The sequence below is a fragment of the Escherichia sp. WS1450 genome (genome assembly GCF_046487395.1).
Taxonomy (GTDB): Bacteria; Pseudomonadota; Gammaproteobacteria; order Enterobacterales; family Enterobacteriaceae; genus Escherichia; species Escherichia coli.
Genome location: NZ_JBJQJO010000001.1, coordinates 229738 through 345080 on the forward strand (window position 1 = coordinate 229738; position 115343 = coordinate 345080).

Genomic DNA, 115343 nt, shown 5'->3' on the forward strand with positions numbered 1-115343 from the left:
AGAAAATGCGGCGATTGTATCAGCGTGTAATTTGCAACAAATCGCTGATTTCTCGAATATTCATCCTTCATCGTTAGTCTTTGCAGGCGGAGGTTCAAAAGGGAAATTATGGAGTCAAATTCTCGCTGATGTCTCGGGATTACCCGTCAATATTCCGGTGGTCAAAGAAGCCACCGCATTAGGATGTGCCATTGCAGCTGGCGTCGGTGCCGGAATTTTTTCATCAATGGCAGAAACCGGAGAACGCCTGGTTCGCTGGGAACGGACGCACACACCAGACCCGGAAAAGCATGAACTTTATCAGGATTCACGGGATAAGTGGCAGGCAGTTTATCAGGATCAGCTGGGGCTGGTTGATCATGGACTGACGACGTCGTTATGGAAAGCGCCTGGGTTATAGTTTCATTGACAGCCACATCATGATGACCGTGGCTGTTTTTTGAGTATTCTTATTTCCCTTCTTTTAGAGCTGGTTTGTTAAATGCCAGCTTGCAGATTCATCGTTCCATCGCCCGTAATATATTCAAGGGGAAATTGCTATTTTTCTTAAAGCATTAAGCATAACCCTTATTTTATATCGAATATTCCTAAAGGCATTGGATGAAAAAGGGGTTTAATAAACTTCTTTTTTTAGCAATTAGTGCTATTCTTTGTTAAATATGATGATGGTAATTTTCTTATTGAAAGAAACATTTTTCTTATTAAGCAACAATAACTCATGGTTCATTTTTAAATAAAATAAGAACTATGCAATTTTTAATCTATCGCTTCGAAAGTATTAGCAAATTAGCCAAATTGACACCTTCCCACCTCCAACCAACACTCAATACAGACCTCTGACAACTTAATAAGTTTCATTTTTAACGTCTGATGACTCATCTCTTTCGTGGCTGTATTGTTTGTATATGGAGCGTTTATATGAATAGAATCTATCGCGTGATATGGAATTGCACCCTACAGGTATTTCAGGCCTGCTCGGAATTAACTCGCAGGGTAGGTAAAACATCGACGGTTAATTTGCATAAATCCTCTGGACTGACAACGAAATTCAGTAGATTGACGCTGGGTGTTTTGCTGGCACTAAGCGGTTCAGCGTCTGGTGCGAGTCTGGAAGTTGATAATGATCAGATTATCAATATTGATACTGATGTTGCTTATGATGCCTACCTGGTTGGCTGGTATGGCACTGGAGTGCTTAATATTTTGGCTGGCGGTAATGCCTCCTTAACCACTATTACTACCAGCGTCATTGGTGGTAATGAGAACTCGAAGGGCACCGTTAATGTTTTGGGTGGCACCTGGCGATTGTATGATAGCGGAAATAATGCAAGGCCTTTAAATGTGGGTCAATCCGGAACGGGGACGCTGAATATTAAACAGAAGGGTCACGTTGACGGAGGATATTTAAGGATAGGTTCTTCGACAGGAGGCGTCGGGACGGTCAATGTTGAGGGAGAGGACTCGGTTCTGACGACCGAATTATTCGAAATAGGGAGTTACGGTACAGGCTCATTAAATATTACGGATAAGGGTTACGTCACGAGTTCAATCGTCGTCATTGTAGGATATCAGGCGAACAGCAATGGTAAGGTTGTCGTTGAAAAGGGTGGCGAGTGGCTAATAAAAAATAATGATTCCTCAATTGAATTTCAAATTGGCAATCAAGGGACGGGAGAAGCGATTATTCGCGAGGGGGGGTGATTACGGCTGAAAATACGATTATCGGTGGCAATGCCACCGGTATCGGAACCCTGAATGTGCAGGATCAAGACTCTGTCATCACGGTACGCAGACTCTATAATGGATATTTCGGTAATGGCACAGTCAATATTTCCAATAATGGACTGATTAATAATAAAGAATATTCATTGGTGGGCGTTCAGGACGGTTCCCACGGTGTCGTCAACGTGACCGATAAAGGGCATTGGAATTTCCTCGGAACGGGCGAAGCTTTCCGCTATATCTATATCGGTGATGCTGGCGACGGTGAACTTAATGTCTCTAGTGAAGGCAAAGTAGATTCGGGAATTATCACTGCGGGGATGAAAGAAACAGGCACAGGCAACATTACTGTTAAGGATAAGAACTCCGTTATCACTAATCTCGGAACTAATCTTGGTTATGACGGCCACGGCGAAATGAATATCAGTAATGAGGGGCTTGTTGTCAGCAACGGAGGAAGTTCACTCGGTTATGGAGAAACCGGCGTCGGGAAGGTTAGCATCACCACGGGGGGGATATGGGAGGTCAATAAGAATGTCTATACCACCATTGGTGTTGCGGGCGTCGGAAACCTCAATATTAGCGATGGCGGTAAGTTTGTATCGCAAAATATTACTTTTTTGGGCGATAAAGCAAGCGGTATCGGCACACTGAACCTTATGGATGCGACATCATCGTTCGATACTGTAGGTATCAATGTCGGTAATTTTGGTAGCGGCATCGTAAATGTCAGTAATGGTGCCACCCTTAATTCAACGGGCTATGGATTTATCGGAGGAAATGCCTCCGGTAAGGGGATAGTTAATATTTCAACGGATAGTCTCTGGAATTTAAAAACGTCATCTACTAACGCCCAATTGCTACAGGTCGGTGTATTAGGTACGGGTGAACTGAATATTACTACCGGAGGTATAGTTAAAGCGCGTGATACACAGATAGCTCTGAATGACAAAAGTAAGGGCGACGTGCGGGTGGATGGGCAGAACTCTCTTCTTGAAACATTCAATATGAATGTAGGGACGACTGGCACAGGTACGTTAACACTGACGAATAACGGTACGCTGAATGTCGAAGGTGGAGAAGTTTACTTAGGTGTTTTTGATCCTGCTGTAGGAACGCTAAACATTGGTGCAGCTCACGGTGAGGCGGCGGCAGATGCCGGGTATATAACCAACGCGACGAAAGTAGAGTTTGGTTCTGGCGAAGGTGTTTTTGTCTTTAATCATACCAATAACAGTGATGCCGGCTACCAGGTCGATATGCTGATTACGGGTGACGATAAAGACGGAAAAGTGATACATGATGCAGGCCATACGGTGTTCAATGCAGGGAATACTTATAGCGGTAAAACGCTGGTCAATGACGGCCTCCTGACCATTGCGTCACATACGGCAGATGGGGTAACGGGCATGGGTTCGAGTGAAGTCACCATTGCAAACCCCGGTACGCTCGACATTCTCGCATCAACGAACAGTGCAGGAGATTACACGCTGACCAATGCGCTCAAAGGCGATGGCTTGATGCGAGTGCAGCTGTCATCCTCCGACAAGATGTTTGGCTTTACCCATGCAACAGGGACTGAATTCGCCGGTGTTGCCCAATTTAAAGACAGTACCTTCACTTTGGAACGCGACAACACCGCTGCGCTTACTCACGCGATGCTTCAGTCTGACAGTGAAAATACCACATCGGTAAAAGTGGGAGAGCAATCCATTGGTGGACTGGCCATGAATGGCGGTACGCTCATTTTCGATACGGATATTCCTGCTGCGACGCTCGCGGAGGGATATATCAGCGTCGATACGCTGGTTGTCGGCGCGGGTGACTACACCTGGAAAGGCCGTAACTATCAGGTAAACGGGACGGGCGACGTGCTTATCGACGTGCCTAAACCGTGGAATGATCCCATGGCGAATAACCCTCTGACGACGCTCAATTTGCTGGAACACGACGATAGCCATGTCGGCGTTCAACTGGTGAAGGCGCAAACGGTTATTGGGTCGGGTGGCTCATTAACGTTACGTGATTTACAGGGCGACGAGGTGGAAGCGGACAAAACGTTACACATTGCACAAAATGGAACAGTGGTCGCCGAGGGTGATTATGGATTCCGCCTCACGACCGCACCAGGTGATGGTTTGTACGTTAACTATGGGCTGAAAGCGCTGAACATCCATGGTGGGCAAAAGCTGACGTTAGCCGAACATGGCGGAGCTTATGGCGCAACGGCCGATATGTCGGCAAAAATCGGTGGCGAAGGGGATCTGGCAATCAATACGGTGCGACAGGTTTCGCTTTCCAACGGTCAGAACGACTATCAGGGGGCAACCTATGTTCAGATGGGGACATTACGTACCGATGCGGATGGTGCACTTGGCAACACCCGGGAACTGAACATCAGCAACGCGGCCATCGTCGATCTTAATGGATCGGCCCAGACGGTAGAGACATTCACCGGGCTGATGGGTTCGACTGTTTTGTTTAAAGAGGGGTCGCTGACGGTGAATAAAGGTGGGATCAGTCAGGGCGAACTGACAGGTGGCGGAAACCTGAATGTTACAGGGGGAACACTGGCTATCGAGGGGCTTAATGCACGCTACAATGCGTTAACCAGCATTAGCCCAAATGCGGAAGTCAGCCTCGATAATACGCAGGGGTTAGGTAGAGGAAATATTGCCAATGACGGTCTGTTAACGCTAAAAAATGTGACCGGCGAACTGCGTAATAGCATAAGCGGGAAGGGTATCGTGAGCGCAACCGCCAGGACAGACGTAGAGCTGGATGGCGATAATAGCCGCTTTGTGGGGCAATTCAACATTGATACAGGCAGCGCGCTCAGCGTCAACGAGCAGAAAAACCTGGGTGATGCTTCCGTTATCAATAATGGCCTGCTCACCATCTCCACTGAGCGTAGCTGGGCGATGACGCACAGTATCAGCGGTAGCGGTGATGTGACAAAACTGGTACGTCCAGCCACAGGTACAAATCACCTGGATGGGTGTGAAAGATTCTGACCATACCCGGAAAGACGGAACACGCATTGAAACGGAAGGCGACGGAAACGTGCAAACGCGACTTGGGGTGAAAACCTACCTGAACAGCCATCACCAGCGTGACGATGGTAAACAGCGTGAGTTCCAGCCTTACATTGAAGCGAACTGGATCAACAACAGCAAAGTCTACGCAGTGAAGATGAATGGTCAAACCGTAAGCCGTGATGGTGCGCGTAATCTCGGTGAAGTACGTACCGGGGTTGAGGCGAAAGTAAATAACAACCTTAGCCTGTGGGGGAATGTCGGTGTGCAACTAGGTGATAAAGGCTATAGCGATACTCAGGGCATGCTGGGAGTGAAATATAGCTGGTAAACCGTATAAGCCGCATGTCGAGATGGCATGCGGCTTAAGCCTTCCTTTTATCCGCGATCGCGGATATCGCAGCGTTTATCCCGTACAGCGGATAAGATGTGTTTCCTGATTGACTTTATCCCCACTAAAGGATAAAACTGATAATATCCCCTTGAGCGGATAAATATGCTGTGGACGTATGACATGATGAGCTTTCAGAAGATCTATAACCCAACGCAATTAGCGAATGCAATGAAACTGGTTCGTCAGCAAAATGGCTGGACGCAGAGCGAGCTGGCGAAAAAAATCGGTATTAAGCAGGCGACAATTTCCAATTTCGAAAACAACCCTGACAATACCACGCTCACGACATTTTTTAAGATTTTACAGTCGCTTGAACTCTCAATGACGCTATGCGACGCGAAAAATGCCTCGCCAGAATCAACAGAACAGCAAGATCTGGAGTGGTAATGCCTAAACTTGTCACTTGGATGAACAACCAGCGGGTAGGCGAGTTAACGAAGTTAGCCAACGGCGCGCACACCTTTAAGTATGCACCGGAGTGGTTAGCCAGCCGTTATGCCAGACCGTTGTCACTTTCGCTGCCATTGCAGAGGGGGAATATCACCTCTGATGCCGTATTTAACTTCTTCGATAATCTGTTACCCGATAGCCCGATTGTACGTGACCGGATCGTTAAACGTTATCATGCCAAATCCAGACAACCGTTTGATTTATTGTCAGAAATAGGGCGAGACAGCGTTGGTGCCGTGACGTTAATACCCGAAGACGAAACCGTAACGCATCCGATAATGGCATGGGAAAAGCTTACTGAAGCCAGACTTGAAGAAGTATTAACGGCTTATAAAGCAGATATCCCTCTGGGCATGATTAGAGAAGAAAATGACTTTCGCATCTCGGTTGCTGGCGCGCAGGAGAAGACAGCGCTGCTCAGAATAGGCAATGACTGGTGCATTCCGAAAGGAATAACGCCGACGACGCACATCATTAAATTACCGATTGGCGAAATCAGGCAGCCCAATGCGACGCTCGATCTCAGCCAAAGCGTTGATAATGAGTATTACTGTCTGCTGCTGGCGAAAGAACTTGGGTTGAATGTGCCGGACGCAGAAATCATTAAAGCGGGGAATGTGCGCGCGTTAGCGGTCGAACGTTTTGACAGGCGTTGGAATGCTGAGCGAACGGTTTTACTTCGCTTGCCACAGGAGGATATGTGTCAGACATTCGGTTTAACTTCATCGGTGAAATATGAATCAGATGGAGGCCCAGGCATCGCGCGGATCATGGCTTTTTTGATGGGGTCCAGCGAGGCGCTGAAAGATCGCTATGATTTTATGAAGTTTCAGGTGTTCCAGTGGTTGATTGGCGCAACGGATGGCCATGCAAAAAACTTCTCCGTATTTATTCAGGCTGGCGGCAGTTATCGACTCACGCCATTTTACGACATCATTTCAGCATTTCCGGTATTGGGTGGCGCAGGAATACACATCAGCGATCTCAAACTGGCAATGGGGCTTAACGCATCCAAAGGCAAAAAAACGGCAATCGATAAAATTTATCCGCGACATTTTCTGGCGACAGCAAAGTTGCTGAAATTTCCGGAAGTGCAGATGCATGAAATCCTGAGTGACTTTGCCAGAATGATTCCGGCAGCACTGGATAACGTGAAGACTTCATTACCGACAGATTTTCCGGAGAACGTGGTGACGGCAGTTGAAACCAATGTGTTGAGGTTGCACGGCCGGTTAAGCCGAGAATACGGTATTAAGTAAGATATGGGGTTTTGGTCGTTGTTAATGAGCAGGACAATCATGACCGCCAACGACTGGATTCTCCCTTGGTTTATATTAGTGCGCATAATGTATATTATGTTAAATATGGTGGGTTTGTTCTTAAGTTCATGTGTTCCGCTCTTTCAGTAGCTTAACTGATGAATCAGTCAGCAGCTTTTGCCGTGCAAGCTACGCGGCGGTTCGTACCAGATTGGCCACCTCCATCTCCTGGTTCGCTTTCCCCTCCCCCCGGTAAACCTCACCCAACGTTAATTAATGATGTCAGTATGTGGGCGCTATCCTTGTATGTAAAATCCACTGACGATTACGCCCATCTGTGAAAAAAACTCACAATGCCATTCGATGCATCTCCATACCGAACGAGGCGTTATCGTCTTTATCGCCCCGTAGTGGATATCAGAAAATCAATCAGGGCCTTCACTCTTTTCGTTTTACCCGCGTTTTTGGGGTAATAGAGATACACTGGCGGGTAGGTTTTCCAGTAGCTCTCCATCACCGGAATAAAGCGCTCCCTGTCCGGCTGTAACTGCCAGACAGGCTCAAACAAGCGCCCAATTCCCAGCCCGTTACGGATCCCGTCTGCCATAACGTCAATATCGTTGCTGATTAACTGCCCCGGCATCTCAACGGTCAACTGCTCACCGCGATCGTTCAGGAGCAGCGGAAGGATGCGGTTGTTGGTGATAAAACGGTAACCAATCAGCTGGTGATGACAGAGATCTGCCGGCACTTCAGGCGTTCCATGTCGGGAGAGATACGCTGAGGATGCATATAATCCTTCACGAAACGGTTTCATTAACGGTCGGGCCACCACCCCTCCCTCAAGAATATCGCCAAAACGGATCCCCAGATCAAAACGCTCTTTGATGATATTCACGGTACCGTCGTAGACCGAAATTTCTAACTGTATACCCGGATATTGCTGACAGAATTCTGCCATCGCAGGCTTAAGAATTAACAGGTAGGCAAAACGCGAGAGCGTAATTCGCACCATCCCTGAGGGCTCCTGATGCTGGTCGCGAATGCTTTCAAGTGAGTTTTCCAGCGACTCCACCGCCGCAGCGGTCTGTTCCAGCAATAATTGACCGGTTTCCGTCAGCTCTATACGGCGGGTCGTACGCACAAAAAGCGGATGACCGATATACTCTTCCAGCAGCTTTAGTGCATTGCTGACGGAGGGAGGCGTAATTTCCAGTTTCCTTGCGGCTGCCGAAATATTGCCCTCCCGCGCAATGCTCTGGAAGATGCGAATCTGGTTATAAAGAGCGTTATTCATAATGTTTTCCTAAAGCAATTCTCGCCTGATTATTAAGTACAGTCTAAAAATGCTTAAGTCAATGACCCTCTAATCTTCCTGAAATACGCCTCTTATACTTTAGTCTCTTTCTACTACGACCTGAGTTCAGGAGACTATGATGCGAATTTTATGTCTGGATATCCCTGCCCCTGGAGCATCGCTGGAGAAATATGCTCCGCACCTCAACGCTGAAGCGCTGCACGCCTGGGGATTGTATAAATCAGGCTTCATCCGCGACATCTACTTCCGTCAGGACAGACCTGGCGTCGCTATTTTTCTTGAATGTGACTCTGTCGATGAAGCGATGAACGTTATGGCCGAATTCCCGTTGGCAAAAGCAGGCTTACTAAGCTTCGAGTGTATACCGCTTGGCTCCTTTATTAACTGGGAAAATCTCTTCGCCGATGAATTTAAAAATAAAGAGTGAGGACCGATATGAAACCTGCATATAAACCAGTGCTATGTGTCGTTTCCAGCCATCCGATTAAAGGCGCATCCGGTGTACCAACCGGTTTTTTCCTGGCCGAGCTGACTCATCCGCTGAAAGTACTGGAAGATGCCGGAATAAAAACAACAATAGCCAGTATTCGCGGGGGGCAGCCACCGGTGGATGGATTTAACCTCAGCGACCCTGTTAACGCCTGGTACTGGAACGAAACCGATTTTCAGCAGCGCCTGGCAACAACACCTGCGTTATCCGAGCTGAAAGGTGCCGATTACAGCGCAGTTTTCTTTGCAGGTGGTCATGGGACCATGTGGGATTTCCGTGATAATCAGGATGCCCAGCGTATTATCCGCGAAGTGTATGAAAGTGATGGGATTGTCTCAGCCGTCTGCCACGGGCCTGCGGCATTGGTTGACGCAAAACTCAGTAGCGGCGAATACCTGATAAAAGGGAAAAATGTGGCGGCCTTTACCAACAAGGAAGAGGAAGAAGTTCACACAACAGATGTGGTTCCCTTCCTGCTTGAAACCGCACTTCGCGAGCATGGTGCGCTTTATCATGAAGCTCCAAACTGGTCTGAAAACGTGGTTACCGACGATCGCCTTATCACGGGGCAGAATCCCGCTTCAGCACATGGGGTTGGTGTGGCGCTGTTAAATGCACTCCGCCGGACAGCTTAATTAATTCCTTACTTGGCCGGTTTAAGTCAGCCACGATCCGGCCTTTTTTCAGGAGCTGAATATGAAAACACTACCTCCAGTCGCACTAGGTACATGGTCCTGGGGCACAGGCTTTGCCGGCGGCGACACCGTCTTTGGTAATCATCTTTCTGATACTCAGATGGCAGAAGTGTTCACTGCGGCCATGAGTAAGGGCCTCAATCTCTGGGATACCGCAGCAGTATATGGTATGGGGAGTTCCGAGACTGCGCTGGGAGCATTAGTCCGTCAGTTTCCTCGCGAGAACATAATTTTATCCACCAAATTCACGCCGCAGATTGCGGACAAGCAGTCTGCGCAGCCTGTCAGCGATATGCTTGAGGCCAGCCTTGGGCGCTTGGGCGTGGACGCGATTGATATCTACTGGATCCATAATCCCCTCGACGTCGAAAAATGGACGCCAGGATTGATCCCACTTTTACAAAGCGGTAAGGTAAAACGCGTAGGTGTTTCCAACCACAATCTGGCACAAATCAGACGCGCCAATGAAATCCTTAACGCTTCCGGTTATTCCCTCAGTGCAGTACAAAATCACTACAGCCTGCTCTATCGCGCTTCTGAAGAGGCCGGGATCCTTGATTATTGCCGACAAAATAACATCACGTTCTTTGCTTACATGGTCCTGGAGCAAGGCGCGCTCAGTGGTCGTTATGATTCAAATCATCCCATGCCTGCCGGGAGTGGCCGGGCCGAAAGTTATAACGCAGTACTGCCGCAGATAGAAAGACTAACCGCCGCCATGAAAAAAATGGGAGCCGAAAGGAATGCCAGCGTGGCACAGATAGCCATCGCATGGGCTATTGCGAAAGGTACCCTTCCCCTCGTTGGTGCGACTAAAGTCCATCACGTTCTGGACGCCGCCTGCGCTTCAGACATCCAGTTACGCGATGAGGAAATCATCCTGCTGGAACAACTCGCCGCAGAGACCAGAGTGGATACACGAGGCGCCTGGGAAAAACCGATGGTGTAAAGCCCGTCCGGAACAGACTGTCATGAATGACACACACGAACGGGCTGTTCCGGGTGATTCTAATCTGTATCACTTTTACTGCTTTGTATGAATGGTGAGAATATGAAAATCATTTGCCTCGAAGAACATTATCTCGACAGCGAGTTAGGGTGAGCGTGTATGCCTGTTGCGCTTGAGCAGGCACCTTTCCTTGGCGACTGGGGGAAAACCGTCGCTGATGGTCATAATCCTGACCGACTCCCTGCTTTCCCGCTTTAATAAACTGAATGTGCCACTCTATCTTCATCCCGGGTTACCGCTTAAAAGCGTACAGCAGGCCTACTTCACGGGCTTCAGCGCAGAGGTCAACGCCAGGCTTTCTATGTTTGCCTGGGGCTGGCATCACGAAGCGGGGATCCATTTGTTGCGGCTGATGTTATCGGGCGCATTTGATAAATATCCCAACCTGCAGGTAATCAGTGGCCACTGGGGGGAGATGTTACCCTTCTGGCTCCAGCGTCTTGATGACAGCCTACCACTGGCTGCAACGGGTCTGTCACGCACGCTAACGAGAACCTTCCAGGAACACGTTTACGTTACCCCGCCATATGCTAACACTGCCGCACTTCCAGTTTATCTACGCGTTAATGGGTGCTGAAAGGATCCTGTTCTCCGTCGATTATCCCTATCAGACCCTGGACGGTGTAAAAACCTTTATAGACAGTCTGCCCGTCAACAAGGCTGAAAAAGAGGCCATCGCATTTCGCAATGCAGAACGTTTACTGGGCATCACGGCGTAGTTCACGGGTTCGTGATGACCGGTACAATGAGAACAGTTGACCATTATTAGTTTTTGTCTAAAAGTGAATGAGTCTTTACTGCTCTAAAAAAATAATGTTGTCACTCTATACTGGATTTAATATTCACCAAAGATGTTTAACTGATTGAAATGAAAAATATCCTTGTTATTTCAGGTCATCCTGAGCTTACCCATTCCGTCGCCAATGCCACTATTCTTGATGAAGTGGAGACCGCCCTTCCTGATGTTGAGATTCGTCGTCTGGACAGGCTCTATCCGGATGGCAAATTCAACATCGCGGCGGAGCAGGAAAGCCTGCTCAGGGCCGATGTGATTGTCTGGCAGTTCCCTTTTTCCTGGTATGGGCTGCCAGGATTAATGAAAAAATGGCTGGACGAGGTCTTTGTTCACGGCTTCGCGCATGGCTCAACGGCGAAACTGGGCGGTAAAAAGCTGATCCTCTCCTTTACAACGGGAGCGCCAGAGGAGCTCTATACCGTCGACAGTTTCTTTGGCCATACCATTGAAGAGTATCTTATTCCGTTCGAAACCACGGCAAGGCTGTGCAATCTTGAGCTGCTGACGCCGGTTTATACCTGCGGTATCAGCTATGCCGACCGGGATGCCGACAAAATCGCGCAGCAAAAAACGCTTGCCCGGGAACACGCTTCAAGGCTTGTCGAACTGCTCAATTCCGTCGTGAATAATCCAGAGGGAGAATAACAATGCAGTATACCCGGCTCGGTAAAAGTGACTTACTTGTTTCCCGCATCTGCATGGGATGCATGGGGTTTGGCGATCCGTCGACGGGTCAGCATAGCTGGACGCTGGACGAAACAGCAAGCCGCGACATCATTCGCTATGGCCTTGAAAAGGGCATCAACTTTTACGATACCGCTATAGCCTACCAGAATGGCTCCAGTGAGCGATACGTTGGCCGGGCATTACGGGAGATGGCGAAACGCGATGATATCGTCCTGGCCACCAAGTTTCTGCCGCGAACCCCCGCACAAATTGCCGGAGGGATCAGCGGAAAAGAGGCAATCGCTCAATCCCTTGACCAGAGCCTGAAGAATCTGGGGGTGGACTATATCGACCTCTACATCTACCACATCTGGGATTACAACACGCCCATTATCGACGTGCTTGAAGCGTTACATACCGCTGTTACTGCTGGCAAAGTACGAGCTGTTGGTATTTCAAACTGCTATGCCTGGCAGCTGGCGAAGGCGAACGCCCTTGCTGAACGCGAAGGGCTGACGCCCTTTGTTTCCGTACAGAGCCACTACAATCTAATTATGCGCGAAGATGAACGGGAGCTCTTCGGCCTGTGCACTGAGGATAATATCGCAATGACCCCCTATAGCGCGCTGGCCAGCGGCCGCCTCTCTCGTAAAGAAGGCTATACACGGCGAGCCACAGAGGATGACTATGCGCGTGGAAAATATGACAGCACGGCTGAACAGGATCGCAGCATTATTGAGCGTGTAGCCGAACTGGCCGAACGCCATCTGGTGTCAATGACGGAAATATCTCTCGCTTGGCTGCTGACAAAAGTCACATCACCTGTCGTAGGGGCTACAAAAAAAGCTCATGTCGATGGCGCGGTAAACGCAGTAAATCTTCAACTAAGTCCGGAGGAAATTCAGTTTCTGGAAGAAACCTACCAGCCGCATGTTCTGACGGGGATCATGGCGCAAAATACGCCGCAAACGAAAGATGTTAAGCAGGTCTGGATGCGATAGCCCTTATTCACTTTTCCTCCTCTCGTCTTTGAGAGCGCCAGTAGCGGTCGGTTACGTTCTTACCAGCACCAGTTGATCGAACGTCTTAAACAGTAACGTCAGTAAAAAGATCATCGTGAAAAAGACTTTTATGCTTTTAATTTGCATGCTAATAAGCAGCCCTGTCTTTGCAACAAAACCGGACGCGCCGAATAAGTCGGAGATGAATATCTTCGAGCTCGGCATCAGACCCGATCGGGACAACGACTTTGCAGACGTGGCCAGACAGACGATTTCCGCTTCGGTTGATCATGAAGCAGGTACACTGGCGATGTATGCCCTGCAACGCAGCGACAATTCAGGTCAGGCATTCATGTTCGAACTCTATGAAAATGAGCGTGCTTATCGCAAACATCTCAATGCCGCCCCATACAAAGCATTCGCTGCTCGTGCACCTGACATTATTGACAGGAAGAAGAAAATTACCCTGGAGCCACAGTTTCTGGGCGACAAACACATCATACCGAATGAACGAACTATCAATAATCTGGTGATCGTCGAAGTAAAGCCTGAATTTCAGAGCGAATTTAGAAACATCGTCCTTCCTGAAATGGTCGAGTCGCTCAAAGTAGAGAAAGGCGTGTTAGCCATGTATGCCGGTACAGATTCAGAGACTCCAAAACGCTGGTATTTCTATGAGATTTACGCCAGTGAGGAGGATTATCAACTGCACCGACAAACGCTGCACTTCCTGGATTACCTCAGGCAAACGGCGCATATGAGCGCCAGGAAGGACGCAATCCCGGTAAAACCGGTATTTCTTCGTAACAAAGGCGGAATCAAACAGGAGCCGCAACGTTGACCAGTAAGGATTAACATGAAAAGCGTACTTGCAGCAGCGGCTATGTCGCTTGTTATTTCTGATTTTGCCAATGCTGAGGAAACAAGAGGTAAAGCTATGATGAAAATAGAACCGTCAGCGATTTCGGAAGCTGATATTCGTTCCGTCTCACCGGCTCTCGCGCGCTTTGGTCGCGAAGCTATTACTGAAGATCTGTGGACACGCGACGCCCTCTCACCGAGGGATCGTAGTGTGGTGACCGTCGCCATGCTGATTGCCCGCAACCAGCCTGCCGAGCTTAAGCACTATATTGACGTCGCTCTCGATAGCGGCGTGACGCCAGCGGAATTATCAGAAATCATTACCCATCTGGCGTTCTACTCAGGTTGGCCAAATGCAATGTCAGCCGTCAGCGTGATCAAAGCAGTATTTGAAACTCGTGGCGTCACGGCAGATGCACTTCCTGAAGCTTCTCCGGACCTGCTTCCTCTCAATCAGGAAGCAGAAAAGCAGCGTTCAGAGACAGTGGAAAAAAATGTTGGCCCAATATCTCCAGGCCTGGTTAAATTCACTGCTGATCCACTCTTCCTGGATCTCTGGCAAAGACCCGCGCTGAAACCCCGCGACAGAAGCCTGATTACGGTCAGCGCCTTAATCGCATCCGGACAGAGCGCGCAGATTGGCTATCACCTCAATAGAGCAATGGATAATGGACTTTCTGTTGAGGAAGCTGGTGAGATCGTTACCCAGGCCGCCTTCTATGCTGGCTGGCCAAACGCATTTACCGCTGCTCCGGTTGTGGGAGAGGTGCTAAACAATCGATCATCGAGTAAAAGGTAACATTACTGAACACTAAAACCTGACGCACATCACAAAATTAGAACGATCAGTTCATGAACCAACAGACGTGACATCGAGTGATTTATGGACAGCGTTTAACACAGTTATGAACCAAAACTGAGTTCATAACTGTGAGTTTGAATCGTCATTTGATTAATATCCATTTAAAACAGTTTGTTATGCTGTTTCTGGTGCTGAAGTCAATTATGTATATCCCTCAAACCCAGAATAGTTAAATGGAATTTGAGTGATGCGAAGCGATTTTACGGTCGTCGTTATTACTTCAGGGTTCCAGAACATAAAGCCTCTCCTCTTTCATGATTGGCCTGTGCATACCTGATATAGGCTGGCTGGTATGCAGGTTTGCCGTTTGCCGCATCTTCCCTGCGTTGAAGAGTCAGGCTGGCAAACCGCGTGCAAATGAACACCCCCTCTTTCCATCAACAATTCAGACAGCTTGCGGGAATGAGTCCACTCCGGTATCAGAAATGGCTACGCCTCAATGAAGCCAGGCGACTGATGCTGAATGAACATTACGATGTCACCACTGCAGCCTATGCTGTCGGTTACGAAAGCTTATCCCATTTCAGTCGGGAATATTCGCGGATGTTTGGAGAGTCACCTAAGAGAGATATTACCAGGTTAAGAAAGTCTGTCGGTCAGCTTTAATAAACCCTGCACTTATCTGTTTAGAGCAATTCCGTGTTAGTTACACCAGGCAAACATTAACCATAGCTAATGTTTTATAGCCATATAAACCATTGGCCGCTCTTGACCTTTCCTGACACTTCCCTTGTTCGCAATAATATTCTGTTTAGTCGCTGTTTATAAATAACATGCATAATGAAATCGTAATGTTATTTAGCGACATAAAATGTCTTTGCAAATACTCTCTACAACAAGTGCTGCAATAAACTTGTTGTGATTAGGTGTCCTTGTAATTTAAAGATATTATCGTTCTTCGTGAAATGTAATAACCCTGGAAACTATATTCTCAGGGCAATATCCCATCAAGAATGATTCTTGTTTTATAAGCAATAACAGAATGACTTAATTGTTAACTTTCTTTATTCAGCTACTTAAATATAAATTTTGGAGAATTATGAAACTCAAACATGTCGGTATGATTGTCGTTTCTGTGTTGGCGATGTCGTCTGCTGCGGTAAGCGCAGCCGAGGGTGATGAATCAGTAACGACCACTGTTAATGGCGGTGTTATTCATTTTAAAGGTGAAGTGGTAAATGCCGCTTGTGCGATTGATTCAGAATCAATGAACCAAACGGTTGAGCTGGGTCAGGTCCGTTCTTCTCGTCTGGCTAAAGCGGGTGACCTCAGCTCCGCCGTTGGCTTCAATATCAAGCTGAATGATTGTGATACCAATGTTTCCAGTAATGCAGCTGTTGCATTCCTGGGTACTACTGTCACCAGTAATGACGACACATTAGCGCTTCAGAGTTCAGCGGCAGGCTCTGCCCAAAATGTCGGTATTCAAATTTTGGACCGTACGGGTGAGGTATTAATACTTGATGGTGCCACTTTTAGTGCTAAAACTGACTTGATTGATGGCACGAATATATTGCCGTTCCAGGCTCGATATATTGCTCTCGGGCAGTCAGTAGCTGGTACTGCAAACGCTGATGCGACCTTCAAAGTTCAATATCTATAATTCAATCTTAAGGTGGCTATACGTCATCTGAAATTGAAACAGGGTGTGTGTGGCATGGTTACGCACACCCGAGCAATTCACCAATGTTCATCTCATTATTAATGAGGAATAGTTTGTGTTTTGGAGCGGTATGAAAAAATCACATAATATCTAAACGATCAATAAACAACAGTAGTTAAACTTACTGTTATTTAAAATATTTACTTTGTAGCAAGGTTTTCCTATTAAAAGAGAACCAACATTTATTACAAACGCATTAAGTCTGGAAACCCGGCGAGTCGCCAATGTATTAGCAATATTTACTGATTGTCTGATGTAACGGTTTTCCCGCTTATCCTCTTAACACATGGAGAATGCATCAGATGCAAACTACGCGTACCCCCTACTCTATTTCCTTTATGGCGACAGTGTTACTTTTATTGCTCTTTGCTTGCCATAGCACCATTGCCAACGCAGCTGTCGCACTGGGTGCGACGCGGGTAATTTATCCGGCAAACCAGAAACAGGTTTTATTGCCTGTCACGAATAATGATCCTGCCAGTGTCTATCTCATTCAGTCATGGATAGAAAATGCAGGTGACCAAAAAGACACCCAGTTTGTCATTACGCCACCGCTTTTTTCCATGCAAGGTAAAAAAGAGAATACGCTGCGGATAATCAACGCCACTAATCATCAGTTACCAGGCGACCGTGAAAGCCTGTTCTGGGTTAATGTTAAAGCTATTCCTGCTATGGAAAAAGATCAGAAGAATGAGAATACATTACAGCTGGCAATTATTAGCCGCATAAAAATGTTTTATCGCCCCACGAACCTGGCAATGGCACCTGAAGAAGCGCCTGCAATGCTTCGGTTTCGTCGCAGCGGCAGCAAACTCACTCTTATTAATCCAACGCCCTACTTCATTACCGTAACAAATATGAAAGCAGGAAATAGCAATCTCCCAAACACCATGGTGCCGCCAAAAGGTGAAGTATCGGTGGATATCCCGCATGCTGCAACCGGGGATATCAGTTTTCAGACGATCAATGATTACGGTGCATTAACTCCGCGTATTAAGGCAACCATGCAGTAAGCCAGTGACCTAATTAATAATAAACTCAATCGGAATTAATAATGACAGCCTTTCGTGCCGCATTTAAGGCATATCGTATGCATCAGGTGTTACTACTGCCTCGCTTTGCACGGCTTACCATTGCCCTTGGCTTAGCAACTGCGGTATTTCCCGTTGACGCAGAGTATTATTTTAATCCACGGTTTTTAAGCAATGATCTTGCTGAATCTGTCGATTTATCCGCCTTTACTAAGGGACGCGAGGCACCACCTGGTACATATCGGGTCGACATTTATTTGAACGACGAATTTATTACTAGTCGGGATATTACTTTTATTGCAGATGATAATAACGCAGATCTCATCCCATGCCTGAGTACAGATCTTCTAGTCAGTCTTGGCATAAAAAAATCAGCGTTATTAGACAATAAAGAACATTCGGCAGAAAAACATGTGCCGGACAACAGCGCATGCACACCACTTCAGGATCGTTTGGCCGACGCATCAACTGAGTTTGATGTTGGTCAGCAACATCTGTCACTCTCCGTTCCGCAAATTTATGTTGGCAGAATGGCTCGCGGCTATGTTTCTCCTGATCTGTGGGAAGAAGGAATAAATGCTGGGCTTCTAAACTATAGTTTTAATGGTAATTCTATTAATAATCGTAGTAACCATAATGCAGGAAAATCCAACTATGCATATTTGAATTTACAGAGTGGCATCAACATTGGTAGTTGGCGACTGCGCGATAACTCAACGTGGAGTTATAACAGTGGGAGTAGCAATTCATCTGACAGCAATAAATGGCAGCATATCAATACGTCGGCTGAACGTGACATTATTCCCTTACGCTCACGCTTAACGGTAGGTGATAGTTATACCGATGGCGATATTTTTGATAGTGTGAACTTTCGTGGCCTCAAAATAAATTCAACAGAAGCGATGTTGCCCGATAGCCAACATGGTTTCGCTCCGGTGATTCATGGTATTGCCCGCGGCACCGCACAAGTGAGTGTAAAACAGAATGGATACGATGTTTATCAGACTACTGTCCCACCCGGCCCTTTTACTATTGATGATATCAACTCTGCGGCCAATGGTGGTGATCTGCAAGTAACCATAAAAGAGGCAGACGGCAGTATTCAGACATTATATGTTCCTTATTCGTCTGTTCCGGTTCTCCAACGTGCTGGATATACGCGTTATGCGCTTGCCATGGGGGAATATCGTAGTGGAAATAACCTGCAAAGCTCCCCCAAGTTCATACAAGGTAGCTTGATGCATGGACTGGAAGGAAACTGGACACCTTATGGCGGAATGCAAATTGCAGAAGATTATCAGGCCTTCAACCTTGGTATTGGTAAAGATTTAGGACTTTTTGGTGCCTTTTCTTTCGATATCACGCAGGCCAATACGACACTTGCAGATGGCACCCGTCACAGCGGGCAATCGATTAAATCCGTCTACAGCAAATCCTTCTACCAGACGGGAACCAATATCCAGGTCGCAGGATATCGCTATTCTACGCAAGGTTTTTATAACTTATCCGACAGTGCCTACAGTCGAATGAGTGGTTACACCGTCAAGCCTCCTACCGGAGACAGCAACGAGCAGACACAATTTATTGATTATTTTAATCTGTTCTACAGTAAGCGTGGTCAGGAACAAATAAGCATCTCTCAGCAGCTTGGAAATTACGGTACGACATTTTTTAGTGCCAGTCGCCAAAGTTACTGGAACACGTCACGCAGCGACCAGCAAATATCATTTGGATTAAATGTGCCGTTTGGTGATATTACGACTTCGCTGAATTACAGCTATTCCAATAATATATGGCAAAACGATCGGGATCATTTACTTGCTTTTACGCTTAATGTTCCCTTCAGTCATTGGATGCGTACAGACAGTCAGTCGGCATTTCGTAATTCAAACGCCAGTTACAGTATGTCAAACGATTTGAAAGGCGGCATGACCAATCTATCGGGAGTTTATGGCACTCTGCTGCCGGATAATAACCTGAATTATAGTGTTCAGGTCGGTAACACCCACGGGGGTAATACATCGTCTGGCACCAGTGGTTACAGTTCTCTTAATTATCGTGGAGCTTACGGTAATACGAATGTCGGTTACAGTCGGAGTGGTGACAGCAGCCAGATTTATTACGGAATGAGTGGTGGCATTATTGCTCATGCTGATGGCATCACCTTTGGACAGCCGCTGGGCGACACAATGGTTCTGGTTAAGGCTCCTGGCGCTGATAATGTCAAAATAGAGAACCAGACCGGTATTCATACCGACTGGCGTGGCTATGCCATATTACCATTTGCGACAGAATATAGAGAAAATCGTGTCGCTCTTAACGCGAATTCCCTTGCAGATAATGTTGAACTGGATGAAACCGTGGTCACTGTCATCCCAACTCACGGTGCTATTGCCAGAGCAACATTTAATGCACAAATCGGCGGGAAAGTATTAATGACGTTGAAGTACGGTAATAAGAGCGTTCCATTCGGTGCAATTGTCACTCACGGAAAGAATAAAAATGGCAGCATTGTCGCGGAAAACGGTCAGGTTTATCTGACTGGACTTCCACAGTCAGGGAAATTACAGGTTTCATGGGGCAAAGATAAAAACTCAAACTGTATTGTCGAGTACAAGCTTCCTGAAGTTTCTCCTGGTACCTTACTGAACCAGCAGACAGCAATCTGTCGCTAAGGAACAATAGATTATGAAATACAATAACATTATTTTCCTCGGTTTATGTCTGGGGTTAACCACCTATTCTGCTTTATCCGCAGATAGCGTTATTAAAATTAGCGGGCGCGTCCTCGATTATGGCTGCACAGTCTCATCGGATTCGCTTAATTTTACCGTAGATCTCCAAAAAAACAGTGCCAGACAATTTCCAACGACCGGTAGCACAAGTCCAGCCGTCCCTTTTCAGATTACGTTAAGTGAATGCAGTAAAGGGACAACGGGGGTTCGGGTTGCATTTAACGGGATTGAGGATGCAGAAAATAATACTCTGTTGAAACTGGATGAAGGAAGCAATACGGCCTCCGGTTTGGGTATAGAAATACTGGACGGAAATATGCGTCCGGTGAAATTGAATGACCTTCATGCCGGGATGCAGTGGATCCCACTGGTACCAGAACAGAACAATATTTTGCCTTACTCCGCTCGTCTGAAGTCAACTCAGAAGTCCGTCAATCCGGGACTGGTGAGGGCTTCGGCAACCTTTACCCTTGAATTTCAATAATCAGAGTCAGATATGAAAAGACTTCACAAGAGGTTCCTGTTAGCTACGTTTTGCGCGTTATTCACAGCAACTCTCCAGGCCGCCGATGTCACTATCACTGTTAATGGTCGGGTAGTCGCTAAACCCTGCACTATTCAAACCAAAGAAGCTAACGTTAATCTCGGGGATCTTTATACGCGCAATCTGCAACAACCTGGTTCTGCATCAGGCTGGCACAATATTACTTTGTCATTAACCGATTGTCCGGTTGAAACAAGTGCAGTGACGGCAATCGTGACAGGTTCAACTGACAATACGGGTTATTACAAAAATGAAGGTACTGCCGAAAATATTCAGATAGAGCTAAGGGATGACCAGGATGCGACGTTAAAAAATGGCGATAGCAAAACGGTTATTGTTGATGAGATCACTCGTAATGCACAGTTTCCACTTAAGGCAAGAGCTATCACGGTGAATGGAAACGCAAGCCAGGGAACGATCGAGGCGCTAATCAATGTGATCTACACCTGGCAATAACGTCGATTCGATTTTCTTAGCCTCTTTTTAAATCAATTTTTTAACCTTAGGATATATCATGGGTAAAACAATAAGTATGAAGCTTCTGTTCGGTATTTATCTTCTATTAATGGCAGGCAAAGTTTTTGCCTTCAGTTGTAATGTCGATGGCGGGTCAAGTATTGGAGCAGGTACAACCTCTGTTTATGTTAATCTCGACCCTGTAATACAACCGGGCCAGAATCTGGTTGTAGACTTGTCTCAGCATATAAGTTGCTGGAATGATTACGGCGGCTGGTACGACACTGATCATATAAACCTGGTACAAGGCTCAGCTTTCGCAGGCTCTCTACAGTCATATAAAGGATCGCTGTACTGGAATAATGTGACCTACCCCTTCCCGTTGACGACAAATACTAATGTATTAGATATTGGTGATAAGACACCGATGCCATTACCGTTAAAACTCTATATTACCCCAGTCGGTGCGGCCGGTGGAGTTGTCATAAAAGCCGGGGAAGTTATTGCCCGTATTCATATGTATAAAATTGCCACGTTAGGAAGTGGAAATCCGCGTAATTTTACGTGGAATATTATTTCAAATAACAGTGTTGTTATGCCAACAGGCGGCTGCACCGTTGATAGTCGTAATGTCAACGTGAATCTCCCGGACTTTCCTGGAAGCGCAGAAATACCCCTTGGCGTATATTGCTCAAGTGAACAAAAGCTCTCATTTTATCTTTCGGGTGCTACCACTGACAGTGCCAGACAAGTGTTTGCTAACACAGCACCAGATGCAACAAAAGCATCGGGAGTGGGTGTCTCTCTGATGCGTAATGGAAAAATACTGGCTACGGGAGAAAACGTCTCCCTGGGGACAGTAAATAAAAGCAAAGTACCTCTGGGTTTAAGCGCAACCTATGGACAAACAGGAAACAAGGTTGCAGCCGGAACCGTCCAGTCAGTCATTGGTGTCACTTTTATCTATGAATAATTGTGATTTTGACATTGGTCTATGCGCTCCATTCACGAAGATTGCGCGGATAATTATTTTGTGAAGGCTATTATCCTACATCTGTAAGAAAATCCGCGCACAATTGAAGCCAGAGTCTTATTTTTTATATTGAAAAATATGTTAATTTAAACACTATGAGAGATGATGCTTAATTTATCGTATTTAATCTTTTGTTTAACGATAATAGATTAAAATAGAAAGAGAGTAGTCCCCTACTCTTATATATCCATGTTGACGATAATCCCTTTGTATATACTGTGCATCATCGCTATTACAAATCCTAATAATTCATTTCCACACAGGATAAGCAAATGAAGAAAAAAATTGAATCCTACCAGGGAGCTGCCGGTGGTTGGGGTGCTGTTAAATCCGTAGCGAATGCAGTACGTAAGCAGATGGATATACGCCAGGATGTTATTGCCATGTTTGACATGAATAAGCCAGAGGGCTTTGACTGTCCGGGATGTGCATGGCCAGATCCTAAGCACAGTGCGTCATTCGACATTTGTGAAAACGGCGCAAAAGCAATCGCCTGGGAAGTCACGGATAAGCAGGTAAATGCCTCTTTCTTTGCTGAGAATACGGTTCAATCATTACTTAACTGGGGAGATCACGAGCTTGAGGCTGCGGGGCGTCTCACCCAGCCTTTGAAATATGATGCCGTCAGCGACTGTTACAAGCCATTAAGCTGGCAACAAGCTTTCGACGAAATTGGCGAACGCCTTCAAAGCTATAGTGATCCCAATCAGGTTGAATTCTATACTTCGGGCCGCACTTCCAATGAAGCTGCCTTTCTTTATCAGCTTTTTGCTCGTGAATACGGGAGCAATAACTTCCCCGACTGCTCCAACATGTGCCATGAACCGACCAGTGTGGGTTTGGCAGCGAGTATCGGTGTAGGTAAAGGGACCGTGTTGCTGGAAGACTTTGAGAAATGCGATTTAGTCATTTGCATTGGGCATAACCCTGGTACAAACCACCCTCGCATGTTGACTTCGTTGCGCGCTTTAGTGAAACGGGGAGCGAAAATGATCGCCATCAATCCTCTACAGGAACGTGGCCTGGAGCGATTTACCGCACCGCAAAACCCGTTTGAAATGCTGACGAACTCTGAGACTCAGTTGGCCAGTGCCTACTACAACGTGCGCATTGGTGGTGATATGGCGTTGCTCAAGGGGATGATGCGCCTGTTAATTGAGCGCGATGATGCTGCAAGCGCCGCAGGTCGGCCCTCATTGCTGGATGACGAATTTATTCAAACGCATACCGTCGGCTTTGACGAGCTACGCCGTGACGTTCTCAATTCCGAGTGGAAAGATATCGAGCGTATTTCTGGACTAAGTCAGACTCAAATCGCCGAACTGGCTGATGCATATGCCGCTGCCGAACGCACCATTATCTGTTACGGAATGGGGATCACTCAGCACGAACATGGTACCCAGAATGTACAGCAACTGGTCAATCTGCTGTTGATGAAAGGTAACATTGGCAAGCCTGGTGCGGGTATCTGCCCACTACGAGGTCACTCTAATGTACAGGGCGACCGAACCGTCGGTATCACCGAGAAACCGTCTGCAGAGTTTCTGGCTCGCCTGGGTGAGCGCTATGGTTTCACCCCACCTCATGCACCTGGACATGCAGCAATTGCCAGCATGCAAGCAATATGTACGGGGCAGGCTCGAGCATTGATCTGCATGGGGGGCAACTTTGCACTGGCAATGCCAGATCGGGAAGCAAGCGCTGTACCGTTAACACAATTAGATCTGACGGTACACGTAGCCACTAAGCTTAACCGCTCTCATCTGCTGACCGCACGGCATAGCTATATTCTGCCGGTTCTGGGACGTAGCGAGATTGACATGCAAAAAAGCGGTGCGCAGGCGGTAACCGTTGAGGATTCAATGTCGATGATTCATGCCTCGCGTGGCGTGTTAAAACCCGCCGGTGTAATGCTGAAATCAGAGTGTGCAGTGGTCGCGGGTATCGCGCAGGCGGCACTACCCCAGAGCGTGGTAGCCTGGGAGTATCTGGTGGAAGATTATGATCGCATTCGCAATGACATTGAAGCTGTGCTGCCAGAGTTCGCCGACTATAACCAGCGCATCCGACATCCTGGAGGTTTTCACCTGATAAACGCAGCTGCTGAAAGGCGCTGGATGACGCCGTCAGGTAAGGCTAATTTCATTACCAGTAAAGGGCTGTTAGAAGATCCCTCTTCAGCGTTTAACAGTAAGCTAGTCATGGCGACAGTACGCAGTCACGATCAGTACAACACGACGATTTATGGTATGGATGATCGCTATCGAGGGGTATTCGGTCAACGAGATGTGGTCTTTATGAGTGCTAAACAAGCTAAAATTTGCCGTGTAAAAAACGGCGAAAGAGTTAATCTTATTGCGCTTACGCCAGACGGTAAGCGAAGCTCACGCCGCATGGATAGATTAAAAGTGGTCATTTACCCTATGGCTGACCGCTCACTGGTGACCTATTTTCCAGAATCGAATCACATGCTAACACTTGATAACCACGATCCATTAAGTGGCATTCCTGGCTATAAAAGTATTCCGGTTGAATTAGAACCATCAAATTAATTCGCCTCCTCATTTCTTCTGCTGTCATCCGCACAGCAGAAGAATTCCTCATTGACCATTGTCGCGCAATTTACTCACATGTGCTAAATTAAACTGCTCGTTATAAGATATATACCTCCGCCTACAGCTGTAAGAAACTCCGCTCAGTACTGAAGCGCCAGTCCTATTTCCTCTATTCTCCAGCCTGTTATATTAAGCATACTGATTAACGATGATTAACGTCATTCGTTTAATAAACACATTTGAAATGCATGCGACCATAGTGAAAAATAAAATCACGCAAAGAGACAACTATAAAGGGATCATGTCTGTAATTGTGGTTGTCTTATTACTGACCCTTACATTGATAGCCATTTTTTCGGCAATTGATCAGCTGGGTATTTCAGAAATGGGGCGCATTGCAAGGGATCTTACACATTTCATTATCAATAGTTTGCAAGACTGAAAATAAACAGCAAATTATAAATATGAAATGTTAAAAAAGTATCGATAAAAACTTTATTGTTTTAAGGAGATAAAATGTCGCTCGTTTGTTCTGTTATATTTATTCATCATGCCTTCAACGCTAACATTTTAGATAAAGATTACGCCTTCTCTGACGGCGAGATCCTGATGGTAGATAACGCTGTTCGTACGCATTTTGAACCTTATGAGCGGCATTTCAAAGAAATCGGATTTAATGAAAATACCATTAAAAAATATCTACAATGCACTAACATCCAGACAGTGACGGTGCCTGTTCCTGCGAAGTTTTTACGTGCTTCAAATGTACCGACTGGATTGCTTAATGAAATGATTGCTTATCTCAACTCGGAAGAACGCAATCATCATAATTTTTCAGAACTTTTGCTTTTTTCTTGCCTGTCTATTTTTGCCACATGCAAAGGTTTCATTACACTATTAACTAACGGTGTGCTATCCGTTTCCGGGAAAGTGAGAAATATTGTCAACATGAAGCTGGCGCACCCATGGAAGCTGAAAGATATTTGTGACTGCCTGTACATCAGTGAAAGCCTGTTGAAGAAAAAACTAAAGCAAGAGCAAACGACATTCTCACAGATTCTTTTAGATGCCAGAATGCAGCACGCAAAAAATTTGATACGCGTAGAAGGTTCAGTCAATAAAATTGCCGAACAATGTGGTTATGCGAGTACATCTTATTTTATTTATGCGTTCCGCAAACATTTTGGCAACAGTCCAAAGAGAGTTTCTAAGGAGTACCGTTGTCAAAGGCACACGGGTATGAATAAGGGCAACACGATGAATGCTTTAGCTATTTGATTATTTGCTAACGAGTAGTCAACCACGCACCCTACGTAAAAATTAAAATGGGGCAGCCATTCCCTGCCCCGCGTTGTTTTTAGGCGATATATTTATTGAAATAAATAAGTGACATTCATCACATATTTATGCATTTGCATAACCTGTTGCATGATTATTTATGATCTCAATTCGGCATTTTGTCAGTAAAATACAATAATTTATTAAATATCAATAGATTAGTTGTTTATCGTCGAGAAATTACTTAGTAGAATAGAAAGTAATGTCAACGCTTCATGGGCTGTTATTTCCCTTTTTTTAGCTAAATCTGCTATCTCTTTATGTGACTAACTTCACTTACATTCACTTATTTCTCTTCGTAAAATTACTTTGGAATTAAGTACAATAAGAAGAGGAACATTTATGAAGTCTGCATTAAAGAAAAGTGTCGTAAGTACCTCGATATCTTTGATACTGGCATCTGGTATGGCTGCATTTGCTGCTCATGCGGCAGATGATGTAAAGCTGAAAGCAACCAAAACAAACGTTGCTTTCTCAGACTTTACGCCGACTGAATACAGTACCAAAGGAAAGCCAAATATTATCGTACTGACCATGGATGATCTTGGTTATGGACAACTTCCTTTTGATAAGGAATCTTTTGACCCAAAAACAATGGAAAATCGTGAAGTTGTCGATACCTACAAAATAGGGATAGATAAAGCCATTGAAGCTGCGCAAAAATCAACGCCGACGCTCCTTTCATTAATGGATGAAGGCGTACGTTTTACTAACGGCTATGTGGCGCACGGTGTTTCCGGCCCCTCCCGCGCCGCAATAATGACCGGTCGAGCGCCCGCCCGCTTTGGTGTCTATTCCAATACCGATGCTCAGGATGGTATTCCGCTAACAGAAACTTTCTTGCCTGAATTATTCCAGAATCATGGTTATTACACTGCAGCAGTAGGTAAATGGCACTTGTCAAAAATCAGTAATGTGCCAGTACCGGAAGATAAACAAACGCGTGACTATCATGACAACTTCACCACATTTTCTGCGGAAGAATGGCAACCTCAAAACCGTGGCTTTGATTACTTTATGGGATTCCACGCTGCAGGAACGGCATATTACAACTCCCCTTCACTGTTCAAAAATCGTGAACGCGTCCCCGCAAAAGGTTATATCAGCGATCAGTTAACCGATGAGGCAATTGGCGTTGTTGATCGTGCCAAAACACTTGACCAGCCTTTTATGCTTTACCTGGCTTATAATGCTCCGCACCTGCCAAATGATAATCCTGCACCGGAGCAATATCAGAAGCAATTTAATACCGGTAGTCAAACAGCAGATAACTACTACGCTTCCGTTTATTCTGTTGATCAGGGTGTAAAACGCATTCTCGAACAACTGAAGAAAAACGGACAGTATGACAATACTATTATTCTCTTTACCTCCGATAATGGTGCGGTTATCGATGGTCCTCTGCCGCTGAACGGGGCGCAAAAAGGCTATAAGAGTCAGACTTATCCTGGCGGTACTCACACCCCAATGTTTATGTGGTGGAAAGGAAAACTTCAACCAGGTAATTATGACAAGCTGATTTCCGCAATGGATTTCTACCCGACAGCTCTTGATGCAGCCGATATCAGCATTCCAAAAGACCTTAAGCTGGATGGCGTTTCCTTGCTGCCGTGGTTGCAAGATAAGAAACAAGGCGAGCCACATAAAAATCTGACCTGGATAACCTCTTATTCTCACTGGTTTGACGAGGAAAATATTCCATTCTGGGATAATTACCACAAATTTGTCCGCCATCAGTCAGACGATTACCCGCATAACCCCAATACCGAGGACTTAAGCCAATTCTCTTATACGGTGAGAAATAACGATTATTCGCTTGTCTATACAGTAGAAAACAATCAGTTAGGTCTATACAAACTGACGGATCTACAGCAAAAAGATAACCTTGCCGCCGCCAATCCACAGGTCGTTAAAGAGATGCAAGGCGTGGTAAGAGAGTTTATCGACAGCAGCCAGCCACCGCTTAGCGAGGTAAATCAGGAGAAGTTTAACAATATCAAGAAAGCACTAAGCGAAGCGAAATAACTAAACCTTCATGCGGCGGATTTTTCCGCCGCCTTATTGAGCGAGATAGCGATGCACGTTACAGCCAAGCCCTCCAGTTTTCAATGTAATCTCAAATGTGATTACTGTTTTTACCTTGAAAAAGAGTCGCAGTTTACTCATGAAAAATGGATGGATGACAGCACTCTGAAAGAGTTCATCAAACAATATATCGCAGCGTCTGGCAATCAGGTCTATTTTACGTGGCAAGGCGGTGAACCCACTCTGGCTGGTCTGGATTTTTTCCGTAAAGTTATTCACTATCAACAACGCTATGCAGGCCAAAAACGTATTTTTAATGCATTACAAACGAATGGCATTTTATTGAATAATGAATGGTGTGCCTTTCTCAAAGAACATGAGTTTCTGGTTGGTATCTCGATCGATGGACCCCAGGAGCTACATGACCGTTACAGACGCAGTAATTCTGGTAACGGTACTTTTGCAAAAGTGATAGCAGCCATCGAGCGTCTGAAATCATATCAAGTAGAGTTTAATACGTTAACCGTCATTAATAACGTTAATGTCCATTACCCTCTTGAGGTTTATCATTTTTTAAAATCTATCGGCAGTAAACATATGCAATTTATCGAATTGCTCGAAACCGGGACGCCGAATATTGATTTCAGTGGTCATAGTGAGAACACATTCCGTATCATTGATTTTTCTGTGCCTCCTACGGCTTATGGCAAGTTTATGTCGACCATTTTTATGCAATGGGTTAAAAACGATGTGGGTGAAATTTTCATCCGTCAGTTTGAAAGTTTTGTCAGCCGTTTTTTGGGGAATGGGCATACCAGTTGTATTTTCCAGGAGTCCTGCAAGGATAATCTGGTTGTTGAAAGTAATGGAGACATTTACGAATGCGACCATTTTGTCTATCCACAGTACAAAATTGGAAACATTAATAAATCTGAACTTAAAACGATGAACAGTGTACAACTGACAGCGCAAAAAAAACGGATTTCAGCGAAATGTCAGCAATGTGCATATAAACCTATCTGCAATGGCGGTTGCCCTAAGCATCGTATTACTAAAGTAAACAATGAGACTGTTTCCTATTTTTGCGAAGGTTATAAAATCCTTTTTTCAACCATGGTACCTTATATGAACGCCATGGTGGAGTTAGCCAAGAACAGAGTACCGCTTTACCACATTATGGATGTTGCAAAACAAATGGAGAATAATTAATAACGCTCCTTCTTTGCTCCAGTCTTAGCCTCCGTCTTATGACCTTAACAAAGCACCCGACATAAATTCCTGTTGGGTGTTTCGTCATCATCATCTTCCCTTGCGAAAATTCTGGCTTACGTGGCATGCGTCAGGGCATTAGCAATACCCTTGATTATCAATAGCATAATCGTAACCATTGAAAATAAAAAATTTCTTTATATTTCAAAATGTTAAATGACACTTAAATAAATTTCATCAGTAAATCATTGCCATAGATAATCATTGGATGGCACAATCAATTTTCGCTAATGATAACCATTCCCATTACGTTTCGTATGTTGATAGCAAAGTATCTCTGTCTGCTGAAGCCCTTTTGGCTGCGTAAGAATAATAAAACTTCAGTGCTGTTAATCATTATTATCCTCGCCATGATCCTTGGCGTGGTTAAAATTCAGGTCTGGTTAAACGACTGGAATAATGATTTTTTCAATGCGCTAAGCCAGAAAGAAACCGATAAGCTTTGGCAGCTTGTCCTTTGGTTCCCTGCCCTGCTGGGGATCTTTGTATTAATATCCGTAAACAAAACATGGTTAATTAAACTACTGACTATTCGCTGGCGCGAATGGTTAACAGATTACTACCTTAATCGCTGGTTTGCAGATAAAAACTACTACTTCACGCAGATCTACGGTGAGCATAAAAATACAGATAACCCTGACCAACGTATCGCTGAAGACATTCTCTTACTGATCAGCAAAACGCTCAGTCTTTCATTTGGCTTCATCCAGTCACTTAGCATGTTGATCACCTTTACCGTTATTCTTTGGCAAAGCGCGGGTACGCTCTCATTCACTGTTGGTGGAACAGAATGGAATATCCAGGGGTATATGGTCTATACCGTCGTGCTCATTGTGATCGGTGGAACTTTATTTACTCATAAGGTGGGTAAACGTATTCGTCCGCTTAATGTGGAAAACAACGTAGCGAAGCGACATTTCGAACTAATCTTGTGCAGCATAATAAGCAGGCTGAACTGATTGCGCTAAGCAATGCTGAGTCTCTACAACGCCAGGAGTTGAGCGACAATTTTCATACCATTAAAGATAACTGGCATCGTTTAATGAATCGTCAGCGGTGGCTTGATTACTGGCAGAATATTTATTCGCGCTCGCTTAGCGTTCTTCCCTACTTTCTGTTATTGCCGCAGTTTATTAGCGGACAGATCAATCTGGGCGGACTGATGAAATCGCGCCAGGCATTTATGCTGGTATCGAACAATTTAAGCTGGTTTATTTATAAATATGATGAACTTGCTGAACTGGCTGCGGTTATCGATCGCTTGTATGAGTTCCATCAACTCACCGAACAGCGCCCTACGAATAAGCCTAAAAATTGCCAACATGCGGTACAAGTGGCTGACGCGAGTATTCGTACTCCTGATAATAAGATCATATTAGAGAACCTAAACTTTCATGTTTCGCCAGGCAAATGGCTATTACTGAAAGGTTACTCTGGTGCGGGAAAAACCACACTGCTTAAAACATTATCCCACTGCTGGCCGTGGTTTAAAGGTGATATTTCGTCTCCTGCTGACAGTTGGTATGTGTCACAAACACCGTTAATCAAAACCGGCTTACTGAAAGAGATAATTTGTAAAGCACTTCCCCTGCCCGTAGACGATAAATCGTTGAGCGAAGTACTGCATCAGGTTGGTCTGGGGAAATTGGCTGCGCGTATTCATGACCACGATCGCTGGGGAGATATTCTTTCCAGCGGCGAAAAACAACGTATCGCCGTGGCACGATTAATTTTACGACGTCCGAAATGGATATTTCTTGACGAAACTACCTCTCATCTTGAGGAACAAGAGGCTATCCGCTTACTGCGTTTAGTGCGTGAAAAACTACCCTCAAGCGGCGTCATTATGGTTACACATCAACCCGGTGTCTGGAACCTGGCCGATGATATTTGTGACATTAGCGCGGTTTTATAAAAACAATAAAAGCCCTGCTGTACGGAGATAAAAATAAATGAAGCGAGTTCTTATTCCTGGCGTCATTTTATGTGGCGCTGATGTGGCGCAGGCCGTCGATGACAAAAACATGTACATGCATGTTTTTGAAGAGATGACGGTCTATGCTCCTGTCCCTGTACCCGTAAACGGCAACACGCATTACACCAGTGAAAGCATCGAGCGTTTACCGACCGGGAATGGCAATATCAGCGATCTGCTGAGAACAAACCCTGCGGTGCGCATGGATTCAACGCAAAGTACCTCGTTGAACCAGGGAGATATTCGCCCGGAAAAAATCTCTATTCACGGTGCGTCGCCCTACCAGAATGCCTATTTGATTGATGGTATTAGTGCAACTAATAACCTGAACCCAGCGAATGAGTCCGATGCCAGTAGTGCAACCAATATTAGCGGGATGTCACAGGGGTATTATCTTGATGTCAGCTTACTGGACAATGTGACGCTTTATGACAGTTTTGTGCCGGTTGAATTTGGTCGCTTCAATGGCGGGGTAATTGATGCAAAGATCAAACGCTTCAACGCTGATGATAGCAGCGTGAAACTGGGTTACCGCACTACGCGTTCGGACTGGTTAACATCGCATATCGATGAGAATAACAAGAGCGCATTTAATCAAGGTTCTTCAGGAAGTACTTATTTCTCTCCAGATTTTAAAAAGAACTTTTATACCTTGTCGTTTAATCAGGAACTGGCTGATAACTTTGGCGTTACTGCCGGTTTATCGCGCCGCCAGTCTGATATCACCCGCGCGGATTATGTTTCGAATGACGGCATTGTCGCCGGTCGGGCACAGTATAAAAATGTTATCGATACCGCATTGAGCAAATTTACCTGGTTTGCCAGCGACCGCTTTACCCACGATTTAACCTTAAAATATACCGGCTCCAGCCGTGATTATAATACCAGCACCTTCCCGGAGTCTGATCGCGAAATGGGTAATAAATCCTATGGTCTGGCATGGGATATGGATACCCAGCTCGCATGGGCCAAACTGCGTACCACCGTTGGTTGGGATCATATTAGTGATTATACCCGTCACGATCATGACATCTGGTACACCGAACTTTCATGTACATATGGTGATATTTCAGGGCGTTGCACCCGTGGCGGATTAGGACACATTTCCCAGGCTGTAGATAATTACACCTTCAAAACACGCCTGGACTGGCAAAAATTCGCCGTGGGTAATGTTTCGCATCAACCCTACTTCGGCGCGGAATACATCTATTCCGATGCTTGGACTGAACGCCATAACCAGTCTGAATCCTATGTGATTAATGCTGCAGGAAAGAAAACTAACCATACCATTTACCATAAAGGTAAAGGCAGTCTGGGAATTGACAACTACACGCTGTATATGGCGGATCGCATTAGCTGGCGGAATGTGTCGTTAATGCCCGGTGTGCGGTATGACTATGACAACTATCTGTCAAACCACAATATCTCCCCGCGATTTATGACGGAATGGGATATTTTTGCTGATCAAACCTCAATGATTACCGCAGGTTATAACCGTTACTATGGCGGGAATATTCTTGATATGGGATTACGTGATATCCGCAATAGCTGGACGGAATCGGTATCAGGCAATAAAACCCTGACGCGTTATCAGGATTTGAAAACGCCTTATAACGATGAACTGGCAATGGGGTTGCAGCAGAAAATCGGTAAGAACGTTATTGCGCGTGCAAACTATGTTTATCGTGAAGCGCATGATCAAATCAGTAAAAGCAGTCGTACCGACAGCGCGACTAAAACCACCATTACTGAATATAACAACGACGGCAAAACCAAAACGCATTCGTTCAACCTCAGTTTTGAACTGGCCGAACCCCTGCATATCAGCCAGGTAGATATTAACCCGCAAATTGTCTTTAGCTATATCAAGAGCAAGGGCAACTTGTCGTTAAACAATGGTTATGAGGAGAGCAATACCGGTGATAACCGGGTGGTTTATAACGGTAATCTGGTCTCTTACGATAGCGTTCCAGTGGCGGATTTTAATAATCCACTAAAGATCTCCTTAAACATGGATTTCACGCATCAACCGAGCGGGTTGGTGTGGGCGAATACGCTGACCTGGCAAGAAGCGCGTAAAGCTCGCATTATCCTGGGTAAGACGAATGCGCAATACATCAGCGAATATTCAGATTACAAGCAGTATGTTGACGAAAAACTGGATAGCAGCCTGACCTGGGACACCCGCTTGTCCTGGACGCCACAATTTCTGAAACAACAAAACCTGACGATCAGTGCCGATATTCTCAATGTACTGGATAGCAAAACCGCGGTTGATACAACGAATACCGGTGTGGCGACCTACGCCAGTGGCCGTACTTTCTGGCTTGATGTCAGCATGAAATTTTAATAGTTCGGATTTTACTTAACCGGGTAAATTTGCCCGGTTTTCGCATGGAGATAATTATGAGAAACCTCTGTTTCTTACTGACGTTAGTGGCAACTCTGTTGCTCCCCGGGCGACTGATTGCCGCCGCCTTACCGCAGGATGAAAAGTTAATTACCGGGCAACTGGACAATGGCTTGCGATATATGATTTATCCGCATGCTCAACCAAAGGATCAGGTAAATTTATGGCTGCAAATTCATACCGGTTCATTGCAGGAAGAGGACAATGAGCGCGGCGTGGCTCATTTTGTAGAACATATGATGTTTAACGGCACAAAAACATGGCCGGGTAATAAAGTCATCGAAACATTTGAGTCAATGGGCCTGCGTTTTGGTCGCGATGTTAATGCCTATACCAGCTATGACGAAACGGTGTATCAGGTGAGTTTGCCGACTACGCAGAAACAAAATCTGCAACAAGTGATGGCAATCTTTAGTGAATGGAGTAATGCCGCAAGCTTTGAAAAACTCGAAGTAGACGCTGAACGCGGCGTAATTACTGAGGAATGGCGTGCCCATCAGGATGCGAAATGGCGCACCTCTCAGGCGCGCCGCCCTTTCCTGCTGGCAAATACCCGTAATTTAGACCGTGAACCTATCGGCGTGATGGATACTGTCGCTACGGTCACACCGGCACAATTGCGCCAATTTTATCAACGCTGGTATCAACCAAATAATATGACCTTTATCGTGGTCGGCGATATCGACAGTAAAGAAGCGCTGGCGCTGATTAAGGATAATTTAAGTAAGCTTCCGGCTAACAAAGCAGCTGAAAATCGCGTCTGGCCGACAAAAGCCGAAAACCACCTGCGCTTTAATATCATTAATGATAAAGAAAACCGGGTGAACGGCATCGCACTCTATTATCGCCTGCCAATGGTGCAAGTGAGCGATGAGCAAAGCTTTATCGAACAAGCTGAATGGAGCATGTTGGTTCAGCTGTTCAATCAGCGTCTGCAGGAACGCATACAGTCGGGCGAGTTGAAGACTATTTCTGGCGGCACTGCGCGCAGCGTTAAAATTGCACCCGATTATCAGTCGCTGTTTTTCCGTGTAAATGCACGAGACGATAATATGCAGGATGCTGCGAATGCATTAATGGCAGAGTTGGCAACTATTGATCAGCATGGTTTTTCTGCTGAAGAACTCGATGATGTCAAATCTACCCGCCTCACCTGGCTGAAAAATGCGGTTGATCAGCAAGCTGAACGTGATTTACGTATGCTGACCAGTCGCCTGGCATCCAGCTCATTAAATAATACGCCGTTCTTGTCGCCGGAAGAGACATATCAACTTTCGAAACGTCTGTGGCAGCAAATTACCGTGCAAAGTCTGGCGGAAAAATGGCAGCAGTTAAGAAAGAACCAGGATGCATTTTGGGAGCAAATGGTAAACAATGAGGTTGCTGCCAAAAAAGCATTGTCTCCTGCGGCTATCCTGGCGCTGGAAAAAGAGTACGCCAACAAAAAGCTGGCGGCTTACATCTTCCCAGGCAGAAATTTATCGTTAACAGTAGACGCTGACCCACAGGCGGAAATTAGCAGCAAAGAAACGCTGGCTGAGAATCTGACATCATTAACACTTTCCAATGGTGCCAGGGTTATTCTGGCAAAATCCGCGGGTGAAGAGCAAAAGCTACAAATTACTGCCGTATCTTATAAAGGCGATTTAAGTTTCCCTGCGCAGCAAAAATCACTTATCGCGCTGGCAAATAAAGCAGTAAGCGGAAGCGGCGTTGGTGAACTCTCCTCTTCCAGCCTGAAACGCTGGAGTGCGGAAAACTCGGTAACCTTGAGCAGTAAAGTCAGTGGCATGAATACATTGCTCTCTGTTAGCGCGCGGACTAATAACCCTGAACCTGGTTTCCAGTTGATTAACCAGCGAATCACCCACAGCACGATTAACGATAATATTTGGGCATCGCTACAAAATGCTCAAATTCAGGCGTTGAAAACGCTCGACCAGCGTCCAGCGGAGAAATTCGCCCAGCAGATGTATGAGACGCGCTATGCTGATGACCGCACGAAATTACTGCAAGAAAATCAGATTGCACAGTTTACTGCCGCAGATGCGCTGGCTGCCGATCGCCAGTTGTTTTCATCTCCAGCGGATATCACGTTTGTCATTGTCGGTAATGTCGCAGAAGACAAACTCCTGCCGTTAATTACGCTTTACTTAGGATCAATCAAACACTCTGATTCGCCATTAGCCGCAGGTAAACCATTAACTCGCGCGACGGACAACGCATCGGTTACTGTAAAAGAACAAAATGAACCTGTGGCACAGGTTTCACAGTGGAAGCGTTATGATTCCCGGACACCGGTTAATCTGGAGACGCGTATGGCGCTCGATGCTTTTAACGTCGCACTGGCAAAAGATCTACGCGTTAATATTCGTGAACAGGCCTCTGGGGCATACAGCGTTTCTTCTCGCCTCTCGGTTGATCCTCAGGCCAAAGATATCAGTCATTTGCTGGCTTTTACTTGTCAACCGGAACGACATGATGAACTGTTAACGTTAGCGAATGAAGTGATGGTTAAGCGTCTGGCTAAAGGGATCAGTGAGCAAGAACTGAACGAATACCAGCAAAACGTTCAGCGCAGCCTCGATATCCAACAGCGTAGCGTTCAACAATTAGCGAACACCATTGTAAATAGTCTTATTCAATATGACGATCCTGCAGCATGGACTGAGCAGGAGCAATTATTGAAACAAATGACGGTAGAGAATGTTAACACTGCCGTTAAACAATATCTTTCTCATCCGGTGAATACCTATACCGGAGTATTATTGCCAAAATAATAACAGCCCCGTCAACACATCGTTGGCGGGGATTTTATCAATATTCGCTATTTTTATGTAATAATTTTATAAATGCGTTCAAAATAATAACCAAGTACTAATAGTGATATTTTAAGGTCTGATTTTTACGTGATAATTCAGGAGGCGTAGAAAGTGCATAAAAATAACAACACAAAACACCTTGCTACCACCCAATGATTCAATAATGTATTGATTTTCAATGTAAAAAATATTATTCGCATAATATATCACGATAAATAACATTAGGATTTTGTTATTTAAACACGAGTCCTTTGCACTTGCTTACTTTATCGATAAATCCTACTTTTTTAATGCGATCCAATCATTTTAAGGAGTTTAAAATGGATAAGAAGCTAGTAACGGATTTAAGGTCGGAACTACTCGATTCACGTTTTGGTGCGAAGTCTATTTCCACTATCGCAGAATCAAAACGTTTTCCGCTGCACGAAATGCGCGACGATGTCGCATTTCAGATTATCAATGACGAATTATATCTTGATGGCAACGCTCGTCAGAACCTGGCCACTTTCTGCCAGACCTGGGACGACGAAAATGTCCACAAGTTGATGGATTTATCCATTAACAAAAACTGGATCGACAAAGAAGAATATCCGCAATCTGCAGCCATCGACCTGCGTTGCGTAAACATGGTTGCCGATCTGTGGCATGCGCCTGCGCCGAAAAATGGTCAGGCCGTTGGCACCAACACCATTGGTTCTTCCGAGGCCTGTATGCTCGGCGGGATGGCGATGAAATGGCGTTGGCGCAAGCGTATGGAAGCTGCAGGCAAACCAACGGATAAACCAAACCTGGTGTGCGGTCCGGTGCAAATCTGCTGGCATAAATTCGCCCGCTACTGGGATGTGGAGCTGCGTGAGATCCCTATGCGCCCCGGTCAGTTGTTTATGGACCCGAAACGCATGATTGAAGCCTGCGACGAAAACACCATCGGCGTGGTGCCGACTTTCGGCGTGACCTACACCGGTAACTATGAGTTCCCGCAACCGCTGCACGATGCGCTGGATAAATTCCAGGCCGACACCGGTATCGACATCGACATGCACATCGACGCCGCCAGCGGTGGCTTCCTGGCACCGTTCGTCGCCCCGGATATCGTCTGGGACTTCCGCCTGCCGCGTGTGAAATCGATCAGTGCTTCAGGCCATAAATTCGGTCTGGCTCCGCTGGGCTGCGGCTGGGTTATCTGGCGTGATGAAGAAGCGCTGCCGCAGGAACTGGTGTTCAACGTTGACTACCTCGGTGGTCAGATTGGGACTTTCGCCATCAACTTCTCCCGCCCGGCGGGTCAGGTAATTGCACAGTACTATGAATTCCTGCGCCTCGGTCGTGAAGGCTATACCAAAGTACAGAACGCCTCTTACCAGGTTGCCGCTTATCTGGCGGATGAAATCGCCAAACTGGGGCCGTATGAGTTCATCTGTACCGGTCGCCCGGACGAAGGCATCCCGGCGGTTTGCTTCAAACTGAAAGATGGTGAAGATCCGGGATACACCCTGTACGACCTCTCTGAACGTCTGCGTCTGCGCGGCTGGCAGGTTCCGGCCTTCACTCTTGGCGGTGAAGCCACCGACATCGTGGTGATGCGCATTATGTGTCGTCGCGGCTTCGAAATGGACTTTGCTGAACTGTTGCTGGAAGACTACAAAGCCTCCCTGAAATATCTCAGCGACCACCCGAAACTGCAGGGTATTGCCCAGCAGAACAGCTTTAAACATACCTGATAACGTTTAACGGTAACGGTGTCCCGAAACGAACCCGTTTCGGGACAATTTCCAAAGTCTGTTCACTGGCATTAGCAACGGAAAATATTGTTCTGAATACGCTTCAGAACAAAACAGGTGCGGTTCCGACAGGAATACCGTTTTAGGGGGATAATATGGCTACATCAGTACAGACAGGTAAAGCTAAGCAGCTCACATTACTCGGATTCTTTGCCATAACGGCATCGATGGTAATGGCTGTTTATGAATACCCTACCTTCGCAACATCGGGCTTTTCATTAGTCTTCTTCCTGCTATTAGGCGGGATTTTATGGTTTATTCCCGTGGGACTTTGTGCTGCGGAAATGGCCACCGTCGACGGCTGGGAAGAAGGTGGTGTCTTCGCCTGGGTATCAAATACTCTGGGGCCGAGGTGGGGATTTGCAGCGATCTCATTTGGCTATCTGCAAATCGCCATTGGTTTTATTCCGATGCTCTATTTCGTGTTAGGGGCACTCTCCTACATCCTGAAATGGCCAGCGCTGAATGAAGACCCCATTACCAAAACTATTGCAGCACTCATCATTCTTTGGGCGCTGGCATTAACGCAGTTTGGTGGCACGAAATACACGGCGCGAATTGCTAAAGTTGGCTTCTTCGCCGGTATCCTGTTACCTGCATTTATTTTGATCGCATTAGCGGCTATTTATCTGCACTCCGGTGCCCCCGTTGCTATCGAAATGGATTCGAAGACCTTCTTCCCTGACTTCTCTAAAGTGGGCACCCTGGTTGTATTTGTTGCCTTCATTTTGAGTTATATGGGCGTTGAAGCTTCCGCAACCCACGTCAATGAAATGAGCAATCCAGGGCGCGACTATCCACTGGCTATGTTACTGCTGATGGTGGCGGCAATCTGCTTAAGCTCTGTTGGCGGTTTGTCTATTGCGATGGTCATTCCGGGTAATGAAATCAACCTCTCCGCAGGTGTAATGCAAACCTTTACCGTTCTGATGTCCCATGTGGCACCGGAAATTGAGTGGACGGTTCGCGTGATCTCCGCACTGCTGTTGCTGGGTGTTCTGGCGGAAATCGCCTCCTGGATTGTTGGTCCTTCTCGCGGGATGTATGTCACAGCGCAGAAAAACCTGCTGCCAGCAGCATTCGCTAAAATGAACAAAAATGGCGTACCGGTAACGCTGGTCATTTCGCAGCTGGTGATTACTTCTATCGCGTTGATCATCCTCACCAATACCGGTGGCGGTAACAACATGTCCTTCCTGATCGCACTGGCGCTGACGGTGGTGATTTATCTGTGTGCTTATTTCATGCTGTTTATTGGCTACATTGTGTTGGTTCTTAAACATCCTGACTTAAAACGCACATTTAATATCCCTGGTGGTAAAGGGGTGAAACTGGTCGTGGCTGTTGTCGGTCTGCTGACTTCAATTATGGCGTTTATTGTTTCCTTCCTGCCGCCGGATAACATCCAGGGTGACTCTACCGATATGTATGTTGAATTACTGGTCGTTAGTTTCCTGGTGGTACTTGCCCTGCCCTTTATTCTCTATGCTGTTCATGATCGTAAAGGCAAAGGGAATACCGGCGTCACTCTGGAGCCAATCAACAGTCAGAACGCACCAAAAGGTCACTTCTTCCTGCACCCGCGTGCACGTTCACCACACTATATTGTGATGAATGACAAGAAACACTAACCATGTCTGAATGGTTATAAGATAAGGGAGCGATAATTCATCGCTCCCTTTTTCGTGCTTGCTGTCGTATTGACTTAACCGGGATAAGTACGAGAATGAGCGCACATCTGTTTACCGGAAACCAGCACATATGGATATCTGCTCCCGAAACGAGAAATTAGCGATTAGAAGACCAGCGATACTGGTTGCACTGGCACTTTTACTGTGTAGTTGTAAAAACACGCCTCCAGAGTCCATGGTGACACCACCAGCGGGTTCAAAGCCACCAGCCACGACGCAACAATCGTCACAACCGATGCGTGGCATCTGGCTGGCCACGGTGTCTCGCCTCGACTGGCCACCGGTTTCCTCGGTTAACATTAGTAACCCCACCAGCCGGGCCCGTGTACAACAACAGGCGATGATCGACAAACTGGATCATCTGCAACGTCTCGGCATAAACACGGTCTTTTTCCAGGTCAAGCCGGACGGTACCGCCCTGTGGCCATCAAAAATTTTGCCGTGGTCCGATCTTATGACCGGAAAGATTGGTGAAAATCCAGGTTACGATCCGCTGCAATTCATGCTCGACGAAGCCCACAAGCGTGGGATGAAAGTACACGCATGGTTTAACCCCTATCGCGTATCGGTTAATACGAAGCCCGGTACTATCAGGGAACTGAATAGCACTCTGGCTCAACAACCAGCGAGCGTCTATGTGCAACACCGCGACTGGATCAGAACGTCCGGCGATCGCTTTGTCCTCGACCCGGGCATCCCTGAAGTTCAGGACTGGATCACATCAATAGTCGCGGAAGTGGTTTCCCGCTATCCGGTAGATGGCGTGCAGTTTGACGACTATTTCTATACTGAGTCACCGGGTTCACGGCTAAATGATAACGAAACGTACCGCAAATACGGAGGCGCATTTGCGTCAAAAGCAGACTGGCGGCGCAACAATACTCAGCAGTTAATTGCGAAGGTATCGCACACCATTAAAAGCATTAAGCCGGAAGTCGAATTTGGCGTTAGCCCGGCAGGCGTGTGGCGTAACCGATCACACGATCCGCTCGGTTCCGATACCCGAGGCGCGGCAGCCTATGACGAATCCTACGCTGACACCCGTCGATGGGTGGAACAAGGATTGCTGGATTACATTGCTCCCCAAATTTACTGGCCGTTCTCACGGAGTGCCGCACGTTATGACGTTTTGGCAAAATGGTGGGCGGATGTCGTTAAACCGACCAGGACCCGCCTGTATATCGGTATCGCCTTCTATAAAGTGGGTGAACCTTCAAAAATAGAGCCAGACTGGATGATTAACGGCGGCGTACCGGAACTGAAAAAGCAGCTCGATCTTAACGATGCCGTGCCAGAAATTAGCGGCACAATCTTGTTCCGTGAGGACTATCTGAATAAGCCACAGACTCAACAAGCGGTCAGCTATCTGCAAAGTCGTTGGGGCAGTTAAACTCCCATTCTTACTTTGTAACAAGCCGGTGCTTTTCCCCCGGCTTGTTACCCTCTTGAAATATCCCACTAGTAATCATGCTTACTTAAGTCAAATTAACTACGCAATTAACCACACTTAGTTAAACAGTCATAAATCCCCTAATAAAAATGTATGAATATGAAAAAACATACGATATTCGCTGTCACCGAAAAATAATTACGATGGGCTATACTCTTCTGAAGAACAGTAGCGTAGATTGAAACTGTCCTAAGTCGCTTATTTGTTTTCAGTATATCTTCATATTTCAGGAGAATATGGTGCAGTTAGTCGACCTCGCACGTTGCGTTTCGTTTTGATTCCGTCTGCTTTCCCAGCCTTATAAGGGTGTGAATTATGGAGATGTATTTTAAAAGAATGAAAGATGAGTGGACCGGGCTTGTCGAACAAGCAGATCCGCTCATTCGTGCTAAAGCCGCGGAAATTGCCGTTGCGCATGCCCATTATCTGAGTATTGAGTTTTACCGAATTGTACGTATCGACCCGCATGCCGAAGAATTCTTGAGTAATGAACAAGTTGAGCGGCAGTTGAAAAGTGCGATGGAACGCTGGATTATTAACGTGCTTTCTGCCCAGGTTGACGATGTCGAAAGGCTAATACAAATCCAGCATACCGTCGCGGAAGTGCATGCCCGCATAGGAATTCCGGTAGAAATTGTCGAGATGGGGTTTCGGGTGCTGAAAAAAATCCTCTATCCAGTCATCTTCTCTTCGGATTATTCCGCCGCAGAAAAACTTCAGGTCTACCATTTCTCTATTAACAGTATTGATATCGCTATGGAAGTGATGACCCGCGCGTTTACCTTTAGTGACAGTAGTGCCTCAAAGGAAGATGAAAACTATCGTATCTTCTCGTTACTGGAAAATGCCGAAGAAGAAAAAGAACGGCAAATAGCCTCATTACTTTCATGGGAAATAGATATTATCTATAAAGTCCTGCTGGATTCTGATTTAGGCAGTAGTTTGCCTTTAAGCCAGGCTGATTTTGGCCTGTGGTTTAACCATAAAGGTCGACATTATTTTAGCGGCATAGCCGAAGTGGGCCATATCTCCCGTCTGATTCAGGATTTCGACGGTATTTTCAATCAAACCATGCGTAACACCAGGAATTTGAATAACAGAAGTCTTCGGGTGAAGTTTCTATTACAGATAAGAAATACTGTATCGCAGATTATTACCTTGCTGCGTGAATTGTTTGAAGAAGTATCGCGCCACGAAGTCGGTATGGATGTCCTGACGAAATTACTTAACCGCCGTTTCCTACCGACGATCTTCAAACGCGAAATTGCCCATGCCAACCGGACCGGTACACCGCTGTCAGTGCTGATTATTGACGTTGATAAATTCAAAGAGATCAACGATACGTGGGGCCATAACACTGGCGATGAAATTCTGCGTAAAGTCTCTCAGGCCTTTTATGACAACGTCCGCAGTAGTGATTATGTTTTCCGCTACGGGGGCGATGAATTTATCATTGTTTTGACTGAAGCATCTGAAAACGAAACGTTACGTACCGCAGAACGTATTCGCAGTCGGGTAGAGAAAACCAAACTGAAAGCCGCGAACGGCGAAGATATTGCCCTCTCACTTTCCATCGGTGCCGCCATGTTTAATGGTCATCCTGACTATGAGCGCCTCATTCAAATAGCCGATGAAGCTCTGTATATCGCCAAAAGACGAGGTAGAAACCGTGTTGAACTCTGGAAAGCCAGTCTTTAGATGCGCCAGGATGCAGAGGTAATCATGAAGCTAACCGATGCGGATAATGCCGCCGATGGCATTTTTTTCCCCGCCCTTGAGCAAAATATGATGGGCGCGGTGTTAATTAACGAAAATGATGAAGTGATGTTTTTCAACCCCGCCGCAGAGAAGCTCTGGGGGTACAAACGTGAAGAAGTCATTGGCAATAACATTGATATGCTGATTCCACGGGATTTGCGTCCCGCGCATCCTGAATACATCCGTCACAACCGTGAAGGCGGTAAAGCGCGCGTCGAGGGGATGAGTCGGGAGCTGCAGCTGGAGAAAAAAGACGGCAGTAAAATCTGGACCCGTTTTGCGCTATCGAAAGTGAGCGCCGAGGGTAAAATTTATTACCTGGCGCTGGTACGGGATGCCAGCGTAGAAATGGCGCAAAAAGAACAGACCCGACAATTGATTATTGCCGTTGACCATCTCGACCGACCGGTGATTGTCCTCGATCCGGAACGCCATATTGTGCAGTGCAATCGCGCATTTACCGAAATGTTTGGTTACTGCATTAGCGAAGCCAGCGGTATGCAGCCCGATTCACTCCTGAACATTCCTGAATTCCCTGCCGATAACCGCATTCGTTTACAACAGTTGCTTTGGAAAACCGCCCGCGATCAGGACGAATTTCTGCTATTGACGCGCACCGGTGAAAAAATCTGGATTAAAGCCTCTATCAGCCCGGTTTATGACGTGCTCGCGCATCTGCAGAACCTGGTAATGACCTTCTCGGATATCACCGAAGAACGGCAAATCCGCCAGCTTGAAGGCAATATTCTCGCCGCCATGTGCAGCAGCCCGCCATTTCATGAAATGGGGGAAATCATTTGTCGTAACATCGAATCTGTACTCAACGAATCGCATGTTTCGCTGTTCGCGCTGCGCAACGGGATGCCGATACACTGGGCGTCATCTTCGCACGGTGCAGAAGTTCAAAATGCGCAAAGCTGGTCAGCGACCATTCGTCAGCGTGATGGTGCGCCTGCGGGGATCCTGCAAATTAAAACCTCGTCAGGAGCAGAAACCAGCGCCTTTATCGAACGCGTGGCAGATATCAGCCAGCATATGGCCGCGCTGGCGCTGGAACAGGAAAAAAGCCGTCAGCATATTGAACAACTCATCCAATTTGATCCGATGACCGGTCTGCCAAATCGCAATAACCTGCACAATTACCTCGATGACCTGGTCGACAAAGCCGTCTCTCCGGTGGTCTATCTCATCAGTGTTGACCATATTCAGGATGTGATTGATAGCCTTGGCTATGCGTGGGCCGATCAGGCATTGCTGGAAGTGGTCAATCGCTTTCGTGAAAAACTCAAACCGGATCAATATCTCTGTCGTATCGAAGGTACGCAGTTTGTCCTCGTGAGCCTGGAAAACGACGTCAGTAACATTACGCAAATCGCCGATGAGCTACGGAATGTGGTCAGCAAGCCGATAATGATTGACGATAAGCCATTCCCGCTCACCTTGAGCATTGGCATCAGCTACGACGTGGGTAAAAACCGCGATTACCTGCTCTCCACTGCTCACAATGCAATGGATTTTATTCGCAAAAATGGCGGTAACGGCTGGCAGTTCTTCAGCCCGGCGATGAACGAAATGGTAAAAGAGCGTTTGGTTTTAGGCGCGGCGCTGAAAGAAGCAATTAGCAATAACCAACTGAAACTGGTTTACCAGCCGCAAATCTTCGCAGAAACGGGTGAACTGTACGGCATCGAAGCCCTTGCTCGCTGGCACGATCCCCTGCATGGTCATGTGCCCCCTTCACGGTTTATTCCTCTCGCAGAAGAGATCGGTGAAATCGAAAATATTGGGCGCTGGGTCATCGCGGAAGCTTGCCGTCAGTTAGCAGAATGGCGTAGCCAGAATATTCATATCCCGGCGTTATCCGTTAACTTGTCGGCGCTGCACTTTCGCAGTAATCAACTGCCTAATCAGGTGTCTGATGCAATGCACGCCTGGGGTATTGACGGCCACCAGCTGACGGTGGAAATCACGGAAAGCATGATGATGGAACACGATACCGAAATCTTTAAGCGCATTCAGATCCTGCGCGATATGGGCGTGGGTTTATCGGTAGATGATTTTGGCACGGGCTTTTCCGGATTATCCCGCTTAGTCAGTCTTCCGGTAACGGAAATCAAAATTGACAAAAGTTTTGTCGATCGTTGTCTGACCGAAAAACGCATCCTTGCCTTACTTGAAGCCATTACCAGCATTGGGCAAAGCCTTAATTTAACCGTCGTGGCGGAAGGCGTCGAAACCAAAGAGCAATTTGAGATGCTACGCAAGATCCACTGTCGCGTTATTCAGGGATATTTCTTTTCCCGCCCCCTGCCCGCCGAAGAAATTCCAGGCTGGATGAGCAGTGTGTTACCGCTGAAAATCTGACAAATTCCTCTCGCCCGCACTCGCGGGTTTTCCTTTAAAGTGACACTGTCACTTAAATACTGTGATTTCAGCTACGATTCCGGGAGATTCCTTCCTTAACTTCCCCTCTTGCACCAAAACTGCACTACGCTGCACAAATGTTGATCAAAAGTTAAAAAATATAACTTTAAGCCAGCATTCTGGCGCTTATCCCGGCATGGCATGAGATCTGCATAAGCGGAAAGCGCAGCAATTTTTGTCTTATACAGGAACCGTTTATGTCGGATACCACCGAACTGGTTGATTTAGCCGTGATCTTCCCTGATCTGGAGATCGAACTGAAATACGCCTGCGCTGATAACATCACAGGCAAAGCTATTTATCAGCAAGCGCGTTGTCTGTTACACAAGGATGCGATTACTGCGCTGGCGAAAAGTATCAGTATCGCCCAGCTGTCAGGCTTACAACTGGTGATTTACGATGCGTATCGCCCACAACAAGCACAGGCGATGTTGTGGCAAACCTGCCCAGACCCGCAATATGTTGTTGATGTGACGGTCGGTTCTAATCACAGCCGTGGCACGGCGATCGACCTGACGCTTCGTGATGAGCACGGGAACATCCTGGATATGGGTGCAGAGTTCGATGAAATGCACGAACGTTCCCATGCTTATCACCCTTCCGTCCCGCCCGCCGCTCAGCGCAATCGGCTGTTGCTGAATGCGATTATGACTGGCGGTGGCTTTGTCGGTATCCCGAGCGAATGGTGGCACTTCGAATTACCCCAGGCAGCGAGTTACCCACTACTCGCTGATCAATTCACCTGTTTTATATCCCCTGGCACACAGCACGCCAGTTAATCAGGAAACTGTCATGAAGAGATCGATTTTGTTTCGTCCTACATTGCTCGCGATCGTCCTTGCCACAACAATGCCGGTTGCGCACGCCGCCGTACCGAAAGATATGCTGGTGATCGGTAAAGCTGCCGACCCACAAACCCTCGACCCAGCGGTGACAATTGATAATAACGACTGGACAGTGACCTACCCGTCTTATCAGCGACTGGTTCAGTACAAAACGGACGGTGATAAAGGCTCAACCGACGTTGAAGGCGATCTGGCGAGTAGCTGGAAAGCGTCTGACGATCAAAAAGAGTGGACATTCACCCTGAAGGATAATGCTAAATTTGCCGATGGCACTCCTGTCACTGCCGAAGCAGTAAAACTCTCTTTTGAGCGGTTACTAAAAATCGGCCAGGGGCCAGCAGAAGCATTTCCCAAAGATTTAAAGATTGATGCTCCCGACGAACATACAGTGAGGTTTACCCTTAGCCAGCCATTCGCACCGTTCCTCTACACGCTGGCGAATGACGGTGCATCCATTATCAATCCGGCGGTCTTAAAGGAGCATGCGGCGGATGATGCTCGTGGTTTCCTCGCGCAAAATACCGCTGGCTCCGGACCGTTTATGCTGAAAAGCTGGCAAAAAGGTCAGCAATTAGTTCTGGTGCCAAATCCGCATTACCCCGGCAATAAACCGAATTTCAAACGGGTATCGGTAAAAATTATCGGTGAAAGTGCTTCCCGTCGCCTGCAGCTCTCCCGTGGCGACATTGACATTGCCGATGCGCTGCCGGTGGATCAACTCAACGCACTGAAGCAGGAAAACAAAGTCAATGTGGCAGAGTATCCGTCACTGCGCGTCACCTATCTGTATCTGAATAACAGCAAAGCGCCACTTAATCAGGCGGATCTGCGTCGGGCCATTTCCTGGTCTACCGATTATCAGGGTATGGTTAACGGCATTCTGAGTGGTAACGGAAAACAAATGCGCGGCCCGATTCCGGAAGGCATGTGGGGATACGATGCGACGGCAATGCAATACAACCATGACGAAACGAAAGCCAAAGCCGAATGGGATAAAGTGACGAGCAAACCCACCAGCCTGACGTTTCTCTATTCTGATAATGATCCGAACTGGGAGCCTATTGCTCTGGCGACACAATCCAGTCTCAACAAGCTGGGCATCAACGTGAAGCTGGAAAAGCTGGCGAACGCCACCATGCGCGACAGAGTGGGAAAAGGTGATTATGACATTGCGATTGGCAACTGGAGTCCGGATTTTGCCGACCCGTATATGTTTATGAATTACTGGTTTGAGTCAGACAAAAAAGGTCTGCCGGGTAACCGCTCGTTCTATGAAAACAGTGAGGTCGATAAGTTACTGCGCAATGCGCTAGCGACCACCGACCAGACGCAGCGTACTCGGGACTACCAGCAGGCACAGAAAATCGTCATTGATGACGCTGCTTATGTGTACCTGTTCCAGAAAAACTACCAACTGGCGATGAACAAAGAGGTGAAAGGTTTTGTGTTCAATCCCATGCTGGAACAGGTCTTCAATATCAATACCATGAGTAAATAACGTGACCTTCTGGAGTATTTTACGCCAACGCTGCTGGGGGCTGGTGCTCGTGGTGGCGGGCGTCTGTGTGATAACGTTTATTATCTCGCACCTGATCCCCGGCGATCCGGCGCGGTTACTGGCGGGTGACCGCGCCAGCGATGCTATCGTGGATAATATTCGCCAGCAACTGGGACTGGACCAGCCACTGTACGTACAGTTTTACCGCTACGTCAGCGACCTGTTTCAGGGTGACCTGGGAACATCCATTCGTACCGGGCGTCCGGTGCTGGAAGAGTTGCGTATATTTTTCCCGGCGACGCTGGAACTGGCTTTTTGTGCCCTGCTGCTGGCACTCCTGATTGGCATCCCGCTGGGCATACTCTCTGCAGTCTGGCGAAATCGCTGGCTGGATCATCTGGTGCGAATAATGGCCATTACCGGAATCTCCACACCTGCGTTCTGGCTTGGGCTGGGCGTCATTGTGCTGTTTTATGGTCATCTGCAAATTCTTCCCGGCGGCGGAAGGCTTGATGACTGGCTGGATCCACCAACGCACGTTACCGGCTTTTATCTGCTCGATGCGCTGCTTGAAGGCAACGGTGAAGTCTTCTTCAATGCGCTGCAACATCTCATCTTACCGGCATTAACGCTGGCGTTCGTTCACCTGGGAATTGTCGCTCGCCAGATCCGCTCAGCTATGCTGGAACAATTGAGTGAAGATTACATTCGTACCGCCCGGGCCAGCGGCTTGCCCGGCTGGTATATCGTTTTATGTTATGCGCTACCCAATGCGTTGATCCCCTCGATTACCGTATTGGGTCTGGCGCTGGGCGATTTGTTGTATGGCGCAGTGCTCACCGAAACCGTTTTTGCCTGGCCCGGAATGGGGGCATGGGTAGTGACATCAATACAGGCGCTCGACTTCCCTGCGGTGATGGGATTTGCCGTCGTGGTTTCGTTTGCTTATGTGCTGGTCAACCTGGTGGTGGATTTGCTCTATTTGTGGATTGATCCGCGTATCGGACGTGGAGGTGGTGAATGATGCTAAGCGAGGAAACGTCAGCCGTGCGCCCACCAAAACAAACGCGATTTAACGGTGCAAAACTGGTATGGATGCTGAAAGGCAGCCCGCTTACCGTGACCGGCGCAGTCATCATTGTATTAATGCTACTGATGATGATTTTTTCACCGTGGCTGGCGACGCATGATCCCAACGCCATTGATTTAACCGCCCGCCTTTTGCCGCCTTCTGCGGCGCACTGGTTTGGCACCGATGAAGTGGGACGCGATCTGTTTAGCCGCGTACTGGTCGGCAGTCAGCAATCAATTCTCGCCGGATTAGTGGTGGTCGCCATTGCAGGTATGATGGGGTCGCTACTCGGGTGTCTATCCGGTGTGCTTGGCGGACGCGCAGACGCGATTATCATGCGCATCATGGACATTATGCTGTCGATTCCTTCGCTGGTGCTGACAATGGCACTGGCAGCCGCTCTCGGGCCGAGTTTGTTTAACGCCATGCTGGCGATTGCTATTGTGCGAATTCCCTTTTATGTGCGCCTGGCGCGGGGGCAAACATTAGTTGTTCGCCAGTATACCTATGTTCAGGCGGCGAAAACCTTTGGTGCGTCGCGTTGGCATCTGATCAACTGGCATATTTTACGTAACTCCCTGCCGCCGCTGATTGTGCAGGCATCGCTGGATATCGGTAGCGCGATTTTAATGGCCGCCACGTTGGGATTTATTGGCCTGGGTGCTCAACAACCAAGTGCTGAATGGGGGGCGATGGTGGCGAATGGTCGCAACTATGTGCTCGATCAATGGTGGTATTGCGCATTTCCGGGGGCAGCGATTTTGCTTACCGCCGTCGGGTTTAATCTCTTTGGTGATGGTATTCGCGATCTGCTTGACCCGAAAGCAGGAGGAAAGCAGTCATGACCCAACCCGTTCTGGACATTCAACAACTGCATTTGAGTTTCCCCGGTTTTAACGGTGATGTTCACGCGCTCAACAATGTGTCATTGAAAATCAACCGCGGTGAAATTGTCGGTCTGGTGGGAGAATCCGGCTCGGGTAAATCAGTCACTGCAATGTTGATTATGCGTCTGTTACCGACGGGCAGTTATTGCGTACATCGGGGACATATTTCACTGCTGGGAGAAGATGCTCTTAACGCTCGGGAAAAACAGCTTCGTCAGTGGCGCGGCGCACGAGTGGCGATGATCTTTCAGGAACCGATGACCGCCCTTAATCCGACACGTCGAATAGGTCTTCAGATGATGGACGTGATCCGCCATCATCAACCAAAAAGTCGTCGGGAAGCCAGAGCTAAAGCGATTGCCCTGCTGGAAGAGATGCAAATCCCGGATGCCGTGGAAGTTATGTCGCGCTATCCGTTTGAGCTTTCAGGTGGTATGCGACAGCGGGTAATGATTGCGCTGGCATTCTCCTGCGAGCCGCAATTGATTATTGCCGACGAACCGACTACGGCGCTGGACGTCACGGTACAGTTGCAGGTACTGCGTCTGCTTAAACATAAAGCCCGCGCCAGTGGAACTGCGGTACTGTTCATCAGCCATGATATGGCCGTGGTGTCGCAACTGTGCGATAGCGTTTACGTGATGTATGCCGGAAGCGTGATTGAGAGCGGCGTGACGGCAGACGTTATCCATCATCCCCGGCATCCGTATACCATTGGTTTGCTGCAATGCGCACCGGAACATGGAATACCGCGCCAGCCATTACCCGCTATTCCGGGGACGGTACCAAACCTCACCCATTTGCCTGACGGCTGCGCTTTTCGCGATCGTTGCTATGCGGCAGGTGCACAGTGTGAAAACGTCCCGGCGCTAACAGCGTATGGTGACAACAACCACCGCTGCGCCTGTTGGTATCCTCAGCAGGAGGTCATTAGTGTCTGACACGTTATTAACGTTACGCGACGTCCATATCAATTTCCCGGCCCGAAAAAACTGGCTTGGTAAAACTACGGAACATGTTCATGCCATCAATGGTATTGATTTACAGATCCGTCGTAGTGAAACCTTAGGGATCGTCGGTGAGTCAGGCTGCGGCAAAAGCACCCTCGCACAGCTTTTAATGGGTATGCTGCAACCGAGCCACGGGCAGTACATCCGTTCAAGATCACAACGCATTATGCAGATGGTGTTTCAGGACCCGCTCTCTTCGCTCAATCCGCGCTTACCGGTGTGGCGCATCATCACAGAACCGCTCTGGATAGCTAAGCGTAGTAGTGAACAACAGCGGCGAGCGTTGGCAGAGGAGCTGGCTGTGCAGGTGGGTATTCGTCCGGAGTATCTCGATCGCTTGCCTCATGCGTTCTCAGGCGGGCAGCGGCAACGTATCGCCATTGCCAGAGCACTCTCTTCGCAGCCTGACGTGATTGTGCTTGATGAACCAACCTCGGCGCTGGATATCTCCGTGCAGGCGCAGATCCTCAATTTACTGGTAACGCTACAGGAAAATCGCGGGCTGACTTATGTGCTGATTTCACACAATGTCTCGGTGATACGTCATATGAGCGATCGGGTGGCGGTGATGTATCTCGGACAGATTGTGGAACTAGGAGACGCGCAACAGGTGCTGACAGCTCCGGCACATCCATACACCCGATTATTGCTGGATTCCCTCCCCGCCATTGATAAACCGCTGGAGGAAGAATGGGCATTACGTAAAACGGATCTACCAGGAAACCGCACGTTGCCACAAGGCTGTTTTTTCCGCGAACGCTGCCCTCTGGCAACCCACGGATGTGAAGTCCGGCAATCATTAACAATAAGGGAGGACGGACGTGAGATCCGGTGCTGGCGGGCGCTGTAGAGACGCTAACAACGCATCAGGCAATCACGCGCCTGACGCGTCATCCGGCAACGCTTTACGATTTCAACTGGTAATCAAGCGTAATTTCAGCTTTCAGTACCTGAGAAACCGGGCATCCTGCTTTTGCTTTCTGGATAATGCCGTCAAAAGTAGAGGCATCAATACCCGGCACCGCAACTTCGCTCTTCAGTGCGATTTTAGTAATCGCAAAACCTGCATCCACTTTATCCAGCGACACATCGGCGGTGGTATCAATCGATGTTGGCGTGAATCCCGCTTCCCCCAGCATTAATGAAAGCGCCATTGAGAAACATGCGGCATGCGCTGCGCCAATCAGTTCTTCAGGGTTGGTTCCTTTTTCGCCTTCAAAACGCGTGTTAAATCCATACGGCTGTTGGTTCAGCACGCCGCTCTCGGTGGATACAGTTCCCTTCCCGCGTTTGATATCGCCTTCCCAGTGTGCCTGACCTTTCTTATGGATTGTCATTGTTGCTCTCCTGTGGGCTTAAAAAGGAAATTATAGACTACGTGAGAAACCGCACGAGGATAAGCAGGATATTCCGAATAAAATCCGGCGAAAACATTATCTCTGTACTTAAATTAAATTCCCACAATAGATAACGGGGAATATATAATCCAAAAGATATTGTATCAATATTAATCGGATCGCCCCAATTACAATCCCTATGAATATCATGGTGTTATAATATAAAAATTATCAACCAGGACTAATCTTAACAACGAAGCGGCAAATATTTGCCATGCTGAATGTGCTTTATATATCTGCGATCCGTAGCAGACACCAAAAATACACAGACACGGAGAATCGCTATGTTTACTTATTATCAGGCAGAAAATTCAACAGCAGAACCCGCTCTGGTTAATGCCATTGAGCAAGGCCTTCGGGCAGAGCACGGTGTTGTCACTGAAGATGACATTCTCATGGAGCTGACCAAATGGGTGGAAGCTTCTGATAACGACATCCTCAGTGATATCTACCAGCAAACGATCAATTATGTGGTCAGTGGCCAGCACCCTACGCTTTAAGGTGCTATGCTTGATCGGCAACCTAATTTAGGGGTTTAGCACGTGTTTCTTCGCTACGGCGATGTTGTCCTTAAAACTAGCAACAGGATTGAGGAGTTAAAATGAAATCGAACCGTCAGGCACGTCATATTCTTGGACTGGACCATAAAATTTCTAACCAGCGCAAAATAGTTACCGAAGGTGACAAATCCAGCGTGGTAAATAACCCAACCGGCAGAAAACGCCCCGCTGAAAAGTAATTCATAACCATCAGTCCTCAATGACGATTAAACACCATTGCCTGCGCAATGGTGTTTTTGTTTTTATCTGCTTTATACTTGGGGCCGACGCCCTGGCGGTAAAGCAAAGACGATAAAAGCGTGCCAGGGATGGATATTCAAAAAAGAGTGAGTGACATGGAACCAAAAACAAAAAAACAGCGTTCGCTTTATATTCCTTACGCTGGCCCTGTACTGCTGGAATTTCCGTTGTTGAATAAAGGCAGCGCCTTCAGCATGGAAGAACGCCGTAACTTCAACCTGCTGGGGTTACTGCCGGAAGTGGTCGAAACCATCGAAGAACAAGCGGAACGAGCATGGATCCAGTATCAGGGATTCAAAACCGAAATCGACAAACACATCTACCTGCGTAACATCCAGGACACTAACGAAACCCTCTTCTACCGTCTGGTAAACAATCATCTTGATGAGATGATGCCTGTTATTTATACCCCAACCGTCGGCGCAGCCTGTGAGCGTTTTTCTGAGATCTACCGCCGTTCACGCGGCGTGTTTATCTCTTACCAGAACCGCCACAATATGGACGATATTCTGCAAAACGTGCCGAACCATAATATTAAAGTGATTGTGGTGACTGACGGCGAACGTATTCTGGGGCTTGGTGACCAGGGCATCGGCGGGATGGGCATTCCGATCGGTAAACTGTCGCTCTATACCGCTTGTGGCGGCATCAGCCCGGCGTATACCCTTCCGGTGGTGCTGGATGTCGGAACGAACAACCAACAGCTGCTTAACGATCCGCTGTATATGGGCTGGCGTAATCCGCGTATCACTGACGACGAATACTATGAATTCGTTGATGAATTTATCCAGGCTGTGAAACAACGCTGGCCGGACGTGCTGTTGCAGTTTGAAGACTTCGCACAAAAAAATGCGATGCCGTTACTTAACCGCTATCGCAATGAAATTTGTTCTTTTAACGATGACATTCAGGGCACCGCGGCGGTAACGGTCGGCACACTGATCGCAGCCAGCCGCGCGGCGGGTGGTCAACTGAGCGAGAAAAAAATCGTCTTCCTTGGCGCAGGTTCAGCGGGATGCGGCATTGCCGAAATGATCATCGCCCAGACCCAGCGCGAAGGATTAAGCGAGGAAGCGGCGCGGCAGAAAGTCTTTATGGTCGATCGCTTTGGCCTGCTGACCGACAAGATGCCGAACCTGCTGCCTTTCCAGACCAAACTGGTGCAGAAACGCGAAAACCTCAGTGACTGGGATACCGACAGCGATGTGCTGTCACTGCTGGATGTGGTGCGTAATGTAAAACCAGATATTCTGATTGGCGTCTCAGGACAGACCGGGCTGTTTACGGAAGAGATCATCCGTGAGATGCATAAACACTGTCCGCGTCCGATCGTGATGCCGCTGTCTAACCCGACTTCACGCGTGGAAGCCACACCGCAGGACATTATCGCCTGGACTGAAGGTAACGCGCTGGTCGCCACTGGCAGTCCGTTTAACCCAGTGGTATGGAAAGATAAAATCTACCCTATCGCCCAGTGTAACAACGCCTTTATTTTCCCGGGCATCGGGCTGGGCGTTATTGCTTCCGGCGCGTCACGTATCACCGATGAGATGCTGATGTCGGCAAGTGAAACGCTTGCTCAGTATTCGCCGCTGGTCCTGAACGGCGAAGGTCTGGTACTACCGGAACTGAAAGATATTCAGAAAGTCTCCCGCGCAATTGCCTTTGCGGTTGGCAAAATGGCGCAGCAGCAAGGCGTGGCGGTGAAAACCTCCGCCGAAGCTCTGCAACAGGCCATTGATGATAATTTCTGGCAGGCCGAATACCGCGACTACCGCCGTACCTCCATCTAAGCCTGCGCCCGGTAGTGAAGGCTACCGGGCAATTTCCCTCTCCCTTTTTCAGATCTCATCCATACTGGGTAGTGGCGAATAAATCTCATTTGCCTCACCTGCTATGCAGAACATCATCCGAAAAGGAGGAACTATGAAGGCTGCAGTTGTTACGAAGGATCATCATGTTGACGTTACGAATAAAACACTGCGCTCACTGAAACATGGCGAAGCCCTGCTGAAAATGGAGTGTTGTGGTGTATGTCACACCGATCTTCATGTTAAGAATGGCGATTTTGGTGACAAAACCGGCGTAATTCTGGGCCATGAAGGCATCGGTGTGGTGGCAGAAGTTGGCCCAGGTGTCACCTCATTAAAACCAGGCGATCGTGCCAGCGTGGCGTGGTTTTACGAAGGATGCGGTCATTGCGAATACTGTAACAGTGGTAACGAAACGCTCTGCCGTTCAGTTAAAAATGCCGGATACAGCGTTGATGGCGGGATGGCGGAAGAGTGCATCGTGGTCGCCGATTACGCGGTAAAAGTGCCAGATGGTCTGGACTCGGCGGCGGCCAGCAGCATTACCTGTGCGGGGGTCACCACCTACAAAGCCGTTAAGCTGTCAAAAATTCGTCCAGGGCAGTGGATTGCTATCTACGGTCTTGGCGGTCTGGGTAACCTCGCCCTGCAATACGCGAAGAATGTCTTTAACGCCAAAGTGATCGCCATTGATGTCAATGATGAGCAGTTGAAACTGGCAACCGAAATGGGTGCAGATTTAGCGATTAACTCACGCACCGAAGACGCCGCCAAAATTGTGCAGGAGAAAACCGGTGGTGCACACGCTGCGGTGGTGACAGCGGTAGCTAAAGCTGCGTTTAACTCTGCGGTCGATGCCGTTCGTGCAGGCGGGCGTGTTGTGGCAGTCGGTCTGCCGCCGGAGTCTATGAGCCTGGATATCCCACGGCTGGTGCTGGATGGTATTGAAGTGGTCGGTTCGCTGGTCGGCACGCGCCAGGATCTCACCGAAGCCTTCCAGTTTGCCGTCGAAGGCAAAGTGGTGCCGAAAGTCGCCCTGCGTCCGTTAGCGGACATCAACACCATCTTTACTGAGATGGAAGAAGGCAAAATCCGTGGCCGTATGGTGATTGATTTCCGCCGCTAAGAAGCCTTTGCTGCGACTGCCATGTTCGGGTCGCAGCCTGTTTTGCGAGACGCTTTCCGCAATTTCACTCTTCTTCTTTTCCTCCCCCATCTTTCCCCTCACAATTCGCGAAAACGTAGCGAAATTTGTTGCGCTGCACGGAACAATAGTGATAGTGTTCCTTTCGAGGGAACAAGGATGAAGAGATGATAATGAATTTCAGACACAAGGGATTGCGTGACTTGTTTCTTCTCGGCAAAACCTCCGGCGTTATACCGACGCAAGTCAAACGATTACGCCATCGACTTGCTGTGATTGATGCGGCAAGCTGTCTTGCTGATATCGATATGCCCGGTTACCGACTACACCCGTTAAGCGGCGATCGCGATGGAATTTGGGCGATATCTGTCTCGGGCAACTGGCGAATCACATTTGAATTCGTCAATGGCGATGCATACATACTGGATTACGAGGACTATCACTGATGAAAATGGCCAATCATCCCCGCCCGGGGGACATTATTCAGGAATCACTGGACGAACTTAATGTCAGCCTGCGCGAGTTTGCCAGAGCAATGGAAATTGCGCCCTCAACGGCAAGCCGATTGCTGACCGGAAAAGCAGCTTTGACGCCAGAAATGGCAATTAAACTTTCCGTGGTGATCGGCAGTTCGCCGCAAATGTGGCTGAATCTGCAAAACGCCTGGAGTCTGGCAGAGGCTGAAAAAACGGTGGATGTGTCGCGATTACGCCGTCTGGTTACGCAATAAAAAAATGGCACTTTATAAAGCGCCATTTAGAACTGATGACAAACGCAACATTGCCTGATGCGCTACGCTTATCAGGCCTACAAGTTCACTGCAATCTATTGGATTTGAAGGGTTTGTAGGCCGGATAAGGCGTCACGCCGCATCCGGCATGAACAAAGCCTACGTTGTCTACAATATGAAAATGACGCCTTTTACAGCGCCATTTTCAGCTTAAAGTTCAAAAGAGATTATATCCCTTCTTCACTCTCTTTTTTCGCTTCTGCCTTCTCGATTTCACGATACCAGCGTGGATGGTGTTTCTTCGCCCAGCGACGGCTCACCTTTCCTTCGATCATCCCTTTAATCGATCCTTTCACCCAGAATGCCATATACATATGGATCAGGATGGCGTGGATCAGGATGATACCCGCAGCCGCGTGGATCAGCAGGCTATAACGGACAACCTGTATCGGGAAGTACTGCGCAAAGTACGGACGCCAGATAATCACCCCGGTCACCAGCAGCACGAAAATCATGCTCATGATCGACCAGAACATCATCTTTTGCCCGGCGTTGTACTTACCGACATCCGCTACTTTATGCTCATTGCCTTTCAATACTTCGACAATGTTCAACAGCCACGGAATATCTTTCTTATCCGGGATGTTGTGATGCACAAAACGCACAAACATAAACATCAGCGCGACGAAAATCGCAATGCCGAAGAACGGGTGCAAAATGCGCCCCATCTGCGGCGTACCGAAGGTTTGCGTCAGCCATTGCAGCGTCGGGAAGAAGAACGAAATCCCGGACAGCGCCACCAGGAAGAAGCAAATCACCACGGTCCAGTGACAGGCGCGATCAATAAATTTGGTGCGCACAATCATTTTCGACTTACTCATGATGATCCTCCTCGTCATCGTCCACTTCCTTATTCGGGCCAATACCGATGTAGTGGAAAATCAACCCGGCAAAAGTGGCAATAAAGCCAGCCGCTGCCAGCGGTTTCAACGCGCCTTTCCACAGGCTTACCGAGGTGTCGATCTTCGGATCTTTCGGCAGACCGTGATACAGCTCCGGCTGATCGGCGTGATGCAGCACGTACATAACGTGCGTACCACCGACCCCTTCCGGGTTGTAGACGCCAGCATGTTCGTAACCACGCGCTTTCAGTTTCGCCACGCGCTGTTCCGCCAGCTCCAGCATCTCCTTCTTGGTGCCGAAGTGGATAGCCCCGGTCGGACAGGTTTTCACACAAGCCGGTTCCTGGCCGACGCTGACGCGATCGACGCAGAGCGTGCATTTATATACCCGGTTATCCTCTTTGTTGAGGCGCGGAATATTAAACGGACACCCAGCAATGCAGTAACCACACCCGATGCAGTTTTCCGACTGGAAATCAACAATCCCGTTAGCGTACTGAATGATTGCACCAGCAGACGGGCACGCCTTCAGGCAGCCCGGATCTTCACAGTGCATACAGCCGTCTTTACGGATCAGCCACTCCAGCTTGCCGTTCTGTTCGGTTTCGCTAAAGCGCATCACCGTCCAGGACTTGGCGCTCAGATCGGCGGGGTTATCGTAAACCCCGACGCAGTGCCCCACTTCATCACGGATGTCGTTCCACTCTGAACACGCCACCTGACAGGCTTTACAGCCGATACAGGTGGAAACGTCGATAAGTTTCGCGACTTCTGCTTTGTAATCACGCACCTGAGAAGGCGGCGTGATGGAGTTAGTTGCGGACCTTTTGATAATGTCCTGCGTTTCCATAGCCATCTGTTCGCCCCCTTACGCCTTCTCAATGTTGACTAAGAACGCTTTATATTCCGGCGTTTGCGAGTTTGCATCACCGACATTCGGCGTCAGAGTGTTAGCGATATAACCTTTACGCGCGACACCCTCAAAGCCCCAGTGGATTGGAATACCCACCGTTTCAACCTGCTGACCGTTTACATTCAGCGGCTTCAGACGGCGCGTTACCACAGCCACCGCGCGGATAAAGCCACGCTTGCTGGATACGGTGACACGGTCGCCATTGGCGATGCCTTTCGCCGCCGCCAGCGTTTCGCTGATTTCCACAAACTGTTCCGGCTGAGCAATTGCGTTGAGCAACGCGTGCTTGGTCCAGGTGTGGAAGTGCTCGGTCAGACGATAGGTCGTACCCACATACGGGAACTGCTCTTTTTTACCCATCCGCAGCGCGTCTTGTTCATACAGACGAACAACCGGGTTAGACACCACGTTCGGATGCAGCGGGTTAGTGCCCAGCGGCGTTTCAATTGGCTCGTAGTGCTCCGGGAACGGACCTTCCGCCATTTTGTTGATGGCAAACAGGCGTCCCATCCCTTCCGGCTGCATGATAAACGGCCCGGTTGGCGTACCCGGTGCGGCATTGCCGAAGTCCGGAATATCGTTACCCGTCCACTTGCTGCCGTTCCACTGGATCAGCATCCGTTTCGGATCCCACGGTTTACCGTTGATATCCGCCGAAGCACGGTTGTAGAGTACGCGACGGTTGAGCGGCCACGCCCAGGCCCATCCCAGCGTATTCCCCAGACCGGACGGGTCGGAGTTATCGCGGTTAGCCATCTGGTTGCCCTGCTCTGTCCAGCTACCGGTGTAGATCCAGCAAGAAGATGCGGTTGTACCGTCATCACGCAGATGCGCAAAGCTACTCAGCAACTGACCTTTCTTCGCAATCAGCACGCCATTAGCATCATAGAGATCTTCCAGCGCATAGCCGTTGTTCTCTTTAGCTACTTCGTCAGATTGCGGTTCGTGCGGCTGCTTGTAGTTCCAGCTCATCTTCATCAGCGGTTCTACGCCTTTACCACCTTCGGCCTGGTACAACTCGCGCAGATGATGGTAGATACCCGCCAGAATTTCGCCGTCGTTACGCGCTTCGCCCGGCGCGTCCTGACCTTTCCAGTGCCACTGTAACCAGCGACCGGAGTTAGCGATAGAACCATCTTCTTCAGCAAAGCAGGTCGAAGGCAGACGGAATACTTCAGTCTGAATAGACGCCGGATCGACATCGTTCGACTCGCCGTGGTTCTGCCAGAAGGTAGAGGTTTCAGTCACCAGCGGATCGATAACCACCATGTACTTCAGCTTGCTCAAGCAGCTCACCACTTTGTTTTTGTCCGGGAAGGACGCAACCGGGTTAAAGCCCTGGCAGAAATAACCGGTGACTTTGCCTTCGTCCATCATGTTGAAATACTTGATGACGTCGTAGGTCTGGTCCCACTTAGGCAGCCAGTCGTAGCCCCAGTTGTTCTCTTTCTGCGCGGCATCGCCGTAGAAAGATTTCATCAGGCTAACGAAGAACTTCGGATAGTTGCTCCAGTAGTTCACCTGATCAGCCAGCGTCGCTTTCGGCGTGTTCGCTTCCAGATACGACTGCAAATCAACCTGTTTTTCTGACGGCAGCGTCAGATAACCCGGCAGGCTGGTAGAGAGCAGGCCTAAGTCGGTCAGGCCCTGAATGTTGGAGTGACCACGCAATGCGTTCACGCCGCCACCGGCCATACCCATGTTACCGAGCAGTAACTGGATCATCGCCATAGTACGGATGTTCTGCGCACCCACGGTGTGCTGCGTCCAGCCCAGCGCGTAAAGGAAGGTGGTTGTGCGATCCGGTGCGCTGGTGGAGGCCAGCACTTCACACACTTTCAGGAAGTCGGCTTTTGGCGTACCACAGATGTTTTCAACAACGTCCGGCGTGTAGCGGGAAACGTGCGCTTTCAGCAGGTTCCACACACAGCGCGGATGAGTCAGTGTTTCATCGCGTTTCGCATAGCCGTTTTCATCGAACTGATAGTTCCAGGACGATTTATCGTACTGGCGTTTTTCAGCGTCATAACCGCTGAACAGGCCATCTTCGAAAGCAAAATCATCACGCACCAGCAGGCTGGCGTTGGTGTAATGCTTAACGTATTCGGCGTTGATTTTGTTGTTTTCGATCAGGTAGCGCAAAACGCCAGACAGGAACGTAATGTCCGTACCGGAACGAATAGGTGCGTAAATATCCGCCACAGAAGCGGTACGCGTAAAACGGGGATCGACAACGATCAAGGTTGCATCGTTGTTGTTTTTCGCTTCCATCGCCCAGCGGAAACCGACGGGATGCGCTTCCGCAGCGTTACCACCCATCACCATTACGACGTTAGCGTTTTTGATATCCACCCAGTGGTTGGTCATCGCACCGCGACCAAATGTTGGAGCAAGACTTGCTACCGTTGGTCCGTGTCAGACGCGCGCCTGGTTGTCTACCGCCAGCATCCCGAGGGAGCGGGCAAATTTCTGGGTCAGCATCCCGGTTTCGTTGCTGGCACCGGAGGCACACAGCATACCGGTAGAAAGCCAACGGTTTACCGTTACGCCCTGCTCGTTCTTTTCAATAAAGTTAGCGTCACGGTCAGCTTTCATCAGCTTCGCAATACGGGAGAATGCTTCTTCCCAGCTAATGCGCTGCCATTTGTCAGAACCTGGCGCACGATATTCCGGGTAGCGCAGACGGTTTTCGCTGTTGACGTAATCCAGCAAACCGGCCCCTTTCGGGCACAGCGCACCACGGCTTACCGGATGATCCGGGTCACCTTCAATGTGATAAATCGCTTCTCTGGCGTTTTTCGCGCCATCACCCAGGCTATACATCAATAGCCCGCAACCTACGGAACAGTATGTGCAGGTGTTACGGATCTCTTTAGCGCGTAATAATTTGTAGTTTCGCGCCTGAGCCAGTGCTTGCTTTGGGGCAAAGCCCAATGCCGCTACTGTTGTTCCAGCCATACCGCCCGCGCAGATTTTAAAAAATTGTCTGCGACTGACGTCCATTGCTTTCCTCTTTTTTCAGGGGTATTACTGCGCGAGGAAACTAACAGTAAAATTCTGAATCTTTTTGCGCGAAATCAAAAAGAACACGTGTTTGCCACAAAATAATCCGCCTGCGCAAATTGACCTACCTCAATAGCGGTAGAAAAACGCACCTCTGCCTGACAGGCCAGTTAAAAAAATGCTATAAAATTCAGCTTAATTTTTAACGGCAAGAGAGACAAAACAGCGAGCATGACACGACAAAAAGCAACGCTCATAGGGCTAATAGCGATCGTCCTGTGGAGCACGATGGTAGGATTGATTCGCGGTGTCAGTGAGGGGCTCGGCCCGGTCGGCGGCGCAGCTGCTATCTATTCATTAAGCGGGCTGCTGTTAATCTTCACGGTTGGATTTCCGCGTATTCGGCAGATCCCGAAAGGCTATTTACTCGCCGGGTGTCTGTTATTCGTCAGCTATGAAATCTGTCTGGCGCTTTCCTTAGGATATGCGGCGACCCGTCATCAGGCGATTGAAGTGGGTATGGTGAACTATCTGTGGCCCAGCCTGACAATTCTCTTTGCCATTCTGTTTAATGGTCAGAAAACCAACTGGCTGATTGTACCAGGATTATTATTAGCCCTGGTTGGCGTCTGCTGGGTGTTAGGTGGTGACAATGGGTTACATTATGATGAAATCATCAATAATATCACCACCAGCCCATTGAGTTATTTCCTGGCGTTTATTGGTGCGTTTATCTGGGCAGCCTATTGCACAGTAACGAATAAATACGCACGCGGATTTAACGGAATTACCGTTTTTGTCCTACTAACGGGAGCAAGTCTGTGGGTTTACTATTTTCTCACGCCACAACCAGAAATGGTATTTAGCACGCCCGTCATGATTAAACTCACCTCTGCGGCATTTACCTTAGGATTTGCTTATGCTGCATGGAACGTCGGTATATTACATGGCAACGTCACCATTATGGCGGTAGGTTCGTATTTTACGCCCGTTCTTTCCTCAGCGCTTGCAGCCGTGCTGCTCAGCGCCCCGCTGTCGTTCTCGTTCTGGCAAGGCGCGCTAATGGTCTGCGGCGGTTCCCTGCTCTGCTGGCTGGCGACACGTCGTGGCTAAAATAATTGTCGGGTCTACGGCCCGGCAGTTAATCAGATAAATTCCGACAATATAAAAAAATAAATTTCAAATACCAGTAGTTCACCTTATATTTCATTTCGACTTCGATCACATATCGATAAATAATATTATTTCATCTATTTTTCTCATTGTTTTTAATCACCATTCTATTTTAAAAACAGTATGTCATTTATAAATGACGCCGTTTAAAATTCGTTTAGAAAATACGTTTAACGATAATTAAAAGGATTCTGTTAAATGAAATTAAAAATAGTTGCGGTGGTTGTAACTGGTTTGTTAGCTGCGAACGTAGCACACGCTGCCGAAGTCTATAACAAGGATGGTAATAAACTCGACCTTTATGGCAAGGTTACCGCTCTACGTTATTTTACTGATGATAAGCGTGACGATGGTGATAAAACTTATGCCCGTCTCGGCTTTAAAGGAGAAACGCAAATCAATGATCAAATGATTGGTTTTGGTCACTGGGAATATGATTTTAAAGGCTATAACGATGAAGCCAACGGCTCGCGCGGTAACAAGACCCGTCTGGCCTATGCAGGTTTAAAAATTAGTGAATTTGGCTCTCTGGACTATGGTCGTAACTACGGTGTCGGCTATGACATTGGTTCATGGACCGATATGTTGCCAGAATTTGGTGGCGATACCTGGAGTCAGAAAGATGTCTTCATGACATACCGTACTACCGGTGTGGCAACCTATCGCAACTACGATTTCTTCGGCTTAATTGAAGGTCTGAACTTTGCCGCGCAATATCAAGGCAAAAATGAACGCACTGACAATGGTCATCTTTATGGTGCTGACTACACGCGTGCCAATAGTGACGGTTTCGGTATCTCCTCAACTTATGTTTATGATGGCTTTGGTATCGGTGCGGTGTATACCAAATCCGATCGGACAAATGCGCAGGAAAGAGCCGCTGCTAATCCTCTCAATGCCTCCGGTAAGAATGCAGAACTGTGGGCTACAGGTATAAAATATGATGCCAACAACATCTACTTTGCAGCTAATTACGCTGAAACATTAAACATGACCACCTATGGCGATGGTTATATCTCTAACAAAGCACAAAGTTTTGAAGTAGTGGCACAATATCAATTCGACTTCGGCTTGCGCCCATCACTCGCTTACCTGAAATCGAAAGGCAGAGATCTGGGCCGCTACGGCGACCAGGACATGATTGAGTATATCGACGTTGGTGCGACGTATTTCTTCAACAAAAATATGTCGACCTATGTTGATTATAAAATCAACCTGATTGATGAAAGCGACTTTACCCGTGCCGTAGATATTCGCACCGATAACATCGTCGCAACGGGCATTACCTATCAGTTCTAACATCCTCTCCTGACCAGCCCTTCTCTGGGCTGGTTTTTGATTTAAGTGCTGCTGTATGACTCCTTAAGTAAAAATGAGCAATTTTTGATATTTCTGGTCATTCACCTCAATTAATATTCTTCCATACCCTCCGGGGACATCTTACTATAATATTTATTGATGAGTGATTATGACCAATATTAATACAGCTTGTGTAAAAAATAATGCCAGTTATCAATTAAATAACGCATTACCTAACAAAGAAACCATCTCCAGCAATTTTTGTGAACGACTGGCACAATGGGGTAATAAGTCGCTTAATAATGGTGAAGAAAGAGCAATTGCCGTAGAGCGAATTAAAGAAGCTTACAATTCGAACATGGCATCTCTTGATTTGTCATATCTTGATTTGAGTGAGTTACCGCCTATCCCCTCGACAGTTAACACGTTAAATCTGGAAAACAATTGTCTCACTTGTCTTGACTTTACTGACAATGCCAGCCTCGTCAATATCAACCTTAGCTTTAATAAAATTAAAACGATAACCTTTCCAAATGAATCAAAACTGGAAAATATTTATATTGATCACAACAATCTGGAAAGTTTGGATTTTAAAAATCAGCATTCATTGGTTAACCTGGAAGCGCAAAATAACAATCTGACAAAAATTAATATTTCTGATAGTTATAAACTGAAATTTCTTAATCTTCATTATAACAAGCTAGCATCGCTGGATCTCTCCCGGCAAGAATCTCTGATTGAGTTAAGTGCCCATCATAATATGATCAATGACATTATATTACACAATCACCCCATAGTGGAGAAAATCACTTTAAACGACAACCATATTGCACATTTAAACGCGAAAACTACTACAAAACTGGAATATTTAAACTTAAGCAATAACAATTTATTGCCAACAGATGACATTGATCAATTAATATCATCAAAACATCTTTGGCATGTATTAGTTAACGGCATCAACAATGATCCACTTGCCCAAATGCAGTACTGGGCTGCAGTAAGAAATATAATTGATGACACTAATGAAGTGACCATTGATTTATCTTATAACCTGGCAATCACAAATATCGATACCAGCGATGAACATCTTGTAGAAGTAAGCGAGAATTCCGAAGGAAATCATATAAAAGACAATGACTCAATGTCTATTCGTTATAGATCAAAATATTATTCCAGAGAGTACACCTTAATAGAAGAAGAAACAATATTTTCTGACGCAGAACTAAAAGCCATTCTGCCTATGCATCGCATGTACGGGGTTGGTGACTATAAGTCAAATTCCTCTTCTCTACCCTCACACTCGGGGCTAAAGGACCCAACGGGCACACCCGTCTGTTATTATATTCATAATGAGGATAAACCTTCCTTAGGTTTTGGTCCAACAGCCAATAATTGGTTAAGCCAATCCTTTACAACAGAGTTATAAAACACATCCTGATTTATCAAGGGTAATAAATCATTAAAATAAAGCATTACTACGGAGCAGTTATGAAATTCCCTTCAATATTTAATAAAATAAATCCACAATCCATACAGCAACATCCAGAAAAAAATGAACTTAACTGGATGCGCGAATTAAATAAATGGAAAGCAGAACGCATACTTACAGGTGAAATCCATCGTCCGGAATGCCGAAACGAAGCCGCTAAAAGGATAAATTTTGCTTTTTTGTCGAAACAGAATGATATTGATTTATCAGGGCTTAATTTAACTACCCAACCACCAGGACTGCAAAACTTCACCTCTATCAATCTTGATGAGAACCAACTCAAACATTTTGATGCAACCACCTACGATAGACTCATCAACCTTAGTCTGAATAGTAATGCTCTTGAGTCAATAAATTTTCCTCAAGGTAGAAATGTAAGCATTACACATATATCTATGAATAATAATTCTCTCAGAAATATTGATATAGATAGGCTTTCATCAATTGCTTATTTTAGTGCGGCACATAATCAACTAGAGTTTGTGCAATTAAAATGTTGCGAAAGGCTGCAGTACCTGAATCTCAGCCACAATCAATTAACTGATATTGTGGCAGGAAATAAAGATGAACTTTTACTGCTGGATCTATCCCATAATAAACTAACAAGTTTACATAATGCCTTATTTCCCAACTTGAATACGTTACTTATCAACAACAACTTGCTTTCTGAAATTAAAGTGTTCTTTAGCAACTTCTGCAATGTTCAGACATTAAACGCTGCGAACAATCAGTTGGAAAAAATAAACCTTCATTTCCTGACTTATCTTTCATCTATCAAAAGTTTAAGGTTGGACAATAATAAAATAACCCGCATTGACACTAAGAATACGTCCGATATTGAAACTTTATTCCCCATAATAAAACAGAGCAAAAACTTAAATTTTTTAAATGTTTCTGGGAAGAACAATTGCCCTACTATCCAGCTCATGTTATTTAATTTATTTTCCCCAGCACTTAAGCTTAATACTGGCCTGGCAATTCTTTCGCCTGGTGCATTTGAAGTTCACTCTGACGGAGTATATGTGGATAACGAATTGTTTCACTATCATATTAAAAATGCATGTAACCCATATAATATACATACTTATAAAACAGAAGAAGTTGTAAACCAGAGGAATATAAAAATTAAAAATATGACCTTAGATGAAATAAACAATACTTACTGTAATAACGATTATTACAATGAGGCGATAAGAGAGGAACCGATAGACTTTCTGGACAGAACGTTTTCCTCCAGTTCATGGCCTTTTTAGTGAATAAATTATCACTAATTCTATAAGTGTCTGGTCTTGTTAAAAATATAAACCCTTTGGATTCATCATCTGAAGGGTTGGATCATGACATGCATACATAGGTTAACATCCGTTTAATGGTTAGCTTGTTAGTTACATTTAGTAACACATATCTGTCTGTTTAATCCCCATTCTGCCCCCGCGGTTACGCTTTCTTATCTATTCTTTCAATCAGCACTTCACCCAATTCATCCTTAATTCTAATAACTGGCTATTGCGCCTTACCTCCTGTTTTGTCTTTTTTTCATTACCAATGTGTACATGTGAGGAACAATATGGCACTGCAAAATGAGAAAACTAGTCGTTATCTTTTGCGCGACTGGAAACCAGAAAATCCGGCCTTCTGGGAAAATAAAGGAAAACATATTGCTCGAAGAAACCTCTGGATATCAGTCAGTTGTCTACTTCTTGCCTTCTGTGTCTGGATGCTATTTAGCGCAGTTACTGTTAATCTCAATAAAATCGGTTTTAATTTCACTACCGATCAACTCTTTTTATTAACCGCATTACCCTCCGTTTCTGGCGCATTATTGCGTGTCCCCTACTCCTTTATGGTGCCTATATTTGGTGGGCGCCGATGGACGGTTTTTAGTACTGCAATCCTGATTATTCCTTGCGTCTGGCTCGGAATTGCCGTGCAGAATCCGAATACTCCTTTTGGGATATTTATCGTTATCGCTTTGCTATGCGGTTTTGCAGGTGCGAACTTTGCTTCGAGCATGGGCAATATCAGTTTCTTCTTCCCAAAAGCCAAACAAGGGAGCGCACTTGGGATTAATGGCGGATTAGGAAACTTAGGTGTAAGTGTGATGCAGCTGGTTGCACCGTTGGTCATTTTTGTACCCGTATTTGCCTTTCTCGGCGTCAATGGCGTACCGCAGGCCGACGGTTCGGTGATGTCGCTGGCGAATGCCGCATGGATTTGGGTGCCATTACTGGCGATTGCCACGATCGCCGCCTGGTCAGGGATGAATGATATCGCCAGTTCACGCGCGTCAATTGCCGACCAGCTGCCAGTGTTACAACGCCTGCATCTCTGGCTGCTGAGCCTGCTTTACCTTGCCACCTTCGGTTCGTTTATCGGTTTTTCTGCGGGTTTTGCCATGCTGGCGAAAACTCAGTTCCCTGATGTGAATATTCTGCGCCTGGCGTTCTTTGGCCCATTTATTGGTGCCATCGCGCGGTCGGTTGGTGGTGCTATTTCCGATAAATTCGGCGGCGTGCGGGTGACGTTGATCAACTTCATTTTTATGGCGATTTTCAGCGCCCTGCTGTTCCTTACCTTACCGGGCACAGGCTCCGGTAATTTCATCGCATTTTACGCCGTATTTATGGGGTTGTTTCTGACCGCAGGTCTGGGAAGTGGTTCTACTTTCCAGATGATCGCCGTCATCTTTCGCCAGATAACCATTTATCGGGTGAAGATGAAAGGCGGTAGTGATGAGCAAGCTCAGAGAGAAGCCGTCACCGAAACGGCGGCGGCTCTGGGCTTTATCTCAGCCATTGGCGCAGTGGGCGGCTTTTTCATTCCGCAGGCGTTTGGCATGTCGCTCAATATGACCGGCTCTCCGGTAGGCGCGATGAAAGTGTTTTTAATCTTCTACATCGTTTGTGTGCTGCTGACCTGGCTGGTTTATGGTCGGCGGAAGTTCAGCCAAAAATAAGAGATCGATGCCTGACACGTCTTATCAGGCTACAACCGTGTCGCATCCGACAAGGCATCAGATCCCAATTCATTCCTGGAGCAGGAGTTATGTCATGAGTAAACTTTTGGATCGCTTTCGCTACTTCAAACAAAAGGGCGATACCTTTGCCGATGGTCACGGACAGGTGATGCATAGCAACCGCGACTGGGAGGACAGCTATCGCCAGCGTTGGCAGTTCGACAAAATCGTGCGTTCCACCCACGGTGTTAACTGTACAGGCTCCTGTAGCTGGAAAATCTACGTTAAAAATGGTCTGGTGACCTGGGAAATCCAACAGACCGACTACCCGCGTACTCGCCCTGACCTGCCCAATCATGAACCTCGCGGCTGCCCGCGCGGCGCAAGTTACTCCTGGTATCTCTACAGCGCTAACCGCCTGAAATACCCTCTCATTCGTAAACGACTGATTGAACTGTGGCGCGAAGCCCTCAAGCAACACAGCGATCCGGTACTGGCGTGGGCATCGATTATGAACGATCCGCAAAAGTGCCTAAGCTACAAACAAGTACGTGGACGCGGCGGCTTTATCCGCTCCAACTGGCAGGAGCTAAACCAGCTGATTGCCGCTGCTAACGTCTGGACCATCAAAACTTACGGCCCGGATCGCGTTGCCGGTTTCTCGCCGATCCCGGCGATGTCGATGGTTTCTTACGCCGCCGGAACACGTTATCTGTCGCTGTTAGGTGGCACCTGTTTAAGCTTCTACGACTGGTATTGCGACCTGCCGCCCGCCTCGCCGATGACCTGGGGCGAACAAACCGACGTGCCGGAATCTGCCGACTGGTATAACTCCAGTTACATCATCGCCTGGGGGTCTAACGTACCGCAGACACGTACGCCGGACGCCCATTTCTTTACCGAAGTACGCTACAAAGGCACTAAAACCATCGCCATTACCCCTGACTACTCTGAAGTGGCCAAATTGTGCGACCAGTGGCTGGCACCGAAACAAGGCACTGATAGTGCCCTGGCAATGGCAATGGGCCATGTCATTTTAAAAGAGTTTCATCTCGATAATCCCAGCGATTATTTTATCAACTACTGCCGCCGCTACAGCGACATGCCGATGCTGGTAATGCTGGAACCTCGCGACGACGGCAGCTACGTTCCCGGGCGCATGGTCCGCGCATCTGACCTGGTGGATGGACTGGGCGAAAGCAACAATCCGCAGTGGAAAACCGTGGCGGTTAATACCGCAGGTGAACTGGTGGTGCCGAACGGTTCGATTGGTTTTCGCTGGGGAGAAAAAGGCAAATGGAATCTGGAATCCATTGCCGCCGGTACGGAAACCGAATTGTCATTAACCCTGCTTGGTCAACATGATGCCGTTGCAGGCGTGGCCTTCCCCTACTTTGGCGGCATTGAAAATCCGCATTTTCGTAGCGTAAAACACAATCCGGTCCTGGTGCGTCAATTACCCGTTAAAAACCTGACATTAGCCGATGGCAGCACTTGTCCGGTGGTTAGCGTTTATGATTTGGTACTGGCGAATTACGGCCTCGATCGCGGGCTGGAAGATGAAAACAGCGCGAAAGATTACGCTGAAATCAAACCGTACACCCCAGCCTGGGGTGAGCAAATTACCGGTGTGCCGCGCCAGTATATTGAAACCATCGCTCGTGAATTTGCCGATACTGCCCATAAAACGCATGGGCGCTCGATGATTATCCTCGGCGCAGGTGTTAACCACTGGTACCACATGGACATGAACTACCGGGGAATGATCAATATGCTGATCTTCTGCGGTTGTGTCGGGCAAAGCGGTGGCGGATGGGCACACTATGTCGGTCAGGAAAAACTGCGCCCGCAAACTGGCTGGTTGCCGCTGGCCTTTGCGCTCGATTGGAACCGACCACCGCGCCAGATGAACAGCACCTCGTTTTTCTACAATCATTCCAGCCAATGGCGCTATGAAAAAGTCTCTGCTCAGGAGTTACTTTCACCGCTCGCCGATGCCAGTAAGTACAGCGGTCATCTGATTGATTTCAACGTTCGTGCCGAACGTATGGGCTGGCTACCTTCTGCGCCGCAGCTGGGGCGTAACCCGCTCGGGATTAAAGCTGAAGCCGACAAGGCCGGATTATCCCCCACAGAATTTACCGCCCAGGCGCTGAAATCGGGCGATTTACGCATGGCCTGCGAACAACCAGATAGCGGCAGCAATCATCCGCGTAATTTGTTTGTCTGGCGTTCTAACCTGCTTGGCTCCTCCGGCAAAGGCCACGAGTATATGCAGAAGTATCTGCTGGGAACCAAAAGTGGGATTCAGGGTCAGGAACTCGGTGCCAGCGACGGGATCAAACCAGAAGAAGTCGAGTGGCAAACTGCAGCGATTGAAGGCAAGCTCGACCTGCTGGTGACGCTCGACTTCCGTATGTCCAGTACCTGCCTGTTCTCCGATATCGTTCTGCCCACCGCCACCTGGTACGAAAAAGACGATATGAACACCTCGGATATGCATCCGTTTATTCATCCGCTTTCTGCGGCGGTCGATCCGGCGTGGGAATCACGCAGCGACTGGGAAATCTACAAAGGTATTGCCAAAGCCTTTTCGCAAGTGTGCGTGGGCCATCTTGGCAAAGAAACCGACGTGGTATTACAACCACTGCTGCATGACTCTCCGGCAGAACTCTCACAGCCGTGTGAAGTGCTCGACTGGCGCAAAGGCGAATGCGATCTGATTCCAGGTAAAACTGCGCCCAATATTGTGGCGGTGGAACGCGACTACCCTGCTACCTATGAACGCTTTACCTCGCTCGGGCCATTGATGGACAAACTTGGCAACGGCGGTAAAGGGATTTCGTGGAATACCCAGGATGAAATCGATTTCCTCGGCAAACTCAATTACACCAAGCGTGATGGCCCGGCACAGGGGCGACCGCTGATTGACACCGCCATTGACGCATCAGAAGTGATTCTGGCACTGGCACCGGAAACCAACGGTCATGTTGCAGTCAAAGCGTGGCAGGCGCTGGGCGAGATAACCGGACGCGAACATACCCATCTGGCGCTGCACAAAGAGGACGAGAAGATTCGCTTTCGCGATATTCAGGCGCAGCCACGTAAAATCATCTCCAGCCCCACATGGTCTGGTCTGGAAAGCGATCACGTCTCCTACAACGCCGGATATACCAACGTTCATGAGTTAATTCCGTGGCGCACGCTGTCGGGACGCCAGCAGCTCTATCAGGATCATCCGTGGATGCGTGCTTTTGGTGAAAGCCTGGTGGCTTATCGCCCGCCTATCGACACCCGTAGCGTCAGTGAGATGCGCCAGATCCCGCCAAACGGCTTCCCGGAAAAAGCACTTAACTTCCTGACGCCGCACCAGAAATGGGGCATTCACTCAACCTACAGTGAAAACCTGCTAATGCTGACACTCTCTCGCGGTGGACCGATTGTCTGGATCAGCGAAACCGATGCCCGTGAACTGACCATTGTCGATAACGACTGGGTGGAAGTGTTTAACGCCAACGGCGCGCTGACTGCCCGCGCGGTGGTCAGCCAACGTGTACCGCCGGGTATGACCATGATGTATCACGCCCAGGAACGCATTATGAATATTCCTGGTTCGGAAGTAACTGGCATGCGCGGCGGCATTCATAACTCGGTCACCCGCGTTTGTCCGAAACCAACGCATATGATTGGCGGTTACGCGCAGCTGGCCTGGGGCTTTAACTACTACGGCACCGTCGGCTCGAACCGCGACGAATTCATCATGATCCGCAAGATGAAGAACGTTAACTGGCTGGATGATGAAGGTCGCGATCAGGTACAGGAGGCGAAAAAATGAAAATACGTTCGCAAGTCGGCATGGTGCTTAACCTCGATAAATGTATCGGCTGCCATACCTGTTCGGTGACCTGTAAAAACGTCTGGACCGGACGCGAAGGCATGGAGTACGCATGGTTTAACAACGTCGAAACCAAACCGGGCATTGGTTATCCGAAAAACTGGGAAGATCAGGAAGAGTGGCAAGGCGGCTGGGTGCGTGATGTGAATGGCAAGATCCGCCCGCGTCTGGGCAGCAAGATGGGCGTAATAACCAAAATCTTCGCTAACCCGGTGGTGCCGCAGATTGATGATTACTACGAACCTTTCACCTTCGACTACGAACATTTGCATAGCGCACCGGAAGGCAAACATATCCCTACTGCTCGTCCGCGTTCACTGATTGACGGCAAACGGATGGACAAAGTGATCTGGGGGCCAAACTGGGAAGAATTGTTGGGCGGCGAATTCGAAAAACGCGCCCGTGACCGCAACTTCGAGGCCATGCAAAAGGAGATGTACGGGCAGTTTGAAAACACCTTCATGATGTACCTGCCGCGCTTGTGCGAACACTGCCTCAATCCCAGTTGCGTGGCGACCTGCCCAAGCGGCGCTATCTACAAACGCGAAGAAGACGGCATTGTGCTGATCGATCAGGATAAATGCCGTGGCTGGCGTTTGTGCATTAGCGGTTGTCCGTACAAAAAAATCTACTTTAACTGGAAAAGCGGCAAGTCAGAAAAATGTATCTTCTGTTACCCACGAATTGAGTCAGGCCAACCCACCGTGTGCTCAGAAACCTGCGTGGGTCGCATCCGGTATCTGGGCGTGCTGCTTTACGACGCTGACCGCATCGAGGAAGCGGCGAGCACCGAGCGTGAAGTTGACCTCTATGAACGCCAGTGCGAAGTATTCCTCGATCCACACGATCCCTCAGTGATCGAGGAAGCCCTGAAACAAGGTATTCCACAAAACGTGATTGAAGCTGCCCAGCGTTCGCCAGTCTACAAAATGGCGATGGACTGGAAACTGGCGCTACCGCTGCACCCTGAATACCGCACCCTGCCGATGGTCTGGTACGTTCCTCCGCTGTCACCGATTCAGTCCTACGCAGATGCGGGCGGTTTGCCGAAAAGCGAAGGCGTGCTGCCAGCCATCGAGAGCCTGCGTATTCCTGTGCAATATCTCGCCAATATGTTAAGTGCCGGCGATACCGGTCCGGTACTGCGGGCGCTAAAACGGATGATGGCGATGCGCCACTATATGCGTTCACAAACCGTGGAAGGCGTTACCGATACCCGCGCCATTGACGAAGTAGGCCTGAGCGTCGCCCAGGTCGAAGAGATGTATCGCTACCTCGCCATTGCCAACTATGAAGACCGTTTTGTCATTCCAACCAGTCATCGGGAAATGGCGGGCGATGCCTTCGCAGAACGCAATGGCTGCGGTTTTACCTTTGGCGACGGTTGCCACGGCTCGGACAGCAAATTCAACCTGTTCAACAGTAGCCGTATCGATGCCATCAACATCACCGAAGTACGCGACAAAGCGGAGGGCGAATAATGCAGATCCTCAAAGTGATCGGCCTGTTGATGGAGTATCCGGACGAGCTGTTATGGGAATGTAAGGAGGACGCGCTGGCGTTGATCCGCCGCGACGCACCGATGCTTACGGATTTTACCCGCAACCTGCTTAACGCGCCGCTGCTGGATAAACAGGCCGAATGGTGCGAAGTGTTTGACCGTGGACGTACCACATCGCTGCTGCTGTTCGAACATGTTCATGCCGAGTCCCGCGATCGCGGCCAGGCAATGGTGGACCTGCTGGCGGAGTATGAAAAGGTCGGCCTGCAGTTGGATTGTCGAGAACTGCCCGATTATCTACCGCTGTATCTGGAGTACTTAAGCGTACTGCCGGACGATCAGGCGAAAGAAGGCTTGCTCAACGTTGCGCCGATCCTCGCCCTGCTTGGCGGACGCTTAAAACAACGCGAGGCACCGTGGTACGCGTTATTTGACACCCTGTTGCAACTGGCAGGAAGTACACTTTCAAGTGACAGTGTCACAAAACAGGTGAACAGTGAGGAGCGCGATGACACCCGCCAGGCACTGGATGCGGTGTGGGAAGAGGAACAGGTGAAGTTTATTGAAGATAACGCCACGGCGTGTGACAGCTCGCCGCTTAATCAATATCAGCGACGCTTTAGCCAGGATGTCGCGCCGCAGTATGTCGACATCAGTGCGGGAGGTGGGAAATGATTCAGTATCTGAACGTCTTTTTTTATGATATCTACCCGTACATTTGTGCGACAGTGTTTTTCCTCGGCAGCTGGCTGCGCTACGACTACGGGCAGTATACCTGGCGCGCCTCCTCGAGTCAGATGCTCGATAAACGCGGGATGGTGATATGGTCGAATCTGTTCCATATCGGCATTTTGGGGATTTTCTTCGGGCACCTGTTCGGCATGTTAACGCCGCACTGGATGTACGCGTGGTTTCTGCCGGTGGCGGTAAAACAGCAGATGGCGATGGTGCTCGGTGGTATTTGCGGTGTATTGACGTTGATTGGCGGCGCAGGACTGCTGTGGCGCAGGCTGACTAATCAGCGCGTGCGTGCCACTTCCACTACGCCGGATATTATCATCATGAGCATTTTGCTGATTCAGTGTCTGCTGGGGCTAAGTACCATACCGTTTTCAGCACAGTATCCTGATGGTAGCGAAATGATGAAGCTGGTGGGTTGGGCGCAAAGCATTGTCACTTTCCGTGGTGGATCGTCAGAAATGCTTAACGGCGTAGCGTTCGTTTTCCGCCTGCATCTGGTGTTGGGAATGACCATCTTCCTGCTCTTCCCGTTCACCCGACTGGTGCATGTGTGGAGCGCGCCGTTTGAGTACTTTACTCGTCGGTATCAGATTGTGCGCTCGCGGCGATAATTTCACCCTGGCCGGATAGCCCTTCGCTCTCCGGCCACTTGCAGGCTATGATAGTTCTCCAGCCACAGGAGAACGTTAATGAAACCGCAGGTGTACCACGTCGATGCTTTTACCTCACAACCGTTTCGCGGCAATTCTGCCGGTGTTGTTTTCCCCGCCGATAATCTCAGTGAAGCGCAAATGCAGCTTATCGCCCGCGAATTAGGTCATTCGGAAACTGCTTTTCTGCTGCACAGCGACGACAGCGATGTGCGCATCCGCTACTTTACGCCAACAGTTGAAGTGCCGATTTGTGGTCACGCGACAGTAGCTGCGCACTATGTACGTGCGAAGGTGTTAGGTTTAGGAAATTGCACGGTCTGGCAAACGTCACTGTCAGGAAAACATCGCGTGACTATCGAAAATCACAACGATGATTATCGTATTTCGCTGGAACAAGGTACGCCGGGCTTTGAGCCACCGCTGGAAGGTGAAACACGTGCAGCGATTATCAACGCGCTTCATCTCACTGAGGACGATATTTTGTCAGGCTTGCCAATTCAGGTGGCAACCACAGGACACTCAAAAGTGATGATCCCACTGAAACCAGAAGTGGATATCGACGCCCTTTCGCCTGATCTTGCTGCGCTGACCGCTATCAGCAAACAGATTGGCTGCAATGGTTTCTTCCCGTTCCAGATCCGCCCAGGCAAAAATGAAACCGATGGTCGCATGTTCTCGCCTGCGATTGGTATTGTGGAAGATCCGGTGACTGGCAATGCCAATGGCCCGATGGGTGCATGGTTGGTACATCACAACGTATTGCCCCACGATGGCAACGTGTTGCATGTTAAAGGCCATCAGGGGCGCGCATTGGGGCGTGACGGCGTGATTGAAGTGACGGTGACAATTCGCAATAACCAACCGGAGAAAGTCACCATTTCTGGCACAGCGGTGATTTTGTTTCATGCCGAATGGGCAATTGAATTCTGAAACCGTTGCCTGATGCGCTTCGCTTATCAGGTCTATGTATGCCGGATAAGGCGTTTACGCCGCATCCGGCAACCTGACATAAATTATTTTCCCGCCTCCGGGTGCGTATCAAACGCCGCCATCACCATCGCTAACTCATCCACAGTAAAGCCATGTTTCGCATCATCTACGCCCAGACCAAACTGTTCCTGCATCACGGCATATAACGACGCCACATCTGGTAGATTTCGCTGCTCCACCGCGTGCCCATTTTCATAATGGGTAAAATGAAAATTGGTCAGTGTCAGCTTGCCGCCGTCCGGCAAATGGCGGCACATCAGCAAATGATGGCGAAAATGCGACTGCGGCCAGTGCGCAGACCAGAAATTGCCCATTACATAATCGCTTTGTTGCTGCTCGCAGAGATCAAAACGGTACATCGACTGCCAGTGCTGATGATGATTAAACTGCAACACCCAATCATCACCCTCCTGTAACAACCGATACTCTCCGTGTGGCGTGATCTGCACGAGATCGGGAACTAAACGAATCGGCGCGGTTAGCGTCTGTCCACCGAAACCGACATCAGCAATCCATTTTTCCCCTTCCAGTTCCACCAACAACAAACGATGGGTGCGCGGCGGTAATGCTGGCGGATTTGATAACACTACGCGCCCTAACAAGCTGCGAACGTTAAACCCCAGCTCGCGTAACACCCGCTCAAACACGCCATTCTGCTCAAAACAGTAACCACCACGACGGGCTGTCACCAGTTTCTCTTCCAGCGATTGATCATCAAGCTGTATTTCCCTTGGCAGCAAAACGTCGAGGTTTTCGAATGGAATGGTGCAATTGTGTTTCAGGTGCAATGCACGCAGCGTATCAATATTGACCGCAGCAGCTCCCGACCAGTTAATACGGGCAAAATAATGATTCAGAATGGGCGTCATCAGGCGTTTCCCTTAGTGGTTTTCTCAACTTATAACCTGGAATAGACGCCGCACCGGCTATTTTGTGCGATCGCGGACATGCATCACGTTCGCAAATCGCCAATCCCGTTAATTTCGTTACTTATAGCGTTACGAGCTACGCTTTTAAAACCCCCTTCTTAGCGAGGCGATACCGTGAGCCGATTCATCCCTGTCGAATTACACCATGCCAGCCGTCTGTTAAATCATGGCCCAACTATTTTGATAACAACTTTTGATGAAAAATCACAGCGACGTAATGTGATGGCTGCGGCCTGGTCGATGCCGGTAGAGTTTGAACCGCCACGTGTTGCGATCGTGGTAGATAAATCGACATGGACCAGGGAGTTGATTGAACGTAACGGTAAATTTGGCATCGTTATCCCGGGCGTTGCAGCAACTAACTGGACGTGGGCGGTGGGAAGTGTGTCGGGTCGTGAAGAAGATAAATTTAATTGCTACGGCATTCCAGTAGTGAAAGGTCCGGTACTTGGTTTGCCTCTGGTCGAGGAAAAATGTCTGGCGTGGATGGAGTGCCGCTTGCTACCTGCGACTTCCGCGCAAGAAAAATACGACACGCTGTTTGGCGAGGTGGTATCAGCAGCGGCAGACGCACGGGTATTTGTCGAAGGCCGCTGGCAGTTTGATGATGATAAACTCAATACACTACATCACTTAGGTGCTGGCACGTTTGTTACCAGCGGCAAGCGAGTCACCGCGGGCTAAAGAATCATATGCAGCAACCAAGTTGCTTAAGCAATGTTTCAATATGAGTTAAAAGCATATTTTATCTCACGATTGCATATTTTTAGTGAAGATTAATTTATCCTCACCAACATCATAGTAATTGCGTATTATAGCTTCATTAATAAAGCCCTGTTTTGTATAAAATGCGCGGGCGGCACTAAAATCGACATAGCTGGAGGTCTCTACTAAAAGTAGTCTTGCGTGATTGGGACAGGTCAAGAAAAAGCAGTTTTTTATTTCAGGGCACAGTTGCGAATATTGAATACCGTATGGACTAATGCGAGAAAATTCCGAGGTATGACTGTTTTGATATAGTGGACAATCAAGCGTCTCGAATTAACAATGAATTTCAGGTGCCAAGCCTTACAATTTGTAGCATGACGGATATAGGACAACATTAGGAAATCGGACAGAAAATTCATTATAATAAAATGACAACTTATCTCTTTCTCTCACGTTCTGTGAAATTTCACAAAAGTATAAACTGAGCCAATATGCCTTTATATATAAAAAATACTCATGTTTATTATTATCGGAAAAATCCAAGATTTGATTAAGGCCATCAAAAATATCTTTCTCATGATCTATATGTACTCTTGATGATTTTACAATATCTTTTAATTCGCGGTAAATCTTATTAAATAGCGCAACCGATTCACTGTTATTGAATCCATAGTTGATAAAAAGACATGATTTAACATCCGATATTAGCAAGTCGTCATAATTCATCTCTATTTCAGACAATTTCACGATATACTCAGCTATAGTATTACTTTGTAAGGACTCAACAACTGACAGTAAAACAGATGGATGCAATAATATTTCAAGAAGACTTTTATCGATATTTTTATACACATTTATTGCGAATTCATCACTCGTCCCATCGATGGTGTCAGATATTGAAAAAAATACATAATCGGGGAGTTCATACCACATGTTAATTTTAATAATATCACGACACGCATCTTCTAACTGTTGTAATCTATTACCTTTATTCATAACAACCTTAATATTATTATATGGAATCTTTGGCGGAATCTTCTTACTACGCGTAATTTTACTAAAACTTTGTTAGAGAAAATATGTATATCACTGATAGCATGTTATTAATTCACCATGGTATTATTTAACGAAAACACCCCCGCATGTTTTCACCTCTTTGTATTTATGATAATTAAGGGGAGTTCTAATTTAATATAAACACCTGTACTTTATCACCTTTAGCAAAAATACAACTTTACTACAGAAAATAAAACCCCTGATTCAATTGTAAAAAGTAAATAATAACAAAGAGCATCATTAATTAATAATTTGATGATTTTCACTGTATTATTATAACTTCATACAGAAGTATATTTTTACATAAAGTGTTTATTGATGATTTTTACCAGTTCATCTTTTGCAATAAGTCCTATATTTAAATTAACACACTCAACAATCTGAAGAAATGTGTCACTTAGTGTATGTTCATGATCACCTTTTGTTTCCATTTTGACAAAAAGGCCAAAAGATGCACGAACAAAAGATATCTCGGGGTTATCCCATGTAAACCATCGTATTCCACCACCTTCATTCATATACTCCCTTATTCTATGCTGTTCATTATTAAAAGTTGAAAAATTAACGTTTTTTTCAATGAAGGTATTTTGCGCTAAAGATATTATTTCCCTGGATAATTTATTACAAACACGAGGGTTCGTGTCAAGAATAAACACCATTACATCAAGTGTAAAATGACGTATTTTATCTATATTTTTCTTTTTCATTGGTCCTAGCAATGAACCGTAAACTTTATCAATACGTTCATCAAGCAATCTTACCATATTTTTTCTTTCTATTTCGATGTGATAGTCTGGTTGATTTTGTATCCCGCTATTATTTTGATGGTTCATTGTTTTAATTTTTTTGCTTTTTTTCATTGTTGCCTCGTTGTGTCAAGATTTTAATAGTGGATGAAAAATAACACCGGCTTATTAGATTCAAATTTAGAGCACCGTCATCTGCGCTATTCGATCGCCAGGGCAAGATTACGAAAGCCCGCTCCCCGCAAGGACTGACGCGAGGTAGTCTCTGTCCATAGCTGCTTTTCGCATCTTGCGTCTTAACCCTGCCTTGAATACCTTATCATTCGTTAAAATATTAATAGCGATGTGCCGTATCCCTGAAAATAATTCTGCGGCGTTTCCTCTTCTTATTTTGCAGTCGTCTTCGTTCATTACCACGTCCAGACGCCAGTGCAGCTTATTCTCCACGTGCCAGTGATTTCGTATCGCTGTGGCGAACTTTTTTGCGGTTAAATCAGCAGAACTGATATAATATCTGACCGTCATTTCTGGCTCTTTCTTTTGTTCTGCTATTATTGACCAAAAGGAGACTGCCACGCATAATTTCTTCTGACCTTTCCATTCAAACGTGAAATCAATAAGTTCATCAGGGACATCGCAAACAATATGAAGATGGATTTCTTCTCTGCCGTGACTAAAATGCGAATTATTTAGTACAAAAAAGCGGCGCACCTTGTTCTTTCACAGATTCCTAATATGGCAACTTTAAGTTATCGCCGTCTATACTTATAGAAATTTCATCAGGGGTGACGTAAATAGAATTTTTTTCATCCTCAATTGCCCATAACTGATTAATAAAAAAGTGTTTTTTTTCATCTAATAACAAATTATCACATGTAGTAAAATTATTAATATCAAAAAAATCATCAGCACAATTAATTTTTAAATTTAAAAAATAAAGAAAAATATTATTGATTGATTTGAGTGTAAACCACTTGTCATTAACAAATTTATAGCCAGATGATTTTATAAAATAATAATTATCTCCTGGTATAAAGGCATACATATCATTTAAGGTTATACTCAACAAAAAACTACGACCTGGTTTAATAGTATTCCACCGTTCAGGATTCGTATTAATTTCAAAAGGACATGAACCACCTAAGTAGTCCAACGTGATATTCCCAGAGTTGATTCTGAATGGTTTTTTGCATATCGCATCATATTCATCTCCTTTTCCATCTTTTACTTTCATAGGTAGGTAATATTTAGAAAAAAAATACGTGGTAGAGCTATTGTTAGTAAAGGTTATGTTAGCAAAAATCCTGTTATTTTTTTTACTCATAGCTAATTGAGCATTGACATCCGCTATATAATTCATATGATTGCATTTTTTCTTACACTCATCATAATTTTCGATAGGATAAATTAATGGCCTTCCTTTGATATCTCTCTCAAGCCCAAACCCGTATTTTTTTATTAAAACCATTTCATCCGCAGTCGATTGAAAGGAATAGAAAAATATAATATTTACGATTGTCATTATTATGATTTTTTTTATAGCTTGCAGCATTAATATATTTCTCGACTTATTAGTTAATGGAGAAGTGCTTTTTCTAATTCCGCTATTTTTTTCTTAACTGAATTGCTTAATATTTCATCATTAATCGAGTCTATCTCACTTTCAATTAATCTTATTTCAAAATATCTTTCTATGTTATATGCATTCTCGAATATTTGATCTTTTTGTTTAGAGATCAGTTTAGTTGCAATACGGATATGTTCGTCATATGAAACTTCATCCTCTTTGCACGTTGAATATTTATCAGTAGTTGTATAATCCTGTGACCACATACCACCTTTTTTATTATCCCCATAATACCACTGAATATGAGACATTTCATGACATAAAGTAGCAACATGAGAATCCTTTCCCGTTACTGGATTTTTTTTGCCATCTCTATACTCAAATTTTGCGCCTATGTTAATTATATAGGGCATATCCTTACTTGGGCTGACGAATGCTGCAAATTCATTACAACCTGTATAATTTATAAAACTGCTCATTGTTAAATCATTAGCTATAATCATTAATCTTCTCACACCATCCATCATAAGAAATCTAGCATTCATGCGCCTACCTGTATTATGTCCATATTTTCTTATATTAACCTCCTTATTTCCTTTAACACCAAAGATCTTACTGAAATCATATTCCTCCTGTGCTCCCCATCTCAAAAGATCATCTGCTCTTTTTATCAAAACCAACTTTTGTGCCTTACGAGCCTTATCAATCATTATTTTAAAATGATCAGTTATTTTTTGCTCTTTCACACATTCTTCTGGCTCTGGCTTTGGTTGTCCAGAAGTTTGATTATTATCGTCCATAGTGTCCTTCCATTGAGAGAAAATCATCATTCGCAAATAACAACTTCACTTTAATTTCATGTTTGCTAGATACAAAAAAACGCTCTGTATACCCCTCTTCATCCGTTTCTCCGCGGGTCTGCGTGCCATCCTCAAAGAAGGCAATGTAGCGGGTTTCTGAATACGGTATCCCGTCATCGTCTGTAAAATGGAACTGGAGAGTATATTTTTCAGGTTCATCCTCATCGTCACCTCGATCATCACCACCACTTCCGGTCACGCAGTTCCCTCCAGAGTCTTCATTTTCTTCTCCGGAATCACTGCCATCACCACTCTTCTCATCCCCCAGTGTCTTCAGCACCGCCGGTTGCAGCGCCGGCACCGGCGTCCCCGGACTACCGCCGCTATTGAGATTGATTTTCGGCCCGACGATGTCCACGCCCCCTGAATGGATGACCACAAACGAGCCACTCACCTTCAGGCTTATCCGGCTGCTGCTCTCCAGCACGATATCCCCGTCCACCTTTATCCCCAGCGCGCCACTCACCTTCCTCGCCAGGTCCCCCTTCACCACCAGGCTGTGCTTTCCCTCCACCAGACTGATATGGTTCCCCGTCGTCTTATGCTCCTGCTTCCCTTCCACCGTCACTTTACGGTCATTTCTGACGTACAGGCCGTCATCATTACTCACGCTCACCGTCCGGTCATTCGTCACCTGCAGCGTCTGGTCATTACGTACCGTGATGCACCGGTCGTTCGCCACCGTGATACTCTGGTCGTGGCCCCCTTCTTTTCTGGTCCCGACCTGAACCGTCTGCCCCTTCACCACCGTTATCTTCTGGTCGTTCCCGATGGTTTCCGTATGGTCATGTTTCACATCCGTTGTCCGGTCGTTGAGCACCTCCGTATCCATGTTCTTCTGGGCATGGATATACACCTGCTCATTACTGGTGGCGTCTTCAAACCGCAGCTCGTTAAATCCGCTTCCTTTATAGGTTTTTGACCGGATGGTCATCTGCGTCTTCGTTCCCGGCAGGTCGCCCGGCGAACGGTTGTCCTCATGGTACGTCCGCCCCATGATTATCGGCTGGTCCGGGTCGCCGTTCAGGAAGTCCACTATCACCTCCTGACCCACCCGTGGTATCGCCAGGTTACCGAACCCCGGCCCCGCCCACGCCTGCGATACCCGCACCCAGCATGAACTCGCCTCCGTCATCCCGTGATAACGGTCCCAGTGGAACTTCACCCGTACCCGTCCATGTTCATCGCAGAAGATTTCCTCTCCCGCAGGACCGGTGACGATGGCGCTCTGTGGCCCGTCCACCTTCGGTTTGTTTTGCAGCCGTGGACGCCACGTCCGGTCCGCCGGTATCACCTCTAACTGATTGCCCAGCGTGGTTCCCTTTCCCTGGCTGCCGTGCAGCGCCTGCGGCTGGTTTCCTGACAGTATGCTCTGTACCACCTGCCATTCACGGTTCAGCATCTTCTGCGGATGCCCCGTCAGCATAAACCGCGTTCCCGGCCACAGCTTCGGCGAATTACTCTGCCCTGTGGCCTTTTCCGCATCACTGCGCAGGCTCTCCATCTGGTACAGAGTGAAATCCTTGCCGTGCTGTTCATCCTTGTACCTTCCCGGATAATCAAATATCTCATACTGCTCCAGCTGTCCGTTCAGGTTCTCACCCTGCTGCTCATACATCCCCGGCCAGTCCGGCACCTTAAAGGTGTAATCCTGGCTCTGCACCGATGACGGGCGGACATGCGCCTCATAACGGAACATACTGACACACTCCGTCTCCGCTCCTGCCGATGTGTCCGGGTTAAACGGAAACTCCCCCGCCTGTGACAGCCCCGCCACATCGTCGCACAGCGTCAGCTTCTGCTCCGGACTGTCCGCCGCAAACCGCTCAAAGAAGAAAAGACCCTCCTCCGCCCACAGCCGGGACAGAAACGCCAGGTCCGACTCCCCGTACTGGACACAGAACTCCCGCGCCGGATGGTCCTCATAAAACAGCGGCGTCCACTCCGTGACGCCGTTCTCGTTCAGTAACGTGGCCGATATCGTCCGGATATCCTGCTGCTGGAAGATACGAAAGTTCTGCCGCAGCCCGCACCGCCATAACGGCGGCTCAATACGCAGGTGATAACGCATCTGCCAGCCGTTATTCTCCTGCATGCCAAAACCCGCCACCACGCCGGTGACATAACGCTGCGCCACTGCGCCCTGCCAGATGGTCAGTGTCGCCTTCTTCTCCAGCAGCATCTCCGCCGTCTGCATAAAAGAGTCGCTGGCAACATCCACACTCATCACAAACGGATATGACTGGTTCTGGATTAACCTGAAATTCACCACTGCAAAGGTGTCCGGCTCCTGGCCGTCAACCTCCAGCGTAAAGCGAAGACCTTTTAAGGACATAAATACCTCTCAGACATATCAGCCTATATTTACCGTACCGCCACCAATAACCACGCCGCCGCAGTCAACAGCATCACCGCTTCTGGCGGCGGGCAGGCCGTCAATAAAGACGGTTGAAGAACCTCTGGCGATTTTACGGGGATGAGGGGGATGCTTCGGTTTAGCATGCGGCGTCAGCGGATCTCCCTGACGGGCTGCGGGAAGACCATCGATAAAGACGGTGGATGACCCGGCGGTGATGACGGTCTCGTAATAACCGTCGTGCTGGGTGCCTTTGTCGGTGAGTTTGGCTGCTAAAGGCATAATTCCTCCTGTTCAGAATTTCTACAGCAGCAGGTTTCAAAAATCGGGAGAAATATTCAACGAAATATTAATCACTTCACCGGATGTTCTGATGCGTACCTTCACTGGTCTATTTAAGTAATACAAATTGTTGGCGTGTATTAAGTTCCATTTTGTTCTCCTTAATTATGTAAGGAGTATTTGATCATGTATAAGCAATAAAAACAGCTTCAGGAAATAAGGAATATCGCAATTTTTAAACATAAAATGCGAATCGTTCAATACAAAAAAGCAGCGTTGCGTAATCTTTCCCTGATTAAATACGCTACCGCCCTACCCTGATGACATGATCTGCACTGCACTATCATATCGACATGTTTCTCTACATGCGAAAAGATGTTTTATTTTCGGATTATATTAAATTGATATTTCATATAAAAAACGAAATTACATCAATCATATAAATAGTTGTACCAACTTTAATTACTATTCATAGCAAACAAATGGATATCCAGTTAATTACGCCAGTGATTCATTAACATTAACCTCCGTCATTATTGTTAAATAATGACATTCCTTTTTAATACTTCTTGTAATTTCGGTAACTGACATACAGCTTCAGCGATCGCGCTGATATTCTGCGCATTATCGTGAAACCATTCATGCCCCGGCCCCCATGTGCGCATGGTGCAGAGATAACAGTCCACCAGCGTTAGTTGCTCGCCAAAGGCATAAGGTTCAGCGGTCAATTGTGAATTCAGCCAGATATAAAGCGATTTACGATATTCAATAACATTATTCTTTAACTGTTCGGGTGCGTCAGGAGCCCAACGCTCAGGGTAATCGGCGAAAGTGAATGTTGGATAGACATTAGCAACCAGCCAGACCAATAGCCGTTGAAACTGCTGACGTTCGGCGCGCCCAACCGGTGGCGCAAGGTCCGGGCGACGATCGAGAACCATCAATGCAATCGCCGCTGTCTCCGTCATAATCTCGTCATTTTCCAGCGCCAGTGTCGGAATCTGACACAACGGGTTCAGGGTTTTCAATAACTCGCGTGAGGTTCCCTCGTGGTCAAAACCACTGACATCAACGAACTGATAAGGAATATCAGCCAGTGTTAGCATCAGCTCACTGATTGTAGAGCCCCATCCGGGTACGCCATACACCTTAATCATATGCCCCTCACAATCTTTTAAAGATTAAGTGTAGGACAGTACACAGGTTAACCAGCAAAAGGATTTGTCATTTTTTCGTCAGTTGTATTATTCCCCTTCAGGATTGTAAGGGGATGTTTTGCATCGTTTATCGATAACGGGTAGGATGCTGCGCCGATAGTTTTATACCCATAAAGAATAATGGTGATAACTATCATCGCCAGGATGAATAAACATTGTTCATGGCAACTTATATGACTTTTTCATTAAAGCAATCAGGGAGAGCAATGAGTAAACACGACACCGACACTTCAGATCAGCACGCCGCGAAACGCCGCTGGCTTAATGCCCACGAAGAGGGGTATCACAAAGCGATGGGCAATCGCCAGGTACAGATGATCGCCATTGGCGGCGCGATTGGTACGGGTTTGTTTTTAGGCGCGGGAGCCCGACTGCAAATGGCGGGGCCAGCACTGGCACTGGTCTATTTAATCTGCGGCCTGTTTTCATTTTTTATTCTGCGTGCATTGGGTGAGCTGGTGCTACACCGCCCTTCCAGTGGCAGTTTTGTCTCTTATGCCCGTGAGTTTTTAGGAGAGAAAGCCGCTTACGTTGCAGGCTGGATGTACTTCATCAACTGGGCGATGACGGGGATTGTCGATATTACCGCCGTCGCTCTGTATATGCATTACTGGGGTGCGTTTGGCGGCGTGCCGCAGTGGGTCTTTGCGCTCGCTGCGCTGACCATCGTTGGCACCATGAATATGATCGGTGTGAAATGGTTTGCCGAGATGGAGTTCTGGTTTGCGCTTATTAAAGTGCTCGCCATTGTGACCTTTTTGGTCGTGGGTACAGTGTTCCTCGGTAGTGGTCAGCCGCTGGATGGCAACACCACTGGTTTTCATTTAATTACCGATAATGGCGGCTTCTTCCCCCACGGTTTGCTGCCTGCGCTGGTGTTGATTCAGGGCGTAGTGTTTGCTTTTGCCTCCATTGAAATGGTGGGTACAGCTGCCGGAGAATGTAAAGATCCGCAGACCATGGTGCCTAAAGCGATTAACAGTGTGATTTGGCGTATTGGCCTGTTTTACGTCGGCTCCGTGGTGTTGCTGGTTATGTTATTGCCGTGGAGCGCATATCAGGCGGGGCAAAGTCCGTTCGTGACGTTTTTCTCTAAACTGGGTGTGCCATATATCGGCAGCATTATGAACATTGTGGTGCTGACCGCTGCCCTCTCCAGCCTGAACTCAGGTCTGTACTGCACCGGACGTATTCTGCGCTCAATGGCGATGGGCGGTTCCGCACCGAGTTTTATGGCGAAAATGAGTCGTCAGCATGTGCCGTATGCCGGGATTCTGGCGACACTGGTTGTGTATGTCGTCGGCGTATTCCTCAACTATCTGGTGCCGTCGCGCGTATTTGAGATTGTGTTGAACTTCGCGTCGCTGGGAATCATCGCCTCATGGGCGTTTATCATCGTGTGCCAGATGCGCCTGCGTAAAGCGATTAAAGAAGGCAAAGCCGCGGATGTGAGTTTTAAACTGCCTGGCGCGCCCTTCACTTCCTGGCTGACATTACTGTTTTTGCTGAGCGTCCTGGTGCTGATGGCGTTCGATTACCCGAACGGGACTTATACCATCGCGGCGCTGCCGATTATCGGTATTCTGCTGGTTATAGGCTGGTTTGGTGTGCGCAAACGCGTTGCTGAAATTCACAGCACTGCGCCAGTCGTCGAGGAAGATGAAGAACAACAGGAAATTGTGTTTAAGCCTGAAACGGCGAGTTAATTGCAAAATTGCCCGGCTACGTGCCGGGCAAATTCAAATTACTGACGAAGGTACCGGATACGGCGTGATAAAAGTCAGGCAAGTCTCTCCGTTTTCACCCTCGCCATATCTATTACAGCGCAATACGAATCACATCGTCCGGCTGGGTAGCTTCCTGCTGTTTAGTGGATTTTTGTTTCACACTGACATACAGCGTTTTGCCATCGGCAGACAGCGCCAGGCTGTTCGGATGAGTCGGCGTATCGAACGTTTTCACCACTTTATAGCTTTTCGCGTCAATCACACTGACTTTACCTGCCTGACGATGCGTTACGTAGGCTTCATTACGCGCCGGGTTAAACAGCACAGCCAGTGATTCCGGTGCCGCAACCTTCGCCAGAATATTGCCATTACGGGTATCGACCACTAACACTTCTGCGGCTTTAGAATCGGTGATAAATGCACGCTGCCTGGCGGTATCAAGGCTAATGTTGATAAAGAAGTGCTCTTTGCCGTCATCCAGCAGCTTTTTACGGCTGAGGATTTTATTGTCGGCGGTGTCGATGGTAATCAATTCGCCGTCAGCGTTAGTGGTGTAAAGACGTTTGCCTTTGCTATCCAGCGCCAGACCGGTACTCATTTTACCGGTGTTCTGGATGGCGGTTTTCAGTTTGATATTCTCGCCATCAACGACCCAAATCACGCTCTCTTTACCAATACCACTGATGTAAACGGTGTTCGTGGCATCATCAGCTACCAGCTCACGCGGTTGCAGCGGGCGCACCTCTTCCGTGCGCTTACGATCATCCAGCACCAGACGGCCTTTCACTTCGCCCGTTTTGGCATCTATCGCCGTGACCGCGCTGTTTACAGTGTTACCAAACCACAACGTCTGAGTCGTGTTATTGATGGTGGCACCAAACGGCTTGAGATCGTTATGGATCGCCTGCGTCACTTCCAGAGTAACCGGATCAAGACGATAAACCACGCCGCCTTTATCCAGTTTGCGGCTTTGCGAAGTGGCGAGCCACAGCGCGTTCTCCTGCTGGCTATAAGCCATTTCGTAGGCACCTTTACCTACCGCTTTACGCAGCATTTCTTCTGCAGCCTGCGTACTGAATGATGAAGCAACAAGCAATGAACCTAACAGTAATGAACCACGCAGGCGCGATGAAAACAGATGACGTAAATGCATGACGACTCCCTTTGATGAACCGATATTTTTGCTGCTTCACAATGCTTCGCTAAGCGTAATCATCGTTACGCTCTTGTTATAAATGGGAATGGTAATCATTATTTTCTCAAATGTGGAGCATTTCTTGCCGTTACGACTACAATTTTCTCAATTACTTAACGTATCGTGCCGTTTCGTTTTCCATATATTTACAATTTTATTACCATGGCGGCGTTTTCCCATTCTTAACCTGGCTTTTTTCATGAAGATTTTTTCCGTCCGACAGACCGTTTTGCCCGCACTGCTTGTCCTTTCCCCTGTTGTTTTTGCCGCTGATGAACAGACCATGATTGTCAGTGCCACGCCGCAGGTGGTTTCAGAACTGGATACCCCAGCAGCCGTGAGCGTGGTGGATGGCGAGGAGATGCGCCTGGCAACACCGCGCATTAACTTGTCCGAATCACTGACCAGCGTGCCTGGTTTGCAGGTACAAAACCGGCAGAACTATGCGCAAGATTTACAGCTGTCGATTCGCGGATTTGGCTCCCGCTCCACTTACGGAATTCGCGGTATTCGCCTGTATGTGGACGGTATTCCCGCCACCATGCCCGACGGACAAGGGCAAACATCCAACATCGATTTAAGCAGTGTACAAAATGTGGAAGTGCTGCGCGGCCCCTTCTCTGCTCTGTATGGCAACGCGTCTGGCGGTGTAATGAATGTCATCACCCAGACCGGACAACAGCCACCAACCATTGAAGCCAGTAGTTACTACGGCAGTTTTGGCAGCTGGCGCTATGGGCTGAAAGCAACAGGCGCAATGGGCGACGGCACTCAGCCTGGCGATGTCGATTACACCGTCTCAACCACGCGCTTTACGACCCACGGCTATCGTGATCATAGTGGCGCACAGAAAAATTTAGCCAATGCCAAACTGGGCGTACGCATTGATGACGCCAGCAAATTAAGCCTGATTTTCAATAGTGTGGATATCAAAGCAGATGACCCAGGTGGGCTAACCGAAGCAGAATGGAAGGCGAATCCGCAACAAGCGCCACGCGCTGAACAGTACGACACGCGAAAAACCATCAAGCAAACTCAGGCTGGGTTGCGCTATGAACGTAGCCTGAGCGCACAAGATGATATGAGTGTGATGATGTATGCCGGGGAGCGAGAAACGACCCAGTACCAGTCAATCCCGATGGCACCACAACTTAACCCGTCGCATGCGGGCGGCGTGATTACTCTGCAACGCCATTATCAGGGGATAGACAGCCGCTGGACACACCGTGGCGAGCTGGGCGTTCCGCTCACGTTCACTACCGGCCTGAACTACGAAAACATGAGTGAAAATCGCAAAGGCTACAATAACTTCCGCCTGAATAGCGGCGTGCCGGAATACGGGCAAAAAGGTGAGTTGCGCCGTGACGAACGCAATCTGATGTGGAACGTCGATCCCTATTTGCAGACACAGTGGCAGCTGAGCGAAAAACTGTCGCTGGATGCTGGCGTGCGCTACAGCTCCGTATGGTTTGATTCCAACGACCATTACGTTACTCCGGGTAACGGCGATGACAGCGGTGATGCCAGTTATCACAAATGGCTACCTGCCGGTTCGTTAAAATATGCAATGACCGATGCCTGGAATATCTATCTGGCAGCCGGGCGAGGTTTTGAAACGCCGACGATTAATGAGCTGTCTTATCGTGCTGACGGTCAAAGCGGTATGAACTTTGGTTTAAAACCATCCACCAACGATACAATTGAGATCGGCAGTAAAACGCGTATTGGTGATGGGCTGCTTAGTCTCGCATTGTTCCAGACCGACACCGATGATGAAATTGTTGTCGATAGCAGTAGCGGTGGGCGTACGACTTACAAAAATGCCGGAAAGACCCGTCGTCAAGGCGCTGAGCTGGCATGGGATCAACGTTTCGCGGGAGATTTTCGTGTAAAAGCGTCCTGGACCTGGCTCGATGCGACCTATCGCAGCAATGTTTGCAATGAACAGGATTGTAACGGTAATCGGATGCCAGGGATCGCCCGTAATATGGGCTTTGCGTCGATAGGTTATGTACCGGAGGATGGCTGGTATGCAGGTACGGAAGCGCGTTATATGGGCGATATTATGGCAGATGATGAAAATACGGCCAAAGCGCCGTCTTATACTCTCGTCGGCTTATTCACCGGGTATAAATACAATTACCACAATTTAACTGTGGATTTATTTGGTCGTGTCGATAATTTATTCGATAAAGAATACGTTGGTTCTGTCATTGTCAATGAGTCAAACGGGCGATATTACGAACCTGCGCCCGGGCGAAATTATGGTGTCGGCATGAATATTGCATGGCGATTTGAGTAATTACCTTGATGCCCGGTATTTGCCGGGCATTTACTTTAACGATTGTATTGCTGGTATAAAATAGCAATATTTTGTTGCATAATTTCAGCAAGACAATGTCTGCATCCCTCTTTGTCTTTTGCTTTTAACGCGGCGAGTAATAGACGATAGTTTTCTATACGCTCCCGTAATTCCGCTGGATTAATCGCTTCATAGAGATAATGTAAACCAGGTCCCATCCTGACCCACAGTTGCTCAATCATCTCACACAGGATGGGCATATTTGAACGATGATAAATCGCTAAGCGAAATAGCCTGTTCGCATTAATGATTTGTTCCATGTCGCCCTTTTCTTGCGCCTGCTGTAATTTCTCGAGCAATTCCTCGAGTTCCGCCAGGTCTTGCGGGGTGAGGTTTTCAACAGCCAGAGTAACTGCCATTAATTCCAGCTCGTAGCGGATCCGATTGATTTCGTCTAATTGACGTTTCCCCACTTCCGGAACTGTAAATGCTTGCGCTGGTGCGACAGAAAGCGCATTCACCGAAACCAGACGTAATAATGCTTCACGCACAGGTGTAATACTCATACCTAATTGCTCCGCCAGATTTTTAGTAATCAGGCGTGCGCCAGGTTTTAGTGCGCCAATACTAAGCTGATGTTTCAGGTCATTCTCAACCTGCAGAGTCAAACTGACATGTTTCATTTTTTCCGTTCCAGGCATTTTAATTCCTTCGCGTGTTTTCTGTCCAACCCTGCCTGCATGGCAGAAGGAGTTCACCTGGGGTATTAAAGTGAATAATCATAAACCACTCACCTTTGTTGTTATTAGCAGCAGAACAATGACGTGGTTAGTTAATTAAAGCTGAAAATAAGCTTTTTGCCTGGATTTTTATGGCGGCTTACGCCGCCGTCGTATCTTTAATCATCACCCGCCACGCGGATCACCACTTTGCCGAAGTTTTTACCCTTCAGCAGGCCGATAAATGTCTGTGGCGCATTCTCTAAACCGTCAGTAATTTCTTCGCGGTAGTGGATTTTATCCTCTTTCACCCATTGCCCCATCTCCTTCTGAAACTCATGGATGCGGTGACCATAATCCTGAGCGATAATAAATCCTTGCAAGCGAATACGTTTTTTCAGCACCGTAGCCATCAGCAGAGGTAAACGATCCGGGCCGGGTGGTAGCTCTGTAGCGTTATAGCTGCTCACTAAGCCGCAGACGGGAATGCGCGCAGATGTATTAAGTAACGGTAGCACCGCATCAAATACTTTACCGCCCACGTTTTCATAATAGATATCAACGCCTTTTGGGCACGCTTTCGCCAGTTGTTCGGCAAAATCATCCGCGTGATGGTCAAGACAAACATCAAAGCCTAACACCTCGGTAGCATGGCGGCATTTTTCCGCGCCACCGGCTATCCCCACCACCCTGCAACCTTTAAGTTTGCCGATTTGACCCACCGTCGCCCCCACTGGTCCTGTCGCCGCAGCTACCACCAGCGTTTCGCCCTCTTTGGGCTGACCGATATCCAGCAGCCCCATATAAGCGGTAAAGCCTGGCATCCCCAGCACACCCAGCGACCACGATGGATTTTGCGGATGATCGCCAAGTTTCACCAGATCATCACCACTGGATATGTCATAGTCCTGCCATCCACTGTAGCCCAGCACCCAGTCGCCAGGCTGATAATCAGGATGATTCGACTCCACGACACGGCTCACCGTGCCGCCGACCATCACGCCGCCAATATCAACCGGCGGTGAATAAGATGGCTCATCGCTCATACGTCCACGCATATACGGGTCCAGTGACAAATAAACTGTGCGCAGTAACACCTGTCCCTCACCCGGTGTGGCGATATCATCTTCTTCAAGACGGAAATTCTCCGGAACCGGCGCGCCATGCGGACGCGAGGCCAGAACCCAACGTCGATTACGCTGTTTTTGTTGCCCCATAATGCTCTCCTGTGCTTTTGGCATGAATCGATCAATAGTAGCAGGCTCACGGGATTGGTTTTGTTTGCAGCCGTCACATCCCCTCTGCAACACGCAATAATTTCATCGAGGAATCCGTTGCTTCGGGCTGTTTTCGATAGTATTGATAACGTCATCATCATTATTTAATCGAGGCCAGACATGTCCATCCGTTTTGCCCGCAAAGCCGACTGTGCTGCCATTGCGGAAATTTATAACCACGCCGTGTTGTATACGGCGGCTATCTGGAATGACCAAACGGTGGATGCAGATAACCGCATTGCCTGGTTTGAAGCGCGGACCATAGCAGGTTATCCGGTGCTGGTGAGTGAAGAAGATGGCGTCGTTACAGGATATGCCTCGTTTGGCGACTGGCGTAGTTTCGATGGTTTTCGCCATACCGTGGAACATTCGGTTTATGTCCATCCCGATCATCAGGGCAAAGGTCTGGGGCGTAAATTGTTAAGCCGATTGATTGATGAAGCGCGGGATTGCGGGAAGCATGTCATGGTCGCGGGGATCGAATCGCAAAATCAGGCTTCGCTGCATCTCCACCAGTCGCTGGGATTTGTCGTCACCGCGCAAATGCCGCAGGTAGGCACTAAATTTGGGCGCTGGCTGGATCTGACATTTATGCAGTTGCAACTCGACGAGCGCACTGAACCGGACGCGATTGGATGAATCAGTCGCTTACCCTTGCTTTTTTGATTGCCGCCGGAATTGGTCTGGTGGTGCAAAACACGCTGATGGTGCGCATCACCCAGAGCTCCTCTACCATTCTCATCGCCATGTTGCTGAACTCTTTGGTAGGAATTGTGCTGTTCGTTTCTATTTTGTGGTTTAAACAAGGTATGGAGGGGTTTGGTGAACTGGTGTCCAGCGTGCGCTGGTGGACACTTATACCTGGCTTGCTTGGATCGTTTTTTGTCTTCGCCAGTATCAGCGGATATCAGAATGTGGGAGCGGCAACAACTATTGCAGTACTGGTCGCCAGCCAGCTGATTGGCGGTCTGGTGCTGGATATCTTCCGCAGCCATGGCGTACCACTTCGGGCGTTGATCGGCCCAATTTGTGGCGCAATTTTACTTGTGGTTGGCGCCTGGCTGGTGGCCAGACGCTCATTTTAATCAGAGGATGGTACCGCCTTTGGTTAACTGTTCGTGGCGCGCTTCCATATCTTCTTTATGCTTGCGACCATGATGAGCAATAGCGGTGCGCAAACGCTGCTGCTGGGTATAGCGATCTTCCCGACTTAACTCCGCGTCATCGCTCAGGGCGATTAATAATTCGTTCATATGGGCAATGACGCTCTCTTCAATCGCGGCATCCACGCGCGCGATGACTTCATCCAGATGCGACATACTTTCTCCTTAGCCACTTGTGAAATTTATCGATTCATCCAAATGATATAAGTCTGTGTGGTGCCGTCAAGCCAGTGAGTAAGATTTAAAACAGTGAAAACAACAGCGCCACCGGGAAACTCATCGGCCATGTTGCCCCCACCAGAAAGGCGCTTAAGAAACGGATGCGTTTCTTATCGTGAGAAAGAAACCAGGTGATAAGAAATGCGATTGCTGCCATAACCGCATAAAAAACAAGCATGTGTTGATAGAGAGACATGTACGGGCGTCCAGCCAGATGAATAAAACGCGCGCAAATATGCGTCATTTTTTGACGTGCATCAAGTTTTTTCACCAGTTTGAGAAAAAATCATCAAACAGCAACTTGCCCTTATCCATCTTCAGAATGAGTATTATTGCGGATTTTCTTAACCCGTACTATACACATAGGGGCAATGATAAAAGGTGGCAAAAATGAATGTTTCCAGTAGAACTGTAGTACTGATAAATGTCTTTGCTGCTGTTGGTTTGTTTACTCTTATCTCTATGAGATTTGGCTGGTTTATTTGATGTAGTGATTTTGCACGCAGCACGTACTGTCAGAGAAATCAGTGCTCTGACAGTACGCAAGATCATCTCATACTCTCCAGGTTTACAACATTATCCTTAATATTTACTTCTTTTTCCTGACATCTACATTGAAATAAGTAGAAAACATCCCCCTCCTGTCGTCTATACAGACAGCTTACTGATTCAAAGGGAACCTTGTTTTCACATTTTTCTATCATCAATACTTTAGACGCGCGGGAGTCTATAAATGCTTTATACTTTCAGGGAATAAAGTAAATATAAAAAGATGGCGTAAAGTATATGCATGGCAGGATGATTGCAACCTCCTTGATGACGCTGTCCCATTGAAATTGCAAACCCCGAACTGGTTATCTTGCCCATTTATCATGCAGAACAGATAATTATAGGTCTCTAAATATCTCAGAAAGATTGAATTTTTTATAGTCCATCTCTTGAATATTTCCATTTGATATCAATCGATTCATCTCTTCAACAAAATAATTTATATCATCACATTTGTTATTATCCGGAAGATCTGAGTAATTATAATTCCACCACTTTATTCTCAACAATTCATCAATAACATTTGAATCAAATCTAAATCTGATTATTTTTGCAGGAACTCCTGCAACTATGGCATATGGGGGCACATCTTTGGTAACAACGGAATTGGCAGCAATAACAGCACCATCACCTATTGCGATGCCACCTTTCAGTACAACATCATTTCCTATCCAGACATCATTTCCTATAATCGGATTTTCAGGTTTGGTAATGAATGGTTTCAATGTCCAGCTACGTTCAAACTCACTCTTAGCAAACTTATCAAATTCACCGTTATAAGTCATCATGTGAGTAGTAAAACGATTCAAAGGATGATTTCCACCCATTATTTTTACATTTGATGCAATACTACAAAATCGACCTATATGTATATTCCCTGTAAAATGACAGGTCGGGAATGAAAAAGCGCCGACACTGGAGAAATTTTTTACAGGCATTGTTGAATATTCTTCAGCAATAACATTATCTTCAATTGTTATCTTGTCACCTTTTGAGAAAAGAAATAAATTTCTTTCTTTATACGACTTCTTCCCCTTATGATTTAAAAAGATTTTATTATCCATACAAAACTCAAAGTGTTTTTTCGTCCACCTGAAGGTAAGGGTTTTATTTTTATCTTCCGTGAATTTATACAATTGAACTTTCATTGTTAATACTTCTACTTATAAATTATTAGGTTAATAACGATACTCTAAAGCCTTATGCGAATCAACTATGACAGGATGAAAAATCACCAACATACATTTAGATCATAATAACTGCCTAATTTTTCCGCTAGTTATTAATGTAATCATTCTGATACTTAATCACCATTACACTCAGAACCTAAAACGATAGTGGCCGCCCTATAACAGCCACTAACATTTAACTTAATGTTTAACCATGACGTGGCGGACGACGGTGTAATCCTCCAGCCCATAAAGTGACATATCCTTGCCGTAACCAGAAAGTTTCTGCCCACCGTGCGGCATTTCACTTACCAGCATGAAATGGGTATTGACCCAGGTACAACCATATTGTAGCCGTGCGCTGACGCGATGCGCCCTGCCCACATCTTTCGTCCATACCGAGGATGCAAGTCCGTACTGGCTGTCATTTGCCCAGTTTACCACCTGTTCTTCATTGTCAAAGAGCGTAACACTCACTACCGGACCAAATACCTCTTTTTGCACGATGGCATCGTCCTGTAATGCGCCAGCCAGTAGCGTCGGCGCATAGTAATAGCCATTACCCTTGCGCTTTTCACCGCCAGTGATCACTTTGATGTGCCCTGTCGCTTTCGCCTCTTCTACTGCTTTGCTGACGCGATCGAGATGCGCCAGTGAGCTTAAAGGTCCAAGCTCCGTAGACTCGTCATCCGGCGCACCAGATTTTAACGTTGCCACTGCAGCACCGAGTTTTTCCACCAGCGTATCGTAAATACCTTTTTGCGCGTAGATCCGACAAGCCGCAGTACAATCCTGTCCGGCATTGTAATAGCCAAAAGTACGTACACCTTCGACCACCGCTTCAATATCCGCATCATCAAAAACTATCACTGGCGCTTTGCCTCCAAGTTCCATATGAGTAAGCTTTATGGACGGCGCGGTATGGCTGATGATGTGTTCCCCAGTGGCGATAGAGCCCGTCAGTGACACCATCCGTACTTTGGGATGTCCGGTCAGCGGATCGCCCACCGTTTTGCCTCTGCCAAACAGCACGTTAATCACGCCAGCTGGGAAGATATCTTTCGCCAGCTCTGCCAACTTCAACGCTGTCAGCGGGGTAATTTCTGATGGTTTGAGCACTACGCAATTCCCTGCCGCCAGCGCCGGAGCCAGTTTCCACGCAGCCATCATCAGCGGATAATTCCACGGTGCGATCGAAGCCACGACCCCCAACGGATCGCGACGGATCATCGAAGTATGACCTTCAAGATATTCACCTGCCGCCAGACCATTCAGGCAGCGAGCTGCTCCGGCGAAAAAGCGAAAGACATCGACAATCGCCGGAATTTCATCATTGAACGCACTATGCAGCGGTTTGCCACAGTTACGGGACTCCAGTTCGGCAAAAACTTGACCATTTTCTTCGATTACATCCGCCAGTTTCAGCAGGCATTCCGCACGCGCTTTCGGCGTGGTTTGCCCCCATTCGGCAAATGCTGCATCTGCTGCACGAACAGCGGCATCGACCTGCTCTGCAGATGCCTCGGCAATCTCCAGTAAAACTTCCCCCGTTGCCGGATTATAGACAGGCTGTTTCTCCCCTTCGCCGCTAACCAGTTCTCCGTTAATCAGTAACTTATGTTGCATAGCATATTCCTGTATCAGTGGTTATTGACCATTGTCGCCTTCGCGGGTTAGCCACCAGGCTCCCAGGATCGGCAAGGTTGTTACCAACATAACCAGCAGTGCCACCACGTTGGTTACCGGTACATCACGCGGTCGCCCAAGCTGATTGAGCAACCACAACGGTAACGTTCGTTCATGACCTGCCGTAAAGGTCGTCACGATGATTTCATCGAACGACAAGGCAAACGCCAGCATTCCTCCTGCCAGTAGCGCCGAACTGAGATTCGGCAACACTACGTAGCGGAAGGTTTGCCAGCCATTGGCCCCAAGATCCATTGACGCCTCAACCAGACTGCACGAGGTGCGGCGAAAACGGGCGATGACATTGTTAAACACCACCACTACGCAAAAAGTCGCATGACCGACCACGATGGTGAAAAATCCCGGCTCCAGATCGATGGTTTTAAATGCGGTTAATAGCGCCAGACCAGTGACAATACCCGGCAGCGCAATGGGCAGCAGCAGTAACAGCGAAATGGCGTTTTTGCCGAAAAAGTCTCGTCGCCACAGCGCGGCAGCGGCCAGCGTCCCTAACACCAGCGCAATTAATGTCGCCAGCACCGCCACTTTAAGTGACAGTGTCACAGCCTCAAGAATATCACTGCGCTGTGCTGCCACGCTAAACCAGCGCAGCGTCAGGCCTTGCGGTGGAAAACTAAACGCCGCATCTTCAGTGTTAAACGCATAGGCGGCGATAATCAGAATGGGAAAATGTAGGAAAACCACGCCGCCCCAGGCCGCCAGTTTGAGGAAAAACGGTGCGCGTTCAGAGTGCATCGAACGCTCCCAGACGTTTCACGAACGCCAGGTACAGTGCGATGAGAACAATCGGCACCAGGGTGAATGCCGCCGCCATCGGCATATTGCCAATCGCTCCCTGCTGGGAATAAACCATATTGCCGATAAAATATCCTGGAGGGCCAACCAGCTGCGGGACGATAAAATCGCCCAGTGTGAGTGAAAAGGTAAAGATAGAGCCAGCGGCAATACCCGGGATTGCCAGCGGCAGTACCACATAGCGAAAGGTTTGCCGTGGACGTGCGCCAAGATCAGCCGACGCCTGCAACAATGACGGCGGCAAACGCTCAAGCGCCGCCTGCACGGGCAGGATCATGAACGGCAGCCAGATATAGAGAAACACCAGAAAGCGCCCCAGCCCGGAAGTTGACAGCGTGTTACCGCCCACCGCTGGTAATGTAAGGAACGCTGTCAGCAGTGGTTCCAGCCCCAGATGTTGTAAAAACCACTGCGCCACACCATCTTTCGCCAGCAATAACGTCCAGGCATAGGCTTTAACAATGTAGCTCGCCCACATCGGCAACATTACCGCGATATAAAAAAACGCTTTCATTTTCCCGCTGGTATAGCGCGCCATATACCACGCCATTGGAAAAGCCAGAATGGCGCTGGCGATAGTGACTGCCACAGCCATAATCAGCGTGCGGAGAATGATGTCGTAATTCGCCGGATTAAACAGCGCACGGATATTCGCCAGCGTCAGTTCCGGCGTTACCGACATGGTGAAATCGTCAAAAGTATAAAAGCCCTGCCATAACAGCGTTAGCAGCGAGCCGAAATAGACAATGCCAAACCACATTAGCGGGCCAAGCAGCAACAAAAAAAGCCCCAGTCCTGGTTTTCGCCAGAAAAAGCCGGATATCTTTCCAACTCCTGGACGTGAAGGTGATTGCAATACGTTCATCGCCATTCACCTCTCCTCAACCAGCGGCACCATCACATCACGCGACCAGGAAACCATCACTTGTTGTCCGGGCGTGAGCGTGGCAGGCAGTTCTTCGCCTGTCATATTGGCCTGACTCACCAGCAGTTTTTCACCACCGTTCAGTCTCAGTTCAAAACGAGTCGCTGCGCCCTGATATTGCACCGCCTGGATCGTGCCATTGGCCTGCACTTCGCCGGGGATGTTGAAGCGGATATGTTCCGGTCGCAGGGCGAAGCTTCCCGTCATGCCACAAAGTTTGTCTGCCATCAGTGCATCAAAAACATTCGATGTCCCGACGAATCCGGCAACAAACGGCGTGCGCGGGCGCATATAGAGGTCACGCGGGGAATCGACCTGCTCAATGCGTCCATTATTGAAAACCGCAACACGATCGGACATCGATAACGCTTCGCCCTGATCGTGGGTAACGAAGATAAAAGTGATACCGAGAGACTGTTGCAGCTTTTTCAGCTCAAGTTGCATCTGCTCACGCAATTTGAGATCCAGCGCGCCGAGCGGTTCATCCAACAGCAATACGCGCGGTTCATTCACCAGTGCTCTGGCAATAGCAACCCGTTGGCGCTGACCACCAGAAAGTTGTGACGGTTTACGTTGCTGTACAAACCCCAACGCCACTTTCTCCAGCGCCTCTTGCGCCATCGCATGCCGCTGCTTTTTATTCACGCCTTTGACCATCAGCCCATAGGCCACGTTGTCAAGAATCGACATATGCGGAAATAGCGCGTAGTCCTGAAAGACGGTATTCACGTCCCGCTCCCACGGTGGCAGATTGCTGGCGGGTTTACCAAAGATAGAGATAGCCCCGCCGGAAAGCTGTTCGAAGCCAGCAATCAGGCGCAGGCAGGTGGTTTTGCCGGAGCCGGACGGCCCCAGCATAGAGAAGAACTCACCATCTTTTATCGCAATACTGACGCCATCTACTGCGCGCACGTCACCGTACAACCGCGAGACGTTGTCAAACTCCACTGCGTACGTCATAAAACACCCCAGCGAAGTTAGCGACCGCCCATAATGGCAATGTAATCCTGCGTCCAGCGACTGTAGGGAACAAACTTGCCCCCTTCTGCTATAGGCGTTTTCCAGAAGGCGATTTTATCGAAATAGTTAAAACCGTTTGTTTCACAACCTTTCTCGCCTAATAACGGACTGGCTTTACACCCTTCCGGCACTACTGGTAACGAGCCAAACCAGGCCGCCACATCGCCCTGCACTTTTGGCGTTAATGACCAGTTCATCCATTTGTAGGCGCAAACCGGATGTTTCGCTTCGCTATGTAGCATGGTGGTGTCAGCCCAACCGGTAACGCCCTCTTTCGGGAAAACGGTAGCGACAGGCTGGCCTTCGGCTTTCAGGGCGTTGGCCTGATAGGGCCAGGCACTGGAAGCAACCACACCCTCGTTTTTGAAATCGCTCATTTGCACGGTCGTGTCATGCCAGTAGCGATGGATCAAACTGTGTTGATCGCGCAGCACTTTCAGCACCGCCTGGTACTGTTCTTCGGTGAGTTGATACGGATCGCTGATGCCCAACTGCGGCTGAGTGGCTTTAACGAACAACGCAGCGTCCGCAATGTAGATAGGGCCATCATAGGCCTGTACGCGGCCTTTATTGCTCTTGCCGTCCGGCAGATTCTGCTCAACAAAGACCACTTGCCAGCTATCCGGCGGCGTCGGGAAGGTTTTAGTGTTGTACATCAACAGGTTCGGCCCCCATTGGTAGGGTGTGCCATAAACTTTGCCACTAACGTTAAACCAGTCGCCTTTAACCACGCGCGGATCGAGCGTTTTCCAGTTGGGAATCAATGCGGTATTAATCGGCTGCACGCGTTTGCCCATAATCAGGCGCAGCGAGGCATCGCCGGATGCTGTAACCAGATCGTAACCCCCTTTGGTCATCAGACTGACCATTTCATCGGAAGTCGCGGCGGTTTTCACATTCACCGCGCAGCCTGTCTCTTTTTCGAATTGCGTTACCCAGTCGTATTGTTTATCAGTTTGTCCGCGTTCGATGTATCCCGGCCAGGCGATAATATCCAGTCGCCCTTCCGGTTTATCTAAATTGGTAGGCGGTTCGGCGGCATGAGCGGTGATTATTGTCATGGTGAGCGCACACAGGCTGCTGCGGGCAAATGTCTTGCTCATAAGGTCTTACTCCTGTCGTAATTAATTGTTCAGCCGCCGTGCCGTAAAAATATCTCCTTGTTTAACCATAGACGGCGGCTTGCAGGCACACCTTCGCCCCTGAGAAAATTTAATCAGGTTGTGAGCTACCGCGCATTATGCCGTCTGTAAGGTTATCTTCTGGAGTATAGACAAGGAGTTAGGAAATATGACTGCTATTCGAAATTCATATTACCCAACCTGAGAGGAATTTAATTAAACGCTATTACAGCCGTTCTTGAATAAATTTGCCTAATTGTTTTACCGCCTGTTCTTCACGTTCTCCCCACTGCCACGCGGTATTAAAACGAAAAAAACGTGACCAGTTTTCACCGGTAGAAAACATTTTACCCGGCGCAATACTGATATGATGCGTCAGTGCCGCCAGGCTTAATTCGCCCGCATCTAACGGCGCGGGGAGTTCCAGCCAGAGAAAATAACCGCTGTCATTATGATGAATTTTCACTTCCGCAGGCAGATAACGCAGCAGTGCCTGCCAGGCACGTTGTTTACGTTCCGCAAGCTGGCGACGCAGGCGACGAAGATGGGCGTCGTATCGGCGCGTGGAAAGGTAATCCACCAGCGCAAGCTGCATCGGTGAGCTGGTGGAAAGCGTACTCATCAACTGCAATCGTTGAATTTTACGTGCATGTTTTCCGGCGGCGACCCAACCAATACGAAAACCAGGCACCAGACATTTCGAAAACGAAGAGCAATGCAAAACACCATCGTGGCGATCCCACGCTTTCGCAGGCAGCGGTTTTTCCCGTCCAAAATAAAGTTCGCTGTACACGTCATCTTCAATCAGCGTTACGTTGTACTGATTGAGCAACGCCACCAGTTGTGCTTTTTTTTGCGGCGTTAAGGTAAATCCGAGTGGATTCTGGCTATTAGTCATCAGCCAGCACGCTTTCACCGGATACTCCTGCAACGCCAGTTCCAGCGCCTGAAGATCGATCCCTTCTTTAACATCCGTCGCCACTGATAACGCCTTCAGCCGTAACCGCTCCAGCGCCTGCAACGCGCCGTAGAAACAAGGATTCTCTACTATCACCCAATCGCCTGGTTCCGTTACCGCTTGTAAACTGAGGTTTAATGCCTCTAACGCCCCGGCGGTAATGACAATTTCATCAGGAGAAATAGTGATGCCCTGTAAGGCATAGCGACGAGCAATAGCCTGACGCAGTTCTGCGTTTCCTGGCGGTAAGTTTTCAATCACGCTCATCGCCGTGGCGGTTTTGCTTACCTGCGCCAGCGAGCGGTTTAGTTGTTGGAGGGGGAAAAGTCGCGGGTCGGGAAAGGCCGAGGCAAACGGAACTACCGACGGATCACGACTGGCCTGCAACATATCAAAAATATAGGTGTTGATATCGACTGCTTCATCTCGTGTGACTGGAATGACTGGCGCTTTCGGCATTTTTATTGCCTGTGGCGCAACGTAATAACCCGACTGCGGTCGCGCGATAATATATCCCTGACTTTCGAGCAACTGATAGGCATGGCTGACAGTCATAAAGCTCATGCCAGAAAGCGCCACCTGGTCACGCAACGAAGGCAAACGATCTCCGGGTTGCCAGATACCCGACGCAATCTGCTCGCGTAATTGTTCTGCAAGCTGCTGGTATTTTTTCATTATCGAATCGTTATTATGTGCAGGTGATTCGGCAGTCTATATCAGTTGTTAAAAATGACAACTTTTCATTAACTGTTATCAAACCATCACCAGCGATAACTCTTTGCCAAGCGCCTTAGCCGCAAGCTGGACGGCGTCGATTTTTGTCGCATGGTGCAAGTTAAATAAGCGAGTAATTTCCTGTTTAGGTTTGCCAATTCGCCTGGCTAATTCTTGCTGAGTGATGTCTGACTGTAAAAAAGCATTTAACAGCAATACCTTAGAGGCGACGCTCAAAGGCACTTCAATAAAGTGATCGTGACTATTTAATGGCGAAGGTAAAGGGATAAGCTCGTTATCTTCAAAATAAAAATCAAATGCGGTCAGTAAAGCATCTTTTGCCGCTTCCATCGCTTCAGCGACAGTTTCGCCCTGCGTCAACGCTTCAGGGATATCCACAAAAGAAACCATATAACCGCCTTCCGGCGCGGGTGTAAGAGTGACGGGATAACGCATAATTTCGACTGTCTCTCGCATGTCATTAACCTTTTTAATTGGCGATTAACTCAAACCGAGTTGTTTCAGAATGGCTTTACGTAATGGTTCTTTAATCTCTTCGCTGGGGTGACGCGGCATGACACTGCGCCTCCCGTGAAACCTGAGTTTTAAATGGTTGCTGCCATTTGCTACATTGACGCCCTGAGATTCGAGCCAACGTCTGAACTCGCTTTGTTTCACATCGCCTCCCTGCCGCTGAGTATATCAACAAAGTAAACATTATTGTTTACCTCCGTGTGTAATTTTCTCGAAAATAGCACTTAATCGCCGCAACGGCAGAATGCAATGCAAAATCAGGAAGGAAGATTCCAGAATTTCTTTGCGCTAATTTGCAAAACTGAATAATAACCTCAAGAAACGATCGGCATCATAGCGGCAAAAGGTGAGAAAAAGGTGGCGGGATGTTTACGAAGGCGTTATCGGTTGTCTTATTAACGTGTGCGCTGTTCTCAGGACAACTCATGGCAGGGCACAAAGGACATGAATTTATGTGGGTAAAGAATGTGGATCATCAACTGCGTCATGAAGCGGACAGCGATGAATTGCGTGCTGTGGCGGAAGAGTCGGCGGAAGGTTTGCGCGAGCATATTTACTGGCAAAAATCGCGCAAACCAGAAGCGGGACAACGTTGAGTCATTTATTGCCGGATGCGGCGTAACGCCTTACCCGGCCAACAATATCATGCAGATTTGATAAGTTGTGAGTAACCAGAAAACTGGCGTTTTACCCTTTTCGCTTCGGCAATGTTTTCAGCAGATCATCCGTACTTACGAATGCCACTACGCTTCCCGGTAACGGCATTTTCAGAATGTGATTTTTAATTTTGCCGATGACGTGCATCTCACACGGACGGCAATCAAATTTCAGCGTTAACACTTCATCGCCATTAACCAGTTGCATTGGCGTCGCCTTCCAGCTTTTGATATTGCCTTTCGCCTGTTTCGGGCACAGATTAAAGGCAAAGCGCAGACAATGCTTGGTGATCATCACCGGGACTTCGCCCTTCTCTTCATGTGCCTCATACGCCGCGTCAATCAGCTGCACACCATAGCGATGATAAAATTCACGCGCTTTCTGGTTGTAAACGTTCGCGAGGAAACTCAGATGCGTTTGCGGATAAACCGGCGCAGGATCAGCAACCGGTTTACGACTGCCGCGCTGATAACTGGCAAGACGCGCAGCATCCAGCATTTCGGCGGCCTCACGGCGGAACTGATTTAACAGACTGTTCGGTACAAACAGCGCACCAGGCAGGTTAATTTGCACATCGCGGGCGTAATAGATGGTTTGCCCCAGCTTAGCCAGACCATCTTTCAGGTTATTAAGCGCTTTTTCGGCGTTATTAGCTTCGTCGAATTGTCCATCCAGCGTATGCGTGACGCTGACGCCCTCTTCACTGGTCAGGGTCAGAATCAGTTGTTCCTGCCATCCGCCCAGTTCAATGTCTACCGCTACGCGACGTTCGCTGGATGTTTTGGTCAACGCCTGCTGCCAGTTATGGTCCAGATTACGATTAAGCGGATGATGCGGACGAATTTTATGCAAATCCGCAGGCATCTCATTTGGCCAGACGCGGTACTGATTTTCTCCGGTTTTTTCTACCGTATTGGCACGAAAACCGACTACTTCACGTTTAATCATCACGTTCAGGCCATCGCCATTTGCCAGTGGCTCGGTGACGGCAACATCAAGATGATCTTTCGCCACTTTCAATACTTCACCCACCGGCAGGCCGATAAATTTCGGCGAATCGAACGCGCCGATATCCCCTTTACGGGCATTCACAAAATAATCTGTGCTACCACGGTGGAAAGTCTTTTCCGTCGATGGAACAAAGAAATGTTCAGTACGACCTGATGAAGCACGCGCCAGATCGCCACGTTCTTCAATAATGGCATCCAGCATTTGGCGATAATGCGCGGTGATATTCTTCACGTAGCTCATATCTTTGTAACGCCCTTCAATCTTGAAGGAGCGCACGCCAGCATCAATCAGCGCGCCAAGGTTGGCAGTCTGATCGTTATCTTTCATCGACAGCAGATGTTTTTCATAAGAAACCACCCGCCCCTGATCGTCTTTCAATGTGTATGGCAAACGGCATGCCTGCGAGCAATCGCCACGGTTGGCGCTACGCCCTGTTTGCGCATGAGAAATGTAGCACTGACCAGAATAGGCCACGCACAATGCACCATGAATAAAGAATTCAATGGTCGCGTCCGTGGCCTGGTGAATCGCGCGGATCTGCTCAAGATTCAGCTCTCGCGCCAGCACAATCTGCGTAAAGCCAACATCAGAGAGGAACTTCGCTTTTTCTACTGTGCGAATATCGCACTGCGTACTGGCGTGCAGTTCAATCGGCGGAATATCAAGTTCCAGAATCCCCATATCCTGAACAATCAGCGCATCGACGCCGGTCTGGTAGAGGTCGGTAATCAGCCGTTGCGCAGGTTCCAGCTCATCATCATGCAAAATGGTGTTAAGCGTGACGAAAATTTTTGCACCATAACGATGGGCAAACGGCACCAGTTCGGCAATATCTTTCAGGCTATTACTGGCATTATGACGGGCACCAAAACCAGGGCCGCCGATATAAACAGCATCGGCACCGTGCAAAATAGCTTCGCGGGCAATGGCGGCATCGCGTGCCGGGCTTAACAGTTCAAGTCGATGAGAAGATACGGTCACATTCTTATCCAGTAGCTGAAAAATGGCGGCTATTTTAGCCACAAGCGCGACGTTGCGAAATAGTTTTCCCGCTTAACTGCGTGGGTAATGGATGAGGGAATGAAAATGTACGATTTGCTCCCCACCATTACGATAGACATGCGTAACGTCTGCAGCAAATCGAGCGCCTTCTCCACAATTAAGGCTCTGCCATTCACCATCAACGCACAGATCAAGTTGCCCATCAATGACGACAACATGTTCGATTACTCCCTTCTCATGGGGCGTCGATTCACTTATTGCACCAGGTGCCATCTGAATCGAGAAGTGTTCAAAGCAGAGTTGTGGATCATAAGGAAACAGCGAAGTGATCACCATCGCCTGCTGTTGCGGATCATAAACTGAAGGCGTAGCGGACTGCGGCGGAGAAATAAATGTCGAAAATGGCACATTCAACCCGGTGGCAATTTTCCATAATGTCGCGACCGTCGGGCTGGACTCATTACGCTCAATCTGCCCTAACATCGCTTTAGAAACGCCTGTCGCTTCGGCCAGTCGCGAAAGACTCCAGCCGCGCTGCTGGCGTAGTTGTTTAAGTGTGGTGGATAAAAAGCGAGCGAGATTTTCCATGCGACTCCTCCGGCAAAACGGAAGTTTATCACTTGTGCGTTATAACGGACAAATGCTACGGTACCTGTACGCTATAACGCACGAGGTGACTATGCGTCTGTTTTCTATTCCTCCACCCACGCTACTGGCGGGGTTTCTGGCGGTATTAATTGGCTACGCCAGTTCAGCGGCAATAATCTGGCAAGCAGCGATTGTCGCCGGAGCCACCACTGCACAAATCTCTGGCTGGATGACGGCGCTGGGGCTGGCAATGGGCGTCAGTACGCTGACTCTGACATTATGGTATCGCGTACCTGTTCTCACCGCATGGTCAACGCCTGGCGCGGCTTTGTTGGTCACCGGATTACAGGGACTAACACTTAACGAAGCCATCGGCGTTTTTATTGTCACCAACGCGTTAATAGTCCTCTGCGGCATAACGGGACTCTTTGCTCGTCTGATGCGCATTATTCCGCACTCGCTTGCGGCAGCAATGCTTGCCGGGATTTTATTACGCTTTGGTTTACAGGCGTTTGCCAGTCTGGATGGTCAATTTACGTTGTGTGGCAGTATGTTGCTGGTATGGCTGGCAACCAGGGCCGTTGCGCCGCGCTATGCGGTAATTGCCGCGATGATTATTGGGATCGTGATCGTTATGGCGCAAGGTGACGTTGTCACAAATGATGTTGTCTTTAAACCCGTTCTCCCCACTTATATTACCCCTGATTTTTCGTTTGCTCACAGTCTGAGCGTTGCACTCCCCCTTTTTCTGGTGACGATGGCATCGCAAAACGCTCCAGGTATCGCAGCAATGAAAGCAGCCGGGTATTCGGCTCCTGTTTCGCCGTTGATTGTGTTTACTGGATTGCTGGCGCTTGTTTTTTCCCCTTTCGGCGTTTATTCCGTCGGTATTGCGGCAATCACCGCGGCTATTTGTCAAAGCCCGGAAGCGCATCCGGATAAAGATCAACGTTGGCTGGCAGCTGCCGTTGCAGGCATTTTTTATTTGCTCGCAGGTCTTTTTGGTAGTGCCATTACCGGGATGATGGCTGCCCTGCCCGTAAGTTGGATCCAGATGCTGGCAGGTCTGGCGCTGTTGAGTACCATTGGCGGCAGTTTGTATCAGGCGCTGCATAATGAGCGTGAGCGCGACGCGGCGGTGGTGGCATTTCTGGTAACGGCAAGTGGATTGACGCTGGTCGGGATTGGTTCTGCGTTCTGGGGATTAATTGCCGGAGGCGTTTGTTACGTGGTGTTGAATTTAATCGCTCACAGAAACCGATAATAAAAAGCGCCATCTTACGATGGCGCGGCTGGAATTACTTTTTGTTAACGTCAAACATGGTGGCATCGGTCGCCATGTCATCAATAACTTGTTTAATATTTTCGAAAGCCATTGGCGTACTTTCGTTATTCAGGTCTTTACCTTCGCCCTGACGAACGACTTTGATAACCGGTTTATTAGTAGCTGCATCAATCAGCTCACCTTCAAAATACAGGCGAGTATCCATGGTACGGTGGCCCGTCGCCATTTGCGTCCCCGCGACCACTAATGCGACAGGAACCACTTCATAGAATTGCAGCCCTTCTTTGCTGGTATCAACACCGGTAATGGCCCCACGGAAAATCAGACTACGCGGCCCAGCGGTGGTAACCAGTGGTTTACGCTGCGCAATCGCTTCTTTCATTTCGGTGTTGGTATAACTCAAAATTTTATCCAGAACTTTCTGCCCTACCTGGGTAGATGGTTTCGGTACCGGATAATAAGTGACTGGGTTCCAGACGATGCTGTCATATTTGCTTTGATCAAAACTCGGGTCTACCCAACGTAAAACAGGTTTACCTGTTGCTGAGGTTGTTTCTTTTAAATCAGAGTAATTGTTTAAAAAACCAGAATATTTATCTGGCTGGGTGATTTTAGAGGCACAACCAGACAGAGCCAACAAGCCGCATAAAGCTGCAACTTTCGCAATTGATGTGGTACGCATGAATAGTTTCCTGAGATGATTATATTACTTTCTAAGTTATAGCAAAAAGCGCCGCTTCGTGTTGTGGCAAAAAAAGTGTTGGTGAAAATAAATTTTTCAGCCCCTTTTCAGACGACATAGTCAATGCCGAAAAAGGGGCTAAGTCAATCATCAGTAGTTAAATTTCAGTAAGTTAAGCTGCTAAAAAACTTCGACTACTGTGATTAATTTCACATCCATTCGATAAAAATTATGCTTACCGAAAAGAAGAACAGTAGACCATCTCAGCGTGGGGAATTTTCACGCGCCTTGTTCTTACCAGGTTATTTTTTACGTGCCAGCATCGTGGCGAAACGCAGTTTAATACGATTACCGTTGGCGTCGGTGCGGTGCAGCTCGCCGACGTCTTCATTGTATTTCACCATCTCCCAGCCTTCGTAATATCGACGTAATTCTCCCTCTTTGAAGGCAAACGGGAAGCCGACGGTACATGGATAATCAGCGGTATCCATCGCCGCCACAATCAGGTTGTAACCGCCAGGTTTAGTGCAACGTTGCATATTGGCAATCAGCCCTGGGATGGTTTTAGCCTCAAGGAACATCAGCACCACAGTCGAAAGAATAAAATCGTATTGCCCATCAAACGTAAGGTTATTCAGATCAACGACCCGGGTGTGTAAATTATCCAGATTTTCAATGGATTTAATACGCTCGACGTTGGCGATACTCATGGCATTTTTATCCCATGCGTCAACTTCATAACCATTGGCTGCCAGGTAAAGACTATTACGACCATTGCCACAGCCCAGATCCAGCGTTTTACCGGGTTTAACCACTTTCACCGCTTCCAGTACTTCAGAGTGTGTGCGGGTTAATTCATACTTATCAGTAAAATAGTTTTCGTCACGAATGATCATTCTTTGTCCTCAGCTTTCATTAAAACGGCGCGCTCGGTTCTGATTAACAATTTCCCCTGCATCAGAAGCGCGAAAGTACGGATGAGCAGTATTGCAATTATAAAATTGGTAAAGATAAACAGCGGCACCGCCAGCGTATGGAAAAATCCATTATCGCTGCCACTCCCCAGATGCAAACCGGTGGTTGCCAGTGCAGATACGCCGAACGAGAAACTCCAGAATGAAGCATTAAATGGCTGGGAGAGATACCATGGCATCAGACGTAGCATAAACAGCAGTTGCAGCAGCCCATAACCGAAAAGCATTTTCGCCAGCGTGTCACCCTCGCCGCCGTTGACGCTCAGCCAGGCACTACAGGCCACCAGCGCAGGAGCGAGCTGAATGCCGAGTGATGTCCGCAGCGCCGTGGGTAATTCTCCCGAACTGCGCAGACGCTGCAAGATCACCGGTTCCAGGCTTAACCATGAGAAAACGCCTGCGCCTAAAAACACCAGACCAGCGTCGGTGTAGCCCAATGCACCACAGGCCATTGCGCTGATAAAGTTGTTGGCAACTGTCGGCAGATACAGTCCAGGCGTGGTAGCTTCTTCAGGATGAGATCCGCGCCATAATCCCGCAGTTTGCCAGGCGGCATAAGCCAGTTGCACCACGACGCCAAAACTGAACAGGCACACCGCCAGTGGGCGAAACCACGGAACAAAACCAATCGCCACCAGCATCGTCGTTGCCGGAAACAAACTCACAAAACTGCTCATCACTGGATGACGCACTTCCGCCAGCACGCTATGCGGAAAGCGTATGAGTCGGGTAATAAATGCGCTAGTCAATAATCCCCAGATGATCATCGCCAGAATCACTAGCCCATCCCCTAACCAGTGGCTGACCTGCCAAACCTGGCTGGCATAGCGCCAGGCAAATCCCATCCCTATCGTCCCCAACACAATACCAAAGTAGCCTGCCGGCAAATTGAGCACTTTATCGCTCTGCATCTTCTTACTCATTTTGTTTAATTTATAAAGTATATTTGAAATGCATTTTATGGAATTTTCTCGAGCATAGCCAGAGCCGCAGAATTTGCTACGGTTATAGTAAGTCACCTGTGGGAAAACGCTATGCGCAAATATCGTCTAAGTGAAGACCAGCGAGCCTTTAGTTATCAGGATGATGGCACTAAAAAAAGTGTGTTATTACGGCAAATTATCGCCATGAGCGATTTTAACGATGTGATAGCAGGAACCGCTGGCGGCTGGATCGATCGCGAAACGGTGTTAGCGCAGGAAGGAAATTGCTGGATTTACGATCAGAATGCTATTGCGTTCGGCGGAACGGTGATTTCCGGTAATACGCGTATCACCGGCACCAGCGTCCTTTGGGGAGAGGTTTACGCAACGGATAACGTCTGGATCGATAATAGTGAAATCAGTCAGGGTGCACATATAAGTGACAGCGTCACCATTCGTGACGCATTAGTTTGCGGTCAATGTAGAATATTTGGTCACGCCTTAATTGATCAACATTCTATGATCGTCGCCGCGCAAGGCTTAACCTCCGACCATCAACTCCTGCTACAAATTTATGATCGCGCAAGGGTTAGCGCCTCGCGTATTGTTCACCAGGCACAAATTTATGGCGATGCCGTCGTCCGGTATGCTTTTATTGAACATCGCGCCGAAGTTTTTGATTTTGCCAGCGTTGAAGGTAATGAAGAGAACAACGTCTGGCTATGCGATTGTGCTAAAGTCTACGGTCACGCGCAGGTGAAAGCTGGCATAGAAGAAGATGCCATTCCGACAATTCATTACAGTTCGCAGGTAGCGGAATATGCCATTGTGGAAGGTAATTGTGTGTTAAAACATCATGTCTTGATTGGCGGAAATGCCGTGGTACGTGGCGGACCGATTCTGCTCGACGAGCACGTTGTAATACAAGGTGAGAGCCGTATTACAGGTGCGGTGATAATTGAAAACCATGTGGAGTTAACCGACCACGCCGTCGTTGAAGCCTTTGATGGCGACACGGTTCATGTCCGTGGTCCAAAAGTCATTAACGGCGAAGAGCGCATTACGCGAACGCCGCTGGCAGGGTTATTGTGAATCGATAATACGCGCGTATAAGTTCACATCATCATAGGCATCATTCAGAAACTCAGCCTGTTTCAGGCAACCTTCAAGGATAAAACCATTGCGCAAAGCGACCTGGTTGCTTTGCGCATTGTCCACCCGACATTTGATCACGAAGCGTCTAAGTTCACCAGACTGAGCATAATGATGAATCAATGCCTGCAGCGCCTGAGAAATGATCCCCTGCCCCTGATGAGATTCGTCCAGCCAGTAGCCGATTTCAGCGGTTTTATTCAGTGGTTCAATACGATTAAACGAGATAACGCCGATAAGTTCATCTTCTTTGAAAATCATGAACATTTTGGCATAGCCGCGTTGATGCAACATTACATTGCCCTGCACCGTTTTTCGTGTGTCCTCTTCAATTTGAACAAACTGCGGCCAGTTTAGCGACTGCTGTAACCAGGTTTTATTTTTACAGATTAACTGATAAAGAGGTGTGACGTGATTTTCTGCAACAGCATGTAATTCAAGTGATTCGCTTACTTTTATCGTTTCAGTCATCTTATCTCCAGTCACTCCATGCAGTTGTTAAAAAAGCCGCCTGGCTGGCGGCTTAGGAAAGTTTACACCTCTTTGACGCTCTCCTGCTGCAGGATTTTGAGCATCTCATCTTTTAACTGTAGCTTTTGTTTTTTCATGCGGACCACTTCCGCATTGTACCCTCGACCGTCGGAACCTTCCTTTCTGGCAATTTCATGATCAAGTTTATTGTGTTTATCGAACAAGGACATAAAGCGAGGATTTTCGTTTTTCAGACGGGATATTAAATCTCGGTATTCTGGAAACATACGCACTCCCTGTTAGTGGCTGACAAGGTGTATCTGAAATACACACTATCAGATTACTCATTTAACTTAGGGAAAAATGCGAGCGGGATCGTGTTTAACCAGACGGCACCTCCCGAAGAAGGTGCCGAAGAAAAAACGATTAACTCATCACGCGGTCGTCAACATACTGACGTTTATCCGGCGCTGGCGGGAAATACTGATACAGCCATGTTTCACTGATAGCGTCGCCCTGACAACGCAGATACATCCGCATATCGACCGGATCAGTGGAGTCCGAAGTCGGATACCAGTCAAACTGAATACGATAACCATCAATGGGTTCAATATAGAGAATTTCGATTTGCTTCGCTTCCCCACTGGAAAGCGTAATCACCGGCTCAATGCCTTTTGGTGCGGCAGCTTTCAGATCACCACCAACGAAATCGACGGCAAAACGACGCGCCCATTTTTCGGGATAGTGTTCACCTGGCGCCCAACCTTCCGGGAAACCACCCATGCCGGTACGCGTCGCCATAACGCGCGCTAATGGGCAATGAACAGGCGGTTGCGCACTCCAGTACAGACGATACTGGAATGCAAACTCATCACCCGCTTTTACAGCTTTTTCTGGCTGCCAGAAGCAGACAATGTTATCCAGCGTTTCACCCGTAGTTGGGATTTCCATCAGGCCGATGGTGCCCTTACCCCACTTGTTACGCGGCTCCACCCACAGACTTGGGCGTTTGTTATACCAGCCCATAATGTCCTGATAATGGGAGAAATCACGATCCAGTTGCAATAAACCAAACCCTTTCGGGTTGTTGTCGGTGTAAGCATTGAACTGCAATTTTTGCGGATTGTTCAGCGGACGGCAAATCCACTCGCCGTTGCCCCGCCACATGGACAGACGATCAGAGTCATGGATTTGCGGATGAATGGTGTCGCACATCCGACGTTCATTAGTACCGCAGCTGAACATGCTGGTCATCGGCGCAATGCCCAGCTGTTTAATGTCTTTGCGCGCATACAGGTGATTTTCCACATCCATAATCACCTGACTTTTCTCACAATGGATAGTGAACTTATAGGCACCAGTAATGCTGGCGCTATCGAGCAACGCATAAACGGTAAAGGTGGTTGCCCTCGGTTTTACCGTATCAAACCAGAAGGCGGTAAAGTCGGGGAACTCTTCTTTACTGTCGGTGTAAGTGTCGATCGCCAGGCCGCGAGCCGACAAACCGTATTGATATGTATCATCAACCGCGCGGAAATAACTCGCGCCGAGGAATGATACGACATCACGGCGCGCCAGTTCGGGGGCTTTAAACACGCGAAAACCGGCAAAACCGAGATCGCTTTGCCCTTCTAATTGTTTGGTATCAACACCCGCATCGTTGTATTTGAACAACTCCGGGCGAAAGTGAATTTCACGCGCCAGATGTGTTGCTGGATCTACAGAAAACATACGAACGCGGCGACGGAATCCCATTCCCATATGGAAGAACTGAGCGTCCAGTTGACGGTTCTCAACGTTATGCCAGAGCGATTTTTCGGCGTCGTATTGAATACTGTTATAAGCCTGCGGCGTCATTGTCGCCAGAGTGTCAGGTAACGGACGCGGCGCACCACGCCACGCTGTTTGCGCTAAGTCGTGCGCCATTGACTGTAGAATGGAGAAGTCAAAACGTTGGGTTTGCCCGTCGGCAATATCAGAATCTGCCGCGAATGCCGCCTGAGAAAAAAGAGAAGCAATGCCGCTGGTACCGCACACGGCGGCCATAGCCATTGAACCTTTAATAAATCGTCTACGATCCATACCTGAAAGTGAGTCCTTCTGGTGTTGTGAATGGTCCCGCGCTGGTCGTTTTCAGCGGCAAGAAAGTGCTTATTTATGACCGCTCACTCTAGACAATATTTATTAATAATCCAATTGTTGAACTGAGAGAATATGCATAAATCGGCAATTTTTTTATGTCGATGGGATGAGCCTGATTCGTTTGTATAATCAGGCAAATTTTTGCAAAGGCGGATGGTCAGAATTTAAAGCAAACCACAGCGACGTTTACTGCGTTCTTCCGCTTCCTGATAAAGCTGGAACTCATCCAAAACCGGGCAGCCCAACGCCTGCTCAAATGCTTCGCGACTGGCATTACCGTGACTGCGTGCCTGCGTTTCATTACCCAGATTTGACTGGAAGATCCCCGCCGCGCTAACAGGCAAGAAATCTTCATAGGTAATGGGTTGCGCCACTATCCAACCACGTTCAATTAAGGGCTGTGGATCGTCT

General features: G+C 47.7%; 97 protein-coding genes and 5 pseudogenes (2 of these 102 only partly in view). 64 read left to right on the plus strand and 38 right to left on the minus strand.

Annotated features, from left to right (window positions below; all coding sequences use genetic code 11):
* From lsrK to hipA, 4 genes and pseudogenes are all read left to right on the plus strand, one after another.
* On the plus strand, nucleotides 1-400 hold the 3' portion of the coding sequence (gene lsrK, locus ACJHYR_RS01150) for an autoinducer-2 kinase (RefSeq protein ID WP_000113145.1). 1193 nt of this gene lie to the left of the window's left edge; 400 of the gene's 1593 nt are visible here — the last part of the coding sequence; its start codon lies off the left edge, out of view; it ends in the stop codon at nucleotides 398-400.
* Nucleotides 401-918: 518 nt separating this feature from the next.
* Nucleotides 919-5088 (plus strand): annotated as a pseudogene (locus tag ACJHYR_RS01155) (ECSE_1600 family autotransporter).
* A gap of 183 nt (nucleotides 5089-5271) precedes the next feature.
* Nucleotides 5272-5538, plus strand: a complete 267-nt coding sequence (hipB, locus tag ACJHYR_RS01160) for a type II toxin-antitoxin system antitoxin HipB (RefSeq protein ID WP_042027983.1) — start codon at nucleotides 5272-5274, stop codon at nucleotides 5536-5538.
* Nucleotides 5538-6860, plus strand: coding sequence for a type II toxin-antitoxin system serine/threonine protein kinase toxin HipA (gene hipA / locus ACJHYR_RS01165; RefSeq protein WP_001125443.1), 1323 nt, complete (start codon nucleotides 5538-5540; stop codon nucleotides 6858-6860). Before hipB ends, hipA begins: the two co-directional genes overlap by 1 nt.
* 397 nt (nucleotides 6861-7257) lie before the next feature.
* On the opposite strand, the gene ACJHYR_RS01170 is transcribed toward hipA, so the two are convergent.
* Complete coding sequence (locus ACJHYR_RS01170; RefSeq protein WP_001057776.1) at nucleotides 7258-8157, minus strand: LysR family transcriptional regulator; 900 nt, start codon at nucleotides 8155-8157, stop codon at nucleotides 7258-7260.
* A 139-nt stretch (nucleotides 8158-8296) separates the two neighbouring features.
* On the opposite strand from ACJHYR_RS01170, the gene ACJHYR_RS01175 reads away from it, so the two are divergent.
* The 21 genes and pseudogenes from ACJHYR_RS01175 (at nucleotide 8297) to ACJHYR_RS01275 (ending at nucleotide 29147) form a co-directional block, all read left to right on the plus strand.
* Complete coding sequence (locus ACJHYR_RS01175) at nucleotides 8297-8605, plus strand: hypothetical protein (RefSeq protein ID WP_001221046.1); 309 nt, start codon at nucleotides 8297-8299, stop codon at nucleotides 8603-8605.
* A gap of 8 nt (nucleotides 8606-8613) precedes the next feature.
* Complete coding sequence (locus tag ACJHYR_RS01180) at nucleotides 8614-9303, plus strand: type 1 glutamine amidotransferase domain-containing protein (RefSeq protein ID WP_000801314.1); 690 nt, start codon at nucleotides 8614-8616, stop codon at nucleotides 9301-9303.
* A gap of 61 nt (nucleotides 9304-9364) precedes the next feature.
* A complete protein-coding gene (locus ACJHYR_RS01185) occupies nucleotides 9365-10312 on the plus strand; it encodes an aldo/keto reductase (protein WP_000854796.1) in 948 nt (315 codons plus the stop codon).
* Nucleotides 10313-10529: 217 nt separating this feature from the next.
* Nucleotides 10530-10949 carry an amidohydrolase family protein gene (locus ACJHYR_RS01190; protein ID WP_001314733.1) on the plus strand — a complete coding sequence of 140 codons (420 nt, stop codon included), beginning with the start codon at nucleotides 10530-10532 and terminating at the stop codon, nucleotides 10947-10949.
* Nucleotides 10939-11091 carry an amidohydrolase family protein gene (locus tag ACJHYR_RS01195; protein WP_001314732.1) on the plus strand — a complete coding sequence of 51 codons (153 nt, stop codon included), beginning with the start codon at nucleotides 10939-10941 and terminating at the stop codon, nucleotides 11089-11091. The genes ACJHYR_RS01190 and ACJHYR_RS01195 overlap by 11 nt, the downstream gene beginning before the upstream one ends.
* Nucleotides 11092-11240: 149 nt before the next feature.
* Complete coding sequence (locus ACJHYR_RS01200; protein WP_000789914.1) at nucleotides 11241-11813, plus strand: NAD(P)H-dependent oxidoreductase; 573 nt, start codon at nucleotides 11241-11243, stop codon at nucleotides 11811-11813.
* 2 nt (nucleotides 11814-11815) lie between these two features.
* Nucleotides 11816-12835 carry an aldo/keto reductase gene (locus tag ACJHYR_RS01205; RefSeq protein ID WP_072837379.1) on the plus strand — a complete coding sequence of 340 codons (1020 nt, stop codon included), beginning with the start codon at nucleotides 11816-11818 and terminating at the stop codon, nucleotides 12833-12835.
* Nucleotides 12836-12980: 145 nt separating this feature from the next.
* Nucleotides 12981-13676 carry a putative quinol monooxygenase gene (locus tag ACJHYR_RS01210; RefSeq protein WP_000909118.1) on the plus strand — a complete coding sequence of 232 codons (696 nt, stop codon included), beginning with the start codon at nucleotides 12981-12983 and terminating at the stop codon, nucleotides 13674-13676.
* A gap of 15 nt (nucleotides 13677-13691) precedes the next feature.
* Complete coding sequence (locus tag ACJHYR_RS01215; RefSeq protein WP_000843776.1) at nucleotides 13692-14495, plus strand: carboxymuconolactone decarboxylase family protein; 804 nt, start codon at nucleotides 13692-13694, stop codon at nucleotides 14493-14495.
* 402 nt (nucleotides 14496-14897) lie between these two features.
* Nucleotides 14898-15164, plus strand: a pseudogene (locus tag ACJHYR_RS01220) (helix-turn-helix transcriptional regulator); the annotation flags it as partial.
* A gap of 433 nt (nucleotides 15165-15597) precedes the next feature.
* On the plus strand, nucleotides 15598-16161 hold the full coding sequence (gene fimA, locus ACJHYR_RS01225) for a type 1 fimbrial major subunit FimA (protein WP_001296758.1): 564 nt from the start codon (nucleotides 15598-15600) through the stop codon (nucleotides 16159-16161).
* Between the two features lie 362 nt (nucleotides 16162-16523).
* Nucleotides 16524-17234, plus strand: coding sequence for a fimbria/pilus periplasmic chaperone (locus tag ACJHYR_RS01230; RefSeq protein ID WP_001195159.1), 711 nt, complete (start codon nucleotides 16524-16526; stop codon nucleotides 17232-17234).
* Between the two features lie 41 nt (nucleotides 17235-17275).
* Nucleotides 17276-19927 (plus strand): fimbria/pilus outer membrane usher protein, encoded by a 2652-nt coding sequence (locus tag ACJHYR_RS01235; RefSeq protein ID WP_001310032.1) that lies wholly within the window; start codon nucleotides 17276-17278, stop codon nucleotides 19925-19927.
* Nucleotides 19928-19940: 13 nt separating this feature from the next.
* Complete coding sequence (locus ACJHYR_RS01240; RefSeq protein WP_000876770.1) at nucleotides 19941-20471, plus strand: fimbrial protein; 531 nt, start codon at nucleotides 19941-19943, stop codon at nucleotides 20469-20471.
* A 12-nt stretch (nucleotides 20472-20483) separates the two neighbouring features.
* Nucleotides 20484-20987 carry a fimbrial protein gene (locus tag ACJHYR_RS01245; RefSeq protein ID WP_000825458.1) on the plus strand — a complete coding sequence of 168 codons (504 nt, stop codon included), beginning with the start codon at nucleotides 20484-20486 and terminating at the stop codon, nucleotides 20985-20987.
* 58 nt (nucleotides 20988-21045) lie between these two features.
* A complete protein-coding gene (locus ACJHYR_RS01250; RefSeq protein WP_000520696.1) occupies nucleotides 21046-21960 on the plus strand; it encodes a fimbrial protein in 915 nt (304 codons plus the stop codon).
* Between the two features lie 332 nt (nucleotides 21961-22292).
* Nucleotides 22293-24572 (plus strand): acid resistance putative oxidoreductase YdeP, encoded by a 2280-nt coding sequence (gene ydeP, locus ACJHYR_RS01255; RefSeq protein ID WP_000726672.1) that lies wholly within the window; start codon nucleotides 22293-22295, stop codon nucleotides 24570-24572.
* Between the two features lie 247 nt (nucleotides 24573-24819).
* Complete coding sequence (gene safA, locus ACJHYR_RS01260; protein WP_001309504.1) at nucleotides 24820-25017, plus strand: two-component system connector SafA; 198 nt, start codon at nucleotides 24820-24822, stop codon at nucleotides 25015-25017.
* 74 nt (nucleotides 25018-25091) lie between these two features.
* Entirely contained in the window at nucleotides 25092-25853 is a 762-nt protein-coding gene (gene ydeO / locus ACJHYR_RS01265; RefSeq protein ID WP_000060481.1) for an acid stress response transcriptional regulator YdeO, read from the plus strand.
* Between the two features lie 402 nt (nucleotides 25854-26255).
* The gene (locus tag ACJHYR_RS01270) at nucleotides 26256-27938 is read left to right on the plus strand and encodes a sulfatase-like hydrolase/transferase (protein WP_001306050.1); all 1683 of its coding nucleotides are present in this window, start codon (nucleotides 26256-26258) and stop codon (nucleotides 27936-27938) included.
* A 51-nt stretch (nucleotides 27939-27989) separates the two neighbouring features.
* Entirely contained in the window at nucleotides 27990-29147 is a 1158-nt protein-coding gene (locus tag ACJHYR_RS01275) for an anaerobic sulfatase maturase (protein WP_001299007.1), read from the plus strand.
* Here ACJHYR_RS01275 and ACJHYR_RS01280 read toward each other — a convergent pair.
* The gene (locus tag ACJHYR_RS01280) at nucleotides 29113-29235 is read right to left on the minus strand and encodes a hypothetical protein (protein WP_122134692.1); all 123 of its coding nucleotides are present in this window, start codon (nucleotides 29233-29235) and stop codon (nucleotides 29113-29115) included. The genes ACJHYR_RS01275 and ACJHYR_RS01280 overlap by 35 nt on opposite strands.
* Nucleotides 29236-29437: 202 nt before the next feature.
* Here ACJHYR_RS01280 and ACJHYR_RS01285 point away from each other — a divergent pair.
* From ACJHYR_RS01285 to ACJHYR_RS01350, 14 genes and pseudogenes are all read left to right on the plus strand, one after another.
* Nucleotides 29438-31122 (plus strand): annotated as a pseudogene (locus tag ACJHYR_RS01285) (ABC transporter ATP-binding protein/permease).
* 37 nt (nucleotides 31123-31159) lie between these two features.
* Nucleotides 31160-33532: a TonB-dependent receptor plug domain-containing protein gene (locus ACJHYR_RS01290; protein ID WP_000832475.1), complete on the plus strand. Its 2373-nt coding sequence runs from the start codon at nucleotides 31160-31162 to the stop codon at nucleotides 33530-33532.
* 56 nt (nucleotides 33533-33588) lie between these two features.
* The gene (locus ACJHYR_RS01295; protein ID WP_001306047.1) at nucleotides 33589-36372 is read left to right on the plus strand and encodes a M16 family metallopeptidase; all 2784 of its coding nucleotides are present in this window, start codon (nucleotides 33589-33591) and stop codon (nucleotides 36370-36372) included.
* A 362-nt stretch (nucleotides 36373-36734) separates the two neighbouring features.
* Nucleotides 36735-38135: a glutamate decarboxylase gene (locus tag ACJHYR_RS01300; RefSeq protein ID WP_000358718.1), complete on the plus strand. Its 1401-nt coding sequence runs from the start codon at nucleotides 36735-36737 to the stop codon at nucleotides 38133-38135.
* Between the two features lie 155 nt (nucleotides 38136-38290).
* Nucleotides 38291-39826 (plus strand): acid resistance gamma-aminobutyrate antiporter GadC, encoded by a 1536-nt coding sequence (gene gadC, locus ACJHYR_RS01305; RefSeq protein WP_000246026.1) that lies wholly within the window; start codon nucleotides 38291-38293, stop codon nucleotides 39824-39826.
* A gap of 130 nt (nucleotides 39827-39956) precedes the next feature.
* A complete protein-coding gene (locus ACJHYR_RS01310) occupies nucleotides 39957-41276 on the plus strand; it encodes a family 10 glycosylhydrolase (RefSeq protein WP_000350343.1) in 1320 nt (439 codons plus the stop codon).
* A 375-nt stretch (nucleotides 41277-41651) separates the two neighbouring features.
* Entirely contained in the window at nucleotides 41652-43034 is a 1383-nt protein-coding gene (dosC, locus tag ACJHYR_RS01315) for a diguanylate cyclase DosC (protein ID WP_000426279.1), read from the plus strand.
* Between the two features lie 24 nt (nucleotides 43035-43058).
* Nucleotides 43059-45458: an oxygen-sensing cyclic-di-GMP phosphodiesterase DosP gene (gene dosP / locus ACJHYR_RS01320; protein ID WP_001587050.1), complete on the plus strand. Its 2400-nt coding sequence runs from the start codon at nucleotides 43059-43061 to the stop codon at nucleotides 45456-45458.
* A gap of 257 nt (nucleotides 45459-45715) precedes the next feature.
* Nucleotides 45716-46297: a D-alanyl-D-alanine dipeptidase gene (gene ddpX, locus ACJHYR_RS01325; protein ID WP_001285843.1), complete on the plus strand. Its 582-nt coding sequence runs from the start codon at nucleotides 45716-45718 to the stop codon at nucleotides 46295-46297.
* Between the two features lie 13 nt (nucleotides 46298-46310).
* Nucleotides 46311-47861, plus strand: coding sequence for an ABC transporter substrate-binding protein (locus ACJHYR_RS01330; RefSeq protein ID WP_000830497.1), 1551 nt, complete (start codon nucleotides 46311-46313; stop codon nucleotides 47859-47861).
* A gap of 1 nt (nucleotide 47862) precedes the next feature.
* Nucleotides 47863-48885, plus strand: a complete 1023-nt coding sequence (locus ACJHYR_RS01335; protein ID WP_000145091.1) for an ABC transporter permease — start codon at nucleotides 47863-47865, stop codon at nucleotides 48883-48885.
* Nucleotides 48882-49778 carry a D,D-dipeptide ABC transporter permease gene (gene ddpC / locus ACJHYR_RS01340; RefSeq protein WP_000979593.1) on the plus strand — a complete coding sequence of 299 codons (897 nt, stop codon included), beginning with the start codon at nucleotides 48882-48884 and terminating at the stop codon, nucleotides 49776-49778. The genes ACJHYR_RS01335 and ddpC overlap by 4 nt, the downstream gene beginning before the upstream one ends.
* Entirely contained in the window at nucleotides 49775-50761 is a 987-nt protein-coding gene (locus ACJHYR_RS01345) for an ABC transporter ATP-binding protein (RefSeq protein WP_000193511.1), read from the plus strand. The genes ddpC and ACJHYR_RS01345 overlap by 4 nt, the downstream gene beginning before the upstream one ends.
* On the plus strand, nucleotides 50754-51680 hold the full coding sequence (locus ACJHYR_RS01350) for an ABC transporter ATP-binding protein (RefSeq protein WP_001285562.1): 927 nt from the start codon (nucleotides 50754-50756) through the stop codon (nucleotides 51678-51680). The genes ACJHYR_RS01345 and ACJHYR_RS01350 overlap by 8 nt, the downstream gene beginning before the upstream one ends.
* Before the next feature lie 55 nt (nucleotides 51681-51735).
* On the opposite strand, the gene osmC is transcribed toward ACJHYR_RS01350, so the two are convergent.
* Nucleotides 51736-52167: a peroxiredoxin OsmC gene (osmC, locus tag ACJHYR_RS01355; RefSeq protein WP_000152305.1), complete on the minus strand. Its 432-nt coding sequence runs from the start codon at nucleotides 52165-52167 to the stop codon at nucleotides 51736-51738.
* A gap of 344 nt (nucleotides 52168-52511) precedes the next feature.
* On the opposite strand from osmC, the gene bdm reads away from it, so the two are divergent.
* The 6 genes from bdm to ACJHYR_RS01385 all read left to right on the plus strand — a co-directional run bounded on the left by bdm (nucleotide 52512) and on the right by ACJHYR_RS01385 (nucleotide 56712).
* The gene (bdm, locus tag ACJHYR_RS01360) at nucleotides 52512-52727 is read left to right on the plus strand and encodes a biofilm-dependent modulation protein (protein ID WP_000495766.1); all 216 of its coding nucleotides are present in this window, start codon (nucleotides 52512-52514) and stop codon (nucleotides 52725-52727) included.
* Nucleotides 52728-52828: 101 nt separating this feature from the next.
* The gene (sra, locus tag ACJHYR_RS01365) at nucleotides 52829-52966 is read left to right on the plus strand and encodes a stationary-phase-induced ribosome-associated protein (protein ID WP_000841554.1); all 138 of its coding nucleotides are present in this window, start codon (nucleotides 52829-52831) and stop codon (nucleotides 52964-52966) included.
* A gap of 156 nt (nucleotides 52967-53122) precedes the next feature.
* Nucleotides 53123-54820, plus strand: a complete 1698-nt coding sequence (gene maeA / locus ACJHYR_RS01370; RefSeq protein WP_000433464.1) for a malate dehydrogenase — start codon at nucleotides 53123-53125, stop codon at nucleotides 54818-54820.
* Nucleotides 54821-54953: 133 nt separating this feature from the next.
* Nucleotides 54954-55964, plus strand: a complete 1011-nt coding sequence (gene adhP, locus ACJHYR_RS01375; RefSeq protein WP_072837516.1) for an alcohol dehydrogenase AdhP — start codon at nucleotides 54954-54956, stop codon at nucleotides 55962-55964.
* Nucleotides 55965-56149: 185 nt separating this feature from the next.
* Nucleotides 56150-56428, plus strand: coding sequence for a type II toxin-antitoxin system RelE/ParE family toxin (locus tag ACJHYR_RS01380; RefSeq protein ID WP_000605676.1), 279 nt, complete (start codon nucleotides 56150-56152; stop codon nucleotides 56426-56428).
* Nucleotides 56428-56712 carry a HigA family addiction module antitoxin gene (locus tag ACJHYR_RS01385; protein WP_000781370.1) on the plus strand — a complete coding sequence of 95 codons (285 nt, stop codon included), beginning with the start codon at nucleotides 56428-56430 and terminating at the stop codon, nucleotides 56710-56712. Before ACJHYR_RS01380 ends, ACJHYR_RS01385 begins: the two co-directional genes overlap by 1 nt.
* A 227-nt stretch (nucleotides 56713-56939) precedes the next feature.
* On the opposite strand, the gene fdnI is transcribed toward ACJHYR_RS01385, so the two are convergent.
* The 3 genes from fdnI to fdnG are packed head-to-tail and all read right to left on the minus strand — an operon-like array spanning nucleotide 56940 to nucleotide 61530.
* Complete coding sequence (fdnI, locus tag ACJHYR_RS01390) at nucleotides 56940-57593, minus strand: formate dehydrogenase-N subunit gamma (RefSeq protein ID WP_000045646.1); 654 nt, start codon at nucleotides 57591-57593, stop codon at nucleotides 56940-56942.
* Complete coding sequence (gene fdnH / locus ACJHYR_RS01395; protein WP_001240582.1) at nucleotides 57586-58470, minus strand: formate dehydrogenase N subunit beta; 885 nt, start codon at nucleotides 58468-58470, stop codon at nucleotides 57586-57588. The genes fdnI and fdnH overlap by 8 nt, the downstream gene beginning before the upstream one ends.
* Nucleotides 58471-58482: 12 nt before the next feature.
* A complete protein-coding gene (gene fdnG, locus ACJHYR_RS01400) occupies nucleotides 58483-61530 on the minus strand; it encodes a formate dehydrogenase-N subunit alpha (RefSeq protein ID WP_015912497.1) in 3048 nt (1015 codons plus the stop codon).
* Nucleotides 61531-61761: 231 nt separating this feature from the next.
* Between fdnG and yddG the strand changes: the two genes are divergently transcribed.
* From yddG to ACJHYR_RS01450, 10 genes and pseudogenes are all read left to right on the plus strand, one after another.
* Nucleotides 61762-62643: an aromatic amino acid efflux DMT transporter YddG gene (gene yddG, locus ACJHYR_RS01405; RefSeq protein ID WP_000198204.1), complete on the plus strand. Its 882-nt coding sequence runs from the start codon at nucleotides 61762-61764 to the stop codon at nucleotides 62641-62643.
* 258 nt (nucleotides 62644-62901) lie between these two features.
* Nucleotides 62902-64002, plus strand: a complete 1101-nt coding sequence (gene ompC / locus ACJHYR_RS01410; protein ID WP_059328040.1) for a porin OmpC — start codon at nucleotides 62902-62904, stop codon at nucleotides 64000-64002.
* 760 nt (nucleotides 64003-64762) lie between these two features.
* Nucleotides 64763-65050, plus strand: a pseudogene (locus ACJHYR_RS01415) (leucine Rich Repeat family protein); the annotation flags it as partial.
* A 443-nt stretch (nucleotides 65051-65493) separates the two neighbouring features.
* Nucleotides 65494-66747, plus strand: a complete 1254-nt coding sequence (locus ACJHYR_RS01420) for a leucine-rich repeat domain-containing protein (protein WP_072837517.1) — start codon at nucleotides 65494-65496, stop codon at nucleotides 66745-66747.
* A 314-nt stretch (nucleotides 66748-67061) separates the two neighbouring features.
* Entirely contained in the window at nucleotides 67062-68450 is a 1389-nt protein-coding gene (narU, locus tag ACJHYR_RS01425) for a nitrate/nitrite transporter NarU (protein WP_001207933.1), read from the plus strand.
* Between the two features lie 94 nt (nucleotides 68451-68544).
* A complete protein-coding gene (gene narZ, locus ACJHYR_RS01430; RefSeq protein ID WP_042028381.1) occupies nucleotides 68545-72285 on the plus strand; it encodes a nitrate reductase Z subunit alpha in 3741 nt (1246 codons plus the stop codon).
* On the plus strand, nucleotides 72282-73826 hold the full coding sequence (gene narH, locus ACJHYR_RS01435) for a nitrate reductase subunit beta (RefSeq protein WP_000702560.1): 1545 nt from the start codon (nucleotides 72282-72284) through the stop codon (nucleotides 73824-73826). Before narZ ends, narH begins: the two co-directional genes overlap by 4 nt.
* Nucleotides 73826-74521, plus strand: a complete 696-nt coding sequence (gene narW, locus ACJHYR_RS01440; RefSeq protein ID WP_001166367.1) for a nitrate reductase molybdenum cofactor assembly chaperone — start codon at nucleotides 73826-73828, stop codon at nucleotides 74519-74521. The genes narH and narW overlap by 1 nt, the downstream gene beginning before the upstream one ends.
* Entirely contained in the window at nucleotides 74518-75198 is a 681-nt protein-coding gene (gene narI / locus ACJHYR_RS01445; RefSeq protein ID WP_000617123.1) for a respiratory nitrate reductase subunit gamma, read from the plus strand. The genes narW and narI overlap by 4 nt, the downstream gene beginning before the upstream one ends.
* A 78-nt stretch (nucleotides 75199-75276) precedes the next feature.
* The gene (locus ACJHYR_RS01450) at nucleotides 75277-76170 is read left to right on the plus strand and encodes a PhzF family isomerase (RefSeq protein WP_000804426.1); all 894 of its coding nucleotides are present in this window, start codon (nucleotides 75277-75279) and stop codon (nucleotides 76168-76170) included.
* Nucleotides 76171-76253: 83 nt separating this feature from the next.
* On the opposite strand, the gene nhoA is transcribed toward ACJHYR_RS01450, so the two are convergent.
* Nucleotides 76254-77099: an N-hydroxyarylamine O-acetyltransferase gene (gene nhoA / locus ACJHYR_RS01455; RefSeq protein ID WP_000187915.1), complete on the minus strand. Its 846-nt coding sequence runs from the start codon at nucleotides 77097-77099 to the stop codon at nucleotides 76254-76256.
* A gap of 174 nt (nucleotides 77100-77273) precedes the next feature.
* On the opposite strand from nhoA, the gene ACJHYR_RS01460 reads away from it, so the two are divergent.
* The gene (locus ACJHYR_RS01460; RefSeq protein ID WP_000085923.1) at nucleotides 77274-77843 is read left to right on the plus strand and encodes a flavin reductase family protein; all 570 of its coding nucleotides are present in this window, start codon (nucleotides 77274-77276) and stop codon (nucleotides 77841-77843) included.
* A gap of 384 nt (nucleotides 77844-78227) precedes the next feature.
* Here ACJHYR_RS01460 and ACJHYR_RS01465 read toward each other — a convergent pair whose 3' ends face one another.
* The 8 genes and pseudogenes from ACJHYR_RS01465 to ACJHYR_RS01500 all read right to left on the minus strand — a co-directional run bounded on the left by ACJHYR_RS01465 (nucleotide 78228) and on the right by ACJHYR_RS01500 (nucleotide 85891).
* The gene (locus ACJHYR_RS01465) at nucleotides 78228-78863 is read right to left on the minus strand and encodes a hypothetical protein (protein WP_059328038.1); all 636 of its coding nucleotides are present in this window, start codon (nucleotides 78861-78863) and stop codon (nucleotides 78228-78230) included.
* A 359-nt stretch (nucleotides 78864-79222) separates the two neighbouring features.
* Nucleotides 79223-79783, minus strand: a complete 561-nt coding sequence (locus tag ACJHYR_RS01470; RefSeq protein WP_000748591.1) for a hypothetical protein — start codon at nucleotides 79781-79783, stop codon at nucleotides 79223-79225.
* A gap of 108 nt (nucleotides 79784-79891) precedes the next feature.
* A pseudogene (locus ACJHYR_RS01475) lies at nucleotides 79892-80353 on the minus strand (ISAs1 family transposase); the annotation flags it as partial.
* 46 nt (nucleotides 80354-80399) lie between these two features.
* The gene (locus ACJHYR_RS01480) at nucleotides 80400-81221 is read right to left on the minus strand and encodes a hypothetical protein (protein WP_001544554.1); all 822 of its coding nucleotides are present in this window, start codon (nucleotides 81219-81221) and stop codon (nucleotides 80400-80402) included.
* A 23-nt stretch (nucleotides 81222-81244) separates the two neighbouring features.
* Nucleotides 81245-82036 carry a peptidase M35 gene (locus ACJHYR_RS01485; RefSeq protein WP_000342577.1) on the minus strand — a complete coding sequence of 264 codons (792 nt, stop codon included), beginning with the start codon at nucleotides 82034-82036 and terminating at the stop codon, nucleotides 81245-81247.
* Nucleotides 82026-84431: a type VI secretion system tip protein TssI/VgrG gene (gene tssI / locus ACJHYR_RS01490; RefSeq protein WP_000053613.1), complete on the minus strand. Its 2406-nt coding sequence runs from the start codon at nucleotides 84429-84431 to the stop codon at nucleotides 82026-82028. The genes ACJHYR_RS01485 and tssI overlap by 11 nt, the downstream gene beginning before the upstream one ends.
* Before the next feature lie 18 nt (nucleotides 84432-84449).
* Nucleotides 84450-84734, minus strand: a complete 285-nt coding sequence (locus ACJHYR_RS01495; protein WP_001127492.1) for a type VI secretion system PAAR protein — start codon at nucleotides 84732-84734, stop codon at nucleotides 84450-84452.
* A 539-nt stretch (nucleotides 84735-85273) separates the two neighbouring features.
* A complete protein-coding gene (locus ACJHYR_RS01500) occupies nucleotides 85274-85891 on the minus strand; it encodes a glutathione S-transferase family protein (protein ID WP_000598875.1) in 618 nt (205 codons plus the stop codon).
* A gap of 266 nt (nucleotides 85892-86157) precedes the next feature.
* Here ACJHYR_RS01500 and ansP point away from each other — a divergent pair, with 266 nt between their 5' ends.
* The gene (gene ansP / locus ACJHYR_RS01505) at nucleotides 86158-87657 is read left to right on the plus strand and encodes an L-asparagine permease (RefSeq protein WP_001309490.1); all 1500 of its coding nucleotides are present in this window, start codon (nucleotides 86158-86160) and stop codon (nucleotides 87655-87657) included.
* A 112-nt stretch (nucleotides 87658-87769) separates the two neighbouring features.
* Here ansP and ACJHYR_RS01510 read toward each other — a convergent pair whose 3' ends face one another.
* A complete protein-coding gene (locus ACJHYR_RS01510; RefSeq protein ID WP_000550675.1) occupies nucleotides 87770-88831 on the minus strand; it encodes a YncE family protein in 1062 nt (353 codons plus the stop codon).
* Between the two features lie 241 nt (nucleotides 88832-89072).
* On the opposite strand from ACJHYR_RS01510, the gene pqqU reads away from it, so the two are divergent.
* Nucleotides 89073-91175, plus strand: a complete 2103-nt coding sequence (gene pqqU / locus ACJHYR_RS01515) for a TonB-dependent receptor PqqU (RefSeq protein ID WP_000689390.1) — start codon at nucleotides 89073-89075, stop codon at nucleotides 91173-91175.
* Between the two features lie 35 nt (nucleotides 91176-91210).
* Here the strand turns inward: pqqU and mcbR are convergent, their stop codons facing one another.
* Entirely contained in the window at nucleotides 91211-91876 is a 666-nt protein-coding gene (gene mcbR / locus ACJHYR_RS01520; RefSeq protein WP_001308642.1) for a colanic acid/biofilm transcriptional regulator McbR, read from the minus strand.
* A 197-nt stretch (nucleotides 91877-92073) separates the two neighbouring features.
* Nucleotides 92074-93111, minus strand: a complete 1038-nt coding sequence (gene curA, locus ACJHYR_RS01525) for an NADPH-dependent curcumin/dihydrocurcumin reductase (RefSeq protein WP_001314716.1) — start codon at nucleotides 93109-93111, stop codon at nucleotides 92074-92076.
* 180 nt (nucleotides 93112-93291) lie between these two features.
* Here curA and ACJHYR_RS01530 point away from each other — a divergent pair, with 180 nt between their 5' ends.
* Both ACJHYR_RS01530 and ACJHYR_RS01535 read left to right on the plus strand, forming a co-directional pair.
* Nucleotides 93292-93810, plus strand: coding sequence for a GNAT family N-acetyltransferase (locus ACJHYR_RS01530; protein WP_000027563.1), 519 nt, complete (start codon nucleotides 93292-93294; stop codon nucleotides 93808-93810).
* Nucleotides 93807-94256: a DMT family transporter gene (locus ACJHYR_RS01535; protein ID WP_001076520.1), complete on the plus strand. Its 450-nt coding sequence runs from the start codon at nucleotides 93807-93809 to the stop codon at nucleotides 94254-94256. The genes ACJHYR_RS01530 and ACJHYR_RS01535 overlap by 4 nt, the downstream gene beginning before the upstream one ends.
* On the opposite strand, the gene ydcY is transcribed toward ACJHYR_RS01535, so the two are convergent.
* Nucleotides 94257-94490, minus strand: a complete 234-nt coding sequence (gene ydcY / locus ACJHYR_RS01540; RefSeq protein WP_000018633.1) for a DUF2526 family protein YdcY — start codon at nucleotides 94488-94490, stop codon at nucleotides 94257-94259.
* Nucleotides 94491-94575: 85 nt separating this feature from the next.
* Nucleotides 94576-94749, minus strand: coding sequence for an orphan toxin OrtT (gene ortT / locus ACJHYR_RS01545; RefSeq protein ID WP_000061178.1), 174 nt, complete (start codon nucleotides 94747-94749; stop codon nucleotides 94576-94578).
* Nucleotides 94750-94943: 194 nt separating this feature from the next.
* Here ortT and yncL point away from each other — a divergent pair, with 194 nt between their 5' ends.
* A complete protein-coding gene (yncL, locus tag ACJHYR_RS01550; protein WP_001303494.1) occupies nucleotides 94944-95039 on the plus strand; it encodes a stress response membrane protein YncL in 96 nt (31 codons plus the stop codon).
* Nucleotides 95040-95440: 401 nt separating this feature from the next.
* Here yncL and ACJHYR_RS01555 read toward each other — a convergent pair whose 3' ends face one another.
* From ACJHYR_RS01555 to hicA, 9 genes are all read right to left on the minus strand, one after another.
* Nucleotides 95441-96250 carry a CatB-related O-acetyltransferase gene (locus tag ACJHYR_RS01555; RefSeq protein WP_000867994.1) on the minus strand — a complete coding sequence of 270 codons (810 nt, stop codon included), beginning with the start codon at nucleotides 96248-96250 and terminating at the stop codon, nucleotides 95441-95443.
* A 222-nt stretch (nucleotides 96251-96472) separates the two neighbouring features.
* A complete protein-coding gene (patD, locus tag ACJHYR_RS01560; RefSeq protein WP_001163915.1) occupies nucleotides 96473-97897 on the minus strand; it encodes an aminobutyraldehyde dehydrogenase in 1425 nt (474 codons plus the stop codon).
* A gap of 21 nt (nucleotides 97898-97918) precedes the next feature.
* Nucleotides 97919-98713 carry an ABC transporter permease gene (locus ACJHYR_RS01565; protein WP_000555479.1) on the minus strand — a complete coding sequence of 265 codons (795 nt, stop codon included), beginning with the start codon at nucleotides 98711-98713 and terminating at the stop codon, nucleotides 97919-97921.
* The gene (locus ACJHYR_RS01570; protein WP_001251335.1) at nucleotides 98703-99644 is read right to left on the minus strand and encodes an ABC transporter permease; all 942 of its coding nucleotides are present in this window, start codon (nucleotides 99642-99644) and stop codon (nucleotides 98703-98705) included. The genes ACJHYR_RS01565 and ACJHYR_RS01570 overlap by 11 nt, the downstream gene beginning before the upstream one ends.
* Nucleotides 99645-100658: an ABC transporter ATP-binding protein gene (locus ACJHYR_RS01575; RefSeq protein WP_000220407.1), complete on the minus strand. Its 1014-nt coding sequence runs from the start codon at nucleotides 100656-100658 to the stop codon at nucleotides 99645-99647.
* A gap of 17 nt (nucleotides 100659-100675) precedes the next feature.
* Complete coding sequence (gene ydcS / locus ACJHYR_RS01580; RefSeq protein WP_000047443.1) at nucleotides 100676-101821, minus strand: putative ABC transporter substrate-binding protein YdcS; 1146 nt, start codon at nucleotides 101819-101821, stop codon at nucleotides 100676-100678.
* 244 nt (nucleotides 101822-102065) lie between these two features.
* The gene (locus tag ACJHYR_RS01585; RefSeq protein ID WP_000760623.1) at nucleotides 102066-103472 is read right to left on the minus strand and encodes a PLP-dependent aminotransferase family protein; all 1407 of its coding nucleotides are present in this window, start codon (nucleotides 103470-103472) and stop codon (nucleotides 102066-102068) included.
* Between the two features lie 78 nt (nucleotides 103473-103550).
* A complete protein-coding gene (hicB, locus tag ACJHYR_RS01590; protein ID WP_077248684.1) occupies nucleotides 103551-103967 on the minus strand; it encodes a type II toxin-antitoxin system antitoxin HicB in 417 nt (138 codons plus the stop codon).
* Nucleotides 103968-104012: 45 nt separating this feature from the next.
* Nucleotides 104013-104189 carry a type II toxin-antitoxin system mRNA interferase toxin HicA gene (gene hicA, locus ACJHYR_RS01595; RefSeq protein ID WP_001314712.1) on the minus strand — a complete coding sequence of 59 codons (177 nt, stop codon included), beginning with the start codon at nucleotides 104187-104189 and terminating at the stop codon, nucleotides 104013-104015.
* A 221-nt stretch (nucleotides 104190-104410) separates the two neighbouring features.
* Here hicA and ACJHYR_RS01600 point away from each other — a divergent pair, with 221 nt between their 5' ends.
* A complete protein-coding gene (locus tag ACJHYR_RS01600) occupies nucleotides 104411-104641 on the plus strand; it encodes a YncJ family protein (RefSeq protein WP_072262409.1) in 231 nt (76 codons plus the stop codon).
* A 91-nt stretch (nucleotides 104642-104732) separates the two neighbouring features.
* On the opposite strand, the gene rlhA is transcribed toward ACJHYR_RS01600, so the two are convergent.
* Entirely contained in the window at nucleotides 104733-106694 is a 1962-nt protein-coding gene (gene rlhA, locus ACJHYR_RS01605; RefSeq protein ID WP_059327963.1) for a 23S rRNA 5-hydroxycytidine C2501 synthase, read from the minus strand.
* 72 nt (nucleotides 106695-106766) lie between these two features.
* Nucleotides 106767-107303, minus strand: coding sequence for a DNA-binding transcriptional regulator SutR (sutR, locus tag ACJHYR_RS01610; RefSeq protein WP_000429149.1), 537 nt, complete (start codon nucleotides 107301-107303; stop codon nucleotides 106767-106769).
* 52 nt (nucleotides 107304-107355) lie between these two features.
* Here sutR and ydcO point away from each other — a divergent pair, with 52 nt between their 5' ends.
* Complete coding sequence (gene ydcO, locus ACJHYR_RS01615; RefSeq protein ID WP_071593600.1) at nucleotides 107356-108567, plus strand: BenE family transporter YdcO; 1212 nt, start codon at nucleotides 107356-107358, stop codon at nucleotides 108565-108567.
* A gap of 34 nt (nucleotides 108568-108601) precedes the next feature.
* Here ydcO and ACJHYR_RS01620 read toward each other — a convergent pair whose 3' ends face one another.
* The 3 genes from ACJHYR_RS01620 to tehA all read right to left on the minus strand — a co-directional run bounded on the left by ACJHYR_RS01620 (nucleotide 108602) and on the right by tehA (nucleotide 111155).
* Entirely contained in the window at nucleotides 108602-109270 is a 669-nt protein-coding gene (locus ACJHYR_RS01620; protein WP_001261034.1) for a DUF3313 domain-containing protein, read from the minus strand.
* 302 nt (nucleotides 109271-109572) lie between these two features.
* Nucleotides 109573-110166: a tellurite resistance methyltransferase TehB gene (tehB, locus tag ACJHYR_RS01625; protein WP_000586739.1), complete on the minus strand. Its 594-nt coding sequence runs from the start codon at nucleotides 110164-110166 to the stop codon at nucleotides 109573-109575.
* On the minus strand, nucleotides 110163-111155 hold the full coding sequence (tehA, locus tag ACJHYR_RS01630; RefSeq protein WP_001376850.1) for a dicarboxylate transporter/tellurite-resistance protein TehA: 993 nt from the start codon (nucleotides 111153-111155) through the stop codon (nucleotides 110163-110165). The genes tehB and tehA overlap by 4 nt, the downstream gene beginning before the upstream one ends.
* A gap of 123 nt (nucleotides 111156-111278) precedes the next feature.
* On the opposite strand from tehA, the gene ydcK reads away from it, so the two are divergent.
* Nucleotides 111279-112259: a YdcK family protein gene (gene ydcK, locus ACJHYR_RS01635; RefSeq protein WP_059327962.1), complete on the plus strand. Its 981-nt coding sequence runs from the start codon at nucleotides 111279-111281 to the stop codon at nucleotides 112257-112259.
* On the opposite strand, the gene rimL is transcribed toward ydcK, so the two are convergent.
* The 4 genes from rimL to ACJHYR_RS01655 form a co-directional block, all read right to left on the minus strand.
* Nucleotides 112251-112790 carry a 50S ribosomal protein L7/L12-serine acetyltransferase gene (gene rimL / locus ACJHYR_RS01640; protein WP_001587028.1) on the minus strand — a complete coding sequence of 180 codons (540 nt, stop codon included), beginning with the start codon at nucleotides 112788-112790 and terminating at the stop codon, nucleotides 112251-112253. The two genes, ydcK and rimL, sit on opposite strands and share 9 nt — an antisense overlap.
* A gap of 62 nt (nucleotides 112791-112852) precedes the next feature.
* Nucleotides 112853-113077, minus strand: coding sequence for a YdcH family protein (locus ACJHYR_RS01645; protein ID WP_001296778.1), 225 nt, complete (start codon nucleotides 113075-113077; stop codon nucleotides 112853-112855).
* Nucleotides 113078-113216: 139 nt separating this feature from the next.
* Nucleotides 113217-114872 (minus strand): glucan biosynthesis protein OpgD, encoded by a 1656-nt coding sequence (opgD, locus tag ACJHYR_RS01650; RefSeq protein ID WP_059326197.1) that lies wholly within the window; start codon nucleotides 114870-114872, stop codon nucleotides 113217-113219.
* Nucleotides 114873-115096: 224 nt separating this feature from the next.
* Nucleotides 115097-115343: the 3' end of a VOC family protein gene (locus tag ACJHYR_RS01655; protein ID WP_000013828.1), read on the minus strand. Its footprint extends 1097 nt past the window's final position; the window shows 247 of its 1344 coding nt (coding positions 1098-1344); the start codon falls outside the window, past its right edge; it ends in the stop codon at nucleotides 115097-115099.

Bases quoted from the DNA above. Each gene is read 5' to 3' on its own strand.
- fimA (WP_001296758.1), top strand. From the start codon at position 15,598: ATGAAACTCAAACATGTCGGTATGATTGTCGTTTCTGTGTTGGCGATG.
- ACJHYR_RS01170 (WP_001057776.1), bottom strand. From the start codon at position 8,157: ATGAATAACGCTCTTTATAACCAGATTCGCATCTTCCAGAGCATTGCG.
- ACJHYR_RS01600 (WP_072262409.1), top strand. From the start codon at position 104,411: ATGTTTACGAAGGCGTTATCGGTTGTCTTATTAACGTGTGCGCTGTTC.
- dosC (WP_000426279.1), top strand. From the start codon at position 41,652: ATGGAGATGTATTTTAAAAGAATGAAAGATGAGTGGACCGGGCTTGTC.
- maeA (WP_000433464.1), top strand. From the start codon at position 53,123: ATGGAACCAAAAACAAAAAAACAGCGTTCGCTTTATATTCCTTACGCT.
- ACJHYR_RS01215 (WP_000843776.1), top strand. From the start codon at position 13,692: ATGAAAAGCGTACTTGCAGCAGCGGCTATGTCGCTTGTTATTTCTGAT.
- gadC (WP_000246026.1), top strand. From the start codon at position 38,291: ATGGCTACATCAGTACAGACAGGTAAAGCTAAGCAGCTCACATTACTC.
- ddpC (WP_000979593.1), top strand. From the start codon at position 48,882: ATGATGCTAAGCGAGGAAACGTCAGCCGTGCGCCCACCAAAACAAACG.
- narZ (WP_042028381.1), top strand. From the start codon at position 68,545: ATGAGTAAACTTTTGGATCGCTTTCGCTACTTCAAACAAAAGGGCGAT.
- ACJHYR_RS01205 (WP_072837379.1), top strand. From the start codon at position 11,816: ATGCAGTATACCCGGCTCGGTAAAAGTGACTTACTTGTTTCCCGCATC.
- ortT (WP_000061178.1), bottom strand. From the start codon at position 94,749: ATGTCTCTCTATCAACACATGCTTGTTTTTTATGCGGTTATGGCAGCA.
- ACJHYR_RS01245 (WP_000825458.1), top strand. From the start codon at position 20,484: ATGAAAAGACTTCACAAGAGGTTCCTGTTAGCTACGTTTTGCGCGTTA.
- narI (WP_000617123.1), top strand. From the start codon at position 74,518: ATGATTCAGTATCTGAACGTCTTTTTTTATGATATCTACCCGTACATT.
- ACJHYR_RS01230 (WP_001195159.1), top strand. From the start codon at position 16,524: ATGCAAACTACGCGTACCCCCTACTCTATTTCCTTTATGGCGACAGTG.
- ACJHYR_RS01585 (WP_000760623.1), bottom strand. From the start codon at position 103,472: ATGAAAAAATACCAGCAGCTTGCAGAACAATTACGCGAGCAGATTGCG.
- tehB (WP_000586739.1), bottom strand. From the start codon at position 110,166: ATGATCATTCGTGACGAAAACTATTTTACTGATAAGTATGAATTAACC.
- ACJHYR_RS01295 (WP_001306047.1), top strand. From the start codon at position 33,589: ATGAGAAACCTCTGTTTCTTACTGACGTTAGTGGCAACTCTGTTGCTC.
- ansP (WP_001309490.1), top strand. From the start codon at position 86,158: ATGAGTAAACACGACACCGACACTTCAGATCAGCACGCCGCGAAACGC.
- ACJHYR_RS01535 (WP_001076520.1), top strand. From the start codon at position 93,807: ATGAATCAGTCGCTTACCCTTGCTTTTTTGATTGCCGCCGGAATTGGT.
- ydcS (WP_000047443.1), bottom strand. From the start codon at position 101,821: ATGAGCAAGACATTTGCCCGCAGCAGCCTGTGTGCGCTCACCATGACA.
- ACJHYR_RS01210 (WP_000909118.1), top strand. From the start codon at position 12,981: ATGCTAATAAGCAGCCCTGTCTTTGCAACAAAACCGGACGCGCCGAAT.
- ACJHYR_RS01300 (WP_000358718.1), top strand. From the start codon at position 36,735: ATGGATAAGAAGCTAGTAACGGATTTAAGGTCGGAACTACTCGATTCA.
- ACJHYR_RS01200 (WP_000789914.1), top strand. From the start codon at position 11,241: ATGAAAAATATCCTTGTTATTTCAGGTCATCCTGAGCTTACCCATTCC.
- ACJHYR_RS01345 (WP_000193511.1), top strand. From the start codon at position 49,775: ATGACCCAACCCGTTCTGGACATTCAACAACTGCATTTGAGTTTCCCC.
- ACJHYR_RS01420 (WP_072837517.1), top strand. From the start codon at position 65,494: ATGAAATTCCCTTCAATATTTAATAAAATAAATCCACAATCCATACAG.
- ACJHYR_RS01620 (WP_001261034.1), bottom strand. From the start codon at position 109,270: ATGCGTACCACATCAATTGCGAAAGTTGCAGCTTTATGCGGCTTGTTG.
- ydcK (WP_059327962.1), top strand. From the start codon at position 111,279: ATGCGCAAATATCGTCTAAGTGAAGACCAGCGAGCCTTTAGTTATCAG.
- nhoA (WP_000187915.1), bottom strand. From the start codon at position 77,099: ATGACGCCCATTCTGAATCATTATTTTGCCCGTATTAACTGGTCGGGA.
- bdm (WP_000495766.1), top strand. From the start codon at position 52,512: ATGTTTACTTATTATCAGGCAGAAAATTCAACAGCAGAACCCGCTCTG.
- ACJHYR_RS01530 (WP_000027563.1), top strand. From the start codon at position 93,292: ATGTCCATCCGTTTTGCCCGCAAAGCCGACTGTGCTGCCATTGCGGAA.
- ydeO (WP_000060481.1), top strand. From the start codon at position 25,092: ATGTCGCTCGTTTGTTCTGTTATATTTATTCATCATGCCTTCAACGCT.
- dosP (WP_001587050.1), top strand. From the start codon at position 43,059: ATGAAGCTAACCGATGCGGATAATGCCGCCGATGGCATTTTTTTCCCC.
- ACJHYR_RS01575 (WP_000220407.1), bottom strand. From the start codon at position 100,658: ATGACGTACGCAGTGGAGTTTGACAACGTCTCGCGGTTGTACGGTGAC.
- fdnH (WP_001240582.1), bottom strand. From the start codon at position 58,470: ATGGCTATGGAAACGCAGGACATTATCAAAAGGTCCGCAACTAACTCC.
- yncL (WP_001303494.1), top strand. From the start codon at position 94,944: ATGAATGTTTCCAGTAGAACTGTAGTACTGATAAATGTCTTTGCTGCT.
- ACJHYR_RS01485 (WP_000342577.1), bottom strand. From the start codon at position 82,036: ATGGACGATAATAATCAAACTTCTGGACAACCAAAGCCAGAGCCAGAA.
- narW (WP_001166367.1), top strand. From the start codon at position 73,826: ATGCAGATCCTCAAAGTGATCGGCCTGTTGATGGAGTATCCGGACGAG.
- sutR (WP_000429149.1), bottom strand. From the start codon at position 107,303: ATGGAAAATCTCGCTCGCTTTTTATCCACCACACTTAAACAACTACGC.
- ydcY (WP_000018633.1), bottom strand. From the start codon at position 94,490: ATGTCGCATCTGGATGAAGTCATCGCGCGCGTGGATGCCGCGATTGAA.
- opgD (WP_059326197.1), bottom strand. From the start codon at position 114,872: ATGGATCGTAGACGATTTATTAAAGGTTCAATGGCTATGGCCGCCGTG.
- ACJHYR_RS01555 (WP_000867994.1), bottom strand. From the start codon at position 96,250: ATGAAAGTTCAATTGTATAAATTCACGGAAGATAAAAATAAAACCCTT.
- ACJHYR_RS01250 (WP_000520696.1), top strand. From the start codon at position 21,046: ATGGGTAAAACAATAAGTATGAAGCTTCTGTTCGGTATTTATCTTCTA.
- adhP (WP_072837516.1), top strand. From the start codon at position 54,954: ATGAAGGCTGCAGTTGTTACGAAGGATCATCATGTTGACGTTACGAAT.
- ACJHYR_RS01500 (WP_000598875.1), bottom strand. From the start codon at position 85,891: ATGATTAAGGTGTATGGCGTACCCGGATGGGGCTCTACAATCAGTGAG.
- ACJHYR_RS01235 (WP_001310032.1), top strand. From the start codon at position 17,276: ATGACAGCCTTTCGTGCCGCATTTAAGGCATATCGTATGCATCAGGTG.
- tssI (WP_000053613.1), bottom strand. From the start codon at position 84,431: ATGTCCTTAAAAGGTCTTCGCTTTACGCTGGAGGTTGACGGCCAGGAG.
- mcbR (WP_001308642.1), bottom strand. From the start codon at position 91,876: ATGCCTGGAACGGAAAAAATGAAACATGTCAGTTTGACTCTGCAGGTT.
- tehA (WP_001376850.1), bottom strand. From the start codon at position 111,155: ATGCAGAGCGATAAAGTGCTCAATTTGCCGGCAGGCTACTTTGGTATT.
- ydcO (WP_071593600.1), top strand. From the start codon at position 107,356: ATGCTACGGTACCTGTACGCTATAACGCACGAGGTGACTATGCGTCTG.
- ACJHYR_RS01190 (WP_001314733.1), top strand. From the start codon at position 10,530: ATGGTCATAATCCTGACCGACTCCCTGCTTTCCCGCTTTAATAAACTG.
- ACJHYR_RS01180 (WP_000801314.1), top strand. From the start codon at position 8,614: ATGAAACCTGCATATAAACCAGTGCTATGTGTCGTTTCCAGCCATCCG.
- ACJHYR_RS01645 (WP_001296778.1), bottom strand. From the start codon at position 113,077: ATGTTTCCAGAATACCGAGATTTAATATCCCGTCTGAAAAACGAAAAT.
- rimL (WP_001587028.1), bottom strand. From the start codon at position 112,790: ATGACTGAAACGATAAAAGTAAGCGAATCACTTGAATTACATGCTGTT.
- safA (WP_001309504.1), top strand. From the start codon at position 24,820: ATGCATGCGACCATAGTGAAAAATAAAATCACGCAAAGAGACAACTAT.
- ACJHYR_RS01510 (WP_000550675.1), bottom strand. From the start codon at position 88,831: ATGCATTTACGTCATCTGTTTTCATCGCGCCTGCGTGGTTCATTACTG.
- ydeP (WP_000726672.1), top strand. From the start codon at position 22,293: ATGAAGAAAAAAATTGAATCCTACCAGGGAGCTGCCGGTGGTTGGGGT.
- sra (WP_000841554.1), top strand. From the start codon at position 52,829: ATGAAATCGAACCGTCAGGCACGTCATATTCTTGGACTGGACCATAAA.
- pqqU (WP_000689390.1), top strand. From the start codon at position 89,073: ATGAAGATTTTTTCCGTCCGACAGACCGTTTTGCCCGCACTGCTTGTC.
- ACJHYR_RS01280 (WP_122134692.1), bottom strand. From the start codon at position 29,235: ATGACGAAACACCCAACAGGAATTTATGTCGGGTGCTTTGTTAAGGTC.
- ACJHYR_RS01310 (WP_000350343.1), top strand. From the start codon at position 39,957: ATGGATATCTGCTCCCGAAACGAGAAATTAGCGATTAGAAGACCAGCG.
- ACJHYR_RS01290 (WP_000832475.1), top strand. From the start codon at position 31,160: ATGAAGCGAGTTCTTATTCCTGGCGTCATTTTATGTGGCGCTGATGTG.
- fdnI (WP_000045646.1), bottom strand. From the start codon at position 57,593: ATGAGTAAGTCGAAAATGATTGTGCGCACCAAATTTATTGATCGCGCC.
- hipB (WP_042027983.1), top strand. From the start codon at position 5,272: ATGATGAGCTTTCAGAAGATCTATAACCCAACGCAATTAGCGAATGCA.
- ACJHYR_RS01565 (WP_000555479.1), bottom strand. From the start codon at position 98,713: ATGCACTCTGAACGCGCACCGTTTTTCCTCAAACTGGCGGCCTGGGGC.
- ACJHYR_RS01330 (WP_000830497.1), top strand. From the start codon at position 46,311: ATGAAGAGATCGATTTTGTTTCGTCCTACATTGCTCGCGATCGTCCTT.
- ACJHYR_RS01450 (WP_000804426.1), top strand. From the start codon at position 75,277: ATGAAACCGCAGGTGTACCACGTCGATGCTTTTACCTCACAACCGTTT.
- hipA (WP_001125443.1), top strand. From the start codon at position 5,538: ATGCCTAAACTTGTCACTTGGATGAACAACCAGCGGGTAGGCGAGTTA.
- hicB (WP_077248684.1), bottom strand. From the start codon at position 103,967: ATGCGTTATCCCGTCACTCTTACACCCGCGCCGGAAGGCGGTTATATG.
- yddG (WP_000198204.1), top strand. From the start codon at position 61,762: ATGACACGACAAAAAGCAACGCTCATAGGGCTAATAGCGATCGTCCTG.
- ompC (WP_059328040.1), top strand. From the start codon at position 62,902: ATGAAATTAAAAATAGTTGCGGTGGTTGTAACTGGTTTGTTAGCTGCG.
- ACJHYR_RS01480 (WP_001544554.1), bottom strand. From the start codon at position 81,221: ATGCTGCAAGCTATAAAAAAAATCATAATAATGACAATCGTAAATATT.
- ACJHYR_RS01385 (WP_000781370.1), top strand. From the start codon at position 56,428: ATGAAAATGGCCAATCATCCCCGCCCGGGGGACATTATTCAGGAATCA.
- ACJHYR_RS01570 (WP_001251335.1), bottom strand. From the start codon at position 99,644: ATGGCGATGAACGTATTGCAATCACCTTCACGTCCAGGAGTTGGAAAG.
- narU (WP_001207933.1), top strand. From the start codon at position 67,062: ATGGCACTGCAAAATGAGAAAACTAGTCGTTATCTTTTGCGCGACTGG.
- ACJHYR_RS01185 (WP_000854796.1), top strand. From the start codon at position 9,365: ATGAAAACACTACCTCCAGTCGCACTAGGTACATGGTCCTGGGGCACA.
- ACJHYR_RS01470 (WP_000748591.1), bottom strand. From the start codon at position 79,783: ATGAAAAAAAGCAAAAAAATTAAAACAATGAACCATCAAAATAATAGC.
- narH (WP_000702560.1), top strand. From the start codon at position 72,282: ATGAAAATACGTTCGCAAGTCGGCATGGTGCTTAACCTCGATAAATGT.
- ACJHYR_RS01175 (WP_001221046.1), top strand. From the start codon at position 8,297: ATGCGAATTTTATGTCTGGATATCCCTGCCCCTGGAGCATCGCTGGAG.
- ACJHYR_RS01195 (WP_001314732.1), top strand. From the start codon at position 10,939: ATGGGTGCTGAAAGGATCCTGTTCTCCGTCGATTATCCCTATCAGACC.
- curA (WP_001314716.1), bottom strand. From the start codon at position 93,111: ATGGGGCAACAAAAACAGCGTAATCGACGTTGGGTTCTGGCCTCGCGT.
- patD (WP_001163915.1), bottom strand. From the start codon at position 97,897: ATGCAACATAAGTTACTGATTAACGGAGAACTGGTTAGCGGCGAAGGG.
- ddpX (WP_001285843.1), top strand. From the start codon at position 45,716: ATGTCGGATACCACCGAACTGGTTGATTTAGCCGTGATCTTCCCTGAT.
- ACJHYR_RS01275 (WP_001299007.1), top strand. From the start codon at position 27,990: ATGCACGTTACAGCCAAGCCCTCCAGTTTTCAATGTAATCTCAAATGT.
- ACJHYR_RS01240 (WP_000876770.1), top strand. From the start codon at position 19,941: ATGAAATACAATAACATTATTTTCCTCGGTTTATGTCTGGGGTTAACC.
- ACJHYR_RS01270 (WP_001306050.1), top strand. From the start codon at position 26,256: ATGAAGTCTGCATTAAAGAAAAGTGTCGTAAGTACCTCGATATCTTTG.
- osmC (WP_000152305.1), bottom strand. From the start codon at position 52,167: ATGACAATCCATAAGAAAGGTCAGGCACACTGGGAAGGCGATATCAAA.
- ACJHYR_RS01380 (WP_000605676.1), top strand. From the start codon at position 56,150: ATGATAATGAATTTCAGACACAAGGGATTGCGTGACTTGTTTCTTCTC.
- ACJHYR_RS01495 (WP_001127492.1), bottom strand. From the start codon at position 84,734: ATGCCTTTAGCAGCCAAACTCACCGACAAAGGCACCCAGCACGACGGT.
- ACJHYR_RS01465 (WP_059328038.1), bottom strand. From the start codon at position 78,863: ATGAATAAAGGTAATAGATTACAACAGTTAGAAGATGCGTGTCGTGAT.